Genomic DNA, 88,389 nt, shown 5'->3' with positions numbered 1-88,389 from the left:
AACACGCGCCTGGCAACGGCATCAGCGGCCAGCGTGACGTAGCTGTGTCCCCTGGCACGCGAAGTCTCATCAATCGCCAGTGCCGTGACATCCGAGTGATCTGCCAAGCCACAGGCCATCTCAACATACTTTTCGCACACGGCCAGAACCTTGTGCGGCGACTCCCCGACAAGACGCGAGACGGCGGCAAATGGCATCTGGCCAGACAGCATCAGAAKGAAGGCTTCAAACAGCAAGGTGAAGCCATTAAGTCGCCCGGCAAAATCAGGCTCGACCAACCGCACCGAACCGTTGGGAAGTTTCACGCGAGGCGTGCGAACTTGCAGATGGCACTCGTGTTGAAAGAAGTTCAGGTGCCGATACGTCTTGGCCACCGTGTCGTGCACACCATGCAGCCCATCGTGACCCGAGACTGCAAAGCGACTGCCGACTTTGAAGTCAATCAATATCGTCAAGGTCTTGGCACCTTCGTCGAACTCAACCGAGGCAACGCACCACGGGTCAGTGATGCCCAGGGCAGATTCAAACAGCTTGGCAGTCATCAATTCACGCTCAAAAGTTGATCAATATGGCAGAAGCTTACCCACTCAAATTTCAAGAGAACCACTTTTTTGCAGGCCGCATTTTCAGCGGCCACGAGATGCCTCGCAGCAAGCCGCACCCCGACGTGTACCTGGCCGCTGCTGCGCATTTGCAAGTGGACCCGGCGCGCTGTCTGGTGGTCGAAGACACCACGGTGGGCATCACGGCCGGTGTGGCCGCTGGGGCTACGGTGTGGGCCTATGCCGCGCCGCCGGCCGAGCATGCGCCTCTGGTGCAGGCCGGTGCCAAGCGGGTGTTCACCGGTATGCACGAATTGAGATGGGGCACCTGATGCTCTGGCAGACCGCCTGAAGACGGCTGTCAATTCTTGGCCCAAAGCTTGGCCTGTTGCACCAAATGTGTCTGGAAGATTTGCGCAATGGGCGAAATTTGTTTGGCCTTGGGATAGACCAGGTGCCATTGCGACCGGATGGGCGAGCCGCTGACCGGCAACACACAAAGCTCTTGTGCCAGTTCGACCTCCTTGAGTGCGTGCTTTGAAATCACCGCCACGCCCAAGTGGCCTGCAACGGCCTCTTTGATGGCTTCATTGCTGCCCAGTTCCAGGCGTGAGCTGGGTTCAAATTGTTCAGACGCGAAGAAACGATCGGTCGCCAGACGTGTGCCCGATCCGGTCTCGCGCAGCAAAAAGCGTTCGTCCTGCAGTGCAGACAGCGGCAGACGTTTGCGTCCAGACAGCGGGTGGTTTTTGGCGGCAATGAGCAACAGGGGGTTGGCCAAAAAAACCTGATCTTCCAGGTCCATGTCACCCGGTGGTGTGGTCATCACGTACAGATCGTCCCGGTTGTCGCGCAGGCGCTGCACGACGCCATCGCGGTTGAGCACTTCCAGTGAAATGTCGATGTCAGGGTGCAGTTCACAAAAACTGCCCAGCAAGCGCGGGACGAAGTATTTGGCCGTGCTCACCACGGCCACCCGCAAGCGGCCCTGGGTCAGGCCTTGCATGGCGTGGATGCCTTGTTCAAAACTTTCCCATTCACCCACAATGGCCCGCGCCGTGCGTGCCAGCTGTTGCCCTGCATCGGTCAGGTAAAGCTTGCGGCCGATGATGTCGTACAGGGGCATGCCCACCGATTCGGTGATTTCGCGCAGCTGCATGGATGCGGTGGGTTGCGTCACGTGCATGGCTCTTGCTGCGGAGGTCACGCTGCCAGTCTCAGCGGTGGCCAGAAAAAGACGCAACTGCCGGAATGTGATGTTCATAGACTTTTACTGATGAAAATTTAATAAAAAATAGATTTTAACGAATGATATTGCGCAGACTCAATCGATCTCCATTGTTCAATGAGGTGATGGCATAAGTCCGTTGGTGGAGCCTGAGATTTTTTTGTGTTGGGTGTTTTTGCGGGCCTGGTGAAGTCCAATCTGGAGATTCCGCCTGCGATTTCCCGATTCCTTTCCTTGTAGCTGCTGATGGCCTTGGGCCTCTAAGGCGGCTTTGCACTGCGCAGTCGGGCCTGACAGTGCAGGTGGCTGCGAGTTTGTCCCTGGCGGTATTTCTCGCCATGCTGGTGCCCTGGCTGAATGACCAATGGCTGCTCAGGTTTCTGGGTGGCTTTGACGCTGCAGCGCTGGCAGCCTGCTAGTGCTCAGTCAGTGCAGTCACATTCATCACCGCCAAGGCCCACCTCTAAACCACGGCCAGGCCTATGGGGGAGCATGGCTGCGGCCATGGCCTTGGTGGAGTCACCGGCCATCATCTTTGTCGTGCTAATGGCCAAGCGTTTGCGCAGCCAAGCTTGCGGGTCAGGCACATCGCACCAGCGCGTGTCGACGGGCAAGGTGTTGCATGAATACCTCACCGACGGTGCCCAGCTTTTGTTGTTGGGGGCGATGCTGATCGGCATGGTCAGCGGCGAAGCAGGGCGCCAGGCCATGCAGCCTTTTTCGGGCGATTTGTTCAAGGGCGTGCTGGCATGGCGCTGGGCTTGTGCTTGATGCTGGGCGTGCCCCAAGGCGATGCGGTCTTGCTGATGGTGCTGTCCGCCAGTGCGTCCTACATCGCCGTACCTGCGGTGTTGCGCTATGCCTTGCCCGAGGCGAATCCGTCTTTGTGCGTGGGTTTGTCCTTGGGACTCACGTTCCCGTTCAACATCCTGCTGGGCATACCGCTGTATGTCAAGGCAGCCGCGATGCTGTTGTCCTGATGCGTGAACCTCAGCCCGTGCGGTGCTTTTGGGCTGCCAGCTTGATCTGAGTCAGTTGCTCAGGCGTCAGCCTGTTCAGATTCCTGAGTTGCATGCCCATGCGCGGGTTCTTTTCCAGCAAGCTTTGATGGCGTCTTAAAAAATCCCAATACAGGGTGGTGTACGGGCAGGCCTTGGGGCCGGTGGATTGGCCGGGGTCGAATTGGCAGCCCTGGCAGTGGTTGCTCATGCGCTGGATGTACTTGCCGCTGGCCACATAAGGCTTGCTGGCCAGCAGGCCACCGTCGCCAAACTGCGACATGCCCAACGTGTTGGGCAGCTCCACCCACTCCACCGCGTCCACATACACGCTCAAAAACCATTCGTGCATGTGCCGTGGATGCACGCCGCGCAGCAAGCCATACAGGCCCAGCACCATCAGGCGCTGGATGTGGTGCGCATAGCCGTGTCGCAGCGTTTGCTGCAGCGCGTCGCGCAGGCAGGCCATGTCGGTGTCACCGGTCCAGAAGAAACCGGGCAGGTCTTCTTGTGCGTCCAGTGCATTGAGGCCTATGTAGCCCGGCATCTGCGTCCAATAAATGCCGCGCACAAATTCGCGCCAGCCCAAAATTTGCCGTACAAACCCCTCCACGGCAGCCAGTGGGGCATGGCCTTGTTGCCAGGCCTCCTGTGCGGCCTGCACCACTTCTTGCGCCGACAGCAGCTTCAGGTTCAGGCACACCGACAGTTGCGAGTGGTAGAGCCAGGGCTCGCCTGCCCACATCGCGTCTTCGTATTGGCCGAATAACGGCAAGCGAATGGCGATGAAGTCTTGCAAGGCCAGCAATGCTTGTGCTCGCGTGACGGGCCAGCCAAAGTCGGTCAGCTCTCCCGGTTGCTCGACAAACGCCTGCTCGACCAAGGCCATCACCTGCTGCGTGACAGGATCTGGCGCAAAGCGTTGCGGCGCAGTCAGGTTCTGGGGACCTTTTTTTCCGAAAGATTCCCGGTTGTCGGCATCGAAATTCCATTGGCCGCCCACGGGTTGCTGGCCTTCCATCAGGATGCCAAAGCGCTGGCGCAGTTCCCGGTACCAATACTCCATGCGCAGTTGCTTGCGGCCTTTGGCGTGCGCTGCAAAGTCCCGTACGGTGGTGAAAAAGTGGGTGTCGTCACGCAGTGTCAGCACACGCTGGTGCGCCTTGGCCGTAGCCTGCAGGGATTGCAATATGCGCCAGTCGCCGGGGGCCGTCATGACCAGCTGAGCAGGCTGCCAGCAGTCGATGGCGCGTGCCAATTCGCCTGGCAGCGTGCCGGTGTGGCCGGGCTGGTCGAGCTCGGTGTAGTCAACCCGCCAATGCTTGTCTCGCAGCGTTTGCGCAAAGTGCCGCATGGCGCTCAGGAACACAGCGATGCGTTGTTTAGACGAGGGCACATGCGTTGACTCCTGCATGGCTTCGGCCATCCACACCACGTCCTGGGTCGGATCAAAGTCGACCAATGCGCTGGCGTCTTCGCTGAGTTGATCGCCCAGCACAATGACCAGGTGCCGGATGGGTGCTTGTGGTGTGTTCATCTCAAAAATCCCATTCGGCCTGAATGGCTTGCGTTGGTTCAGCGCTGGGGCGGCGTTTGCTGAAAGGTTTGCCCCGTCGTGACGCATGCTGCTCGATCACCGCCTGTTTGCCTTCGCGCACTTGAGGCGTTTGGCGACGCTTGTGCAGCAGGGCTTTGGCCTGGCGTGTGGCGGCTGGCAGGTCCACGGGTGGTTCGGGCCAATCGGTGCCCACCACCACGCCGCATTGCTCCTGCACAGAGGGCGGCATCTTCCAGGGCTCGAACAACCAGGTGTCCGGCACGCGCCGCAGCACGGGCAGCCAGCGGCGCACAAAAATGCCTTGCGGGTCGTGGTCCTGGGCCTGTTTGATCGGGTTGTACACGCGTGTGGTGTTGATGCCGGTGGTGCCCGATTGCATTTGCATCTGGCTCCAGTGGATGCCGGGTTCGTAGTCCACAAACTGACCAGCCAACCATTGCCCAACGTCTTTCCAGTGCAGCCAAAGGGGGTAGGCGGCCACCGAAACCAGCATGGCCCGCATCCGGAAATTGAGCCAGCCGGTGTGATGCAGCATGGTCACGCAGGCATCGACCAGTGGCCAGCCGGTGCGTGCTGTGCGCAGGCGCTCAAAGTGCTCAGAGTTCGAGTCGTTTTCGCGCAGGCCGTCGTAGCCCCGGTGCATGTTGCGGTGTTCGATGGCGGGTTCGCTCTCGAGCTTCTGCATGAAATGGCAATGCCAGTGCAGTCGGCTGGTGAAGGCCACCAGACCCTTTCGGGTCCAGCTGTCCAGACCCGGTTGGCGCAGGACGTTCTCGGTGGCCTGCACGACTTCGCGCATGCTGATGCACCCCCAGCTGAGGTAGGGTGACACTCTGGAGCAGGCACTGGCAGCGCTCAGGGGAGAAGAAATGCCGCCGCGGTATTGTCCGCTGCGCTCCTGCAGAAAACTTTGCAGTGTCTGCAAGGCTTGAGCCCGCCCACCTGTCTGCCGATGTGGCGCAACATCTGGCGGCAAGCCCCAGGACTCCCAATCGGGCCAGCTTTGTGCAGGCCAGGGCCAAGCCGCAGGCGTGAGGGTGGGCATGTTCAGCTGGACTTGCTGCATTCTCTGCGTCCAGATGTCGCTCCAGACGTCGCGACTGGGCAACTTGCGGACCACGCCGTTTTGACAATGCTCTTGCCACTGCACGCCCTGTGCCGCACACCAGTGGGCCACGGCTTTGTCGCGCAGGTAGGTCATGCCGTTGCCGGTTTCCTGGTGCGAGTGCAGGTGGCTGAAGCTTTGCGCCTGGTGCAGGCGTTCCAGCACGTCGGTCACCTCGCCGCTCACCACCTGCAGCTGCACACCGCAAGCCTTGAGTTGCCGGTAGAGGTCGCGCAGACACTCGCGCAAGAAATCAAACTGCCTTTGCGAGGCATCGGGGCAGCGCCAGTAAGACGGCTCCACGATGTAGACGCACATGACCGGCCCCAGTGTGGCAGCGCAGGTCAGTGCCGCGTTGTCATACGTGCGCAAATCGCGTTTGAACCAGACCAGTTGTGTGCCCATTTTCGTGTGCCCCGTTTCAATTCGTTGGGCGCTGTGGAGAGGGCATGGTCGACTCTGTGGGGTCAAAGCAGGCCAGCAAGTGCCCGGGCGCAGCAGGCATTTGGCGTTCTAGGTAGTCGCGGATGAGGGGCGCAGCCATCCAGGGGTGGGTCTGGCCACTCCAGATGCCTTGCGGCGCAATGGCCCAGCGAGTGTCCACCCGCGTCATCAGCACCACTGCGGGCAGCAAGTCGTCAAACGCTGCTTCGACGAGCAGCCACTGGTCTGTTGCCCATGCGGCAGACACGCGTGCCGTGTGCGAAGCCGGTGGGCTGTAAGCCTTGAGCACCACCAGCGCCGATGTCAGACGCTCATCCTGAGGCTGCAAGCGCGTCACCCGAGCGCAATCACGGCGCAGGCGGTTGAGCCGGTCGCTCAGCCAACCTTGCACATCCAAGGGGCGGCCATCCACCACCAGCAAGTGGCCGTTGTCGAACTTTTGCCATTCGAAATGGCTCAGAGTGACCCACACAGCCGTGACCAAGAGTGCCGCGATGGCCACGCGTGGCTTCATGCCCCGGTGCCCGCCACTGAGAGTGTGGCGGGGAGCGGAATGTTCTCATGCTGGGCCACCATCTCCAGCGCTTTTTCAAACAAGGCACGTGCCGACCCCGAGACGGAGCTGAGGTAGGCGTGCAGGTGGGCGTCTTCTGCACTTTTGCTGAGGCACTCCTGGCTGTACTGCTCAAAGCTGGCCAATTGCGAGATCAACTCCGCCACATGCCGGGGGCATTCGCACAGCATGTCGCTGGAAATGTTGGCCACCCGGTTGAGGGTTTCATCGCTGTACTTGCGTGGGGGCACCAGGACGCTGTGTTGCACATCGCTGACCTCCTGGGCGTGGTCCATCCACAAAACGGAGTTGATCAGCTCGCCCAATTCGGCGTTTGATAAGGGTTCCCTGCGGACCTTGATGCCTGCAAGTTTCAATGCCGCAACGACCTGCTCCTGTCCGAAGTTGTACAGCACGATCGCTTGTTGAAAACGGTGCGCCTGCACCAAGCGCTGTATCTCTGCACCCGCGAGCACATGCAGCGAGTTCAAACGCACCAAGAGCACCTGCGGGTGAGCGGTCAGCGTCGCCTGAGACGCTGCATCCATGTCTTCCAGGATGTCGGTGATCTGTAACGACTGACCTGACAAGCCCAGCGAAGTACGCCAGGACTCCACGCGTGCAGCCATGCCCACACCGACCACCGCCATCGTGACCGACGTTGATGGCGCCCGGGCCGGACGGTGCAGCCGGTGCGCGTTCTGCTGCTGCACCAGGAGGTCGTTGAGCTGTGTCACCGAGCGTTGGGCAATCGTGCTGATGCTGTGCCCGGCTTCGGTCAATTGCTTGATCAGCGAAGCGCGCAGAACGTCTTCGTCCGAATACAAGCGGTGGCGGCCTTCCGATTTGGCCGGCGCGAACGCGTTGTGCCGTGTCTCCCATACCCGCAAGGTCGATACGGGCACGCCGCTCAGGGCTGAAACGGCACCGATGCGGTGTTGGTAACCGGTTTGATGCATGGTCACGCTTGATTGAGTAGATATTGAGTTAAATTATAGGAATATTTTTGATTTTGAGTAGATTTAATTTTATTGAGTGATAGATTAAATGCATCAACTGCAGGGTCAACCTCAATGCTCGGAAAAAAATCTGTTCATGCCACCCATGCCCTGATCGTCATGGCTTCACAACCCTTGGGGCGCACCATCACCACAGCCCAGCTGGCCAGCCATATGGGCATGTCGGTTTCTTACCTGGAGAGCCTGCTCAAAGTGTTGCGGGCAAACGCGCTTGTTCGCTCGGTGAGGGGACCTGTTGGCGGTTACGAGTTGGATGGGCGTGTGGGCTGAGGCCAAACTCTTCCCTGGCACCCCCTTGGCTGCCTGGGGAACCCAACTCGGTGTTCCAGCTTTCTGAGTTCATGAGCCAAACTGCCCCCCGCATGGGCCGCGTGATGGTGCGCCCCTGGGTTGCACATTGACTGCTTCAGGCGGGCGGGTTAGGTCTTGCAGATCGGGGTCGAGGACAATGCGTACCGACTCTGGACAGTTTGGCCGGCTGCGTTGTCTGCGCGCCAGGCGGTTCATCCCCGGCAGATTTTCCAGTGAATTTCGAGGTCGACACGCTCCCATGAAGAAACCGTTCAAAGGCAACAAGTCTTTCTTGCCCAGCAAAATCTGTGAACACTGCCAGCGCGAAATGAGCTGGCGCAAGTCCTGGGCCAAAAACTGGGACGAGGTCAAATACTGCTCTCAGGCATGCCGTGCGGCAGGCCCGGGCACCCCACGCCGCGCCGCCTGACCATGCTCGGCAAAATCAAACGCAGGCAATCACTCGGCAAAGCTGCCGCGCCGAAGGTGCAGGCTTTGCCCATCTGCCCTCTGTGCATGAGGGAAATTCCGGTTTCCGAACAAGACGCCCACCACTTTGTTCCCAAGTCCAAAGGGGGGCGCGAAACCCGACTGCTGCACCGCATTTGCCATCGTCAGATCCATGCCTTGTACACCGAGTCTGAGCTGGCACGTCGCCTCAACACAGCCGAAGCACTGTTGGCCGAGGCGCAGATACAGACGTTTGTGGCTTGGGTGCAGCGAAAGCCGAACCATTTTTACGAAAAGAGCCGCAAAAGCGCCCTGCGACGCAGCTGAAGGTGCATCAGGCATGGCGTGGCTTGTTGGCGCCAGCGCAGTAGCATTGGGGCCATGAACCAGACATCCGATCCCCCCTTGCCCCAGCTGCCAACGGGCATCTGGGTCTTGGGCTTTGTCAGCCTCCTGATGGACATTTCTTCGGAGATGGTCCACAGCCTTTTGCCCTTGTTCATGGTGGGCGTGCTGGGCGCCAGCGCCTTGACGGTCGGCCTGATCGAGGGCATTGCCGAGTCCACCGCCTTGATCGTCAAGGTGTTTTCTGGCGTGGTCAGCGACTACCTGGGCAAGCGCAAAGCCCTGGCCGTGGTGGGCTACGCCATGGGGGCTTTGAGCAAACCCTTGTTTGCCTTGGCGCCCAGCATAGGCTGGGTGCTGACGGCGCGGTTTGTGGACCGCATCGGCAAAGGCGTGCGCGGCGCGCCGCGTGATGCCCTGGTGGCCGACATCGCTCCACCCGAGGTGCGTGGTGCGGCCTTTGGTTTGCGGCAATCGCTGGACACGGTGGGGGCATTTCTGGGTCCCTTGCTGGGTGTGGGCTTGATGCTGTTGTGGGCCAATGATTTCCGGGCGGTTTTCTGGGTGGCGGTGGTGCCGGGTGTGCTGGCGGTGCTGCTGCTCGTGGTGGGCGTGCGTGAGCCTGATGTGCATGTGGGCGAGGGCAAAGTCAATCCGATTCGCCGTGAAAACATCCGGCGTTTGGGCGGGGCTTATGCCTGGGTTGTGGCTGTGGGCGCGGTGTTCACACTGGCGCGTTTCAGTGAGGCTTTTTTGGTGCTGCGTGCGCATCAGGGCGGCATGGCGGCGGCGTGGGTGCCCCTGGTCATGGTAGCGATGAACCTGGTCTATGCCGCCAGTGCTTATCCCTTTGGGCAACTGTCGGACCGCATGAGCCACCGCGCGCTGCTCGCCTGGGGCCTGGTGGCGCTGATCGCCGCCGACTTGGTGCTGGCCAGCGACGCGCACTGGACGCGTGTCTTGCTGGGGGTTGTTTTGTGGGGTGTGCACATGGGCATGACCCAGGGCCTGCTGGCCACCATGGTGGCCGACACCGCGCCGCCCGATTTGCGCGGTACGGCTTTTGGGGTTTTCAATCTGGTCAGCGGCGTGTCGATGTTGGTGGCCAGTGTTCTTGCGGGTTTTCTGTGGGACCGGTGGGGGGCCTCGTTCACTTTTTACGCGGGCGCCATTTTTTGCGTGATCGCCTTGCTGGGCTTGCTGCGCCAAGCGCCCTTCACGGGTTCGACCTCTCGCGTCCAGTGACCGCCGCGCACCTCAAGGGCCAGATCTGAACTCGTCTGGCGTTTGGCCTGTCCAGCCCTTAAACGCCCGCATGAAACTCTTTTCGTTTTGAAAGCCGACTTCAGCGGCAATCTGTTTGATCGGACGTGTGGTGCGCATCAGCCATTCGGTGGCCATGTCACGGCGCACCGCGTCCTTGAGCTGCTGCAGGCTGGCGCCTTCTTCTTTCAGTTGCCGGTGCAGCGTGCGCGCAGACAGGTTCAGCCAGGCAGCCAGGTCGTCCGCGTTGCGGCTGTGCTCGGGGTGTTCGGCCAGGGTCTGGCGCACTTTTTCCATCAGCAGGCGGTCGCGCCGGTAGGGGCGCACCGTCAACAACAAGGCGCGTTGCAGCATGCGTTGCAGCGCGGCTTCGTCGCGGCGCAGGGGCAGTTGCAGGTAGCCAGCGTCAAAGCTCAGGCGGCTGTGTGGCGCGTTGAATTGGCAGGGGCCGTCAAACAGCACGCGGTAGCTGTCTGCGTGTGGGGGCGGCGCAAAGTGCAGCTGGGTCGCCGCCAGCGGGATGCGCGAGTCGGTCAGCCAGCAAGCCACGCCCAGCGCGTTGCGCAGCACCGAGACGGTGCAAAACTCTCGCAGGTCTTTCAGGTCGTGCGCTTCATGCAGCTCGATGTGGGCCAGCCCATCCGAGGTGCTCAGGGTCAGCCGGATGTCTTCAGTCAGCAGGTTATGGTGGCGGCACCAGCGCGCCAGCGCCACGCCCAAGTTGGGGGCGGTCAGCGAGGCGCGCACCAACATGCCGTAGCTGCCCCAGGGCAGGCGGCGGCTGAACCAGCCCAGGGCCTCATCGTCCAGCTCGCGCATGGCACTGGCCGAGAGCCATTCCATTTGCAAAGCGGTGATGCGCGCATCGGGTTGATGCAGCAAGTCTGGCGCAATTTGTGCCGCCTGCAGGGCGGGCAAGGGGTCGAGGCCGCGCAAGGCAAAAGCGCTGGCAATGGCGCGCACAAAAGCCATGGGTGTTTCGGCGCGCACGGAGAGGGCGGGTTGGTTCGCCAATGAATGGCCAGGGTTGGAGTGGGTGCTGGCAGCGTCTTTCATGGTGGCGCAAATTGTGGCACGATTTGCAACCCATTTGACAGCCCAAAGCGGGGCTGCAGCCTTTAAGCTGGCAGGCATTGCACGTTCGATGCGCCCGGGGCCATGCCCTGTGGCCCCAGCCCCTAGGAAGCACCATGACCGTTTTGCACTCCCAACTGAACCCGCGTTCCGCCGATTTTCAGCACAACGCTGCTGCCATGCGTGCCCTGGTCGATGACCTGCGTGCCCATTTGGAGCGTGTGGCCCAAGGCGGCGGCGATGCGCCCCGCGCCAAGCACACCGCCCGGGGCAAGCTGCTGCCGCGCGACCGCGTGCAGATGCTGCTCGACCCCGGCACGCCCTTCCTCGAAGTCGCGCCCTTGGCGGCGCTGAATATGTACAACAACGACGCCCCCAGCTCGGGCGTGATCGTGGGCATTGGCCGCGTGAGTGGGGTGGACTGCATGATCGTGTGCAACGACGCCACGGTGAAGGGTGGCACCTATTACCCAATGACGGTGAAAAAGCATTTGCGCGCGCAAGAGATCGCACAGCAAAACCACCTGCCTTGTATCTATCTGGTGGACTCGGGCGGTGCCAACTTGCCCAACCAGGACGAAGTCTTCCCCGACCGCGACCACTTTGGCCGCATCTTCTTCAACCAGGCCAACATGAGCGCGCAAGGCATCGCGCAGATCGCGGTCGTCATGGGCTCGTGCACAGCGGGCGGCGCGTATGTGCCCGCCATGAGCGACGAGACCATCATCGTCAAGAACCAGGGCACCATCTTTTTGGGCGGCCCGCCGCTGGTCAAAGCCGCCACCGGCGAGGTGGTGAGCGCCGAAGACTTGGGCGGTGGCGATGTGCACACGCGCTTGAGTGGCGTGGCCGACCACTTGGCGCAAAACGATGTGCACGCGCTGGCGCTGGCGCGTCAGGCCGTGAAAAACCTGAACGCACAAAAGGCCCCCAACATCGCCACGCACGCGCCCGTGCCGCCCAAGTTTGATGCGCAAGAGCTGTATGGCGTGATCCCCACGGACACGCGCAAGCCTTTCGACGTGCGCGAAATCATCGCCCGCATCGTCGACGGCTCCGAGTTCGACGAATTCAAATCGCGCTTTGGCACCACCTTGATTTGCGGCTTCGCCCGCATCGAAGGCATGCCGGTGGGCATCATTGCCAACAACGGCATTTTGTTCAGCGAGTCCGCGCTCAAAGGTGCGCACTTCATCGAGCTGTGCTGCCAGCGCAAGATCCCGCTGGTCTTTTTGCAGAACATCACCGGCTTCATGGTGGGCCGCAAATACGAAAACGAAGGCATCGCCCGCAACGGCGCGAAGATGGTCACGGCCGTGGCCACCGCTGCGGTGCCCAAATTCACCATCATCATCGGTGGCAGCTTTGGCGCGGGCAACTACGGCATGTGCGGCCGCGCTTACAGCCCTCGCTTCTTGTGGATGTGGCCCAACGCCCGCATCAGTGTCATGGGCGGCGAGCAAGCCGCAAGCGTCTTGGCCACCGTCAAGCGCGACGGCATCGAAGGCAAGGGCGGCCAGTGGAGCATGGAAGAAGAAGAAGCCTTCAAAGCCCCGATCAAGCAGCAATACGAAGACCAAGGCCACCCCTATTACGCCACCGCCCGCATTTGGGACGACGGCATCATCGACCCGGCCGATACACGCCGCGTGCTGGCGCTGGGTTTGAGCGCATCGCTGAACGCCCCGATTCCCGAGACGAAATTTGGACTTTTCCGCATGTGATGTGTATGATTTTGTAAATTCATGCACATTCAGGAGGTTTCCAAATGCGCACCAACATCGTGATCGACGACAAGCTCATGGCCGACGTCATGGCTTATGGCGACTTCAAGACCAAGCGAGAGGCTGTGGAAGAGGGCTTGCGCATGCTCAAGCGGCGCAAAGTCTATGACGGCTTGCTGGCCTTGCAAGGACAGCTTCAGTGGGACGACTCTGACGAAGGATGGGCCCGCTGGCGGGCGCAGCAGCAGGCTTTGAAGGCCGCAGGCGAACCGTACGACCGCGCCATTGACGCGTCAGAGAAGGTCTACGCAGGCGTTCAGCCTTTGGTGCTTCAAGAGCCCGAGTCGCCCACACGGATCGCACAAACCCGGAAGAAGCCATGATTCTGGTGGACTCCAGCGTCTGGATTGACTTCTTCAATCAAGCGCCGACACCGCAACGTCTGCAACTGGTGCGCTGGCTGGAAGGTGGAGACGTGTCGATTGGCACAGCCGATCTGGTGGTGTTCGAAGTGCTGCGCGGATTTCGCAACGACACAGCCCGTCGCACGGCAGAAAGCCTGCTGTTGGATTTGCCCGTGATGGACATTGGCGGGGCGGCCAATGCGCTCAGCGCGGCAGCGCTGTACCGCCGCCTGCGTGCACAGGGCCGCACCGTGCGCAGCCCCATCGACGTGCTATTGGCCAGCTATTGCATGACACACGGCCACACGCTGCTGCACCGCGATGCGGATTTTGAATCACTCAAAACTTTAGGAGGACTGGACACATGGCCACACTGAGCACATCCACCTGGCATAGCCACTTCAACATGCAAGCGCGTTACCACGTCTGGGCCACGCACCGCCTGCTCGAAGCGGTCTCGCGCGTTTCCGCCGAAGACTACCAACGCGACGTGGGCCTGTTCTTCAAAAGCATCCACGGCACGCTGAACCACATGCTGGTGGCCGAGCACCTGCTGTGGTACGCGCGTTTTGCCAAAGGCGCATCGCCTGTGCTGGCGCTGGATGCCGAAATCGAGCCCGAGCGTGAACGCCTGGCGCAGGCGCTCAAGGGCGGATCGGCCAACTGGACGCCACTGATCGCCAGCTGGAGCGCCGAGCGTTTTGACAGCCACCTGGACTACCAAACCAGCAAAGGCGTTCCCCAGTCCTTGCCGTTTGCGGCCACCTTGGCGCATGTGTTCAACCACGCCACCCACCACCGTGGCCAGATCACGGCGGCACTGACCGCCTTGGGGCAGCCTTGCCCGGAGCTGGACATGGTGTATTGCTTGCAAGAGGAGTCGAGGAAATGAGATTGACTTTGACCATATCGGTGCCGAACCGTGGTGTTCGGGGTCGAGATGAAATACCCACTTGATCAAGCGTTGTCCAATGGCCCGCTGAATGTGTGCTGGCTCTGGACATGAGCGCACCGCTGAACCTGTCTTGAAGTATTAAAAGAACACCCATGTACCAAACCCTCGAAATCGAACACCACAAGCGCGTTGCCACCGTCTGGATGAACCGCCCCGATGTGCACAACGCCTTTGACGAAACCTTGATCGCCGAGCTGACCGCAGCGTGTGAAGCGCTCGATGCCGACGACAACGTGCGCGTGGTCGTGTTGGCTGGGCGCGGCAAGAGCTTTTCGGCTGGGGCCGACCTCAACTGGATGAAGCGCGCCGCGCAAAACGGCGTGGACGATAACCTGCGTGATGCGCGTGCCTTGGCCCGTATGCTGCGCGTGTTGGCCGAGATGAAAAAGCCCACCATCGCCCGCGTGCAAGGTGCGGCGCTGGGTGGTGGCACCGGCCTCACTGCCGCGTGTGACATCGCAGTCGCTTCCACCAAAGCGGTGTTCGCCACTTCCGAAGTCAAGTTCGGCATCATTCCCGCCGCCATCAGCCCCTATGTGGTGCGGGCCATCGGTGCGCGCCAGAGTTACCGCTACTTTCAGTCGGCCGAGCGCATTGATGCGCTGCGTGCGCGCGAACTGGGCCTGGTGCATGAAGCGGTCGAGCCCGAGCAACTGGACGCCAAGGTGCAGGAGATCGTGGATGCGCTGATCCAGGGCGGCCCGCTCTCGCAAGCCGCTGCCAAGGACCTGATCCGTGCCGTGGACAACAAACCGATCAACGATGCCGTGGTGGAAGATACCGCCCAGCGCATTGCCGGGTTGCGTGCCACACCCGAAGCGCAGGATGGTCTGTCTGCCTTCCTCAACAAACGTCAGCCGGGCTGGTTGCCATAATCGGTTAATACCAACCCGAGTACAGTGATTCGAGTTGTAAGGAGAGTTGATGTGCTGACAACGATTGAACTTGAAAATTTCAAGGGTTTCAAGAAAACCAAAATAGAGCCTTTACGCAAGGTGAACTTGCTGATCGGAGGGCAGAACGTAGGCAAAACCTCGGTGCTTGAGGCTGTATATGCGGTGACAAAACCTGACGCAACAGCAGGCATGGCACGCGCATTCCGGCCCGCAGAGGAGAACGATGAGGTTCGCTACGTACAAACTGTTTTCTCCAGTGAATTTCAAAAAATTTCCGTGATCTCTGATGGCGTGCGATTTTTATTAGCCCCAGAAAACGGTGCAGGAACTCAAGGTTTCCCGAACACTAGATATGGGTATGCGAACAACTTAACGCTCTTCACGTCCAATCCCAATGTGAGCCCAACATTAAATCCGATGGTTTTTCCGATTCATTTGCCTAGTCAAAATGCGTTAAACAACACTTTTGGTCGGCTTGTGATGATGCGAAAGAAAAAAGATTTACTGAAAACATTGAAAGAAGTAGAGCCGCGTTTAGAAGACTTGAATGACTTATCGCCTGACGGGTATCACCGCATCTATGCAGAACTAGAAGGGGTTAATGTCGCATTGCCTTTGCCACAGCTTGGGCACGGTTTCTCACGTTTGCTGAGTTTGTTTTCCGAGCTTTACGTGAATGACTCCAAGCTGGCACTCATCGATGAAATTGAAAACGGCATCCACTACAGCGCGCTGCCCACTTTGTTCAAAGGAATCAAAGCAGTGGCTCAAGAACAAGATGTTCAATCCATCATCACCACACATAGCATGGACTGCATCCGCGCAGCTTGCCAGGTCTTTGAAGACAGTCCAAATGATTTTCAAGTCATTCGTCTGGTGCGAGGAGTGGGTGATGTTGAGGTGGACATTATTCCTGCGGATGCAGTGAGTGCGGTGCTTGATAGTGACGGGGAGATTCGTTGATGAACTCACCAATTCAAGCTGTGTTGATCGTCGAAGGTGCGGACGAGAGTGACGTGATTGGACATTTGCAAGACCTGCACGGTATCACTGGTGTACATGTGGTGCAGTTGTCTGGACGAGCCGACTTGATGAACAAAGTGAAGATGGTGGCATTTGACTCTACGCTGAGAGATGTGCAAAAGGTCGGTATTGTTTTTGATAGCGAAGATGACCCGAAAGCCGCTCAAGAGGCATTGCAAGAAGCATCAAATTACCTGTCCCAACTACAACCCCATCCTAAGACTGTTCGTGTTCTGCAGTTGCCGGATGAAAGTCAAGTTGGCAGTTTTGAAGCGTTGTGCTTGCAAGCAATCGATGCCGAAGACGATGTATTCCAATGCTGCAACCAGTTCTTGGCTTGTCTAGAGGGCAAAAAACACAGGCTCACGACACAGGCGCGCAAGGATAAAGCGCGTCTGCTGACATGGTACGCCGCTAAAAACGGCAAACACATCAGTCGTATCGGGCGAGACGCGTATCAAGGAGATCGTGTCTTTAATTACGAGCACGCGGCCTTTCGTCCCTTGGTGACATTCCTTCAATCTTTGGTTGTCTAAACATGTTTAAAAAAATCCTGATCGCCAACCGTGGCGAAATCGCCTGCCGCGTTGCAGCCACTGCCCGCCGTATGGGCATCCAAACTGTGGCCGTTTATTCAGACGCCGACGCCAGCGCCAAGCATGTGCAAGCTTGCGATGAAGCGGTGCATGTGGGCGGCAGCGCGCCCAAAGACAGCTACTTGCGCTGGGAGCGCATTTTGCAAGCGGCCAAAGACACGGGTGCGCAAGCGGTTCACCCCGGCTACGGCTTTTTGAGTGAGAACGAAGACTTTGCCAAGGCCTGCGCCGCTGCCGGTCTGGTGTTCATCGGCCCGCCTGCCTCGGCGATTTTGGCGATGGGCCTCAAGGCCGAGTCCAAGCGCTTGATGGAAGCAGCCGGTGTGCCGCTGGTGCCCGGTTACCACGGCGCGGACCAGGACCCGGCGCTGCTGCAGCGCGAAGCCGACCGCATCGGTTATCCCGCGCTCATCAAAGCCAGCGCGGGCGGTGGCGGCAAAGGCATGCGCGTGGTCGAAAAGTCCGAAGACTTTGCTGCAGCCCTGGCCAGCTGCCAGCGCGAAGCCATCAACAGCTTTGGCAGCGATGCGGTGCTGATTGAAAAGTATGTGCAGCGCCCACGCCACATCGAGATTCAGGTGTTTGGCGACACGCAAGGTAACTGTGTGTACCTGTTTGAGCGCGACTGCTCGGTGCAGCGCCGCCACCAAAAGGTGCTCGAAGAAGCCCCGGCCCCCGGCATGACCGAGGCCCTGCGTGCGCAAATGGGCGCAGCCGCTGTGGCCGCCGCCAAAGCGGTGAACTATGTGGGCGCGGGCACGGTGGAATTCATCGTCGAACAAACCGCCTATGACCAACCCGAGTCGATGAAGTTTTTCTTCATGGAAATGAACACCCGCTTGCAGGTGGAGCACCCGGTGACCGAGGCCATCACCGGTTTGGACCTGGTGGAGTGGCAACTGCGCGTGGCCAGTGGCGAGGCGCTGCCTTTGCGCCAGGACCAGTTGCGCATCCGGGGCCACGCCATTGAAGCGCGCATCTGCGCCGAGAACCCCGACAACAACTTCCTGCCTGCCACCGGCACTTTGCAGGTCTATCGCAAGCCGCAGGCCACCAGCTTTGAGCGAAGCACGGTGCGCGTGGACGACGGCGTGCGCGAGGGTGACACCATCAGCCCGTTTTACGACTCGATGGTGGCCAAGCTCATCGTGCATGGCGACACCCGCGAGCAAGCGCTGGCCCGGCTGGACACCGCTTTGGCGCAAACCCACATCGTGGGTCTGAACACCAACGTGCAGTTCTTGCGCCATGTGGTGCGCAGCGAGGCGTTTGCCACCGCCAAGCTCGACACCGCGCTCATCCAGCGCGAAGCCGCTGTGCTGTTCAAACAAGAAACCGTGGGCTTAGCCGCAGCCGTGGCGGCGGTGGTGGCCCACACCTTGCACGCCGAAAAAGCCCTGCAAGGCGCAGACCCCTTTAGCCGCCGCGATGGCTGGCAGTCGCACGGCTTGGCGCAGCGCCGCTTTGAATTTGTGTGGCAAGACCAGCCCCGCTCGGCCCGTCTGAACTATTTGCATGACGGCGCTGTGAGCCTGTCGCTGGAAGGCGATGACGCTGCATCTGGCGTGCTGAGCTTTGCCGCACATGGCGCAGGCCTGTGGGTGCAGTGGGGCAACGCCCCGCGATGCTTCACCCAGCTCGACTGGCAAGGCGAGACCGCGCACCTCTTCGCGCCCCAGGGCGCGACCCGCATCACCGTGCTCGACCCACTGGCGCACGCGGGCGAAGCCGCGCAAGAAGGCGGCCGCCTCACCGCCCCCATGCCCGGCAAGGTGGTGTCGTTTGCGGTCAAAGCGGGTGACAAGGTCAAAGCCGGTCAGCCTTTGGCGGTGATGGAAGCCATGAAGATGGAGCACACCATCAGTGCGCCCAAAGACGGCACCGTGGCCGAGTTGCTGTACGCGCCGGGTGATCAAGTCGCCGACGGGGCAGAGTTGCTCAAGCTGGGCTGACAAAATCGGCCCATGAACATCACCATCTGCTTTGACAAGCTCGACCCTGCGCCTTGGGTGCAGGGCCTGCAAAAGGCTTTCCCTGAGGCCACCGTCTCTGCTTGGGCGCCTGGCGCACCCCCCGCCCAGCATGCCATCGTCTGGGCCCCGCCCCAGCAGTTCATCGACGAGCAGCCGGGTCTGCAAACGCTGTTCAACATCGGTGCAGGTGTGGATGCCTTGATGCAGCTGAAACTGCCGCCAGCGCTCAAGGTGGTTCGTCTGGACGACGCGGGCATGTCGGTGCAAATGGCCGAATACGTGTGCCATGCGGTGATCCGGCATTTTCGCGAGTTCGATGGCTACGACGCCGACACCCAATTGGCTAAATGGTCGTATCGCAAACCCCGCAGCCGGGCCGACTTTGCAGTCGGCGTGATGGGCTTGGGTGTGCTGGGTGAGCGGGTGGCCAAGGCGCTGCAGGTGTTTGATTTCCCGGTCAACGGCTTCAGCCGCAGCCCCAAAGACCTGCCTGGCATCCGCTGCTTCAGCGGGGCGCAGAGCTTGCCCGAATTCCTGCAGGCCACGCGCGTGCTGGTCAATCTGATGCCGCTCACCGCCGAGACCGAAAACATCCTGAACAAAGACACACTTTCGCAACTGCAAAAAGGCGGCTATGTGATCAACGTGGCCCGTGGCAAACACCTGGTGGACGAAGACCTCTTGGCCTTCATCGACAGCGGTCACCTGGCCGGGGCAACGCTGGACGTGTTCCGTACCGAGCCATTGCCCGCCGACCATGTGTTCTGGCAACACCCGAAAATCACGGTCACGCCGCACACCTCGGCCCGCACCCTGCGGGAAGAAAGCATCGCGCAGATCGTGGGCAAAATGCAGGCGCTGCAGCGTGGCGAGCCCATCCGTGGCGTGGTTGATCACCAGCGCGGTTATTGACTCGCGTCCTTTTTGAACAGCAGTTTTGGGGGTGACTAAAATCATTCAAACTATGGAAGCCCAACGCATCACATTTGCATTGACCGACACGTCGGCAGGCTTTGAAGCCACGCCGGAGCGCGTGCGCTTGGGCGATTTGGCCAGCTTCTCCTCGGATGTGGCCACTTTCCTGCGCGGTGAAGACAAAGAGGTGGACACCAACGCGCTGGAAGTGGCGGTTCGGAAAGGCTCTTTGGCCATTGAAACTGCGCCTTTGCTGATCGCGCCTAATTTGTACCGAGACTTGCGAGCCTTGCTGGGTGGCGAGTTATTGGACAGTCTGGATGCCAAGCGACGCGAAGTGATGGAGCGTTGGCAAAAAACGTCCCGCTCATCGAAGCAGGTTTCTTACAGAATTTCTGCGCCCTTCTTGGGGCAATCCATCGAAGTCAATGCGCAAACCGACTTCCACGCCGACGATGCTGACCAGTGGGTTCAGGTTGAGCGTTACGTGCGTGGAGAAATCCAAGACTTGGGCGGTGCCACAAAGTCCAATGCGCACATCAAGCTTCCAGATGGCCGCACGTTGAAAGTCACCACTGAGCGTGATGTTTTGCGCAATGACACGGTCAACCGTTTGTACAAGTTGGCGATGCTGCGCATCAAGGCCGAATACAACGTGCTGACCCGGGAGTTGCGAAACGCCCAATTGGTGGAGTTTGTGGAGCACGCTTCAACGGTGGACGAAGAGGCCTTGTCTCGATTGACGCGCAGAGGAGCCGCTGCTTGGAAAGATGTGCCGAACGCCACGGCATGGGTGGATGAGTTGCGCGGAGACAAACCGTGAACAGTGTTCTCTTGGACACCAGTTTTTTGATCAGTTTGAGTGATCCGACGCGCCCGCACCATGCTGCTGCGGTCTTGTATTACAGAGAGTGCGCCCGCAGACAGGTGGCCATGTACTTGTCCACGGTCGTGGTTTCAGAGTTTCAAGTCAAACAAGCCATCAACGACCTGCCACTGCGCAATTTCGTGATGCTCCCATTCAATGTGGATCATGCGATGCGCTGTGGATTGATGATTCGACAAATGCCACGGGACGCAGGTGATGACCGAGTGCGGGTGAAAGATGATTTCAAGTTGCTGGCGCAGTGTGACTGTGAAGCCATCACCCACTTGATCAGTGAAGATGCCAGCACGTTGGCCAAATATTTGGACCGAGCCCGTGAAACGGGTTTGGCATCAACCCGTACTGTTTTGCTGCGCGATGGCTTTGATGAGGCCTGGTTTGAGAACGGCCAGACACGGCTGTTGCCTTAGCCCCGACGCTGTCCAAAAAAGAACCCCCAAGCAACGAGGCTGCCGAAGCAGTTGAATTGAAGGGGGCCGTGTTTTTGTCATGTTAGCCTGAAATAACGATGAATTTAGCCAATTTTCCCAAACGCGTTCAACTCATCGACGTCGGCCCTCGCGACGGTTTGCAAAACGAAAAGCAGCCGGTTCCGGCCGAGGTCAAAATCGGTCTGGTGCACCGCCTGCAGGCTGCGGGCCTCACCGAGATCGAGGTCACCAGTTTTGTGTCCCCGAAGTGGGTGCCGCAGATGGCCGACAACGCGGTTGTCATGGCGGGCATTGCGCGCCAAGCAGGCGTGCGCTATTCGGTGCTTACGCCCAATATGGTGGGTTACCAAGCGGCGGTGGCTTCGAAGCCCGACGAGATCGTGGTTTTTGGTGCCGCCAGCCAGGCCTTCAGCCAGAAAAACATCAACTGCTCGATCGAAGAAAGCATGGAACGTTTTGCACCCGTGGTGCAGGCGGCGCTGGCGTCAGGCATCGCGGTGCGCGGGGCCATGAGCTGCACCGTGGGCTGCCCTTACGAAGGCGAAGTCTCGCCGGCCAGCGTAGGCCACCTGGCGGGTTTGATGAAACAGATCGGCGTGCAGCGCGTTGACGTGGCCGACACCATTGGTACAGGCACACCGCTCAAGGTGCAAAAAGCCATCGAGGCCACACTGCAGCACTTCGACATCGACCACATCTGCGGCCACTTCCACGACACCTATGGCCAGGCGCTGGCCAACACGCTGGCGGCGTTGCAAATGGGGGTGTGGAACTTTCAGTCGTCAGTGGCAGGTCTGGGCGGTTGCCCTTATGCCAAGGGCGCCACGGGCAACGTGGCCACCGAAGACGTTGTGTACATGCTGCACGGCATGGGCATTGAGACGGGCATTGACCTGGACAAACTGGTGGATGCTGGGGCGTTCATCAGCGACTTTTTGGGCCGCCAACCCAACTCGAACGTGGCCAAGGCCTTGTTGACCAAGCGGGCGGGCTGAGCCATGTGTGGCGCTGAACTCCATACTTTGCCTGAGGGCGTGCAACGTGTGGCGCGGGTTTTGCAAGACGCAAACCACCCCCATGATCCCATCATGCTCGATGGCGCGGCCCGCACCGCACAAGAGGCCGCTGACAGCTTGGGTGTGCAGCTCGGTCAGATCGCCAAGAGCGTGATCTTCAAACGTAAGGAAGATGGCGTGGCTGTGCTGGTGGTGGCTTCGGGTGACCGCCGCGTGGACGAGAAAAAAGTCTCGGCCCTGGTGGGCAAGATCGGTCGTGCCGATGCCGACTTCGTGAAGGCGCAGACCGGCTTCACCATTGGTGGCGTCTCGCCCGTGGCGCATCTGAACCCGCCTGTCACGCTGCTCGACCAGGACCTGTGGCGCTTTGCCGACATCTGGGCCGCAGCCGGGCACCCGCATGGCGTGTTCCAGTTGCGGCCCGAAGATCTGAAACGTTTGACCGGCGCGCCCGTGGCCGATGTGGCGCTGACAAGTCAAGAGGGGCAGACATGAACATCCGCTGGAAAAAGCTGGCAGACCGCGCCGCGCAGGTGTTGGCCGAACCGCAACCCTTGGCGCCACACTCGATGCCCTCGCCGTGTGTCTCGGTGTGTGTGATGCACCCGCAAACCGCTTGGTGTGAAGGCTGCATGCGCACCCTGCAAGAAATTGGTGACTGGAGCCGCATGAACGATGCCGCCAAGCGCCAGGTCTGGCTGCAAATTCCTGGGCGCTTGTTGCAACGGCAGGCCATGGTTTCTTGATGGGGTGAGCAGCATGAAAACCATTCACTTTTATCTGGATTTCATCTCCCCCTATGCCTGGCTTGGCTTTGATACCCTGCCCCGGGCCTTGCAAGGCATCAGCCACCGTGTGGTGCACAAGCCGGTGCTGTTTGCCGCCATGCTCAAACACCATGGGCAGTTGGGGCCTGCCGAGATTCCCGCCAAGCGCGATTGGACATACCGGCAGGTACTGTGGTTGGCCCGTCAGCAAGGCACGCCCTTGCAGCTGCCGGCCATGCACCCCTTCAATCCGCTGGGCTTGTTGCGTCTGGCCACGGCGTGCGACGCCGACGGCACGCCCAGTCGCTATGTGTGCGAGAAAATTTTTCGGCATGTTTGGTGCACGGGGCAGGATGCGGCTGACCCCCAGCGCCTGGCCACCCTGACGAGAGAGCTGGCACCGGCACAAGACCCTGGCAGCGCCCAGGTCAAGCAGACTTTGCAAACGCACGCCCAAGAGGCGATTGAGCGGGGGGTGTTTGGTGTGCCCAGCTGGGTGGTCGATGGCCGCGTTTTTTGGGGGCAAGATGCGTTGCCCATGCTGCGGGCCTACTTGCAGGGCGATGCCTGGTTTGACGGCCCTGACTGGCAAGCGCCAGCCTTGTGTGGGGTGGGTGTGAGGCGCTCATGAACTGAGCTGTTGCCCCAAAGAGAAAACCCGATCGCATGACACGATCGGGTTTTTTGTTGGAAGGGTTCAAGTTGGCAAGACAGGGCTTGCCAACATCGGCCTTTTAGTGAGCGGCAGAACCTTGTGAGGTGGTGCCGTCAAAGCTCGGGAAACGGACGTTCTCCACCAACTCCTGAACTTCTTTCGCAGGTTCTTTGGTCAGCAGCGACACGATGATGATCACCGCAAAGCCGACTGGCACACCAAAGATACCGGCCGAGATGGGGGCGATGTCCCACCAGGTGTTGGCCTTCAGGATTTCAGGTGTCAGCGAACCCTCATGGAACAAGCCGTACATCCAGGGATGTGTCTTGACCATGTAGTAGAACGAGATGCCCAAACCAGCCAACATGCCCAGCGAAGCGCCCCACTTGTTGGCACGCTTCCAGAAGATGCCCAGCGTCAACGCAGGGAAGAAGGCAGCGGCTGCAAACGAGAAGGCCGCAGACACGAGGAACAAAATGTCTGCCATGCGCAGCGATGCGACATAAGCAGCTGCCAAAGCCACGAACACCAAAATGGTTTTGGAGATCGCGACACGGCGGTTGGCCGAAGCGTTCGGGTCAATCACTTTGTAGTACACGTCGTGCGACAAGGCGTTGGCAATGGTGAGCAACAAGCCATCGGCTGTGGACAAGGCCGCAGCCAAACCACCGGCTGCCACCAGACCCGAAATCACGAACGGCAAGCCGCCGATTTCAGGTGTGGCCAAGACCACAATGTCACCGCCCAAGCGGATTTCTGCCAACTGCAAGATGCCATCTTTGTTGATGTCAGCCACCGCCATCAGCGTGGGGTCAACCACGTTCCAGCGTGCAATCCATCCCGGCAACTGGTCCATCGGCGTGCCGACCAAGAGCGTGTAGATGTCGAACTTGACCAGCACCGCCAAAGCAGGCGCTGTGAAGTACAGCAAAGAGATGAAGAACAGCGACCAAGCCACCGACTCACGCGCTTCACGCACCGAAGGGACGGTGTAAAAGCGCATCAGGATGTGTGGCAGCGCAGCCGTACCGATCATCAAGCAGAAGACCAGAGCCAAGAAGTTCTTGCGGGCGACATCTCGGGCAGCGTCGTCCTTGCCTGGGAAGGGCTCAGCATGGCGCAGGGGTGGTGCTGCACGTGCCGTGTTGGTGGTGCGTGCGGCGGTGTAAGCCGCCTTGGCTGCTGCCTCATCTTTGGGCAGAGCAGCAACAGCAGCTTCAGCGGCCTTGATGTCTGCTGCTGGCGCATTGGCGGCCTTCAGCTCTTCCAGCTTTTTGGTGGCTGCTTCTTTGTCAGCGGCCATGGCTGCTGGCACATCTTTCAGCTTTTCAGCGGCTGCATCGGCGCGTGCTTTGAAGATACCGCGAACTTCGAGTTCTTTGGGGTCTTTCAGCAGTTGCTCTTCTTTGGCCGTCACTTTTTCAAGCAAGTAGCCATAAGAGATCTGCGGCACAGGCATGCTGGTGTGTTTCACCGACAGCCAAACCACGGGGATCATGTAGGCCACGATCAGGATCAGGTACTGCGCCACCTGGGTCCAGGTCACAGCACGCATACCACCCAAGAACGAGCAAACCAAGATACCGGCCAAGCCGACATACACGCCCACGTCGAACGACAGACCGGTCAAGCGGGCGGTGATCAAGCCCACGCCGAAGATCTGTGCCACCACGTAAACGAAGGACACCAAGATGGCTGCAAACACGCCAATCAGACGCGCCATGTTGCCGCCGTAGCGAGCGCCCAGGAAGTCAGGGATGGTGAACTGGCCAAACTTGCGCAGGTAAGGCGCCAGGAACAAAGCCACCAAACAGTAACCGCCAGTCCAGCCCAAAATGAAGGCCAAACCGCCGTAACCTGTCAGGTAAAGCGTACCGGCCATACCGATGAAGGAAGCGGCCGACATCCAGTCAGAGCCGGTGGCCATGCCGTTGTAAATGGCGGGCACACGACGGCCCGCCACATAGTATTCGGCCGCGTCGTTGGTGCGACTCATCACACCAATGCCGCCGTACAAGAGCACGGTGGCCGCCAGGAAGGCGTAACCGATGTACTCTTTGGGCATGCCCATTTGCTCAAGGACAGCGAGCACGATGACGAAGGCTGCGAAGCCACCGCCGTAGAACAAGAAAACTTTGTTCAGAGATTTCTGAAACTGGCTTTGGGTTTGGCCTTCTCCGCCGAAAACGCTCATGATTCTTCTCCTTCAGAAACGCCATATTCCTTGTCAAGGTTGTTCATATAGCGAGCGTAGTACCAAATGATCAGGCAGTACACAATCAGTGCGCCCTGGGCGGCGACCCAAAACGAAAATGGCCAGCCAAAAAAGCTGAACGTCAAATCACGTGAAAAGTACAAAACCACAAACGTGACAAAGAACCACAGGGCCAGCAATAGCCCCGTGATTCTTAAGTTTTTGCCCCAGTATTCCTGGTGCCTTGCAGTGAGCTGCATCGTCATCTCCTTCTTGTTAAAAAAATCAAACTACCGACTGTCACACTTCAATTTCTCAACCAACACCTATGGGTGTCGTGTTCACACAGGCCTGTCTAATTTGAGACCTGTTTCTCGTTCCAATTGGGCGGCCACCTTGGGCTCGAAACCATTCAAATGGCGCATCACATCCAGCGCTTTTTCGGGCTCATGCATCTCCATGTGAACTCGAGCCATTTGGTACCAGGCGTAGGGGCTCATGGACTGCAACTCGGTGTTGCGCTTGAAAGCGACCAAGGATTCTTCAAACCGTTGCTGACGCACCAGCACCAGACCCAGGCCATACCAGGCACGGTCCATTTTTTCGTCGATCTGAATGGCGGCCCTGAAGGCGTGTTCGGCTTCCTGGCTGCGTCCTAACTCTTCGCACACAAAACCCACGTTGAAGTGGGCATTGGCGTTGGCTGGTGTGAGCACCAAAGCCCGTTCAAAAAATCCCAACGCCTGGACCCAACGCTTATCGTTCAGTTCCTTAAAGCCCACGCTGTTCAAGGCCAAGACGTCCTCCGGGTTGATCTGGAGGATTTCTTGAAACACCTCATGGGCTTTGTTGCGAAAGCCCAAGACCAAAAGAGCCTTGGCTTGGAGATGCAGCCAAAAACACCTGCCTCGGCTTGCGGTGTTCAAGTGGGCGGACGAGATATGGGTTTTCACTGACATGCCGCGATGCCCATCTCGAGGCAAAGTTCAATTTTCAATTGCACCACCACGACCCAGGCAATCAAAAGCCAGCTGCTGGTGGCCAGCGGGATGTGTTGGTCCAGGATCAGTTTGGGGCTGATTTTGCGAGTGATCCAAAGCGCAGGCTTGGAGGCCACATCCAGCAATTGCCAAAAAACATTGTTGTCACGCTTGGACCCAGCCAGCAATCCCAGCAAGAATCGCCCGACGATGAACATGAGCGAAAGTTCAATCAAACTTTTGGCGATGACGATGGCAAGCAACATAGGACTTTATTGATGAAGATCAAGACGATTTTTTGAATTCTATGAATTGGCTTGTTGTCTACCTAATTGCCATTAATCCCTTTTGAAAAATAAGTAAATAAAAATTTCTGGCAATCATTCAGATGCTTCATTGGGAGAAGTGGTTTTTTCTGACGGTGGCCTTACATTCCTTGCCAAGTCGTCTGGATCTCCGAGGTCTAAATTCAAGGGAAAACACCGATAAATTTTTGTTGAATTCATGACGAATTGACACAATATCGAGGGTAAATTTGGCAGAAATGTGAAATGCGCTTTCAGCCAGCTTGTTCATGCGACCCACGCCAGACAAATCATGCTGGGCTTCAGAGCCGAAACCTTGCAGCAATACCCCAGAGCCAATGCCCGTAAGCTGCTCCACTTGTGCAGATCAGATGCTGTCTGCACTCGTGAAAACGCGTCCAGCACGTCCCAGCGCAATCGTTGTTTTGGGATGCGCCATTTGCCGCCCGTCTTGCGTCCATGCAAGGCATGCAGTTAGACACTTTTGCGTAAATCGGTGGAGGCGAGCAGTTCAGACCTGGCCCTTTTGGCCCCGTGAGAAAGTCGTTGGCGCCTTTGTCATGGTTGAAGTGGGGCAAAGTTATAGATTCGGCCCGATGAAGTCTGAGCCGTGTGTTGCCCGATGGGAGGATTTTGTGGGAGCTTGCCAGCCAAGCGAAAAGCCTGTGGTCCACAAGCGTCTGATCGCCAGCAGGGCTAGCGCCCACAAGGTGCAAGATTGAAGTCCCCCTGCAAACTACACAGGGCCGGATCAACAGGTCCCCGCGTCGCATGTCGTAGCCAGTGCTTAGGGGTCGGTTGGCAGGGCATGACATTGATTCCGTTTTGCTGGCATCGACACTCTGGCCTTTGGCCCGCAGTCATTGGCGACGGATTTCGGGCTTCAAATAGAACCGGGGGATTACCCTTGATATTCGGGCATTTCCCGCAATGTGGAATAAGTTTCAAGGGTTAGTACCCGGTATGTAAGCCCGTGTTGGTTGCCTGTCAGACAGGGGCAAGTGCCAGCATCAAGAATCGGCGCAAGTTCTCGTGTTGGGGACTCTTTTTTGGAGACAGCTTTATGGCTACAACCGCACCCCGCCCGATGTCGGCGGAAGAGAAGAAGGTAATTTTTGCCTCTTCTCTGGGTACCGTTTTCGAATGGTATGACTTTTACTTGTACGGCTCATTGGCCGCCATCATCGCCAAGCAATTCTTCAGCGGTCTGGACGAAGGCTCTGCCTTCATCTTCGCGCTTTTGGCGTTTGCTGCCGGTTTCATCGTGCGTCCATTCGGCGCGCTGGTGTTCGGCCGTTTGGGCGACATGATCGGCCGCAAGTACACCTTCCTGGTCACCATCCTGATCATGGGTGTTTCGACCTTCATCGTGGGCATCTTGCCCAACTACGCCAGCATTGGCGTGGCCGCTCCCGTCATCCTGATCTGCTTGCGCTTGCTGCAAGGTTTGGCTTTGGGTGGTGAGTACGGTGGTGCTGCCACTTATGTGGCCGAGCACGCCCCAGCGGGCCAGCGTGGTGCTTACACCGCCTGGATCCAGACCACTGCGACTTTGGGCTTGTTCCTGTCGCTGATGGTGATCCTGGGCACACGAACCATCATCGGCGAAGAAGCCTTCGCTGATTGGGGCTGGCGCGTTCCGTTCCTGGTCTCGGTGATCATGCTGATCATCTCGGTCTACATCCGTTTGAGCATGAACGAATCGCCTGCTTTCGTGAAAATGAAAGCCGAAGGCAAGACTTCCAAAGCCCCACTGTCCGAATCTTTCGGCCAGTGGAAAAACCTGAAGATCGTGCTCCTGGCCTTGTTTGGTCTGGTGATGGGTCAAGCCGTGGTTTGGTATTCCGGTCAGTTCTACGCTTTGTTCTTCTTGACACAAGCCTTGAAAGTGGACGGCGCCACAGCCAACATCATGGTCGCGATCTCCTTGATCATCGGCACACCGTTCTTCGTGATCTTCGGCACGCTGTCGGACAAAATCGGTCGTAAACCACTGATCTTGGCCGGTTGCTTGTTGGCTGTTGTCACTTACTTCCCCGTGTTCAAGGCTTTGACCAAAGCGGCCAACCCAGACCTGTACGCTGCTCAGCAGTCGGCTCAGGTGACGGTGACTGCCGACCCAGCCGAGTGTTCGTTCCAGTTCAACCCCACAGGCACCAAGAAGTTCACCTCTTCTTGCGACATCGCTAAACAGCGTTTGGCTGGCGCTTCTGTGTCTTACGAAAACATTGCAGCGCCTGCGGGCACCCCTGCAGTGATCAAAGTCGGCGAGACGGTTGTGAACGTCAAGTACTCCGCTGAAGACATTGCAGCTGCCAAGGCCAAGGCCGAGGAAAAGCTGGCGGCTCTGAACGCAGCTGAACCCAAAGATGCCAAGGCCATCGAAGCTGCCACCAAGTCTGTCAAAGACCTGAGCAACGAGAAGACCGCAGGAGCCACTTTGTTGGGCACCAACCTGAACGCCGCCCTGAAGGCCGCTGGCTATCCTGCCAAAGCCGACATGGCCAAGTTCGACAAGGTCACTGTCATCATCATCCTCACTTACCTGGTGTTGTTGGTGACCATGGTCTACGGTCCGATCGCCGCCATGCTGGTTGAGATGTTCCCCACCCGCATCCGTTACACATCGATGTCCTTGCCTTACCACATTGGTAACGGCTGGTTCGGTGGTTTGATGCCCACGACCGCCTTCGCGATCGTGGCCCAGACCGGCAACATGTACAACGGCTTGTGGTACCCGATCATCATCGCCGGTGCAACCGTCGTGATTGGTGGCTTGTTCGTCAAGGAAACCAAAGACAACGACATCTACGCAGACGACTGATCTGTTTTGTAAGCAACCCGGGGTGACTCGGGTGCTAAATTCTGGGCCTTCCCTCTGTGGAGGCCCTTTTTTGTTTGGAGATGAACTATGTGGAAAATTGCTGTTGGTTTTGCGGTCTTTGCGGCCATTGCTTTGTACGTGATCGGTAAAGGCGGCGACAGCCTGGACATGAGCGGTGAAAAACACGGCGCAGACGCTGTGCATGTGGAACCCGCCAAGGACGCTGCACCCGCTGCAACAGCCCCTGCTGCTGCACCGGCTTCTGACGCCAGCGCTGCCAAGTAAGCAAGGTCTGTGCACCTGACCACCGTCAGATGCCAACCCATGAAAGCCACGCCATCGCGTGGCTTTCTTTTTTGCAAGAGCCAGCCCTGCTGGCGATGGCGAGGTTGGTAGTCCTACGAGGATTGATCGCTTGCAGGGCAAGCTCCCACAGGGGAAAGCTCCCAACGCCCACGTTAACCTTTGTCCCATGACTGCATTGTTGTAGGAGCCAGCCCTGCTGGCGATGGCTTGTGGGCCATAGCGTGTCGAATCAGCAGCAGGGCTGGCTCACAGGGGGTTATTCGTGCGGCCCTAGAATGTTTGGCCTCCACCCCATTAAGCCCGTCCATGTCCCAAGGTCTCATCCGCATCCGTGGTGCCCGTCAGCACAACCTCAAAAACCTCGACCTGGACATCCGCACGGGCGAGTTGACGGTGGTCACCGGCCCCAGCGGCTCGGGCAAGTCGAGCCTGGTGTTTGACACGCTGTACGCAGAGGGCCAGCGCCGCTATGTGGAGACCTTCAGTGCCTACGCCCGCCAGTTTCTGGACCGCATGGACAAACCGGCCGTCGACAAGGTCGAAGGTGTGCCCCCGGCCATTGCGATTGACCAGACCAACCCGGTGCGCAGCTCACGCTCCACCGTGGGCACCATGACCGAGCTGAACGACCACCTGAAGCTGTTGTTCGCCCGCCTGGGTCAGTTGTTTGACAAAGACACCGCGCAGCCCGTGCGCCACGACAACCCCGACACGATTTACGCCGAACTGGCCCAGCGTGCCGCGCAAGCAGGTGATCCGCGCCTGTTTCTGACCTTCCCTGTCGAGCTGCCCGCCAACACCAGCGCCGAGCAGGTTGAACAATGGTTGTCGGCCAGCGGCTTCACCAAGGTGCAGGCCGAGCGCGAAGTGGCCACCCCCACCGGCCCGCGCAAAGTGCTCGACGTGATCGCCGACCGTTTCCGTTTGGGCAAGGCCGAAAAAGCCCGCGTGGTCGAAGCCATCGAAGTGGCCCTCAAACGCGGCGGCCGCCTGAATGTGTATGTGGAAAAATCGGGGTCAGATCCCAATTCTTCTTCCGAGCCCGCCTTTGACATCTGGCGCTTTTCCACGGGCTTGCATTGCCCGGACAGCGATTTGCGCTACACCGACCCGATCCCGTCGATGTTCTCCTTCAACTCGGCCGTGGGTGCGTGCGAGACCTGTCGGGGTTTTGGGCGCGTGATCGGCGTGGACTACGGCCTGGTCATTCCCAACCCCAAGCTCACTTTGCGGGCCGGGGCCATCAAGACGCTGCAAACGCCCGCATGGCAAGAAAACCAGGACGACCTGATGCGCCACGCCGAGGCCGCAGGCATTCCGCGCGACACGGCGTGGGACAAGTTGACGAAAGCCCAGCAAGACTGGGTGATCAACGGTTCGCCCGAGTGGAAGGGCCGCTGGAACCACCAGTGGTATGGCGTCAAGCGCTTTTTTGAGTACCTGGAGAGCAAGGCCTACAAGATGCACATCCGGGTGCTCTTGTCCAAGTACCGCAGTTACACCGAGTGCCCGACGTGTCAAGGTGCGCGTTTGAAGACCGAGAGTTTGCTCTGGCGCATTGGCAGCCACTCGGATGCCGATGGGGTTTTGCAGGTGGAAAAACGCTTCATGCCCGCGGGGGTGAAGTGGTCGCGTGCGCAACTCGAGGCGCTGCCGGGTTTGAGCTTGCACGACATGATGATCATGCCGCTCGACCGTTTGCGTTTGTTTTTTGACCGGGTGTCGGCGTCGGGTCAGGCGTCTTTAGGGGCTGAGGAGGCCTTTTCGGTTGCTGGGTTGTTGAGCACTTTGGGGGAGGCTCCGGCCGGGGATGGGCTGGGCTCCTCATACGGCGGGGGTACGCCAAAATCGTCGCCCAGCCCATCCCCGGCCGAAGCCGTAGGGCGCGCACAAGCAGAAGCACAGGCAGCGACAGCAACAGCAGCAACAGCAACAACGACAGAGAGGGCTCAAGACGCTCGATCGACCACAAGGTCTGCGTCAGAGCGGGGGGCGGGCGACGATTTTGGCGTACCCCCGCCGTATGAGGAGCCCGCCCCCCGCTCTGATGCAGACCGAACCTCCGCAGAAACCACCGGACAAAAACGATCTGCTGAAGACTGCCTCTCAGAAGAAACCACGAAGGCAACAAACCAAGGCGCAAGCGCCGAACAAAAAGCCCTGCAACTGCTGCTGGAAGAAATCACCACCCGCCTCAAATACCTGTGCGACGTGGGCATTGGTTACCTCACCCTCGACCGCCAAAGCCGCACGCTCAGCGGCGGCGAAGTGCAGCGCATCAACCTCACCACCGCCTTGGGCACCAGTTTGGTCAACACCTTGTTCGTGCTGGACGAGCCCAGCATCGGCCTGCACCCGCGTGACATGCACCGCATCACCTTGGCCATGCACCGCCTGCGCGACGCGGGCAATACGCTGGTCGTGGTCGAGCACGATCCTGCTGTGATGATGGCCGCCGACCGCATGATCGACATGGGCCCTGGCCCCGGTGAGCGCGGCGGGCAGATCGTGTTTGACGGCACGACCGCCGACTTGCGCAATGCCGACACGCTCACGGGTGCTTATTTGGGTGGGCGCAAACAAGTGGGCCTGGGCTTCAAGCGCATGGTCACCGACAGCACGCCGCGCTTGATTTTGGAAGGCGCACGCGAGCACAACCTGCAAAACATCAGCGTGGACTTTCCGCTGCAGCGCCTGGTCACCATCACCGGCGTGAGCGGCTCGGGCAAATCGAGTTTGATTCAGGACGTGCTGGCCCCGGCGCTCATGCGCCACTTTGGCAAAGCCACCGAAACCCCGGGCGCACACGACCGCCTGCTGGGTGCCGACCACCTGAGCGATGTGGTGTTCGTGGACCAGTCGCCCATCGGCAAAACCGCACGATCCAACCCGGTGAGCTATGTGGGCGCGTGGGACGCGATCCGCGAAATTTTTGCGACCGCGCCGCTCTCGCGCCAGCGCGGTTACACCGCCAGCAAGTTCAGCTTCAACGGTGGGGATGGCCGCTGCCCCACTTGCGGCGGCTCGGGCTTTGAGCATGTTGAGATGCAGTTTTTGAGCGATGTGTATTTGCGCTGCCCTGACTGCGATGGCAAGCGCTATCGCCCCGAAATTCTGGAGATCACCGTCGAGCGCCAGGCTCTGGGCCAGGCGCAGCCGCGCCACCTGAATGTGGCCGATGTGCTGGACTTGACGGTGAGCGAAGCCGCCGCTTTGTTTGCGCAAGACCGCGACGTGATCCGCGCCCTGCAGCCCATCGTCGATGTGGGCCTGGAATACGTGAAGCTGGGCCAGCCTGTGCCCACCTTGTCGGGCGGTGAGGCGCAGCGCCTCAAGCTCGCGGGCTTTTTGGCCGAGGCGGCTAAGAGCGCATCCAAGAGTCGCCAAAGTTTGGCGCGCAAAGGCACGCTGTTTTTGTTTGACGAGCCGACCACGGGCCTGCACTTTGACGACATCGCCAAGCTCATGCGGGCTTTGCGCAAGTTGCTCGAAGCGGGGCACTCGCTCATTGTCATCGAGCACAACCTGGACGTGATCCGCGCCAGCGATTGGCTGATCGATTTGGGGCCTGAGGGCGGTTATGCCGGGGGCCTGATCGTGGCCGAGGGCACGCCGGACGATGTGCGGCAGCACCCCACATCGCACACGGGGCTGGCGCTGCGCGAGTACGCGGCTTCTATGGGCGAGGTGTTGGGGGTGGCTGAGCGGTCGAGTGCGGATGTGTACCTTGGTGGGGGCGAGGCTGCGGTGTCATCGGGTTCCTCATACGGCGGGGGTACGCCAAAATCGTCACCCGCTGACACCGCAGCCTCGCTGGCAAAGGTTCGTGGCGGGGTTGGTGCAAGCTCAATTGCCCCAGCTGCTCGGCGTGCGCCTGTGTTGAACAACAACATCCAGATCGTCAACGCCAAAGAGCACAACCTCAAAAACCTGAGCGTCAACATCCCCCGTGGCAGCTTCAACGTGGTCACTGGCGTGAGTGGTTCCGGCAAATCCACGTTGGCTTTTGACATCCTGTTCAACGAAGGCCAGCGCCGTTATCTGGAAAGCCTGAACGCCTACGCCCGCTCCATCGTGCAGCCCGCAGGCCGCCCTGAAGTCGATGCGGTCTATGGCATTCCGCCCACTGTGGCGATTGAGCAGCGGCTCTCGCGCGGCGGCCGCAAATCGACCGTGGGCACGACCACCGAGGTTTGGCATTTCTTGCGCCTGCTCTATGTGAAGCTGGGCATTCAGCACTGCGTGCACGACAACACGCCCGTGCAGCCCCAAACACCCGACAGCATCATCGCGCAGCTGATGACGCAGTTCCGCGGTCAGCACATTGGTTTATTGGCCCCGTTGGTCGTCAACCGCAAAGGTGTTTACACCGAGCTGGCCGATTGGGCGCGTCCGCGTGGCTACACGCACTTGCGCGTCGATGGTGACTTTTTGCCCACACAAGGTTTTCCGCGCATCGACCGATTCAAGGAGCACAACATCGAGTTGCCTGTGGCCAGTCTGGATGTGCTGCCCACCAACGAAACTGCTCTGCGCCAAGCCCTGACCAAAACACTGGAACACGGCAAAGGCGTGGTGCATGTGCTGAGCGATTTGGACGGCTTGCGCGAAGCCATGTTCAGCGGCGAGTCCACCGCCCGCATCGGTCAGCACCGCGTGTTTTCGACGCTGCGCGCTTGCCCGGCTTGCGACACCTCGTATGCCGAACTCGATCCGCGCTTGTTCTCGTACAACAGCAAACACGGCTGGTGCCCCGACTGCGTGGGCACGGGCGTCAAGCTCAGCAAGGACGAGCGCTTGGTGTTTGACGATTCGGTGCAAGATGACAAGAACAAAGGCCGCGAGCAAAGCTTTGCCGAGCCGGAGATCGAAGACCTGGCCAATGTGGCTTGCCCCACTTGCGAAGGCACTCGCCTGAACGCCACGGCCCGTGCCGTGCGCCTGGGCTCTGCGCCGGGCCAAGGCTGGCGCATCACCGACATCGCCAGCTTGTCCGTCACCGATGTGCGGCATTGGGTGGACAAGTTGCATCTCACCGGTCGCGACGCCGACATCGCCCGCGACTTGGTGCCAGAGATCCAAAGTCGCCTGGAGTTTTTGGAAGAAGTGGGTTTGGGTTACCTCACGCTCGACCGGGGTGCGCCCACTCTGTCGGGAGGCGAGGCGCAGCGCATTCGCCTGGCCGCGCAATTGGGCAGCAACTTGCAGGGCGTGTGCTATGTGCTGGACGAGCCCACCATTGGCCTGCACGCCCGCGACAACCGGATTTTGCTCAACGCTTTGCAAAGCCTGAGCGACAAGGGCAACACCTTGGTGGTGGTGGAGCACGACGAAGACACCATCCGCCGCGCCGACCACATCATCGACATTGGTCCGAGTGCGGGCAAACGCGGCGGCCGCTTGGTGGCGCAAGGCTCGGTGGCCGATATCACCGCGTCTGCCGATTCTCAAACCGGCCGCTATTTGCTGCATGCGATGAAGCATCCGATGCAAGTGCGGCGTGTGGTGAAAGCCTCTGCGTGTGGCGCTGAGCTGGGCTCCTCATACGGCGGGGGTACGCCAAAATCGTCGCCCAGCCCAGCGCCCCACGCAGAGGCGGTGGGGAAATTGGGGTCAGATCCCAATTCTTTGCAAACCGCTAACGCCAGCGCCGTCGAGACTGCGACCGCATCAGCCAAAGTGAAGGGCAAAAAGAAAGCGGCCCCACCCGCTGTGGAAGCAACGCCCGAAGCGCCCACACTTCAGTGGCTCACCCTCACCGGTGCCAACCTGCACAACCTGCGCCAAGTCGATGTGCAAGTGCCCCTCAAGCGCTTGGTCGCCGTCACCGGTGTCAGTGGCTCCGGCAAATCCACCCTGGCCCGCGATGTGCTGCTGGCCAATGTCCAGGCCCTGGTCAGTCAGCGCTCCACATTTGCAGGCCGTACCGCACAAGACGCCGGCCAACGCGTGGCTTTGACCGCGTGCAGCGATGTGCAAGGCTTTGAAACCATCGACCGCGTGCTCGAAGTCGACCAAACCCCCATCGGCAAAACCCCGCGTTCTTGCCCCGCCACTTACATCGGCTTTTGGGACACGATCCGCAAACTGTTTGCCGAAACCCTGGAGGCCAAAGCCCGAGGCTACGCGGCCGGGCGCTTCAGCTTCAACACCGGTGAAGGCCGCTGCCCCAGCTGCGAAGGGCAGGGCATGCGCACCATCGAGATGAGCTTTTTGCCCGACGTGAAAGTGCATTGCGAGACCTGCCGAGGTGCCCGCTTCAACCCCGAGACCTTGGCCGTGACCTGGCGCGGCAAAAGCATTGGCGATGTGCTGCAGATGGAAGTCGACGAGGCGGTGGACTTTTTTGCCACCATGCCCAGCATCGCGCACCCGCTGCAGTTGCTCAAAGACGTGGGGCTGGGCTACCTCACCTTGGGCCAGCCCTCACCGACCCTGAGCGGCGGCGAAGCCCAGCGCATCAAGCTGGTGACTGAACTCACCAAAGTGCGCGACGAAGTGGGCAAGCGCGGCAACAAGGCCCCACACACCTTGTATGTGCTGGACGAACCCACGGTGGGCCTGCACATGGCCGACGTGGACAAACTCATCAGCGTGCTGCACCGCCTAGTCAACGCCGGTCACAGCGTGATCGTGATCGAGCACGACCTCGACGTGATCGCCGAAGCCGATTGGGTGATCGACCTGGGGCCGGAAGGCGGCAATGCGGGCGGCCGCATCGTGGCGGCCATGACACCCGAAGCCTTGGTGCTGTTGGGCACCCACACCGGCAAGGCGCTGGCGCCGGTGTTGGCGCGGGTTTGAGCAGTGGGGGGGGCGGCCCGTTGTAGGAGCGGCGCCCTCGCCGCGATGAAGCCTTCGCGGACCAGTAGCGATCGCCCCGAGGGCGGGGCTCCTACAAAATGCGATCCTCTGTATTTTGGCGCCTGCAAAATGCGCCCCCTTGATTGGGGCTCCCACAAAATGAGACCCGCTGTAGGAGCGGCGCCCTCGCCGCGATGAAGCCTTCGCGGATCAGCAGCGATCGCCCCGAGGGCGTGGCTCCTACAAAATGCGATCCTCTGTATTTGGGGGGGGCGCAAAATGCGCCCCCTTGATGGGGGCTCCCACAAAATGAGACCCGCTGTAGGAGCGGCACCCTCGCCGTGATGAAGCGCCTTCGCGGACCAGCAACCATCGCCCCGGGGACGCGGCTCCACGGTGTCCAGTTGCATGGCTACTGCAAATACATGCGGGAACCCCTCAAATGGCGCTTGCAGGGGAATCACCCCCGCTTCGATAATTTGAGGCAGGGAGGTACAAGATGGACAACAAGCCTCGATCAAGCAGCTTGCGAACAGGCCGACACACGCAAACTGGGCAAATTTATTTGCTCACGACGGTCACGGTGGATCGTCAACCGGTGTTTGATGATTTTCAGGCTGCACGTTGCCTGATCCAATGCCTGCAACAAGCAAGCCAATTACAGCATGCGGACACCTTGGCATTTGTGGTCATGCCTGATCACTTGCATTGGCTCATGCAACTGGGGGCGAGCACCGATTTGTCGCGCTGTATGGCGGGCGTCAAGTCCGTCAGCGCCAGGAAACTTGGCGTGTCCTTATGGCAAAAAGGTTTTCACGACCATGCCGTTCGAAAAGAAGAAGATTTGCCCGCCTTGGCGCGGTATGTGATCGCCAATCCCGTGCGTGCCGGTTTGGTCCAGCGTGTCGGCCAATACCCGCACTGGGATGCTATTTGGTTGTGAACCAACCATCGCCCCGAGGGCGGGGCTCCTACAAAATGCGGCCCGCTGTAGGGGCGGCGCCCTCGCCGCGATGAAGCCCTCGCGGACCACCAACCATCGCCCCGAGGGCGGGGCTCCTACAAAATGCGGCCCGCTGTAGGGGCGGCGCCCTCGCCGCGATGAAGCCCTCGCGGACCACCAACCATCGCCCCGAGGGCGGGGCTCCTACAAAATGCGGCCCGCTGTAGGAGCGGCGCCCTCGCCGCGAAGGTGCACTCGCAGACCACATCCATCATGGGGTCCGATCCATCGGAGTTCGGCATGGTCACGCTTGCTGGCATCTATCGAAGATCAACCCGCCGCCCCCAGCCGCCACAGCGACGTCATTTCGGCCGAACGCGCTGCATGCAGCGGGTCGGTGGCATCTTGCGATTTGCCGTGCACAGGCTTCACGTCCGTGCGGCCGAGCACTTGCAGCCCGGCATCGGCAATCCAGCCCAACAAAGCCTCGCGTGTGCGCAAGCCCAAATGCTCGGCCAGATCCGACAAAATCAGCCAGCCTTCGCCGCCTTCGTACAAATGCGCTTTCAGGCCCGCCAGAAAGCCCTTGAGCATCTGGCTGCCTTCGTCATACACCGCCTGTTCCAGCACCGAAGTCGGGCGTGCGGGCAGCCACGGCGGGTTACAGACCACCAAAGCCGCTTGGCCCAGCGGGAACAAATCGGCCTGCAGCAGCTGCACCTGGTTTTGCAAGCCCAGGCGCTGCAGGTTGTCGCGGGCGCAGGCCAGTGCCCGCTCGGCCATGTCGGTGGCCACCACCTGTTGGGCGCCGCGCCGCGCCAGCACCGCCGACAAAACCCCCGTGCCCACACCAATGTCAAAAGCCACCGAATGATCCTTCAGCGCCGCAGGCAAGGGCGCCTTGGCCACCAGCGCCACATACTCGCCACGCACCGGTGAAAACACGCCGTAATGCGGGTGAATGCGCAGCCCCTCGCCCAATGCGGGCAACTCGACGCCATTCTTGCGCCACTCAAAAGCGCCAATCACCCCCTGCAAGGCGCGCAAAGAAATCACGCTGGTTTGGCCATTGGTCGGGCCAAAGGCTTGCACACAGACTTGTCGCACGTCCGGTGCGCGGCGCAGGTTGATGCTGTAGTCGCCGCTCAACTCGATCAAGATCTGACTCAGTACGCGTGTGCGCTGGGCTTGCGCCTGGCGGTGAGCGTGAAAGGCCGTACCGGGCAAGGGCTGCGCATCGGGTGCCGGTTTTTTGGCGCGTGCTTTTTTGGGCTTGTCAATGCGCCGCGACAAGGCCTGCAGCAACTGGCGCGCGTTCTGAAAATCGCCACGCCACAGCAAACCCGTGCCCGCGCAGGCCAGCCGGTAAGCGCTGTCGGCGGACAGTGTGTCATCTGCCAACACCACGCGGGCGGGCAGGGCCTGGTCAGAGCGCCAAAGGGCCGAGTGCTCGGCGTCTTGTTCAGACCAGGTCAACATAGTGGGGGCGTTCATGCGCAGTCCTGTCGGGGGTGGTTGTCGCGCAAAGGCTCGCGCAGGGGGATAAGAAAGTCGTTCAGGCCAGGCCGCTCAATACATGCCGCGCCAGCTCGGCAAAGCCCGCGCCGCGTTCGCTGGGTGTGATGTAGCGCGGCGGGTGCGTCAGCTGCGGCTCAAAGCGCCGGATGTTGGCCACCCCCACGCTGTGCGCAAAGTGCTCAAACATCACCTGGTCATTGGTCGAGTCTCCCACATAAACCCAGCGGTCCATTTCGGCATCCAGATCGCGGCCCCACAGCTCGCGCACGATCCAGCGGGCACCGGTGAGTTTGCTGTGCGCGCCAAACCAGCCGTTGATGTGGATGCTGCTCACCGTTGCCGTCATGCCCGCCGCCTGCATCGTGCGCACCACCGCGTCGATGGCACTTTGGGGCATGTGCGTGAATTCGCTGTGGTCAATGGCGATGTCGGTCTCGCGCCCGGCGCTGTCTTGTGAGCGTCGTGCACCCGGCACGCTGCCTTCAATCTGCGCCAGCACCGCCTGCATGCGGATGAAGTTGGCGCTGCGCGTGGCCGCGTCTTGCTGATACAGCTTGCGCAAACCCCAGCTGGCCGAATGTTGCAGCGCCAACGCCCCGTTTTCGGCCACGATGGCGTCCACCGGCCAACTGGCCGCAAAGGGCTCGCTCCAGCCCACCGGCCGCCCGGTGATCGGCACCACATGCAGCCCCGCCGCTTTCAGATCGGCCAGGGCCTGCAAAGCGTCGGGGGTGATGGCGCCGTCGGTGGTCAGCGTGTCGTCGATGTCGGTGAAGACACCGACAGGGCGGGTGGCAGGCAGCCAGGTGGACAGGGCGCGCATTCAGTGTGGGTGTGTTGGACGAGGGAGGCCCCAATGCAAGGTAAGGGCCGGGATGGCGTGAAAGCCGTTCACCGAGGGGTGCAAATCATGCCATACCCGTTTGCTATTGAGCCTGAAATCTTGAGCAAAAGGTGAAGAGTGCATCAGGGTGTAGGAGCCGCACCCCGTGCGCGATGGGCGTGGCACACGATGTGTAAACCATCGTCCATTTGGCCATTGAAGACATCAAAGGGCGCGACCTATCAACATGCATGGCAAGGCTGCTCAAGGGTGACTACAGCACAGACCATGCATTCAAATTAAGGGTTTCTACTGCCCATGTTTTTAAAACTTATGAACTGTTTATTTGAGCTTTTGAGTCACAATTAAATCTAAATTTTTTAAGATACTGATTCCAGTTGCCATAGATGCCCTCAATGCATTTCGCTCAATTGATCCAATCTACGTTCCCGCCGTCGGTGAACCACCTGCTTCAACGCATCGGTTTGGCCCTGGGCACAATGGCCCTGACCGCGTGCGCCAACATGCAGCCCACCGCCTTTGCGCTGCGTTCGGTGCCCTTTCGCCTCGCAGGCATTGGCACAACCGGGCGCCATTCATGATGGCACCGCCCGACACCCCCATGGCACACGATGAATTGGCCTACAGCCTGCGCCTGGACATGGGCAGCTGCAGCTTGCGGCAAACCATTCCCTGCATACGCTATCAGTGGATGCGGCTCAGAAAATCCAGCCCCACGGCGACTGTGGGCAGTTTCTATCAACACAGCAGAACCCACCCCACCATCCCGCGCCAACCAGAACAGCAAGCCGCCTTGCCCGGCTACCGAGCAGAACTGCCGCAAAGCGAAGCGGACATCCGGGCGTTTGATGCTGCTGTGCGCCAGCTCATCGCGCCGACGGTGCAGTTGTTGATGGATGACATTCAGGGTGTGAAAGGGGCCAAGTGATGCTGTCAGCCCAATGGCTTGGAATGAATATCCAGTTGACATCAAGTCAAGGGACAAGCGGAATGACAAAAACCGTGGGTGCCCGCGCAATAGAACTTTGGCAAGAGGAAGAGCTGTGACGGAAATTCAAAAAAAATCCGACCCACATGTTGCAGCAGGTACTCATGGTGGGACGACAGAGTTGGGGCATAAAAAAAAGTCATTGTTAGATCATTACGCATTCAGCTTGTTGTTTGCCTGCTGCATGGGGTTTGTGATCTTGACACCTCAGGATGTGTTGCATAGCTACCCACAAGTGGTGCCCTATGTGGACTGGATGGCCAGTTGGAACCCGCATGTGCACCGCTTGGGCTTGAAACACGTCAGTGGACCACTGGCCGATGCGAACCGGTTTTGTGCGGCTGTTATGTGGGGCGTGTGGACGCCGTTACTGATATCGCTGTTTGTTGTGATGTTTATACGAGATGAGCCGATTAAACCCTTTACGAGCATCCGCGGAGTTCTGTTTGCACTGATTGCCGGGCCCGCGTTGGCCTACTTGGCGATTTATGGAACTGGCGACATGAACTCAAGACTCGGGCGATTCATGGTCAGCAATCTTCTGGGGCGCTCTATTTATATACCCGGTGCAGTGTTTGCGTTTTGGGTCTCAGTTTACGTTACGCCTGTTGTTTTGCGAAACGCATTTCGTCGTAACTTTGATTTTTGATTCAACCAAGGAGGCTTCATCATGGCAAACGACAACAAAACATCTTCACAGTCCAACCCGTTTGAAGGCGCGACATTCAACACCAAGGCCATCAATGCTTTGAGCACAAAGGCCAATCAAGCATTGCCCAACCTCAATGGCTTGGCTGGTGTGGTGCCCTATAACAAAAACGAAACTTGGACCCCTCTGGGAGATTTGGATGCTGCCAATGCGGGTATAGAAAAAGCTGCTGGTGGTATCAGTTCAGTCAAGTATTTCGGAGCAATCGAAAAACTCAGTGGTGGATTGGGGCTGACCAACGATGCCATTGCAGTAGGCCAGCATTTACTGGCTGGGCGGTTTGACGCAGCATCGGTAGAGTTTGTGGGGGTCGTCGGTCAAGGTACTGGTGCAGCTGGTGGATATCTTGTCGGGAAAACAGCTGCTGATTTTGTGACAACTTCCAACGGCCTTGGTCTTGGGCTGAAGTTTGTCGCCAGTGGCTTAGGTGCATTTTTCGGCTCCACCACCTCCAAATCCGCCGCCGAGGCCGCTTTCAACGAACTCGACCGTACACCGGCACTGGCCGCAGGCGAAGCCGTGCATCAAGTGGCCACGTTCAACGGCCAACGCTACGGCTTGGGTTTATCCGTTCGAGGCACACTCGAATGGTATGGCATTGATGCTTCGCCAGCAGATACACGCACAATTTTTGCGCAAAGCACTGGTGTTGTGAGTACCCTCTCGGCCAGCGACCGAGCAGCGCTGACGGACCAATTCTTTAAATCGACCGCATCGCCAACGGCTTATGCCGATTACCAGCGCAAGCTTGTCGAAATCACAACGCAAGGCGATATTGCTGAAAACATCCTGCCCCGCATCCAAGCAGTGGGCACTGTGGTGATTGACCCGAACAGTGGCTGGCGCGCTTCGCAATACGTAGCAGCAGGGCGCAGCCCCGATGGCAAAGACCCGCTGGGGCAACATATCAGCGATGGTGCAGGCAAAAGCCACTACTGGCGCAAACTGTCAGACGGTAATTTAGAGCGCATTGACCAGGAAAACTTTGGCGAACAAGGCTCGCGAGTTACGGTGACGCAAGTGTCCAAAGACACCGGGGCTGTGTTCCAGCAGCGACAAACCGTGGCGGGCAAAGACGGTATCGTGAGTGACGCCATCCTCAAGCCCAATGCATCGGGTCAATTGACTTTGTCAGAAATCCAATTGGGCGGCCCCTTAGATGCGGCATCGCTGGGCAAAGGCAGCAGCGCAGGTGGCACCTTTTCGCCCTTGTCCAGCACAGGAGATGCAGCAACGGGCTATACGATCCAAAAAGGTGACAGCCTTTGGAAAATTGGCCAATCGCTGGGCCTGAGCGATGCCGAAACCATGCAGTTCATCCGCGATGTGGCGGCTGCGTACAAAGCGCAAGGGCTGAGTGGCAACATCAACGATTTGAAAGTGGGCAACACCCTGGCTTTGCCTGAATGGGTTCAAAACAAGCGCCAAAATTCTGCAGCTACAGCCAAGCCTGAAACAGCAGTGGCGGACAGTGTATTCATCGCGCTGGTGGAAGATGTGGCGGATTTGGTGGAAACGGCCACGAAGGCCGAAGTCAATTTACTGACGCAAATCATCCAAGCGGGTGATAACCACATCATGGTGGTCACATCTGATGCGTTCGGTAATGCAAGTGGCTTGCACAAGACCAGCGACGGCACGGTGATCGGCAGCTTCTCCACAGAAATTCAACCTAATGGTGTGGCCTTGACGCAAACCTTTGATGCGCAGGGCAATCCGTTGATGAAGACGTATGAACAAACGCTCGCCGACAGCAGTCGCTTGAGTGAAACCCGCAATACGCTTGGTCAATTAGTGTCCAGCAGCATCAAGCAAGTTCAGGAGTTGTCTAACGGACAAACCACCCACGTCACCGAAACCATCAATCATCTCGCCAAAGGCAGCGAGATTGCCAGCAGCAAAGAACTGGTCACTTCGGGCGGGGCACGCATCATCAACAGCACCACCGCTGACGGCCACATTCAAGAAGACACCTATGCCACCGTCAATGGCAAGCAGACGCTGCAAAGCAGCAAGATCATTTCCTACAGCCAAGCCGAGCGCGACACCGCTGCATTGGATGTGAGCTTGGCGGGGCTGGAGCTGATACAAGCGCTGCGCTCGAACAACAAGGTGCAGGCGGCGGGCAGTTTGATTCGGTTGGTGAACAACGCCGAAATTGCCAGCAACCAAATGCCCACGCTGGGGGCGATTGGTACCGGGTTTTCTGGTGCGGTGTCTCTCATCAGTGCATTGGACAGCTGGGGCGATGCCAGTGACGGTCAGCGCATTGCCTTGACGGCGCGTGCCGTGCTGGGGGCCAACGAGGTGGCCAAGGCTTTCAGTGCAAATGGGCAGACGGGGTTTTTGGATGCGGGCAAAGGTTTTACCGCCTTGAACGTCGCTGGCGGCATTGTGGCCTTGGCCAGTTTGGAAAGCACCCTCGAGAGCGGCAACCCCTTTGCCATTGCCAGCAGCGCCATGAGCATCGCTAATGCAGGCGCTGCGTTGATGGGTAACGCTGCCGTTTTCGGTCCCCAGGTCATGATCGCCGTGGCCATTGCCTCCATCGTGTTTGGCAGCCTATTTGGCGGCAGCATTGAATATCCAGAGCCACCCCCAGCAGGCACGGTGGAAATCGGTGCTCTGGCCGATGGCACCTTGGGCATGTTGCTCAAGGATGCGGACGGCAAGGTGTACCAAACGCGCAACTTGAGCGGCAAACTAATCTGGCAAGAGACGCAAACGGCGAGCGAAGACCGTGGGTACTGGGCCAGCCGCGATGTGGGTGACAGTTTGGAAAGTTACTGGGTCAGCGATATCCAGAGCTGGGCAGAGCCGGTCAATTTGGTAAAAAACAACCAAAATTTTGGATTGGGCGCAGACGTGCTCAGCCAGCGCATGAGCGCCCTGATTGGCGACTTGCAAGCGCAAGCGGCCAAAGACGGCACACACCTGGTGCTGGACCGCCTGCCCATGCTCACGGTGGTGGCCTACCCCAGCTTTGACCGCAACGGCGTGGACAACTTCTTCTTTGCGATCCGCTTCAACGACCCGGGCACGGGCGCGCAGCAGATGATGGCAGCGGCCAACCAGGACATGGCCAAACAGTTCAAAGAAATGGCAGGCTACGCAGGGGCCGTCGTGGGCGCCACAGAGTGGGCGCAGATTCAGGCCAAAAGGGCGGCGGGTGATGCCTTTGCCACCGAGACAGAAGGCCAATACGTGGACCGCCTGAGCGGCCCCAAAGAAGGCGACAGCGTCCTGACCAAAGCCCAGGCCGACGCCCAAGAAGCCAGCAACCGCCAGACCTACAGCCTGCTCACGCTGGACCTGGAGGGCAACGGCATCACGCGCAAAGCACAACAAGCGTCAGGCATGAGCCTGGAAGACGTGCAAGGGGACACGACCAAGGGGGTGACGCGCTTGAACTTGGGCAACTGCAGCCTGCGGCAAACCATTCCCTGCATACGCTATCAGTGGATGCGGCTCAGAAAATCGAGCCCTACGGCGATGGTGGGCAGCTTCTATCAACACAGCAGAACTTACCCCACCATCCCGCGCCAACCAGAGCAGCAAGCCGCCTTGTCTGGCTACCGTGCAGAACTGCCCCAAAGCGAAGCGGACATCCGGGCGTTTGATGCTGCGGTGCGCCAGCTCATCACGCCGACGGTGCAGCTGTTGATGGATGACATTCAGGGTATGAAGAGCATCAACGTGAACACGGGGTCAAAGAGCTTCACGGACGGGCAGGTAATAGGCGTCTGAAGCGGTTTGTAAAAAGCCCATGGATATGTTTTCTTCATCCCCAAAATCGTGTTTGAAATGGACCGTGTGGACCGCAATGGGCATCGTGGTCCTGCTGTGCATTGCAGCATGGTTCAAGCTGGCGAGCTTGTGGCAGGGGGGCTTTCAACCGCCAGAGATGGCTGCTGCGCAGTACAGCAGCAAAGACGTGGTGGGCAACCTGGGTGGCTTGCCGGTGCGTTTGCCGCACTATGCGGTGCACTTGGTTGAATACGACGGCGAACCCAGCTGGGGCAAAAGCAAGAAATCCGCGCCACGCACGGAGGCCACAGGCATCAAAAGCTTTGGTTTTTATGCACGTTACCCCGACATGCAAATGATCGACAGCTACGCCACCGAGAAAGAGCAAAAAAGCCAATCCATCTACACCACGATGTGGCTGAGCGTTGGTGTGACCAGTGGCGAGATTTACCCCAAGGACGGATTTCTGGATCGGCGGTTTTCTTGTTTAGTGCCTTCGACTGCGCCGCCCACATGCGGTTATGGCAATGTGTATTGGTGGCGCAATGACTACGAGCGCTTGCCCAAACCCGAGCATGGCTTGACGGTCTACGCCCTCAAAGGCGTGGAGCCCAAATCTGGTCTGCCTGCCCGTGAAGACAAGACATTTGCCAACGATGTGTTTGTTGCCAAGGACAAGCAAGGCCGTGTGCGGACCTATATCAGTTGCTCCAACGTCGGCCATGAGGCAGCCCCTTGTGGACATGACTTCAGTATGGAATATGACGGTATGCACGCATTGGTTTATCTCAAATACCGCCGTGGCTTGTTGCCCCATTGGCAAGACATCCAAGCCAAAGTGACCCAAGCCATGCTGGGCTTTGTGATGCAGCCCCAGGCCGCATCCGACAACCCCAAAGACCAGGCTGCATCGTCCCAGCGGTGATGTGGCCATTCATTTCTTTTAACCCCGATTCAAGACCAAAAAAATTCAGGAGGAAACCATGCCCCAAAGTATCAGTAAAGAGCAGTTGATCGCCTACCAAAAGCAAATCGAAATAGGCGGCGTAGAGGCCGTGCGGCAGGTGTACCAGACGCTTTATGGCAAGGGTTACAACTATGCCGGTTGGGCCTTGGGTGTGGCCACTGGCGAGACTATCACCGGGCAGTCTGCTTTGCAGTTCTTGCAGAGCACCGCATTGATGGGCCTGGACAGCCAGGCTTGCAAGAATCTGAGCCCAACGCAAATTGACCAGATTAGGGTCAAGATGGCTGATGCAACGCTTCAGAAGATGATTGATGTCGCCAACAACGAAGGTGGGGGGTATCTGAAGCGCGAGCTGAACTACGCAGAAACCAAAGACTTCCACACCAATGCCTTTGAAGCCAGCAGCCTGAACATCAACAACTGGACACTGCAAGCGCCGATGGATTTGCTGGGCAAGGTGTATGGGCAAGCTTACGTTGAGAAGGTCTGGCAACAGATTCGCGCTACGGGCGGCGATGGCATCGATGCGGTTTTCATGAGCGGCGTGTTGGCAACCGCTGTGGGGCAGGTGGCTTTGACCACGCAAGACCCAGCGTTGCGTGCCGAAGCGCAAGGCTGGCTCAATCAATTGCCCGGTATTGCATCGGAAGTGGTCGGAAAATACATGGGGGCCTTGTCTGCATTTGTGCCGCAAGATGCCTTGGTAATGGCCCGTTCTTTGGGTGTCGATTACGCCGAACCAGTGGGCCTAGATTTGAGTTCAATAACCAAAGGTGCCACCATCCGATTGAACGATACCTGGGTAGCCACAGACTTGGGTAACGGCAGCCGCTTGCTCAAAGTCTCACCCAGCGATCCCAACACGGTCGTGGTGTTGTCCAGCGGTGTTTATCAAAAGCTGGAAATCCCCGATGGCAAAGGCGGTTACCTGCAAGTGGCCATCGGCGACAAAACTACCGATGTCACTTCATGGGCGGGCGCGCCCGGTCAGTCTGCACAGCTCAAGCGCGTGCTGACCACGCAGACCGATGCAGGTCAAAACAGCAAGACTTATCAAGGAACGGTGCTGGCGACAGAAAGCAGCACCAGCAGCCAATCCGTCAATGGCCAGTCCGTCCAAGTCACCGAAACCGTGAACCACCTGGCCAAAGGCTCAGACGTGGCATCCAGCAAAGAACTGGTCACTTCGGGCGGGGCACGCATCATCAACAGCACCACGGCTGACGGGCACATCCAAGAAGACACCTATGCCACGGTCAATGGCAAGCAGACGCTGCAAAGCAGCAAGATCATCTCTTACAGCCAAGCCGAGCGCGACACCGCTGCATTGGATGTGAGCTTGGCGGGGCTGGAGCTGATACAAGCGCTGCGCTCGAACAACAAGGTGCAGGCGGCGGGCAGTTTGATTCGGTTGGTGAACAACGCCGAAATTGCCAGCAACCAAATGCCCACGCTGGGGGCGATTGGTACCGGGTTTTCTGGTGCGGTGTCTCTCATCAGTGCATTGGACAGCTGGGGCGATGCCAGTGACGGTCAGCGCATTGCCTTGACGGCGCGTGCCGTGCTGGGGGCCAACGAGGTGGCCAAGGCTTTCAGTGCAAATGGGCAGACGGGGTTTTTGGATGCGGGCAAAGGTTTTACCGCCTTGAACGTCGCTGGCGGCATTGTGGCCTTGGCCAGTTTGGAAAGCACCCTCGAGAGCGGCAACCCCTTTGCCATTGCCAGCAGCGCCATGAGCATCGCTAATGCAGGCGCTGCGTTGATGGGTAACGCTGCCGTTTTCGGTCCCCAGGTCATGATCGCCGTGGCCATTGCCTCCATCGTGTTTGGCAGCCTATTTGGCGGCAGCATTGAATATCCAGAGCCACCCCCAGCAGGCACGGTGGAAATCGGTGCTCTGGCCGATGGCACCTTGGGCATGTTGCTCAAGGATGCGGACGGCAAGGTGTACCAAACGCGCAAGCTCACAGGCGCCGTGGTCAGCAACACAGGCAAAGACACCGACACACAAAACTGGGCCATGGGCGCGGACGTGCTCAGCCAGCGCATGAGCGCCCTGATTGGCGACTTGCAAGCGCAAGCGGCCAAAGACGGCACACACCTGGTGCTGGACCGCCTGCCCATGCTCACGGTGGTGGCCTACCCCAGCTTTGACCGCAACGGCGTGGACAACTTCTTCTTTGCGATCCGCTTCAACGACCCGGGCACGGGCGCGCAGCAGCTGACGGCAGCGGCCAACCAGGACATGGCCAAACAGTTCAAAGAAATGGCAGGCTACGCAGGGGCCGTCGTGGGCGCCACAGAGTGGGCGCAGATTCAGGCCAAAAAGGCGGCGGGCGATGGCTTTGCCACCGAGACAGAAGGCCAATACGTGGACCGCCTGAGCGGCCCCAAAGAAGGCGACAGCGTCCTGACCAAAGCCCAGGCCGACGCCCAAGAAGCCAGCAACCGCCAGACCTACAGCCTGCTCACGCTGGACCTGGAGGGCAACGGCATCACGCGCAAAGCACAACAAGCGTCAGGCATGAGCTTGGAAGATGTGCAAGCAGACACCACAAAAGGCGTGACGCGGCTGGACGTGGACAACGACGGCTTCATGGAGCTGACCGAATGGGTGGGCAGCAAAGAAGCGATCTTGGGGCTGGACCGAAATGGGGATGGGGTGCTGAACACGGCAGAAGAGCTGCGTCAAATCGTCAGCAACAACCCGACCGAAACACCCAAGGCATCGGCGATTTTTTCGACGTTGTCCAACGAGATGTTGCGCACTTGTCGCTCGACATGGGCGATGAAAGTGCGGTGCAAATCAGCTTTGATGGCCAGTTCTTCTTGCGACCATCCCAAGTCTTTGCGCAGACGAATGATGTTGAGGGCCAGCACTTCACGCGCACCTACCTGCTGATGCGGCGCTGAAGCTCGAATTGAAGCGGGTGTGTTGGATGTGCTTGATGACATAGGAGGCAAGTACTAAATTATGCTGCTTTTAAGTCATGTTTTTCGACACGGTCAACAGTAAAAAAGAGTCATAAGGGGCCAAAAAATATTGATGTCTGAGCAGCCTGAAATTTGAAGAAATTGTTGGGTCTACACCCCGTTTCGTTGGTAACTCTCTGACCCTCAAGCCCGCCCGAAGCCGATTTCCCATACAGAGATAATCACCCATCCGAACGCTCTACTGCACCGTGGTAGGTCCATTCCTCTTCATTTGAAAAATCTGCCATGGAAATCAAAGTCAACTTTCTTGACAAGCTTCGTCTTGAAGCCAAATTCGATGACTTCACCGTTGTCGCTGATCAGCCTGTCCGTTACAAGGGCGATGGCTCGGCCCCTGGGCCGTTCGATTATTTTTTGGCCTCATCGGCTTTGTGTGCGGCGTACTTTGTCAAGTTGTACTGCGTGACGCGCAATATTCCGACCGAAAACATCCGTCTTTCGCAAAACAACATCGTCGATCCTGAGGACCGCTACCAGCAGATTTTCAAGATCCAGGTGGAGTTGCCGTCCGACATTGAAGAGGTTGATCGGCGCGGGATTTTGAAGTCGATTGAGCGTTGCACGGTCAAAAAAGTCGTGCAAGCGGGGCCCACGTTTGTCATCGAGGAAGTCGACAACCTGGATGCCGATGCGCAGTCTTTGCTGACGCTCAAACCCAGCGCTGACTCCCACACTTTTATCGCGGGCAAGGATCTGCCGCTCGAGCAGACCATCGCCAACATGTCAGGCATTTTGGCCAGCTTGGGCATCAAGATTGAAATTGCTTCGTGGCGCAACATCATTCCCAATGTGTGGTCCTTGCACATCCGCGACGCGCATTCGCCCATGTGCTTTACGAATGGCAAGGGCGCGACCAAGGAAAGCGCCTTGGCCTCGGCCTTGGGTGAATACATTGAGCGGCTCAACAACAACCATTTCTACGCGGGTGCCTTTTGGGGAGAAGACATCGCCAACGCGTCGTTTGTCCATTACCCGAATGAGCGCTGGTTCAAGCCTGGCAAAAAAGATGCGCTGCCCGCTGAAATTCTGGACGCGTACTGCCGCAACATTTACAACCCCGATGGCGAGTTGCGTGGCGCGCATCTGGTGGACACCAACTCCGGCAACGCAGCGCGCTGCATCTGTTGCCTGCCGTATGTGCGGCAATCGGACGGTGAGGTGGTGTACTTCCCTTCCAACCTGATTGAAAACCTGTTTGTCAGCAATGGCATGAGTGCGGGCAACACGCTGGCCGAAGCGCAGGTGCAATGCCTGTCCGAAATTTTCGAGCGGGCAGTCAAACGCCAAATCATCGAATGTGAAATTTGTTTGCCGGATGTGCCGCAAGAGGTGCTGGCCCAATACCCTGGCATCTTGGCCGGTATTCAAGGCCTCGAAGAGCAAGGCTTTCCCGTGCTGGTGAAAGACGCGTCGCTGGGCGGGGCCTACCCGGTCATGTGCGTGACCTTGATGAACCCACGCACGGGTGGTGTTTTTGCATCGTTTGGCGCGCACCCCAGCTTGGAAGTGGCGCTGGAACGCAGCCTGACCGAGCTGTTGCAAGGCCGCAGTTTTGAAGGCCTGAACGATTTGCCCCCGCCCACGTTTGAGAGCAACGCGGTCACTGAGCCCAATAACTTTGTGGAGCACTTCATCGATTCCAGCGGCATCGTGTCGTGGCGCTTTTTCAGCGCCAAAGCAGATTTTGAATTTGTGGAATGGGATTTTTCTGGCCAAGGTGAAAACCGCAATGCCGAGGAAGCGGCCACCTTGTTGGGCATTCTCAAAGACATGGGCAAAGAGGTTTACACCGCGGTGTATGACCAGTTGGGCGCCATCGCCTGCCGGATTTTGGTGCCTGGGTATTCAGAGGTGTACCCCATCGAAGATTTGATCTGGGACAACACCAACAAGGCCTTGCTGTTTCGCGCCGACATTCTGAATTTGCATCGCCTGGACGATGCCAGCTTGTCAGCCCTGCTGGAACGCTTGGAAAACAATGAGCTCGATGAGTACTCTGACATTGCCACCTTGATCGGTATCGAGTTCGATGAAAACACAGAGTGGGGTCAGCTGACGGTGCTCGAGTTGAAGTTGTTGATTCATCTGGCTTTGAAACAGTTTGACGAAGCGCATGAACTGGTGGGGGCCTTCCTTCAGTACAACGACAACTCGGTCGAGCGCGGCTTGTTTTACAAGGCCTTGAACGTGGTGCTGGAAGTGCTGCTCGATGATGAGCTGGAACTGGACGACTACGCGGTCAACTTCCGCCGGATGTTTGGCAACGCCCGGATGGACGCCGTCATGGGCTCGGTGGAGGGCGGCGTGCGCTTTTTTGGCTTAACGCCCACGAGCATGCAACTGGAAGGGCTGGACAGGCACCACCGCCTGCTGGACAGCTACAGGAAGCTGCATCAGGCGCGGGCCAAAGTCTGAATCGTTGACGTCGTCACCCCGCAGGTCGGTGGCTTGAGCCCCGATATGCAGCGTGATCAGCCAACCGTGTTGGCTTGACGATGCTCACGCTCAACGCTCAACGCTCAACGCAATTACCCCGCGCTGCCCAACGCCAAGCCCGCATGCTCGCGCAACGGGTGAAAGTGGATCTTGGGAAAGCGCTCTTGCGCCAGCCGCACGTCGTAGGGGCTAGTGCACAAATACGCCAGCGTGCCTGCCGCGTCCAGCGACATGCGCTGCGGGTAGGCGTTGGTGAACTCGCGCAGCTCGGCCGGGGTGTCGGCGGTGATCCATCGGGCGCCGGTGTACTGGCAGCCTTCAAGACGCACATCGCAGTCGTATTCGGCTTTGAGGCGGTGCTGCACCACTTCAAACTGCAGCTGGCCCACTGCGCCCAGCAGCATGGGGCCGCCGATTTCGGGTTTGAAGACCTGGATCGCGCCTTCTTCGCCGAGTTGGTCGAGGCCCGTTTGCAGTTGCTTGGTGCGCAGCGGGTTCTTCAGGATCACGGTCATGAAGAGTTCGGGTGCAAAAAACGGCAGGCCGGTGAATTGCAAATTCGCACCATCGGTGATGGTGTCGCCCAGCTGCACGCCGCCGTGGGTGGTGAAGCCAATGATGTCGCCCGCGTAGGCTTCGTCTACCGCTTCACGCCGTTGCGAGAGGAAAGTGACCACGCTGGTGGGGCGCAGTTCTTTGGCGGTGCGCTGCACTTTGAGCTTCATGCCGGGGGTGTATTTGCCAGAGGCCATGCGCACAAAGGCGATGCGGTCGCGGTGGTTGGCGTCCATATTGGCCTGCACCTTGAACACCACGCCCGAGAACGCGCTGTCTTCGGGCTGGATCTCTTTGACCACGGGCTGCTTGTTGACCAGCAGGTTGCTGGTGCGGGGCTTTGGTGCGGGGGCCAAATCGACCAGGGCGTCGAGCACTTCCATCACGCCGAAGTTGTTCACGCCGGAACCAAAGAACACGGGCGTTTGTTTGCCTGCCAAAAATGCCGCTTCGTCAAACGCGGGCGAAGCGCCCGTGGCCAGCTCCATGCTGTCCATGGCGGTCTGCCACTCCAGGCCAAAGCGCTCGGCCAGTTGGGCTTGCTCGGAGAGCGGGATGGTTTCAAAGTCTTGCGGCAGGCGTTCAGAGCCAGAGTCGAACACCGTCATGGCCTGCGTGCGCAGGTTGATGATGCCGCCGAAGCTCTTGCCCTGGCCCACAGGCCAGGTCATCGGCACGCAAGGCATGCCCAACTCGCGCTCGACTTCGTCGAGGATGTCGAGCGGGTCGCGCACTTCGCGGTCCATCTTGTTGACAAAGGTGATGATGGGCGTGTCGCGCTGACGGCACACTTCGATCAGGCGGCGGGTCTGGGCTTCCACACCGTTGGCCGCGTCGATCACCATCAGGGCCGAGTCCACGGCGGTGAGCACGCGGTAGGTGTCTTCGCTGAAGTCTTTGTGGCCTGGGGTGTCGAGCAGGTTGATGACGTGCTCGCGGTAGAGCATTTGCATGACCGAAGATGCCACCGAGATGCCACGCTGCTTTTCAATCTCCATCCAGTCGGATGTGGCGTGGCGCGAGGCCTTGCGGGCCTTGACCGAGCCAGCGATCTGGATTGCGCCCGAGAACAGCAGCAGCTTTTCGGTCAGCGTGGTTTTACCCGCGTCGGGGTGCGAAATGATGGCAAACGTCCGGCGGCGCCGGGTTTCGTGGGCATAGGTCACAAGGGGGTCCTGATCGGGGTGGCACCGCAGGGGTGCTGAGCGGGCGGCCAAGGGTGGCCGCGATGGGGGAGATTTTAACGGGCCAAGGGGGGCGCCTTGCGGGCGCTGTGAGTGAGGTGAATTCCCCTTTAGGAGCGACGCACTCGTCGCGAAAAGCCCCGCAAACCACGACCCATCGCCCCGGGGGCGGGGCTCCCACGGTTGGCATCCACTTTCGCCACTGTTTGAACTGTTTCATAATGATCGCTTATGAACATCGCGCCTCAACAGCAAGCCCTAATTGCCGATATTTGTCGGCGTTATAAGGTTCGCCGCATGCAAATGTTTGGATCGGCTGCGCAAGGGCAAGAAAGGCCTGACAGCGATGTCGACTTGTTGGTTGAATTCATTCCCAACCAATACCCAACAGGCTTTGCGCTGGTGGACATGCAACATGAGCTGTCCATGGTCTTTGATGGAAAGAGCGTGGATTTGGCTTTTCCCTCGGTGTTGAACAACCCCTTCAGACGCAAGGCCATTGAGCCCCAATTGCGATTGCTTTATCAATGAGCACTGACCGCGCACCTGCGCACTTGGCCGATATGCTTGGTTTTTCTGAGGAGCTGCAATCTTTGGTTGTGGGCTTGAGTCCCACAGAGTTCCAAAGTCAAAGAGTTTTGTGCCTTGCTGCTGAGAAATTGTTCATTAATTTGGGTGAGGCTGTGGCCAGGATAGGGGATTCAAATGTTCAATTTCCTCAAATTCCTTGGCGACAAATTATTGGTTTGCGCAACATCCTGGCACACGGTTATGAACAGGTCGCCCACGAAATCCTTTACCAAACCATTGTGCAAGAGCTGCCAGCCCTCAGCGAGAGTCTGCGTGTTGCCTTGCAGGTCAGGGTTCACGGCAGCACTGTGAGCGGCTCGCTATAATCAGCAATCTCCGAGGAGCGTTGCAGCGCCCACCAGCCCCAAAGCTGGCAGCAGGCGTGAGGCTCGGAACCTTCATACAGCAACGACGCTCATCCACTCGACGTGCGGTGAGCCTGTAACTTCCATTCAGTGCTTTCATCCACGCGTGTGGCTTTTTCACATTGCTTTGGAGCTTTTCTCATGAATGCACGTATGCCTTCCACCGTTAACGCTGATTGCGTGATTGCCGACATCGGCCTGGCCGATTGGGGCCGTAAAGAAATCAAAATCGCCGAGACCGAAATGCCCGGCCTGATGGCCATCCGCGAAGAGTTCAACGCAGCTCAGCCCTTGAAGGGCGCACGCATCACCGGCTCGCTGCACATGACCATCCAGACGGCCGTGCTGATCGAGACCCTGCAAGCCTTGGGTGCCGACGTGCGCTGGGCTTCTTGCAACATCTTCTCGACCCAAGACCACGCCGCTGCAGCGATTGCTGCCAAGGGCACACCCGTGTTCGCCATCAAGGGCGAAACCCTGGCCGATTACTGGGACTACACCCACCGCATTTTTGACTTTGGCCCCGCAGGCACGCCCGGTGAAGGCCCCAACATGATTCTGGACGACGGCGGCGACGCCACGCTGCTCATGCACCTGGGCAAGCGCGCCGAAACCGACGCGTCTTTGATCGCCAACCCCACCAGCGAAGAAGAGACTTGCCTGTTCAACGCCATCAAGGCCAAACTGGCCGTGGACCCGACCTGGTACAGCCGCAAGGGTGCCCAGATCATTGGCGTGACCGAAGAGACCACCACCGGCGTGTTGCGCCTGAACGAAATGGCCGCCAAGGGCAGCCTGATGTTCCGCGCCATCAACGTCAACGACTCGGTGACCAAGAGCAAGTTCGACAACCTGTATGGCTGCCGCGAGTCTTTGGTGGACTCCATCAAGCGCGCCACCGACGTGATGATCGCCGGCAAAGTGGCTGTGGTGGCCGGTTACGGTGACGTGGGCAAGGGTTCGGCCCAAGCCCTGCGCGCCCTGAGCGCCCAAGTGTGGGTGACCGAGATCGACCCGATCAACGCCCTGCAAGCCGCCATGGAAGGCTTCAAGGTCGTGACCATGGAATACGCCGCTGACAAGTGCGACATCTTCGTGTCGGCCACCGGCAACAAGAACGTGATCCGCTACGAGCACATGGCCGCCATGAAAGACGAGGCCATCGTTTGCAACATCGGTCACTTCGACAACGAAATCGATGTGGTTTCGTTGGAAAAGTGCCAGTGGGACGAGATCAAGCCCCAGGTCGACCACGTCATCTTCCCCGATGGCAAGAAGATCACCCTGTTGGCCAAAGGCCGTCTGGTGAACCTGGGTTGCGCCACCGGCCACCCCAGCTTCGTGATGTCGTCCTCGTTTGCCAACCAGACCATTGCGCAGATCGAGCTGTTCACAAAGCAAGACCAGTACGAATCCGGCAAGGTCTATGTGTTGCCCAAGCATCTGGACGAGAAAGTGGCCCGTTTGCACCTGAAGAAAGTCGGTGCCATGCTGACCGAACTCAGCGACGAGCAAGCGGCTTACATCGGTGTGTCGAAAAACGGTCCTTACAAGGCCAATACTTACCGCTATTGATGCGCTGTTTCGCCAGCAGGGCTGGCTCCTACAAAGATCACGGTCTTGTAGGAGCTTGCCTGCAAGCGATCAGTCGCAGACCACCTGTGCCCTCATCGCCAGCAGGGCTGGCTCCTACAAAGATCACCGTCCTGTAGGAGCTTGCCTGCAAGCGATCAGTCGCAGACCACCTGTGCCCTCATCGCCAGCAGGACTGGCTCCTACAAAGACCACCGTCCTGTAGTAGCTTGCCTGCAAGCGATCAGTCGCAGACCACCTATGCCTCAATCGCCAGCAGGGCTGGCTCCTACAAGGGATCGCTGAATACATGCGCATTGATCAACTTCTCGTCGAACGTGGCCTGGCCGCTTCTCGCTCTCAAGCCCAGCGACTGATTGCTGGGGGGGTGAAGTGGCAGCAGCCTGACGGCGTTTGGCGCACCGTCGTCAAAAACCGCGACGAGGTGCCCGAGAGCGCAGCTCTGGAGTTGCTCGACGACGCCGAGTCGCGCTACGTCTCGCGTGGCGGCCTCAAGCTCGAAGGCGCCTTGAAGGCCACGGGCGTTCAGGTCGATGGTTTGCGTTGCCTCGATGTGGGCCAGAGTACGGGCGGTTTCACCGACTGCTTGCTGCAGCACGGCGCGGCCGAGGTGGTGGGCATTGACGTGGGCCATGCCCAAGTGCACCCGCGCATTCGTGAGGACGAGCGAGTGGTTTGCATTGAAGGCGTCAACGCCCGCGAGTTGGAGCCCGGCGACGAACGCATTCCCGATGCGCTGAAAGGCTTTGACCTGATGGTGGGCGATGTGTCCTTCATCTCGCTCACGCTGGTGTTGCCGGGCGTGGTGCATTTGCTCAAACCCACGGGCCAGTTGCTGATGCTGGTCAAACCCCAGTTTGAGCTGCAACCGGGCCAAGTGGGTAAGGGCGGCATCGTCAAAGACGACAGCTATTACCCTTTCATCGAAAACCGCGTCCGCACGGCACTGACCGAATTGGGCATGAAAGTGACGGCCTGGCTGAACAGCCCGATTGCGGGGGGTGACGGCAACCACGAGTTTTTTGTGCAAGCCTGCTGGCCTGACCCCGCTGCGGTGTTGCCCGCGCGCGAGGCCACGCGCGTGGCGCACGAGGCCGATCTGGCCGCCAAGGCCTATGCCAAGGCTAACGACTATTGAATTTTTGAAGGTGTTGTGATGTCTGGTTTGAAACTGCCCATCAGTCTTGAATTTTTTCCACCCAAGACGCCTGAAGGCGTCGAAAAATTGCGCGCTGTTCGACAGCAGCTTTACGCTTTGAAACCCGAGTTTTGCTCGGTCACTTATGGCGCAGGCGGATCGACGCAAGAAGGCACCTTCTCCACCGTGAGCGCTATCCTGAGCGAGGGCGTCGCAGCCGCTTCGCACTTTTCGTGCATTGGCGCGACCAAGGCTTCGGTGCGCGAAGAGTTGGCCACGCTCAAGGCCATGGGCGTCAAGCGCTTGGTGGCTTTGCGCGGCGATTTGCCCAGCGGCTATGGGGCGGGCGGCGAGTTCCACTACGCGAGCGATCTGGTGGCCTTCATCCGCGCCGAGACGGGCGATGACTTCCACATCGAGGTGGCTGCTTACCCCGAGGTGCATCCGCAGGCCAAGTCGCCCGAAGCCGATTTGCAGGCCTTTTCCACCAAGGTCAAGGCCGGAGCCAACTCGGCCATCACCCAGTATTTCTACAACAGCGACGCCTACTTTCGCTTTGTAGATGATGTGCACAAGCTGGGAGTGGACGTGCCGGTGGTGCCTGGCATCATGCCGATCACCAGTTCTTCCCAGTTGCTGCGCTTTTCGGATGCGTGCGGGGCGGAAATTCCGCGCTGGATACGTTTGCGCCTGCAAGGCTTTGGGGATGACCTGGCCTCTATCAAGGCGTTTGGCCTGGATGTGGTGACTGATCTGTGTGACCAGTTGATTACGGCGGGTGTGCCATCCGTGCATTTCTACACCATGAACCAAAGCGCAGCCACAATGGAAATTGTGCGTCGGTTATGACGTGCACACAAAGTGGGGAATGCCCTAATTTGTTGATGATGGGCAAAGCACATGGCTGAGCACTGTTGCCAATTGGCACAGTGTGAACCAGCTCACAGGGTCTGAACACCTGAAGACTTCCAATGGCATGGAGAGGCGTTTCTCTCGATCACCTAAGGAGTGTCACATGCAAAAGAAAATCTTGCTCGTTGCGGCCATGGCCGCATGTTCTGTGGGCTCGGTCATGGCGCAGGCTTCCGGCGAAGGCCCCTGGCTTGTGCGTGCCCGTGTGGTCAATCTGGATAGCACCAACAGCGACTCTACAGGCTTGGGTTTGTCCATCAATAACAAGACCTTTGGTGAGCTGGATTTCACCTACTTCTACTCCAAAAACGTGGCGGCCGAGCTGGTCTTGACCACCCCTCAGACCCAGCGGGTGTATTCCAACAATTCACAGATCGGCTCGTTTCGCCATCTGCCCCCCACTTTGCTGCTGCAGTACCACTTCACCGACATGCAGGGTTTTAAACCTTACGTCGGAGCGGGTATCAATTACACCAAGTTCACGGGTGTGAGTCTGCCACCCGGCCTGAGTTTGAACCGTGATCAATGGGGTGGCGCCCTGCAAGCGGGTGTGGACATTCCGCTTGACAAAAACTGGTCGATCAATTTTGACATCAAGAAGGTCTACATCAGCACCAACGTTTACAACCATGGCGTTCGCATTGGCGAGCTGAAGGTGGACCCCATGCTGTATGCCGTGGGCGTGGGCTATCGGTATTGAGGGTCTAGCCCTGCTGTCGGCGATAGCCCAACAAGCAGCCTGCACCCAATCCACGCAAGTCGGACCTGGCGGTGCCGGCCAACGGGGCCGTGTATTTGTAGGTCGGCGGCAACAGAGTCGACATCAACCCCGATTTCAACCCCGATATGGGCTGTCTTCAGCGTTCGTCGAAGCTCACCACCACGCGGCCGCTGGTGGGCCGGGCTTGGCAGGACAGCACGAAGCCTTGATCGACTTCGGGCTTTTCGAGGGTGAAGTTTTTGTCCATCACTGTCGTGCCTTCTGTCACTTTGCAGCGGCAGGTGCAGCACACGCCGCCCTTGCATGAGTAGGGCAGGTCCAGGCCCATGGCCAGGGCGATGTCGAGGATTTTTTCGTTCCGGTTCATCGGCATGTCGTAGGGCTTGCCGTCGAGCACCACTGTGAGCTGCACTTCACCGCCATCGCGCGTGGCTTTGTGACCGAGCACGGCCTTCGCTTTCTGCTCGGGGCTCAGGGCCTCGAGTGTGGGTGAGGTGAAGCGTTCGGTGCGGATGCGGTCGGACTTGACGCCAGCATCCAGCAGGGTTTTCTCGGTCTCTTCGATCATGGCTTCGGGGCCGCAGATGAAGACTTCGTCCATGCTGCCTACGGGCAGGAAGGCGTCGATGATGGCGCGCACTTTGCCCGCGTCGATGCGGCCTTCGAGCAGGGGCACCTCTTGCGCCTGGCGCGAGAGGATGTGGATCAGCGTCAGGCGCGAGGGGTAGCGGTCTTTGAGGTCCTGCAGCGCTTCGTTGAACATCACGCTGTCCATGCGGCGGTTGCCGTAGACCAGAGTGAATTTGGATTCGGGCTGATCTTCCAGGGTGCTGGCCAAAATCGACAGGATGGGGGTGATGCCCGAGCCGGCGGCAAAACCCACGCGGTGGATGGCGCGCTGCTTTTGCACGGTGAAGCGGCCATCGGGTGGCATCACGCGCAGGGTGTCGCCTGCTTTGAGTTGGCTGGCAGCCCAGTTGGAGAACACGCCGCCTTCCACAGGGCGAATGCCCAGCTCCAACTCGCCTCGCTGCAGTTGGCTGCGTGCCGAGCTGATGGAGTAGCTGCGGCGCACGTCGGCGCCTTGGATCTCTGCCCGCACGGTGAGGAACTGGCCGGGCTGGAAGTCGAACTGCGAACGCAGATCGCTCGGCACGCCCAGGGTGATGACCACGGCGCCAGCGGCTTCGGGCGTGACGCGTGAAACTGTCAAGTCATGAAAGCGCATGATGGTTCGCTCTTTTTCGGTTCAGTAGGGTTTGAAGTAGTCGAACGGTTCCATGCAGTCGAGGCACCTGTACAGGGCCTTGCAGGCTGTGGAGCCGAAATGGGAGGTTTCGGTGGTGTTGGCTGAGCCGCATTGCGGGCAGTTGACCACTTGGACCTGGGGCCCGCGTGCGGCGAACTGCACCACGCTGGCCGCACCCGATGGCGTGCTGGCGCAGGCGTGTGGTGGTGCAATGCCATAGGCCCGCAGTTTTTCGCGTGCGGTCTCGGTCATCCAGTCGGTGGTCCAGGCGGGGGCCAGTTGCGTGACCACTGTGGCTTGCAAGCCGCCTGTAGCCAGCGCGGTTTTCACGTCGTCTTCGATCTGACCCATGGCGGGGCAGCCGCTGTAGGTGGGGGTGATGACCACTTCCAGCCCTGAAGCGCCCTCGCGCACGTCACGCAGGATGCCCAGCTCGCGCAGCGAAACCACGGGGATTTCCGGGTCGCTCAGGTGTTCGAGCAGGGCCCAGGCGCGTTGTTCAGTGTCCGTCATCGCGAGTGAAGCGTGGCGATCCTGTGGCTGTTCTGCTGCGCTGGCTGTGAGGGTCGGTGTGGTCATGGTGGCCCAGCAGGTTTACCAAGTGGCGCCCGGGTGCTGTCGCGCCAGGCTTTGCATTTCGGCCAGCACGAAGCCCAGATGTTCCGAGTGGATGCCTTGCTTGCCTGTGGGCACAAAGCCGCCTGCAGCGGGTCGTTGCAGCGTGGCCTCTTGAAGGGCCTCATCCACGATGCGGTTCCAGTCCGCTTGCAGCGCGGCCATGTCGATGCCGGTGCCGTTGGCAAGGGCCGCTGCTTCTTGCGGGCTGGCGCTCCAGAATTCTTGTGTGTAGGGCAGCAGCTGGTCGATCGCGGTTTGTGCCTTGGCGTGTGACCGTTCGGTGCCGTCGCCCAAGCGTACCAGCCAGTCGCGTGAGTGGCGCAGGTGGTAGCGCACTTCCTTGAGCGACTTGGCGGCGATCGCGGCCAGTTGCGCGTCTTTGGAATTTTGCAGCTGGTCCCACACCAGCACCATCAGGCTGCTGTAGAGGACGTTGCGCACGATGGTCATCGCAAAATCGCGATCGCCAGCCGAGGTGGCGGTCATCAACGGCATGTGGGGTAATTCGCACAGGGTGTAGTTGCGAAAATCTGGCACGTCGCGGAAATACGCCAAGGTGTCTTCGGTCGCTCCGTTTCCGATTTGCGCTGCAGCGTGTTGGTACAACATGCGGGCTTGACCGATCAGGTCGAGGCTGTTGTTGGACAACGCAATGTCTTCCTCGAGGATGGGGCCGTGGCCGCACCATTCGGCATTGCGCTGACCGAGGATCAGGGCGTTGTCGGCAAGGTGCAATAGATATTCAGTTGGAGCATTCATAGGGGTAGCGAGAAGGTTTCAGGCAAGGCGCGGCGGCGAAGACAGTGCTAGAAGCGAAGCGCACGGCGAACCGCCGCAACGCTGCACGAAGCCTTCGCAGTAGCCGTTCACATGTGACCGACTTCGTCGGGGATTTGGTAGAAGGTGGGGTGTCGGTACACCTTGTCGCTGGCGGGTTCGAAGAATTCGCTCTTGTCGTTGGGCTCGCTGGCCGAGATGGTGGCCGAGGGGACCACCCAGATGCTCACGCCTTCCTGGCGGCGGGTGTAGACGTCACGGGCCATCTGCAGCGCGTGTTGGGCGTCAGACGCGTGCAGGCTGCCGCAGTGTTTGTGCTCCAGGCCCTGCTTGCTGCGGACAAAAACTTCCCAGAGGGGCCATTCCTTGAGTGCGGGTGTGCTCATGCTGCTTCCTTCAGTTGACGCGCTTGTTGTTTCTTGGCGTGGGCCAGAGCCGCTTCGCGCACCCAGGCGCCGTCGTTCCAGGCCTTGACGCGGGTGCCCAGACGTTCCTTGTTGCAGGGGCCGTTGCCGTTCACCGTGGCCCAGAACTCGTCCCAGTCGATCTGGCCGTAGTCGTGGGCTTGGCGCTCTTCGTTCCATTTCAGGTCGGGGTCGGGCAGGGTCACGCCCAGCACCTTGGCTTGTGGCACGGTGGCGTCCACAAACTTCTGGCGCAGGTCGTCGTTGCTGATGCGCTTGATGCCCCAGCGCATGCCTTGCGCGCTGTTGGGGCTGTCGGCGTCGGGCGGCCCGAACATGGCCAGGCACTTCCACCACCAACGGTTGACGGCGTCTTGCACCATGGCTTTTTGCTCGGCCGTGCCTTGCATCATGACCAGCAGGGCTTCGTAGCCTTGGCGCTGGTGGAAGCTTTCTTCTTTGCACACGCGCACCATGGCACGGGCATAAGGGCCATACGAGCAGCGGCACAGCGGGATCTGATTCATGATGGCCGCGCCATCGACCAGCCAGCCGACCACGCCCACATCGGCCCAGTTGAGGGTGGGGTAGTTGAAGATGGAGCTGTACTTGGCCTTGCCGCTGTGCAGGGCGTCCAGCATTTGGTCGCGGCTGGTGCCCAAGGTTTCTGCGGCGCTATACAAATAGAGCCCGTGGCCGGCTTCGTCTTGCACTTTGGCAATCAGAATGGCTTTGCGTTTGAGGCTGGGGGCGCGGCTGATCCAGTTGCCTTCGGGCAGCATGCCGACTATTTCGCTGTGGGCGTGCTGGCTGATCTGGCGCACCAAGGTCTTGCGGTAGGCCTCAGGCATCCACTCGCGGGGCTCGATGCGGCCATCGGCGTCGATGCGCTCGTCGAATTGGGCCTGCAGCGCTTGTTCGCTGGCGCTGGCTTGTTTGGGGACGGCCTTAAGGCCTGCGGACTTCGCGTCGTCCTGGTCGGAAACGCTAAAGGATTGCGTGTACATGGGCTTCTCCCGCGCCGGACAGGATGGAATGATCGTGGCGCTGGCCGTAGTATAACAATTAACCGACCGATCGGTCGGTTAATTTTCGCCCGTTGCATCAGGATTTTCCCTGAGTCCGTCTTTTGGGCTGTAACACCCAGCGTTCCGCGTTCAGGGTTCAAGGCCAACCTCAAACGCCCAACGCTCAACGCTCAAGAAGATTCGACTTGCCAGCTCTTACCTGTACCACGTGCCAGCGCAGGGCCGACCACGTCCAGTGCTTTGCGGATTTGGTCCTTCAGGGTGAAAGGCGGGTTGATCACGAACATGCCGCTGGCCACCAGACCGCCCTCGTCGCCGGGACCGCGGCCAATGGCAAGCGTGGCGTTGAGCCAGGGCTTTTGAGCCTGGTTGGCAAGGGTGCGCAGGCGGCGTGGCAGCTCGTGCGCTTCGGGGCGCGGGATGATGGGGTACCAAACCAGATACGTGCCGGTCGAAAAGCGCTTGAGGTATTCCTGAATGACGTTAGCGACTTTGCTGTAATCTGATTTGATCTCATAGCTGGGGTCGATCAACACCATGGCCCGCTTGGAGCCTGTGGCCGATGCCGGTGGCGGCAAAAGTTTCTTGAGGGCCTCAAAGCCGTCTTCTCGGCTGACGGTGATGCTGCGGCCCGCATCCAGCTGGGCGATGTTGGACATCAGCGATTTGCTGTCTGTGGGGTGCAGCTCAAACAGGCGCAGGCGATCACGCGACTCGTGACGCATCAGGCGCTGCATCAAAAAGGGCGATCCTGGGTAAACGCGGGCTTGTCCGTTAGGATTAAAGCTGGAGATTTGTTCCAGATAATCTTCAATCGGCTCGGGGATGCTGTCCAGCTTTTCGAGGGCAGCCAGAAGTTTGAACAGACCGTCTTCAGCTTCGGCGCCTTTTTGGGAGTAATCGCCGTCCAGTCGGTACAGGCCAGCTCCTGAATGGGTGTCGATCAGGGTGATGCCGGCCTCTTTTTGCATGAGGTGGCGCATGGTGGCGAGCAAGGTGATGTGTTTGAGCACATCGGCATGGTTGCCCGCGTGGAAAGCGTGTCGGTAACTGAACATGCGTCGATGGTAACCAATAACTTCTGCAAGTCCTTGATTTTTCGTATAATGGCGGGCTTCGCAGCGATTTTGTGGCCCCGCGGCGAAGACGTCCAAACCTGAAAAGGTTCAAGCAATCTCCCACCTAAGAGGTTCCCAACAGAGGAACACCGACCGTGGAAAAGGGCCCGACAAACCTTTCTTCAAAGAGAAAACTCATGACAACAACTTTCAGCGCCAAACCCGCTGAGGTCGTGCACGAGTGGTTTGTGATTGACGCGACCGACAAGGTCCTCGGACGAGTAGCCAGCGAAGTTGCTCTCCGTTTGCGCGGCAAACACAAGGCCATTTACACGCCTCACGTCGACACCGGTGACTTCATCGTCATTATCAATGCTGCCCAGCTCAAAGTGACTGGCACCAAGACACTGGACAAAGTGTATTACCGTCATTCGGGCTATCCCGGCGGTATCACTGCCACCAACTTCCGCGACATGCAAGCCAAGCACCCTGGCCGCGCACTCGAGAAGGCTGTCAAGGGCATGCTGCCCAAGGGCCCACTCGGTTACGCCATGATCAAGAAACTCAAGGTGTATGGCGGCGCAGAGCACCCACACACCGCCCAACAGCCTAAAGTGCTGGACATCTAAGGAGCCTTGAGATGATTGGTGAATGGAACAATGGCACAGGCCGTCGCAAATCCAGCGTCGCCCGCGTGTTTCTGAAAAAAGGCACTGGCAAGATCACGGTCAACGGCAAGGACATCCAAGCCTACTTCGGCCGCGAGACTTCGATCATGATCGCCAAGCAACCCCTCATGTTGACCAACCATGCCGAAACTTTCGACATCATGATCAATGTGCACGGCGGTGGCGAATCCGGTCAAGCCGGCGCATCGCGCCACGGCATCACCCGCGCCCTGATTGACTACGATGCTTCGCTCAAGCCTGTGCTGAGCCAAGCTGGTTTTGTCACCCGTGACGCCCGTGAAGTCGAACGTAAAAAGGTTGGCTTGCACTCTGCTCGTCGCCGCAAGCAGTTCTCCAAGCGTTAATCCGCTTTTCCTGCTTCGCCAAAAAGCCGCCCGGTTCACCGTGGCGGCTTTTTGTTTTTGAGAGGGCGAACGCATATGCCCATATGCCCAGTAGCGTTACTGACGGGCAGGTCTGTAATTCCCGACAAGCGCGCTATACTATTTGTCATTGAACCCGGAGAAACACCATGAGCGCTGTTGCAGAAAATATCCAGACCGAAATGCCCGCACCGATTGTCTTCACCGACAGCGCCGCCGCCAAAGTGGCCGACCTGATCGCCGAAGAGGGCAACCCGGATCTGAAGCTGCGCGTATTTGTGCAGGGCGGGGGCTGCTCAGGCTTCCAGTACGGTTTCACCTTCGATGAAATCACCAACGAAGACGACACCACCATGAGCAAGAACGGTGTGTCCTTGCTGATCGATGCCATGAGCTATCAGTACCTGATCGGTGCAGAGATTGACTACAAGGAAGACCTGCAAGGTGCCCAGTTTGTGATCAAGAATCCGAATGCCACATCCACCTGCGGCTGCGGCTCATCGTTTTCGACTTGAACTGAGCCATGGGCGAGCAACGCTTGCCCTGAGTCAGCGGGGGTAGATTGCCCCCAACACACGGGTGCCTCTGGCGCCCGTGACGCTTGGCAGGCTAGAAGTTTCCCGGCGCATCGTCTTGAAGGCCAGCCAGGCAAAGGCGGCGGCTTCGACCTGAAGAGGCGGCAGTCCATGGCGTTCACTGCTGACCACGGCCACACCGGGTAAATGTTCTGACAACTCACGCATCAAATGGTCATTCAAGGCGCCCCCGCCGCACACGATCAGGGTGCGAGCTTCAGGTGCAAAGCGCAAGATGTCCTGGCTGCAGGCCAGTGCCGTGAAGGTGCAAAGCGTGGCTTGCACATCGGCAGCAGACACATCAGGACATGCATCCAGGTGTTGCGTTAGCCAGACCGGATTGAAAAGATCACGCCCGGTGCTTTTGGGCGGTTGCCTGTGAAGGAAGGGCTCTTGATACATGCTGTAGAGCAACTCCGGGTCGCGCTGGCCTGAAGCGGCCCAGGCACCATTGCGGTCAAAAGCCTGGCCCGTATGGGTGTGGCACCAGTAATCCATCAAGGCATTGCCCGGCCCGCAATCCCAGCCCAGCACATCGCCATTGGGTGACAACACACTGAGGTTGGAAATGCCGCCGATGTTGAGCACAGCCACGCAGGCATCGGGCTGAGCAAACAGGCCGTGGTGGAAGGCGGGCACCAACGGGGCACCTTGACCACCTGCCGCCAGGTCGCGGCTGCGAAAATCCGCTACCACATCGATGCCTGTGAGTTCCGCCAGCAAAGATGGGTTGTTCAGCTGCAGCGTGTAGCCCACCGCCGCCTGTTGCCGGGCGGGGTCTGCGTCGAACTCCAGCGGGCGGTGGCGCACGGTCTGGCCGTGTGCGCCGATGGCCGTGATGTGCTCAGATTTCAAGACACTTTTGTCCAGCAAGGCGTGCACCACCTGCGCGTAATGCCGGGCAATTTGGTTGCCTGCCAGGGCGCTGCGGTGCAGTTCATCGTCGCCTCGCTGGTTCAGTTGGAGCAAGGCGGAGCGAAAAGGGGCGTCAAACGGTTCAAATGCATGAGAAAGCACCTGAATGGAACCTTGTTCGTCCAGGCGCGCCAGCACGCCGTCCACGCCATCCAGAGAAGTGCCTGACATCAGGCCTATGTAGTGAGAGGAGGTCATGCGGAGAAAAGCGTCAAGGGGTTCGAAAAGCGGGCGAGTGCAGGGGGCTAACCGAGAGTATCAAAATCCGGCTGGCCATTGAAAAAGGGCCTTGCGGCCCTTTTTCATTGAATGTTGCTTTCGCGCATTTGCGCGGCTGCCTGTAGCTGACTTCGGGTCTGAGCGACCAGTCCATTGAACTTGGCCATGGCAGCCGGGCTGATGGGCGAGCTTTGTGCTTGCTGGATGATTTTTTGCGGATCAACGTGCACGCCATTGACGCGGAATTCAAAGTGCAGGTGAGGCCCGGTTGACCAGCCGGTGGAGCCTACTGCGCCCACCACCTGGCCTTTTTGCACAGTCTGACCCTTGCGGACCTGGATGCGGCTGAGGTGTGCGTACACCGTGGTGTGGTTGTTGCCATGGCGAACGATGACCATGTTGCCAAAGCCGCCCTGAACCCCTGCAAACTCCACCACACCATCTCCCACTGTTTGGGCCGGTGTGCCAGTAGGCGCAGCGTAGTCAACGCCGCGATGCGCCTGCATCGTCTGGAAGATGGGGTGCAAACGCATGCTGAACCCGCTTGTTTTGCGCGAAAAAGCCACAGGTGAAGCGAGGTAGGCGCGGCTCAGACTCTTGCCATCCAGGCTGTAATAATTACCCTTTTGTCCTGGTTCTTGAAACCAGACCGCTTCATAGGTCTTGTTGTCGTTGTTGAACTCGGCACTCAATACGCGCCCTGTGCGCAGGGGCTCGCCATCCGCTTCCAGCACTTCATAAACCACGGAAAACCGCGCGCCCTTGCGCAAAGTGCGGTGAAAGTCGATTTGGCTGGAGAAAATCTGGGTCAACTGGCTGATGACGGAATCGGGCAAGAGTGCCTCGTCCGCAGCGTCATACAAAGAACTGGCCACCGTGCCACCCGTCATGCGGATGCTGGTGTTCATGGGCGATGTTTCCAAAGAGGCTTGAAAGCCCTGGGCTGTGCGCTGGATGTTCAGGCGTTGAAAAAAAGTGTCGCTGTCGTTTTTGAGCCAGCGTACGTTCAATTCGCTGAGCAACTGCTCACCGGTTAACTCAGCGGATACCGAGCGTCCGGCTTGCTGCAAAGCCAGCCTTGCCAGCGGGTTGCTGCGCAAAAAAGCAGCCGCTTGTGCATCGACCAAGCCGAGGCGACGCAAAAGGCTTTCGGGTGTGTCAGCTGAGCGGGTGCTGTCAGTGCGCGTCAAGCGCAACTGTGAAGGGTCCAAAAGGCCAGCTTGGGCTTGAAGCTGCGGAATCTCGATGGGGGTGGTCACTGTGACCACGGGTTGGTCAGCGATGTCAGGGCCCAGATTGACAATTGCAAACGCGCCCCCACCGCCTGCCAGCAGGATCGAAGCCAAGCTGATGCTGATGGTTTTGGGATGGCGAGTCAGCAAACGCACGACGGGCTGGCTCAACTTGGTCAGCTGTGGGTGCTGCCCATCGATCCAAGCAAGGCCTTTTTGAATGCTATGGAGTGTTCGGCCTAAAAGCTGGCTGAACCTTTGCAAGCTGCTCAGGCTCAACAATGAGACCTGATGGCGAAGAGTTGTGAAAAACGACATTTTTTATTGGAAATTGGTGACACAAATTGATCGGCAATCTGTGCTCAGCAGGAATGGGGGGGTGTCGCCTCTAAAATGGGAGACTTCAAGAAAAGGCCAATTTTAAGGGCCAACACCGAATTGACCCAAGAAAAAACCCTTATGAATCAATCGCTTGTTACAAAATACCCCGTCACAGAAAGCACTTTGAATGCTTTGGAGGTCACTTTGAGGGGCTGCGAAGAGCTGATCCCCAAAGAAGACTGGCTGCAAAAGCTGGCCAAATCCGAAGCCACTGGCGTGCCACTGCGCATCAAACTGGGGCTAGACCCCACCGCGCCTGATATCCATATTGGTCATACGGTGGTGCTCAACAAAATGCGCCAGCTGCAGGACCTGGGGCATCAAGTCATTTTTTTGATTGGTGACTTCACCAGCCTGATCGGCGACCCCTCTGGCCGCAACAGCACCCGCCCGCCACTGACGCCCGAGCAGATCAAGCTCAACGCCGAAACCTATTACAAGCAGGCCAGCCTGGTGCTGGACCCGTCCAAAACCGAGATCCGCTACAACAGCGAATGGAGCCTGCCCTTGGGCTCCATGGGCATGATTCAGCTGGCCGCCAAATACACCGTGGCCCGCATGATGGAACGCAACGACTTCCATGACCGTTTCAAGGCAGGCACGCCCATCAGCGTGCACGAATTTTTGTACCCGCTCATGCAGGGCTACGACTCGGTGGCGCTGAAAAGTGACCTGGAGCTCGGTGGCACCGACCAGAAATTCAACCTGCTCATGGGCCGCCATCTGCAGGCGGAATATGGTCAGGATCAGCAGTGCATTTTGACCATGCCTCTGCTGGAGGGGCTGGACGGCGTGGACAAAATGTCCAAGTCCAAGAACAACTACATCGGCATTGCCGAAGAGCCCAACAGCATGTTCGCCAAGGTTCTGAGCATTTCGGACACGCTGATGTGGCGCTGGTACACCTTGCTGTCTTTCAAGTCCATGGCCGAGATTGAGGCATTGAAAAAGGAAGTCGAAGCCGGGCGCAACCCCAAAGACGCCAAAGTCATGCTGGCTAAGGAAATCACGGCGCGCTTCCACAGCACTGCTGCCGCAGACGCCGCCGAGCAGGACTTCATCAACCGCAGCAAAGGTGGCGTGCCTGACGACATTCCTGAAGTGTCCTTGTCGGGCGCCTCCATGGGCATTGGCGCTTTGCTCAAATCGGCAGGCTTGGCGCCCTCGACCACCGAGGCCGGACGCCTGATCGACGGAGGCGGCGTGCGCGTGGATTCGAGCGTGGTCAGCGATAAAGGCCTCAAGCTTGAAGCCGGCACTTACATCGTTCAAGTGGGCAAGCGCAAGTTTGCCAAGGTCCATCTGGCCTGATGCCCTTCGTTTGTCCGCTCATGTGCACTGACGGTGTCTTGAAATGATCGCGGTACTGCAGCGCGTGAGCGAAGCCAGCGTGCGCGTGGACGGGGAAGTGATCGGTCAGATCGGCGCAGGCTTGCTCGTGCTGCTGTGTGCCGAAAAAGGCGACACCGACGCGGTGTCCGACAAGATGCTGGCCAAGATGCTCAAACTGCGCATCTTCAGCGACGAGGCGGGCAAGATGAACCGCAGCGTGCAGGATGTGGGCGGCGGCCTGCTCGTGGTCAGCCAATTCACATTGGCCGCCGATGTGGCCGGTGGCAACCGCCCCAGCTTCACCCAGGCCGCAGCGCCCGAAGAAGGCCGCCGACTTTATGAGCACTTTGTGGCCCAAGCCCAAAAAGCCCACCCCTTGGTGCAAACCGGCCGCTTCGCCGCCGACATGAAAGTCGCCCTCATCAACGACGGCCCCATCACCATCCCCCTGCGCATGAGCGCTTGAGTCCGTCCCAGGCCAACCACCATTGCCCCCGTAGGTCGGAGCTTCAGCTCCGACAATGTTTGCATCGGCACAGGCACACTTCGGGGCTAAGGCCGTTGGCCCGCAGCACATCTGCTGCGCAAGCAAACATCGCGGCGATGCCTCACGTCAACACACCTTGTGAACCCGGCAACGATAATCCCCGCATGACTTCAACAACCCCCGCCGAGCCGCTTGTCCCGATGACCTCTCGCTTCGATCAGCTCGCCCTGGCCCCCGCCACGCTCCAAAACCTCGAACAACTGGGCTACACCCAGATGACACCCATCCAGGCGGCCAGCCTGCCGCTCACGCTGGCAGGGCAAGACCTGATCGCCCAAGCCAGCACGGGCAGTGGCAAAACCGCCGCCTTTGGCCTGCCCCTGATTGAGCGCCTGCAAAGCGCAGGTTCGCCCAGCGCTCCTGTGCAGGCAGTGGTGCTGTGCCCCACGCGTGAGTTGGCCGACCAAGTCACCCAAGAAATCCGTCGCCTGGCTCGTGCCCGCCAGAACGTGAAAGTTGTCACGTTGTGCGGCGGTGTGGCCCTGCGCGGCCAGACGGTGAGCCTAGAGCACGGTGCCGATGTGGTGGTGGGCACACCCGGCCGCATCCTGGACCACCTGGAGCGAGGTTCGTTGAGCTTGGCTGAGGTGAACACGCTGGTGCTGGACGAAGCCGACCGCATGCTGGACATGGGCTTTTTCGACGACATCGCCAAGGTGGTGCGCCAGTGCGCCAAAGACCGCCAGACCCTGCTGTTTTCGGCCACCTACCCTGAGGGCATTGCCAAGCTGGCGGCGCAGTTCATGCGCTCGCCGCAGACCGTCAAGGTCGAGGCGCAGCACAGCGCGCACAAGATCCACCAGGTGTTTTACGAAGTGAGCGAAAGCCAGCGCCTGGATGCGGTATCCAAGTTGCTGGCGCATTTCCGCCCTGACCGCACCCTCGCGTTTTGCAACACCAAACAGCAGTGCCGTGACCTGGTGGCGGTCTTGCAGGCGCAGGGCTACAGCGCGTTAGCGCTGTTTGGCGAGTTGGAGCAGCGCGAGCGCGACCAGGTGCTGGTGCAGTTTGCCAACCGCAGTTGTTCGGTGCTGGTGGCCACCGATGTGGCCTCACGCGGGCTGGATGTGGAAGGCCTGGAAGCCGTGATCAACGTGGACGTGACGCCCGACCCTGAAATACACATTCACCGCATTGGCCGCACCGGCCGGGGTGATGCGGAAGGCCTGGCGCTCACGCTGGCGAGCATGGACGAGATGGGCGCGGTCGGCAAGATTGAGGTGATGCAGGGCCGCGAGTCCCAGTGGGCGCCGTTGTCGGGGCTGACCGCTGCCGCAGGTGGCCCTTTGCAGCCCCCCATGCGAACCCTTCAAATTGTGGGGGGGCGCAAAGAAAAAATCCGCGCGGGTGATGTGATGGGCGCGCTGGCGGGTGAATGCGGCCTGACCCGTGAGCAGGTCGGCAAGATCAATGTGAACGAGTTTTCGACCTATGTGGCGGTGCAGGCCGAGTTGGCCAAAAAGGTCGAGGCGCAGCTTTCGCGCGGCAAGATCAAGGGCAAAAGTGTGAAGGTGCGCTTGATTTGACCTTGGGCGTGCACCGAGTCTGCCGCTGAATGGCCGATTTCAGGCTGACTGGAAGGTCTGAAGGCCCTGCGCAATGGCTTTGAGCATTTGCTCGGTGCGAAAGGGTTTCCACATGAAGGCGATGGCGCCGGTTTCCTGGGCGGCCATGGTTTCATGGGGCAAGCTTTCGCCGCTCATGAAAATCACCGGGATGTCATCGCCCGCCTGGCGCATGTTGGCGTGCAATTCGATACCGCTCATCTTGGGCATTCGGATATCCAGCAGCATCACTCTGGGGCCGCAAGAGCGCTGTGCACTCAGATATTCGTGACCGCCACAATGGGTGCGTACTTTGAAGCCATGCGCGTCCAGCACCAAGCACAACATCTGCCGAATGTCTTCGTTGTCGTCGACCACTTCAATGATCGCTTGGCTTGTCATATTTAGTGAAATTAACGAAAATAAGAGCATCTTATCAAATTAACAACATGGCGCTTTGGGTGAGATAGAGGACGCTTGCCTGTTGGACCGCAGGTCTTGCGCAACGGGGCGCACAAAGGGGGGATACCCGGGTTCCGATACGTTGGGTATGGGGGGGGCAGCACAAGGTGTTTAAAACCTTGACAATCCAATGCTTGTTTATTCCCCAGAGGTGCTCATGCTGATTTTTTCATCTGACAAAGCTTTTGTGCATCCCGTGTCCAGCGAGATCACCCCCGTGCAGGTGTACCAATCGCGGCGTGACGTGTTGCGCCGCATGGCAGCAGGCTCTGCCGGGCTGTCTTTGGCCACCTGGGCCGAGCGCAGCGCCTGGGCGCAGGGTGCCCGTGCGGGTGGGGGCGGGGTGGCCTTGCCGTTTGTGCCTTCCAATGTGCCCGGCGCCATGACGATGGACAAGCCCACGGCCTACAAAGACGCCACCACGTACAACAACTTTTACGAATTTGGCACCGACAAAGCCGATCCGGCCAAATACGCTCACACCTTGAATACCCAACCCTGGACAGTGGAGATTGAAGGCTTGGTGAAAAAGCCCGGACGCTACGCCCTGGAAGACCTCATGAAGTGGGGCGCCATGCAAGAGCGCATTTACCGGCTGCGCTGTGTGGAAGGCTGGTCCATGGTGATTCCCTGGATCGGGTATTCGCTGTCGGACCTGATCCGGCGGGTGGAGCCCCAGCCGGGGGCCAAGTTTGTGGAGTTCGTGACCCAGGCTGACCCCAAGACCATGCGCGGTGTGCGCGGCGGGGCGCTGGACTGGCCTTATGTGGAAGGCTTGCGCATGGACGAGGCCATGCACCCCTTGAGCTTGCTGGCGTTTGGCATGTATGGCGAAGTCATGCCCAAGCAAAATGGCGCGCCTTTGCGCCTGGTGGTGCCCTGGAAATATGGTTTCAAAAGCGGCAAGAGCCTGGTCAAAATCCGCTTTCTGGACAAGCAGCCCCTGTCTTCCTGGGAGAAAGCCGCGCCGCAGGAGTACGGCTTTTATTCCAACGTGAACCCGCTGGTGGACCACCCGCGCTGGAGTCAAGCCACCGAACGGCGCATTGGCGAAGACGGTCTGTTGGCCAAAAAACGCAAGACGCTCATGTTCAATGGCTATGAGCCGCAGGTCGGGCAGCTCTACGCCGGCATGGATTTGAAGAAATTTTTCTGATGACCATGAGGGCCGCATTGCGCCACCCTGCAGCCTGGTGGGCGCTGCTGTCGGTGGGGCTGCTGCCCCTGGCCTGGCTGGTGTTGCAGACGCTGCAAGACCAGTTGGGCCCCAACCCCGCCGAAGCCTTGATCCGCGCCACGGGCGACTGGACACTGCGCAGCCTTTGTGTGGTGCTGGTCGTGAGCCCTTTGCGCACCTGGCTGGGCTGGCCAGAATTGCTGCGATTTCGGCGCATGCTGGGTTTGCTGGTGTTCGCTTATGCCAGCGTGCACCTGCTGTGCTACGCCTGGTTTGACATGGGCTTTGACCTGGCCGACACCTTGCAAGACCTCTTCAAGCGCCCCTTCATCTGGCTGGGCTTCAGTGCCTTTGTGATCTTGCTGGCGCTGGCCGCCACCTCTTTCAACCGGGCCGTGCGCTGGCTGGGCGGCAGGCGCTGGCAGCTGCTGCACCGGGGTGTTTATGCGGTGGCCGTGCTGGCCGTGCTGCACTTTTGGTGGATGCGCGCGGGCAAACAGGACTTTGCCGAGGTTTTGGTGTATGCGGGTGTTCTGGCGGGTTTGCTGGCCTGGCGAGCCTTGCGGCGGTAGTTTGTGAGCAGATATATCTAGGAATGAAACCTTTTGATTTTTGAAAATCCTGTTATTTGACAATGGTTTAGCTTGAAGTATCTATGAAGGCTTGTCCGCCCATCACGATCTGCTGTGTGACGGGGCAGGCTGTGTGCGAAGTCAATGCGCATTGAATGGGTAGGTCGGTACTCGCAGAGTCCGACACCTGGGCCTCAGACCAGCTGCTCCAGCGCAAAGGTGTCAAACGCCGATTCGCGCTGGCGAATCAGGTGGGCCTTTGTGCCATCGACCAGGATTTCGGCGGCGCGGCCGCGGGTGTTGTAGTTGCTGGCCATGCTCATGCAGTAAGCGCCTGCCGACAGCACGGCGAGTACATCACCGGCTTGCACCAGCAGCTGACGGTCGCGGCCGATCCAGTCGCCGCTTTCGCACACCGGGCCGACCACGTCGTACACCACACCATCACCTGAGCGCGGTTGCACGGGCACGATCTGGTGGAAGGCCTGGTACATGGCGGGGCGGGGCAGATCGTTCATGGCGGCGTCGACGATGCAAAAGTTCTTTTGTTCGCCGGGCTTCAGATACAGCACCTCGGTCAGGCACACGCCCGCATTGCCCACCAGTGAGCGGCCGGGCTCGATCATCAGCTGGCGCTGGCCGTAACCCCGGGCATCGAGTTTGGCCAGCAGCTGCGCCCACAGCGCATCGGCCTCGGGCGGGGTGTCGCCGTTGTAGTTGATGCCCAAGCCGCCGCCAAAGTCGATGTGGTGGATGGGGATGCCCGCCGCTTCAACCTCGGCCACCAGGTCCAGCACGCGGTCCATGGCGTCCAGATAGGGCGTGCTGTCTGTGATTTGCGAGCCGATGTGGCAGTCGATGCCCACCACCTTCAGGCCGGGCAGGCTGGCCGCATGGCGGTAGGCACGCAGCGCTTCTTCGTGGGCAATACCGAATTTGTTGCCTTTCAGACCGGTCGAGATGTAGGGGTGGGTTTTGGGGTCCACATTGGGGTTCACGCGCAGGCTGACCGGGGCCACTTTGCCCAGGTCCACCGCCACGGCGCTGAGCACATCGAGTTCGGCTTCGCTTTCAACGTTGAAACAGCCAATGCCCACTTGCAGGGCCTGTTTCATCTCATGGCGGGTTTTGCCCACGCCTGAAAAAATCACCTTGGCCGGGTCGCCGCCCGCAGCCAGCACGCGGGCCAGCTCGCCGCCCGAGACGATGTCAAAGCCGCAACCGGCATCGGCAAACACCTGCAAGATGGCCAGGCTGGAGTTGGCCTTCATGGCGTAGCAAATTTGCGCCTGGCGTCCGGCAAAGCCACGTTGGTAGGCGGCCAGGGCCGAGAGCATGGCGGCTTTGGAGTACACAAACAAGGGTGTGCCGTGTTGGCGAGCCAGCTCAGACAGGCGCAGGCTTTCGACCATGAGCTGATCGCCCGAATAGGCGATGTGGGGTTGGCCGGGCAAGGTGGCGTTGATGGGGGTGTTCATGTGCGCTTCAGAAGGGACAAATGGGGGGGGAAGGAGGGGCAGGTCGTGCGTCCTGCCGTTATGGTGCCCGAGGTGGCACGCCGGGCAAATCGGAGGGGTCTGCAGGGGTTTGATCTGGCGGCTGCAGCGCAGGCGCAGCCGGTTGGGCTGGCGGCTTTGGCGATGTTGCTGGTTTTTGGTGCCAGGGGTTGAGGGCTTCGAGCAAGGTGGCGCGCCCAACCGATTCGGGGGTGTTGGGCATGAGCAGCGGCCCCTTTTGACCGCAAGCGCTCAACACAGCCGTACCCCCAGCAAGGGCAAGTGACGTGACTAGAATCCTGGATACCTTCAACATGCAGCGATTGTAATGACCGACCTTGAATTCCTGGACCACGCGGAGCGCCTGTTGGCGGGCATCGAGACGAGTTGCGACCGCCTGAACGACGACACAGATGCCGATGTCGATAACCAACGTGTGGGCGGCATGATCACGCTCACCTTTCCCAACCGCAGCCAAATCGTGGTCAATCTGCAAAAGCCCCTGCATGAAGTCTGGCTGGCAGCCCGCTGTGGCGGCTTCCACTACAAATTCGACGGCACTCTCTGGATGGACACCAAGGGCCAAGGCGAGTTCTGGCAGAGCCTGTCGCGTTATGCCTCTGAGCAGGCTGGGCAAGAACTGGTGTTTGCCCAGCTGTAGGTCGGCGGCTTCAAACCCTACATCAGGCCTGTACCGAAGCCGACAAACGTTGGACTCTGCGAGTGCCGACCTACGGGGCCCTGCATATGTAGGTCGGGGCACAGCGCCGACTCAGTTTCGGAACAGGTCGAGGATCTTGCTTTTCTCTTCGCCGGGCGGCACTGGGGCCGGGGCTTTGGCGGTGCCTTCATGGCCTGTGCCCAAGGTACTGATGCCGCCGCCTTTGGCAAACTCGTCAAACATCCAGTCGCCGTTCACGTTGACCACGCCTTCGGGCACGGGCGGCTCGGACACCGGGACGCCGCGCAGGGCCGTTTCCATGAAATTGATCCAGACCGGCAGGCTCAGGCCGCCGCCGGTTTCGCGGTCACCCAGCTTGCGCGGGGTGTCGTAGCCCATCCAGACCACCGCTGCCAGGCGCGGCTGGTAGCCCGCAAACCAGGCGTCCATTGAGTCGTTGGTGGTGCCGGTTTTGCCATACACATCGGGCCTGCGCAGCATGGACTGGGCCCGTGCGGCGGTGCCTGAGCGGGTCACCTCTTGCAGCAGGCTGCTCATGACAAAGGCGTTGCGCTCGGGCAAGGTGTGCTGTTCTTCGGTCATTTGCGTGGGCAGAGGGCTGTCCACCAACACCCGGTCCTTGAAGTCGCTGATGCGAGTGATCAGGTGTGGTGGCAGGCGGTAGCCACCGTTGGCAAACACCGCATAAGCCGTGGCCATCTGCATGGGCGTGACCGATCCCGCGCCCAGCGCCATGGTCAGGTAGGCCGGGTGTTTGTCTTCGTCAAAGCCAAAGCGGGTGATCCACTCTTGCGCATTGCGTGCGCCCACCGACTGCAGCACGCGGATGGAGACCATGTTTTTGGACTTGGCCAAGCCCCGGCGCAGCGACATGGGGCCGTCAAAGGTGCCGTCGTAGTTTTTGGGCTCCCAAGGCTGGCCGCCGGTCACGCCCGCGTCAAAAAACAAGGGGGCATCGTTGACCACGGTGGCCGGGGTAAAGCCTTTTTCAAGGGCAGCCGAATAAATGAAGGGCTTGAAGCTCGAACCCGGCTGGCGCCAGGCCTGCGTGACGTGGTTGAACTTGTTTTTGGCGTAGTCAAAGCCGCCCACCAGGGCACGGATGGCGCCGGTCTGGGGTGTGATGGCCACAAAAGCGCCTTCCACTTCGGGCAGTTGCGTGATCATCCACAGGCCTTTTGGGGTTTGGGTGACGCGAATCACGGCGCCCTTGCGCAGTTGTTTGGCTGGGGGGGCTTTTTCAGACAAACCCGATTGCACAGGCTTGAGGCCATCGCCGGTGATGCTGATTTGCTCGCCGTTCTGGCGCACCACCACCACTTTGCGCGGCGAGGCTTCGAGCACCACGGCCGACATCACATCGCCGTTGTCGGGGTGGTCTTCCAGCGCATCGTCGATGGCGTCTTCCATCTTCTTGGGGTCTGCTGGAAGATCGACGAATTTTTCCGGCCCCCGGTAAATCTGGCGACTTTCGAAGTCCATGATGCCTTGGCGCAGTGCCTTGTAGGCGGCCATTTGCTCGGTGGACTGTATCGTCGTGTAGACGTTCAGGCCCCGGGTGTAGGTGTCCTGGCCGTACTGGGCAAACACCATCTGGCGCACGGTTTCGGCCACGTATTCGGCGTGCAGGGTGCGTTTGTCACCGGCGTTGCGCAGATTCAGCGGCTCGGCTTTGGCGGCTTTAGCCTGTTCAGGTGTGATGTAGTTGAAGCTCTCCATGCGCTCGATGATGTAGAGCTGGCGTGAGCGGGCGCGTTTGGGGTTACTGATCGGGTTGTAGGCCGATGGCGCCTTGGGTAGCCCGGCCAGCATGGCCGCTTCGGCAATGCTGATGTCCTTGAGCGATTTGCCAAAATAAGCCTCTGCCGCCGAGGCAAAACCATAGGCTCGGTTGCCCAGATAAATCTGGTTCATGTAGACCTCCAGTATCTGGTCCTTGGTCAGCATGTGTTCGAGCTTGTAGGTCAGCAAAATTTCATAAATCTTGCGGGTGAATGTCTTCTCGGATGACAGGTACACATTGCGTGCCACCTGCATGGTGATGGTCGATGCCCCCTGGCTTTTGGCGCGCCCGATGTTGGCCAAACCGGCGCGCAAAATGCCGATATAGTCCACGCCCCCGTGCTGGTAAAAGCGGTTGTCTTCGATGGACAGCACCGCGTTTTTCATGACCAGGGGAATGTCCTTGATGGGTGTAAGGTTGCGCCGCTCCTCGCCAAACTCGCCCATTAACACGCCATCGGCGGTGTAGATGCGCAGCGGCAGCTTGGGTTTGTAGTCGGCCAGGTCCGAGATGTCGGGCAAATTGGGATAGGCGACCACCATGGCCACACCCACCACCAGCATGATACTGGCCAGGCCCGCCGCCACGATGCCCATGACCCACAGGGCCAATTTCACCAGCCAGGAGGGCACCCGGGATGGACTGGCTGCGTCGCTTGGGCGCTGCTTTTCAGAAGGGGGGGTGTCTTTGGATGGCATAAATGGGAGGCGGTGGGGGGCGCCATGCAGGATGCAAGGCGCCTGCCATTATAAAAATCCTTCACCTCTCAGGTCGCACTTGAAAATTCAATAAAGAATTATTTGGTATTCAAAAATATTGTTTGGGCGCTTTATTCATGTTACAAAACATCTCTCAGAAGGCCAGCAAGGCCTCAAGCAGGGGGCAACATGAAAGGCTTGATTCGGTGGTGGCAACGCATCGGTGCGAGGTCGACGCGCTTGGGGTGGGGTCTGGCTCAGCAAGACGCTGCGTGGTCGCTGGTGGGCCTGCAACGCCAAAGCGAGCATTTGGCCAAAGTCCAGAGTACTCAAACCCTGCAACCCATGCCAGCATTGGCACATCAAGACAAAGCATGGCTCAGCCAGGCTTTGCGGCAAATGGGATCACCCCAAAGTGGCGTGGAAAAGCGCTTGAATATGGCGCTGCCATTGGTGGATCTGGCCTTGGGACAAATCGAATTCCCGGCGCAGCTGGACGAAGGGGACTGGGTGGCCGAGGTCCAACTGGAGGCTGCACAAGCCTTGGGTTTGGAGCCCGATGAGGTGAATTTTGATTTCCAACCCGAAGACACCTCGCGAGCGTTGGTGCGCCGGGTGCAATGGGTCGCATGTGCCAAGTCGCACATCGCCGATTTGAAAAAATGCACACGCGCTGCGGGCTGGCAGCTGGCCACCGTAGAACCCGAACTGCATGCCGCTCGGCGGGCGGCGAACGCCCTGCAAGGCGGGCTGCCCAGTTTGCTGACCCAGCCGGTGCTGGATTGGCAATTTCGTCTGCCCGGACCCGATGACGGGCCCCACATCAAAGAGGCTGCCGGGTTGGCCACCGGCGATGCTGCCTTGCTCCAAGCCATGTCCTCACCCGTGGGGGCGCGTTTGGTCGCGGCAGGATTGGCCTTGAAGGCGTGGTCATGAGCAGCGCATTCAATTTGTTGCACTACCCCAACTTGGCGCAGCAGCAAGGGCTGCGGCATCGGAGGGTCACGGGTTTGCTCGGTTGTGCCGTGGGCGTTGCGCTGGCCTGGGGCTGGGTGTGGTGGCAAGCAGCCAAAACCGAGGCCCTGTTGACCGAGCAACGTCAATTGCAAAGCCAGATGGCCGAGCGCACGCAACGCCTCAAAGTGCTGGATGCGCAACGCGCACTGGTGCAGATGCAACGCTTGCAGCGCAAGCAACTGAGCCAGATCGCACAGCACCAGCAAATCTGGAACGTTTGGCATCAGGCCTTGCTGGCCGAGGCGCAGCGCAGCAGCTTGCGCCTGGAGCGCTTGCAGGCCGAAGGCGACAAGCTGGAGCTGCAAGGCTTTGCACCCAGCGTGTCAGCCATGACGGCGGCGCGCCAGCAATTGGCCGAGCATTGGGGCCAGGCCGTGAATCTGGCCAGCCTCACGGCCACTAACACTTTGCGCGAGTCGGACAGCGCCCGTTCCGCGCAGGTGTCTTTTGTCTGGCAAGTGGCCTGGACTTCCATTGAGCCGCCTGCCGAAGCTTCGGGCAAAGCCCCTGCCGCAGCTGCTGCGGCCCCGGCAGCCTCAGCTGCTGCGTCCAAGGGGGGGCGATGAACATAGGCAAGCTGTCACGACGGTGGGACACAGGCGCAGTGGACTGGTCCACCGCTTGGGCGAACTGGCAAAAACAAGCCCTGCTCATGCTGCGCCCCTGGGTCTGGGGGCTGGGCAGTGCGCTGTTGGGGGCGTGTGCCGTGGTTCTTGTGCATCTGGATGTCACACAAGCCTACACCCAGGCTGATGAAGCGGTGGAACGTTTGCGCCAACAAACGGCGGCTTTGGCCCCGCCCTCGCCCTTGAAGGCCGAAGATGCCGAACACGCCCAGCGTGACGCCCTGTCGCGCCTGCCCGGCCAGGCCCAGCCCAGTCGCATCTGGCTGGATTTGCAACAGGCACTGAGCCAGCAGGGCCTGCGCGTCATGGTCTTGCGCCCTGTGAGTCCGCAGGTGCAGCGCATCACACCAGGACGCTCAGCCCCTGCCGCCAGCACCGGGTCGCCCGTGCCGAGCCAGGCCGTGACGCTGCGTGTGATCGGGGCTTTTGCGCGCTGGGTGAAAGCCTGGGCAGCTTTCACGGAGGCGGGGCCGGTGTGGTCCATTGACCGCATCAGCATCGTGGCCCAGCCTGACAGCCAAGACGTGCAGATCGATGCCGTGCTGCGTGTGTGGATGCGCCCGGGTGAGAGCACTTGGCAAGCCTGGCCGGCGCACGACGGCTCAGTGGACGGTCCACCAGATGGCGCCCGCGCACTGCCCAACCAGGTCTCCGTGCAGGCAGCGCCGCTGTTTGCGCAGCCTGCACCACTGCTGGCGCAGGCCGGTGCTGCAGGCTCAGGCTCAGAGACAGGGTCCGGCGATACAGCGCAGCCCGCTGCGTCCACAGCACCCGACCTGCCCGAAGACCCCGAACGCTGGCCACTGGCGCGCGTGCGCCTGGCCGGGGTATGGCAACAAGGCGCCGATCGGCAGGCCGTGCTGGTGGCCGGTCCGCACTGGGCGCGTGTGCGGCCCGGTCAGCGCGTCACGCTCGAAGGCCATCGGGTGCAGGCCATCACCAGCGAGGGCGTGACCCTGCGCGCGGCGCGCGGGCCGGTCCATGTCTTGCATTGGGAGGGCGGCAAATGATGAACAACAAACGTGGCTGGACAGCCGTGGCCTGTTGCTGGGGGCTGTGTGTGGCGGCACAAAATGGGGGCACTCCGGCGCCCACCTCGCCCCTTACTCCGGCGTCCAGGGCTGTGGCGTTTCCGGTGGAGTGGCCCGCATCCACTGACAACCGCCCCATCAGCCTGAATTTCCAGAACATCGACTTGCGCGCCTTGCTGCAAGTGTTTGCCGAATTTGCCGGGCTCAATCTGGTGCTGACCGACAACGTCAGTGGCCCCGTCACAGTCCGTCTGAACGAGGTGCCCTGGCCACAGGCGCTGGACATCGTGCTGCAATCCAAGGGCCTGACTTCGCGCCAGGAAGGGCGTGTGCTGTGGGTGGCCCCGCAAGGCGAATGGGCGCTGCGCGAGAAAAAGCAACGCGATGCGCAAGCCGCCCTGGACGCCGTCAGCCCCTTGAGCATGTGGTCGCAGCGCCTGCAATACGCCCGGGCCAGTGAAGTCGCGCAGCGCCTGCAAGGTGGGGGCGCCACTGGCGTGGCTGGGGCCAGTGGCGGTCGCTGGCTCAGTCCCCGGGGCACGGTGCTGGCCGAGCCGCGCACCAACCAGCTGTTCATTGCCGACTTGCCCGCCCGTCTGGCAGAGATCCAGCAGATGATTGCCCAGCTCGATGTGCCCGTGCGGCAAGTCCTGATCGAGGCACGCATCGTCGAGGCCGATGACCAGTTTGGCCAATCGCTGGGCGTGCGCCTGGGGGCGGGCCTGGCTGTGCCCCTGAAAGTGCAGGGCAACAGCCAAACCCTGAGCATGGGCGCCACCAACCAGAGCGCAGCGGCGGGCGTGGCCAACGGCAACCAGGTGAATTTGCCCTCAGGCAGCGCGGGTCAAACCGTCAGCGCCCCCGCCACCTTTGCCGTTTCGCTGTTCAACGCGGCGGCCGACCGGTTCATCAACGTCGAACTCTCGGCACTGGAGGCGGCAGGTCTTGGCAAAGTGGTCTCGCGCCCCCGGGTCGTCACCGCCGACCAGACCAAGGCCCTGATCGAGCAGGGCACCGAATTGCCCTACCAAACATCGGCAGGCATTGGCGTGACCGCCATCTCGTTTCGCAAAGCCAACCTCAAACTCGAAGTCACGCCCCAAATCACCCCTGATGGCTCGGTGGTGCTCGAAGTCGATGTGAACCGCGACAGCGTTGGCCAAATCACCCCGGCGGGGTATGCCATCAACACCAAACACGTGAAAACCCAGGTGCGCGTGGAAGACGGCGGCACCGCAGTGCTGGGCGGTATTTTTGAGGAAACCCGGCGCAACGACGAGGCCAAGGTGCCGGGTTTGGGCGATGTGCCGGGCCTGGGCTGGTTGTTTAAAAACCGCGACCAGACCCAGCGCAAAAGTGAACTGCTGATCTTTCTCACCCCCCGTGTGGTGGCTGACGCACCGGCCAGCTTGCCGCAGTGAAGGGCGGGCAAAGCGGGTCGCATACACTTGCCCACTTCAAACGCCCCGCCCCTTTTTTGTTCGGTGTGGGGTGACTACTTCGTGTGAGACTTCCTTGAGCATCATCTTCGTGGGCCTTCCGGGCTCAGGCAAAACCACCATCGGCCGCCAACTGGCGCGCCGCCTGGGCGTGCCTTTTGTGGACTCCGACCATGTGATTGAAGAGCGTTTGGGCTGTTCAATCCGGGAATTTTTCGCGCGCGAAGGCGAGGACAGTTTCCGTGATGTCGAGCAACAGGTGCTGGACGACCTGACTCAAACCCACGAAGGCGTGATTGCCACTGGCGGCGGCGCGGTATTGCGACCCGCCAACCGCCAACACCTGCACGAACGCGGTCACGTCATCTATCTGCGCTCCACCCCCGAAGACGTCTACCGCCGCGTGCGCCACGACACCGCACGCCCCCTCTTGCAAGTCGAGGACCCTATGGCCCGCCTGCGCGCGCTCTACGACACCCGTGACCCGCTCTACCGCGAAGCCGCTCACTTCGTGATCGAAACCGGCCGCCCCTCCGTGGCCACCCTGGTCAACATGATCACCATGCAACTGGAACTGGCCGGTCACCTGCCGATCAAGTCCTCGTAAGCCTGCCCTCATCTTCGTAGGTCGGTGGTCGAAGACCCCGACATGGGGCGTGTGTCGAAGGCTGTAAACGTCGGACTCTTCGAGTATCGACCTACGGGGCAGCCCTGTCATCTTCGTAGGTCGGCGGCTTCAGCCCCGACGAGAAGCCTGTGTCAAAGCCCTACACTTACGCCCTATGTCCGAGCACCCCATTTCCATTGAGCAGGTCGCCATTTCGCTGGATGACCGCAGTTATGACATCCAGATTGGCCAAGGCCTGTTGAGCCGCCCTGAAACCTGGGCCGGCCTGCCCAAGGCGAGCACCGCCATGATCGTGACCAACGACACGATTGCCCCGATCTATGAGGCCGCTTTGCGCAGCGCCATCGCCCTGCATTACAAGCAGGTGCACACCGTGGTGCTGCCCGATGGCGAGGCGCACAAAGACTGGCATACCCTGAACCTGATTTTTGACGCGCTGCTGGGCCAAGGCTGCGACCGCAAGACCGTTTTGTTTGCGCTGGGCGGTGGCGTGATTGGTGACATGACCGGCTTTGCCGCCGCCAGCTACATGCGCGGCGTGCCCTTTGTGCAGGTGCCGACCACGCTGCTGTCGCAAGTCGACTCCTCGGTAGGCGGCAAAACCGCCATCAACCACCCGTTGGGCAAAAACATGATCGGCGCGTTCTACCAGCCAGTGCGGGTGATTTGCGACCTGAACACCCTGGGCACCTTGCCCCCGCGCGAGCTGAGCGCTGGCCTGGCTGAAGTCATCAAATACGGTCCGATTGCCGATATGGCGTTTCTGGACTGGATCGAAGCGAACATCGACGCCCTCATGGCTCAAGACCCGAAGGCCCTGGCCCATGCCGTCAAGCGCAGCTGCGAGATCAAGGCCTGGGTGGTGGGGCAGGACGAGCGCGAAGCGGGCCTGCGCGCCATCCTCAACTTTGGTCACACTTTTGGCCACGCCATCGAAGCGGGTTTGGGCTTTGGCGTCTGGTTGCACGGCGAGGCTGTGGGCTGCGGCATGGTCATGGCGGCCGAGTTGTCGCATCGCTTGGGGCGTGTCGATGCGGCTTTTGTGGCCCGCTTGCGTGCCCTGATCGAACGCGCTGGCTTGCCGGTGCGCGGCCCTGTGATTGATGCAGCCGACAACGCGGGCCATTACATCGAACACATGCGCCTCGATAAAAAAGCCATCGGTGGCGATATCCAGTTTGTGGTGATCGACGGCCCCGGCAAAGCCACCGTGTGCGGTGCGCCCGACGCCATGGTGCGCGAGGTGATCAACGCCTGCTGCGCTTGATGGCCATGTACGCCGAGTCCGTTGCGATCTCGATCGGTTCGCAGTCCAGCTTGTCAGCGTTGGCATGCGACCCGGGGCAAACCCGGGGACGGCGCTTTGCCGAGCCTGCAGCACCCACGCGCAATGCCTTCCAGCGCGACCGCGACCGCATCGTGCATTCCACGGCGTTTCGGCGGCTGGTTTACAAGACGCAGGTGTTTTTGAACCACGAGGGCGATTTGTTCCGCACGCGGCTCACGCATTCGCTGGAGGTGGCGCAGCTGGGCCGATCCATTGCCCGGGCGCTGGGCCTGAACGAAGATTTGGTCGAAGCCGTGGCGCTGGCGCATGACCTGGGCCACACGCCCTTTGGGCATGCCGGGCAAGACGCGCTGAACGAGTGCATGGCAGCGCACGGCGGTTTTGAGCACAACTTGCAAAGCTTGCGCGTGGTGGACCAGCTTGAAGAGCGTTACCCCGCGTTTGATGGCCTGAACCTGAGTTTTGAAACCCGCGAGGGCGTGCTCAAGCATTGTTCGCGGGCCAATGCCGAGCATCTGGATCGGACCGAGCCGGGCGGGGTGGGGCGGCGTTTCATCGACCGCACCCAGCCCAGTCTGGAGGCGCAGCTGTGCAATCTGGCCGATGCGATTGCCTACAACGCGCATGACATTGACGATGGGGTGCGTTCCGGCCTGATCAGCATGGGGCAGCTGCAGGAGGTGGCGCTGTTTGCCCATTACCACCAGCAGACCTTGAACGAGCACCCCGCGCTGTCTGAAAAGCCGCGCCGACTGCTGTACGAAACCATTCGCCGCATGCTGAGCGATCAGGTGTATGACGTGATCGACACCACCCGCCATGCGGTGGCGCGTGCAGGGGTTCAGTCTGCCGACGAGGCCCGGCTGGCGGGCCCTTTGGTGGCCTTCAGTGCCGACATGAAAGCCCGCACGGCGGAGCTCAAGAAGTTTTTGTTTGCGAGTCTGTACCGCCATCCGCAGGTCATGCAAACCACCGGACAGGCCCAGCAGGCCGTGCGCGAGCTGTTTGCAGCTTATGTGGCGCGGCCTGCAGAAATGCCCGCCGACTTTGCAGCGGGGGCCGATTTGCACCGCGCCGTGGCCGACTACATCGCAGGCATGACCGACCGCTTTGCCCTGCGCGAACATGAACGCCTGACGGGGCGCAAGCTCTTGTGACCCGGTTTTTGTGCCTTCTTGTAGGTCGGTGGCTTCAGCCCCGACACTGCGCGCTTCGGCCCAGACCCTTGTTGGGGCTGAAGCGACCGAGCAACAGTTTTGTAGGTCGGTGGTCGAAGACCCCGGCGTGGGTAGCTTGTGCGGCAGTGTTTGCACAAGCGTTGGTGGTATGTCCAGCCCATGTCGGACTCTGCGAGTGCCGACCTACAGGATTATTCGCATGAAGGCTGCAAAACGCTCGGCCTGGCTGGTGGTGCTGGCCGGTGGCGTGGCCGCCTTGCAGGTGGGCAAGCTGTCCCCGGCCTTGCCTGCGTTGCAGGCTGAGCTTGGCCTGACGCTGGTGCAGTCGGGTTTTCTTTTGTCCATCGTGCAGCTGGCTGGCCTGAGTCTGGCGGTGTTCATGGGGCTGCTGGCCGATGGCATGGGGCTCAAGCGCAGCATGGTGCGCGGCCTGTGTCTGCTGGCGCTGGCCAGTGGTTTGGGCGGTTTCGCAACCTCGGTGACGGCTTTGCTGGTGTTGCGGGCGATTGAAGGGCTGGGCTTTTTGCTGGTGGCTTTGCCCGCGCCGGCCTTGATCCGCCGCCTGGTGCCGCCTGCGAAATTGCCCGGCATGCTGGGCGTGTGGGGCGCCTACATGCCCACGGGCACGGCGCTGGCTTTGTTGGCTGGGCCGCTGTTCATTCCGGCCTGGGGCTGGGGGGCGTGGTGGTGGCTGTTTTCTGGGGTGTCAATGGCAATGGCGCTGTGGCTGTTGCGGGCGGTGCCGGCCGATCCTCCCCATGCGGCGGCCACTGCCGGGCAAGGTGCCTGGCAGCGCCTACGCCGCACCTTGAGCGCCCGTGGCCCCTGGCTGGTGGCGCTCACTTTTGGCATGTATTCAGGCCAGTGGCTGGCGGTGGTGGGCTTTTTGCCGTCGATTTACGCCGCTGCGGGCGTGAGCGGGGCGCTTTTGGGTGTGCTCACGGCCTTGGCTGCGGCGGTGAACATCTTGGGCAATATGGCGTCGGGCCGCCTGCTGCAACGCGGCTGGGCATCGCGCTCGACCTTGTGGCTGGGTTTTGGCGCGATGGCGCTGGGCAGCACCGTGGCCTTTGCGCCCTTCACCGAAAGCCTGCCTTGGCTGCGCTTTGCCGGGGTGCTGCTGTTTTCGGGCGTGGGCGGCCTGGTGCCGGGCACCTTGTTCAGCCTGGCGGTGCGGCTGGCCCCGGGCGAGCAGCAAGTGGCCACCACCGTGGGCTGGGTGCAGCAGTTGTCTGCTTTGGGCCAGTTTGCGGGGCCACCCGTGGTGGCGGCTGTGGCAGCGCGTGCAGGCGGCTGGCAGTTCACGCCGCTGGTCACGGTGGGGTGTTGTGTGGTGGGGGCGGGGTTGGCTTGGCTGGCTGGGCGGGTGTTGGCGCGACAAGCGTAGAGAGATCGGTCAAATCATGTGGTTCAATGAAAATTAGCTAGACCACTGCAAGAAAATAAGTCGTTAGCTGGTGGGTAAAGGCTCCATGCCTAAAGGTGCAATCAATGACGGAAAAATTATGGAAACAACGGGACTGATTCAACGCGCGATCGAAGATGGGTATCTTCAAATCATCACCAGTGGGAAAACTGAAAAAATCCGTTACGTGGCAGTGAATCTTGCCGAAAAATGGTCAGACCCCGAAGAAAAAGTTTGAGCCGCCTACTACGCAGAATTGATTTATCGATATGGGTATGACCCCGAATGCATTGGGGTAGAAATCACCGTGCCAGACCGCGTGCCCAATGATCGAGCGGATATCGTGGTGTTCCGGGACAAAGCACGTACCAAACCGTATGCCGTGATCGAGTGCAAACGCGATGCCGTCACCGACAACGAATTCAAACAAGCCATTGAGCAAGCCTTTGGCAACGGCCATGCCCACAAATTCCGTGCTGAATACGTGGGGGTGGTGGCTGGTCAAACCCGCGCGTTTTTCGATTGTTCAGACCGATACGGCGTGTTGGAGCGCGATGCCAACGTGATTGCTGACTTGCCCGCCGGTTATGGCAGGCCTGAAGAGTTCAAGTACTACTACAAAGCCAAAAACAAACCCGATATTGGCGCTGTCACCCGTGATGATTTGATCAAAACCATTCGCAAATGCCACCAAACCCTTTGGGGTGGTGGTCGCTTGTCACCACCCATGGCCTTTGGTGAACTGACCAAACTCATCTTCTTGAAAACAAGAGACGAAAAAGCCTACCGCACACCAGGCGAGCCTTACGCCTTTCAAATCAAGACAAACGAAACTGGCGGATTCAAGTACGAGGTGCAACACGGTTTAACGAGGCGTGAAACACCTCGTGGGGTGTCTTGAATCCCAGCCGCTTTCTGGGGCGGTGATTCAATCTGTTTTCAATCATAGTCAACTCCTCATCGGTGACAGTTTCCATGCGCCGCTTCTTGGGAATGTATTGGCGCAGCAAACCATTGAAGTTCTCGTTGCTGCCGCGCTGCCAACTGCAATACGGATCGGCAAAGTAGGTCTGGATGCCAAGGGTCTGATCGATGGCCTGGTGATCCGCAAACTCCTTGCCGTTGTCCACCGTCAAAGTCTTCACCCGTGAGATCAGGGGCTTGAGTTTGGCTTCAATGGCCCGACCCACCAAAGCAGCAGACTTGTTGGGCACTTTGGCCAGCACAGCAAAGCCACTCTTGCGTTCTGCCAGTGTCACGATGGCTTGT

81 protein-coding genes, 3 pseudogenes and 1 riboswitch are annotated in these 88,389 nt (G+C 59.7%); of the genes and pseudogenes, 55 read left to right on the top strand and 29 right to left on the bottom strand.

Features of this window, described 5'->3' with window-relative positions; genetic code table 11:
• The coding region (locus AMM33_RS00735; protein WP_194945146.1) for an ISL3 family transposase at positions 1 to 542 on the bottom strand (542 nt) is incomplete at its 3' end.
• Between the two features lie 62 nt (positions 543 to 604).
• On the opposite strand from AMM33_RS00735, the pseudogene AMM33_RS00730 reads away from it, so the two are divergent.
• Positions 605 to 874 (top strand): annotated as a pseudogene (locus AMM33_RS00730) (HAD family hydrolase); the annotation flags it as partial.
• Between the two features lie 29 nt (positions 875 to 903).
• On the opposite strand, the gene AMM33_RS00725 reads toward AMM33_RS00730, so the two are convergent.
• A complete protein-coding gene (locus AMM33_RS00725) occupies positions 904 to 1,806 on the bottom strand; it encodes a LysR family transcriptional regulator (protein WP_090137907.1) in 903 nt (300 codons plus the stop codon).
• A gap of 321 nt (positions 1,807 to 2,127) precedes the next feature.
• Between AMM33_RS00725 and AMM33_RS00720 the strand changes: the two are divergent.
• Positions 2,128 to 2,750, top strand: a pseudogene (locus AMM33_RS00720) (sodium-dependent bicarbonate transport family permease).
• A gap of 10 nt (positions 2,751 to 2,760) precedes the next feature.
• Here AMM33_RS00720 and AMM33_RS00715 read toward each other — a convergent pair.
• From AMM33_RS00715 to AMM33_RS00700, 4 genes are read right to left on the bottom strand one after another with little or no spacing between them, the layout of a single operon-like run.
• Positions 2,761 to 4,305, bottom strand: coding sequence for a cryptochrome/photolyase family protein (locus AMM33_RS00715; RefSeq protein WP_090137905.1), 1,545 nt, complete (start codon positions 4,303 to 4,305; stop codon positions 2,761 to 2,763).
• A gap of 1 nt (position 4,306) precedes the next feature.
• Positions 4,307 to 5,836, bottom strand: a complete 1,530-nt coding sequence (locus tag AMM33_RS00710; RefSeq protein WP_090137903.1) for a cryptochrome/deoxyribodipyrimidine photo-lyase family protein — start codon at positions 5,834 to 5,836, stop codon at positions 4,307 to 4,309.
• Between the two features lie 16 nt (positions 5,837 to 5,852).
• Complete coding sequence (locus AMM33_RS00705; protein WP_090137901.1) at positions 5,853 to 6,389, bottom strand: hypothetical protein; 537 nt, start codon at positions 6,387 to 6,389, stop codon at positions 5,853 to 5,855.
• The gene (locus tag AMM33_RS00700; protein WP_090137899.1) at positions 6,386 to 7,387 is read right to left on the bottom strand and encodes a MerR family transcriptional regulator; all 1,002 of its coding nucleotides are present in this window, start codon (positions 7,385 to 7,387) and stop codon (positions 6,386 to 6,388) included. Before AMM33_RS00700 ends, AMM33_RS00705 begins: the two co-directional genes overlap by 4 nt.
• Positions 7,388 to 7,501: 114 nt before the next feature.
• Here AMM33_RS00700 and AMM33_RS00695 point away from each other — a divergent pair, with 114 nt between their 5' ends.
• The 4 genes from AMM33_RS00695 (at position 7,502) to AMM33_RS00680 (ending at position 9,778) form a co-directional block, all read left to right on the top strand.
• On the top strand, positions 7,502 to 7,717 hold the full coding sequence (locus tag AMM33_RS00695; protein ID WP_090137898.1) for an RrF2 family transcriptional regulator: 216 nt from the start codon (positions 7,502 to 7,504) through the stop codon (positions 7,715 to 7,717).
• Between the two features lie 280 nt (positions 7,718 to 7,997).
• Positions 7,998 to 8,168: a DUF2256 domain-containing protein gene (locus AMM33_RS00690; protein ID WP_090137896.1), complete on the top strand. Its 171-nt coding sequence runs from the start codon at positions 7,998 to 8,000 to the stop codon at positions 8,166 to 8,168.
• Positions 8,169 to 8,170: 2 nt separating this feature from the next.
• Entirely contained in the window at positions 8,171 to 8,515 is a 345-nt protein-coding gene (locus tag AMM33_RS00685; RefSeq protein ID WP_194945145.1) for an HNH endonuclease, read from the top strand.
• A gap of 54 nt (positions 8,516 to 8,569) precedes the next feature.
• Entirely contained in the window at positions 8,570 to 9,778 is a 1,209-nt protein-coding gene (locus AMM33_RS00680; RefSeq protein WP_090137894.1) for an MFS transporter, read from the top strand.
• A gap of 12 nt (positions 9,779 to 9,790) precedes the next feature.
• Here AMM33_RS00680 and AMM33_RS00675 read toward each other — a convergent pair whose 3' ends face one another.
• Complete coding sequence (locus tag AMM33_RS00675; protein WP_090137893.1) at positions 9,791 to 10,852, bottom strand: AraC family transcriptional regulator; 1,062 nt, start codon at positions 10,850 to 10,852, stop codon at positions 9,791 to 9,793.
• Between the two features lie 134 nt (positions 10,853 to 10,986).
• On the opposite strand from AMM33_RS00675, the gene AMM33_RS00670 reads away from it, so the two are divergent.
• The 15 genes from AMM33_RS00670 (at position 10,987) to AMM33_RS00600 (ending at position 23,087) form a co-directional block, all read left to right on the top strand.
• On the top strand, positions 10,987 to 12,594 hold the full coding sequence (locus tag AMM33_RS00670) for a carboxyl transferase domain-containing protein (RefSeq protein WP_090137891.1): 1,608 nt from the start codon (positions 10,987 to 10,989) through the stop codon (positions 12,592 to 12,594).
• A gap of 44 nt (positions 12,595 to 12,638) precedes the next feature.
• The gene (locus AMM33_RS00665) at positions 12,639 to 12,977 is read left to right on the top strand and encodes a type II toxin-antitoxin system VapB family antitoxin (RefSeq protein ID WP_090137889.1); all 339 of its coding nucleotides are present in this window, start codon (positions 12,639 to 12,641) and stop codon (positions 12,975 to 12,977) included.
• Positions 12,974 to 13,375: a type II toxin-antitoxin system VapC family toxin gene (locus AMM33_RS00660; RefSeq protein ID WP_090137887.1), complete on the top strand. Its 402-nt coding sequence runs from the start codon at positions 12,974 to 12,976 to the stop codon at positions 13,373 to 13,375. The genes AMM33_RS00665 and AMM33_RS00660 overlap by 4 nt, the downstream gene beginning before the upstream one ends.
• A complete protein-coding gene (locus AMM33_RS00655) occupies positions 13,363 to 13,890 on the top strand; it encodes a DinB family protein (protein ID WP_090137885.1) in 528 nt (175 codons plus the stop codon). The genes AMM33_RS00660 and AMM33_RS00655 overlap by 13 nt, the downstream gene beginning before the upstream one ends.
• Before the next feature lie 155 nt (positions 13,891 to 14,045).
• Positions 14,046 to 14,828: an enoyl-CoA hydratase/isomerase family protein gene (locus AMM33_RS00650; protein ID WP_090137884.1), complete on the top strand. Its 783-nt coding sequence runs from the start codon at positions 14,046 to 14,048 to the stop codon at positions 14,826 to 14,828.
• A 51-nt stretch (positions 14,829 to 14,879) separates the two neighbouring features.
• A complete protein-coding gene (locus tag AMM33_RS00645; protein ID WP_194945144.1) occupies positions 14,880 to 15,812 on the top strand; it encodes an AAA family ATPase in 933 nt (310 codons plus the stop codon).
• The gene (locus AMM33_RS00640; protein WP_090137880.1) at positions 15,812 to 16,408 is read left to right on the top strand and encodes a DUF3226 domain-containing protein; all 597 of its coding nucleotides are present in this window, start codon (positions 15,812 to 15,814) and stop codon (positions 16,406 to 16,408) included. Before AMM33_RS00645 ends, AMM33_RS00640 begins: the two co-directional genes overlap by 1 nt.
• Positions 16,409 to 16,410: 2 nt before the next feature.
• On the top strand, positions 16,411 to 18,420 hold the full coding sequence (locus AMM33_RS00635) for an acetyl/propionyl/methylcrotonyl-CoA carboxylase subunit alpha (protein ID WP_090137878.1): 2,010 nt from the start codon (positions 16,411 to 16,413) through the stop codon (positions 18,418 to 18,420).
• A gap of 12 nt (positions 18,421 to 18,432) precedes the next feature.
• Complete coding sequence (locus AMM33_RS00630) at positions 18,433 to 19,353, top strand: 2-hydroxyacid dehydrogenase (protein WP_090137876.1); 921 nt, start codon at positions 18,433 to 18,435, stop codon at positions 19,351 to 19,353.
• A 52-nt stretch (positions 19,354 to 19,405) separates the two neighbouring features.
• Positions 19,406 to 20,179 (top strand): hypothetical protein, encoded by a 774-nt coding sequence (locus tag AMM33_RS00625; protein ID WP_090137874.1) that lies wholly within the window; start codon positions 19,406 to 19,408, stop codon positions 20,177 to 20,179.
• Positions 20,176 to 20,652 (top strand): type II toxin-antitoxin system VapC family toxin, encoded by a 477-nt coding sequence (locus AMM33_RS00620; RefSeq protein ID WP_090137872.1) that lies wholly within the window; start codon positions 20,176 to 20,178, stop codon positions 20,650 to 20,652. Before AMM33_RS00625 ends, AMM33_RS00620 begins: the two co-directional genes overlap by 4 nt.
• A gap of 98 nt (positions 20,653 to 20,750) precedes the next feature.
• Positions 20,751 to 21,668 (top strand): hydroxymethylglutaryl-CoA lyase, encoded by a 918-nt coding sequence (locus tag AMM33_RS00615; protein ID WP_090137870.1) that lies wholly within the window; start codon positions 20,751 to 20,753, stop codon positions 21,666 to 21,668.
• 3 nt (positions 21,669 to 21,671) lie between these two features.
• The gene (locus AMM33_RS00610; protein ID WP_090137868.1) at positions 21,672 to 22,184 is read left to right on the top strand and encodes a YbaK/EbsC family protein; all 513 of its coding nucleotides are present in this window, start codon (positions 21,672 to 21,674) and stop codon (positions 22,182 to 22,184) included.
• Entirely contained in the window at positions 22,181 to 22,435 is a 255-nt protein-coding gene (locus tag AMM33_RS00605; protein ID WP_090137867.1) for a DUF1289 domain-containing protein, read from the top strand. The genes AMM33_RS00610 and AMM33_RS00605 overlap by 4 nt, the downstream gene beginning before the upstream one ends.
• A gap of 13 nt (positions 22,436 to 22,448) precedes the next feature.
• The gene (locus AMM33_RS00600) at positions 22,449 to 23,087 is read left to right on the top strand and encodes a 2-hydroxychromene-2-carboxylate isomerase (RefSeq protein ID WP_090137865.1); all 639 of its coding nucleotides are present in this window, start codon (positions 22,449 to 22,451) and stop codon (positions 23,085 to 23,087) included.
• 103 nt (positions 23,088 to 23,190) lie between these two features.
• Here AMM33_RS00600 and AMM33_RS00595 read toward each other — a convergent pair whose 3' ends face one another.
• From AMM33_RS00595 to AMM33_RS00580, 4 genes are all read right to left on the bottom strand, one after another.
• Positions 23,191 to 25,305: a sodium:solute symporter family protein gene (locus tag AMM33_RS00595; protein WP_090137863.1), complete on the bottom strand. Its 2,115-nt coding sequence runs from the start codon at positions 25,303 to 25,305 to the stop codon at positions 23,191 to 23,193.
• Positions 25,302 to 25,565: a DUF4212 domain-containing protein gene (locus AMM33_RS00590; RefSeq protein ID WP_090137918.1), complete on the bottom strand. Its 264-nt coding sequence runs from the start codon at positions 25,563 to 25,565 to the stop codon at positions 25,302 to 25,304. The genes AMM33_RS00595 and AMM33_RS00590 overlap by 4 nt, the downstream gene beginning before the upstream one ends.
• 81 nt (positions 25,566 to 25,646) lie before the next feature.
• Complete coding sequence (locus AMM33_RS00585) at positions 25,647 to 26,264, bottom strand: tetratricopeptide repeat protein (RefSeq protein WP_090137861.1); 618 nt, start codon at positions 26,262 to 26,264, stop codon at positions 25,647 to 25,649.
• A complete protein-coding gene (locus AMM33_RS00580) occupies positions 26,255 to 26,551 on the bottom strand; it encodes a hypothetical protein (RefSeq protein WP_090137859.1) in 297 nt (98 codons plus the stop codon). The genes AMM33_RS00585 and AMM33_RS00580 overlap by 10 nt, the downstream gene beginning before the upstream one ends.
• A gap of 1,102 nt (positions 26,552 to 27,653) precedes the next feature.
• Here AMM33_RS00580 and AMM33_RS00575 point away from each other — a divergent pair.
• The 4 genes from AMM33_RS00575 (at position 27,654) to AMM33_RS00560 (ending at position 37,467) form a co-directional block, all read left to right on the top strand.
• Positions 27,654 to 29,414 (top strand): MFS transporter, encoded by a 1,761-nt coding sequence (locus AMM33_RS00575; RefSeq protein WP_090137857.1) that lies wholly within the window; start codon positions 27,654 to 27,656, stop codon positions 29,412 to 29,414.
• Between the two features lie 87 nt (positions 29,415 to 29,501).
• Positions 29,502 to 29,699 (top strand): hypothetical protein, encoded by a 198-nt coding sequence (locus AMM33_RS00570; RefSeq protein ID WP_090137855.1) that lies wholly within the window; start codon positions 29,502 to 29,504, stop codon positions 29,697 to 29,699.
• 534 nt (positions 29,700 to 30,233) lie between these two features.
• Positions 30,234 to 36,524, top strand: coding sequence for an excinuclease ABC subunit UvrA (locus AMM33_RS00565; RefSeq protein WP_369802376.1), 6,291 nt, complete (start codon positions 30,234 to 30,236; stop codon positions 36,522 to 36,524).
• Positions 36,525 to 37,023: 499 nt separating this feature from the next.
• Positions 37,024 to 37,467 (top strand): REP-associated tyrosine transposase, encoded by a 444-nt coding sequence (locus AMM33_RS00560; protein WP_090137851.1) that lies wholly within the window; start codon positions 37,024 to 37,026, stop codon positions 37,465 to 37,467.
• A gap of 330 nt (positions 37,468 to 37,797) precedes the next feature.
• Here AMM33_RS00560 and AMM33_RS00555 read toward each other — a convergent pair whose 3' ends face one another.
• Both AMM33_RS00555 and AMM33_RS00550 read right to left on the bottom strand, forming a co-directional pair.
• Complete coding sequence (locus AMM33_RS00555) at positions 37,798 to 38,946, bottom strand: methyltransferase (protein ID WP_090137916.1); 1,149 nt, start codon at positions 38,944 to 38,946, stop codon at positions 37,798 to 37,800.
• Positions 38,947 to 39,022: 76 nt separating this feature from the next.
• The gene (locus AMM33_RS00550) at positions 39,023 to 39,808 is read right to left on the bottom strand and encodes an HAD-IIB family hydrolase (protein WP_090137849.1); all 786 of its coding nucleotides are present in this window, start codon (positions 39,806 to 39,808) and stop codon (positions 39,023 to 39,025) included.
• Between the two features lie 598 nt (positions 39,809 to 40,406).
• Here AMM33_RS00550 and AMM33_RS00540 point away from each other — a divergent pair.
• From AMM33_RS00540 to AMM33_RS00525, 4 genes are all read left to right on the top strand, one after another.
• Entirely contained in the window at positions 40,407 to 40,757 is a 351-nt protein-coding gene (locus AMM33_RS00540; RefSeq protein ID WP_194945143.1) for a hypothetical protein, read from the top strand.
• A 115-nt stretch (positions 40,758 to 40,872) separates the two neighbouring features.
• Entirely contained in the window at positions 40,873 to 41,466 is a 594-nt protein-coding gene (locus tag AMM33_RS00535; protein WP_194945142.1) for a hypothetical protein, read from the top strand.
• Positions 41,467 to 41,487: 21 nt separating this feature from the next.
• A complete protein-coding gene (locus AMM33_RS00530; RefSeq protein ID WP_090137841.1) occupies positions 41,488 to 45,273 on the top strand; it encodes a LysM peptidoglycan-binding domain-containing protein in 3,786 nt (1,261 codons plus the stop codon).
• Between the two features lie 64 nt (positions 45,274 to 45,337).
• Positions 45,338 to 46,198 carry a hypothetical protein gene (locus AMM33_RS00525; protein ID WP_194945141.1) on the top strand — a complete coding sequence of 287 codons (861 nt, stop codon included), beginning with the start codon at positions 45,338 to 45,340 and terminating at the stop codon, positions 46,196 to 46,198.
• A 2,730-nt stretch (positions 46,199 to 48,928) separates the two neighbouring features.
• Here AMM33_RS00525 and AMM33_RS00520 read toward each other — a convergent pair.
• Positions 48,929 to 49,195, bottom strand: a complete 267-nt coding sequence (locus tag AMM33_RS00520) for a helix-turn-helix domain-containing protein (RefSeq protein ID WP_090137914.1) — start codon at positions 49,193 to 49,195, stop codon at positions 48,929 to 48,931.
• A gap of 264 nt (positions 49,196 to 49,459) precedes the next feature.
• On the opposite strand from AMM33_RS00520, the gene AMM33_RS00515 reads away from it, so the two are divergent.
• The gene (locus AMM33_RS00515; protein WP_090137837.1) at positions 49,460 to 51,649 is read left to right on the top strand and encodes an OsmC domain/YcaO domain-containing protein; all 2,190 of its coding nucleotides are present in this window, start codon (positions 49,460 to 49,462) and stop codon (positions 51,647 to 51,649) included.
• 113 nt (positions 51,650 to 51,762) lie between these two features.
• On the opposite strand, the gene AMM33_RS00510 is transcribed toward AMM33_RS00515, so the two are convergent.
• Positions 51,763 to 53,391: a peptide chain release factor 3 gene (locus AMM33_RS00510; RefSeq protein WP_090137913.1), complete on the bottom strand. Its 1,629-nt coding sequence runs from the start codon at positions 53,389 to 53,391 to the stop codon at positions 51,763 to 51,765.
• 249 nt (positions 53,392 to 53,640) lie between these two features.
• On the opposite strand from AMM33_RS00510, the gene AMM33_RS00505 reads away from it, so the two are divergent.
• From AMM33_RS00505 to AMM33_RS00480, 6 genes are all read left to right on the top strand, one after another.
• Positions 53,641 to 53,940 (top strand): nucleotidyltransferase family protein, encoded by a 300-nt coding sequence (locus AMM33_RS00505; RefSeq protein ID WP_090137835.1) that lies wholly within the window; start codon positions 53,641 to 53,643, stop codon positions 53,938 to 53,940.
• Entirely contained in the window at positions 53,937 to 54,305 is a 369-nt protein-coding gene (locus tag AMM33_RS00500) for a HepT-like ribonuclease domain-containing protein (protein ID WP_090137833.1), read from the top strand. Before AMM33_RS00505 ends, AMM33_RS00500 begins: the two co-directional genes overlap by 4 nt.
• A 6-nt stretch (positions 54,306 to 54,311) precedes the next feature.
• Positions 54,312 to 54,403: riboswitch (S-adenosyl-L-homocysteine riboswitch) on the top strand.
• 82 nt (positions 54,404 to 54,485) lie between these two features.
• Positions 54,486 to 55,919: an adenosylhomocysteinase gene (gene ahcY / locus AMM33_RS00495; protein ID WP_090137831.1), complete on the top strand. Its 1,434-nt coding sequence runs from the start codon at positions 54,486 to 54,488 to the stop codon at positions 55,917 to 55,919.
• Between the two features lie 307 nt (positions 55,920 to 56,226).
• Positions 56,227 to 57,075 carry a TlyA family RNA methyltransferase gene (locus tag AMM33_RS00490; RefSeq protein WP_090137829.1) on the top strand — a complete coding sequence of 283 codons (849 nt, stop codon included), beginning with the start codon at positions 56,227 to 56,229 and terminating at the stop codon, positions 57,073 to 57,075.
• 18 nt (positions 57,076 to 57,093) lie between these two features.
• Complete coding sequence (gene metF / locus AMM33_RS00485) at positions 57,094 to 57,924, top strand: methylenetetrahydrofolate reductase [NAD(P)H] (protein ID WP_090137827.1); 831 nt, start codon at positions 57,094 to 57,096, stop codon at positions 57,922 to 57,924.
• 166 nt (positions 57,925 to 58,090) lie between these two features.
• Positions 58,091 to 58,687 carry an OmpW/AlkL family protein gene (locus AMM33_RS00480; RefSeq protein WP_090137825.1) on the top strand — a complete coding sequence of 199 codons (597 nt, stop codon included), beginning with the start codon at positions 58,091 to 58,093 and terminating at the stop codon, positions 58,685 to 58,687.
• 157 nt (positions 58,688 to 58,844) lie between these two features.
• Here AMM33_RS00480 and paaE read toward each other — a convergent pair whose 3' ends face one another.
• The 6 genes from paaE to AMM33_RS00450 all read right to left on the bottom strand — a co-directional run bounded on the left by paaE (position 58,845) and on the right by AMM33_RS00450 (position 63,842).
• A complete protein-coding gene (gene paaE, locus AMM33_RS00475) occupies positions 58,845 to 59,936 on the bottom strand; it encodes a 1,2-phenylacetyl-CoA epoxidase subunit PaaE (RefSeq protein ID WP_090137823.1) in 1,092 nt (363 codons plus the stop codon).
• Positions 59,937 to 59,957: 21 nt separating this feature from the next.
• Positions 59,958 to 60,536, bottom strand: a complete 579-nt coding sequence (gene paaD / locus AMM33_RS00470; RefSeq protein ID WP_369802375.1) for a 1,2-phenylacetyl-CoA epoxidase subunit PaaD — start codon at positions 60,534 to 60,536, stop codon at positions 59,958 to 59,960.
• Positions 60,537 to 60,551: 15 nt separating this feature from the next.
• Positions 60,552 to 61,334 (bottom strand): 1,2-phenylacetyl-CoA epoxidase subunit PaaC, encoded by a 783-nt coding sequence (paaC, locus tag AMM33_RS00465; protein ID WP_090137819.1) that lies wholly within the window; start codon positions 61,332 to 61,334, stop codon positions 60,552 to 60,554.
• A gap of 107 nt (positions 61,335 to 61,441) precedes the next feature.
• Complete coding sequence (gene paaB, locus AMM33_RS00460; RefSeq protein WP_090137817.1) at positions 61,442 to 61,738, bottom strand: 1,2-phenylacetyl-CoA epoxidase subunit PaaB; 297 nt, start codon at positions 61,736 to 61,738, stop codon at positions 61,442 to 61,444.
• Positions 61,735 to 62,763, bottom strand: a complete 1,029-nt coding sequence (gene paaA / locus AMM33_RS00455) for a 1,2-phenylacetyl-CoA epoxidase subunit PaaA (protein ID WP_090137815.1) — start codon at positions 62,761 to 62,763, stop codon at positions 61,735 to 61,737. Before paaA ends, paaB begins: the two co-directional genes overlap by 4 nt.
• A 191-nt stretch (positions 62,764 to 62,954) precedes the next feature.
• The gene (locus AMM33_RS00450) at positions 62,955 to 63,842 is read right to left on the bottom strand and encodes a 23S rRNA (adenine(2030)-N(6))-methyltransferase RlmJ (protein WP_090137813.1); all 888 of its coding nucleotides are present in this window, start codon (positions 63,840 to 63,842) and stop codon (positions 62,955 to 62,957) included.
• A 197-nt stretch (positions 63,843 to 64,039) separates the two neighbouring features.
• Between AMM33_RS00450 and rplM the strand changes: the two genes are divergently transcribed.
• The 3 genes from rplM (at position 64,040) to erpA (ending at position 65,408) form a co-directional block, all read left to right on the top strand.
• Positions 64,040 to 64,471, top strand: coding sequence for a 50S ribosomal protein L13 (gene rplM / locus AMM33_RS00445; RefSeq protein WP_053172306.1), 432 nt, complete (start codon positions 64,040 to 64,042; stop codon positions 64,469 to 64,471).
• 11 nt (positions 64,472 to 64,482) lie between these two features.
• Positions 64,483 to 64,875 carry a 30S ribosomal protein S9 gene (rpsI, locus tag AMM33_RS00440; protein ID WP_019426472.1) on the top strand — a complete coding sequence of 131 codons (393 nt, stop codon included), beginning with the start codon at positions 64,483 to 64,485 and terminating at the stop codon, positions 64,873 to 64,875.
• 167 nt (positions 64,876 to 65,042) lie between these two features.
• Positions 65,043 to 65,408, top strand: a complete 366-nt coding sequence (gene erpA / locus AMM33_RS00435; RefSeq protein WP_090137811.1) for an iron-sulfur cluster insertion protein ErpA — start codon at positions 65,043 to 65,045, stop codon at positions 65,406 to 65,408.
• Between the two features lie 33 nt (positions 65,409 to 65,441).
• Here erpA and AMM33_RS00430 read toward each other — a convergent pair whose 3' ends face one another.
• Positions 65,442 to 66,581, bottom strand: a complete 1,140-nt coding sequence (locus tag AMM33_RS00430) for an anhydro-N-acetylmuramic acid kinase (RefSeq protein WP_090137809.1) — start codon at positions 66,579 to 66,581, stop codon at positions 65,442 to 65,444.
• Positions 66,582 to 66,685: 104 nt separating this feature from the next.
• Positions 66,686 to 68,005, bottom strand: a complete 1,320-nt coding sequence (locus AMM33_RS00425) for a peptidoglycan DD-metalloendopeptidase family protein (protein ID WP_369802374.1) — start codon at positions 68,003 to 68,005, stop codon at positions 66,686 to 66,688.
• Between the two features lie 288 nt (positions 68,006 to 68,293).
• Here AMM33_RS00425 and tyrS point away from each other — a divergent pair, with 288 nt between their 5' ends.
• The 3 genes from tyrS to dbpA all read left to right on the top strand — a co-directional run bounded on the left by tyrS (position 68,294) and on the right by dbpA (position 71,620).
• A complete protein-coding gene (gene tyrS / locus AMM33_RS00420; protein WP_090137805.1) occupies positions 68,294 to 69,526 on the top strand; it encodes a tyrosine--tRNA ligase in 1,233 nt (410 codons plus the stop codon).
• 43 nt (positions 69,527 to 69,569) lie between these two features.
• Positions 69,570 to 70,013 carry a D-aminoacyl-tRNA deacylase gene (gene dtd / locus AMM33_RS00415; RefSeq protein WP_090137803.1) on the top strand — a complete coding sequence of 148 codons (444 nt, stop codon included), beginning with the start codon at positions 69,570 to 69,572 and terminating at the stop codon, positions 70,011 to 70,013.
• A 185-nt stretch (positions 70,014 to 70,198) separates the two neighbouring features.
• Positions 70,199 to 71,620, top strand: a complete 1,422-nt coding sequence (dbpA, locus tag AMM33_RS00410) for an ATP-dependent RNA helicase DbpA (RefSeq protein WP_090137911.1) — start codon at positions 70,199 to 70,201, stop codon at positions 71,618 to 71,620.
• A 39-nt stretch (positions 71,621 to 71,659) separates the two neighbouring features.
• On the opposite strand, the gene AMM33_RS00405 is transcribed toward dbpA, so the two are convergent.
• The gene (locus tag AMM33_RS00405; RefSeq protein ID WP_194945138.1) at positions 71,660 to 72,040 is read right to left on the bottom strand and encodes a response regulator transcription factor; all 381 of its coding nucleotides are present in this window, start codon (positions 72,038 to 72,040) and stop codon (positions 71,660 to 71,662) included.
• Between the two features lie 217 nt (positions 72,041 to 72,257).
• On the opposite strand from AMM33_RS00405, the gene msrP reads away from it, so the two are divergent.
• Positions 72,258 to 73,256 (top strand): protein-methionine-sulfoxide reductase catalytic subunit MsrP, encoded by a 999-nt coding sequence (gene msrP, locus AMM33_RS00400; RefSeq protein ID WP_090137799.1) that lies wholly within the window; start codon positions 72,258 to 72,260, stop codon positions 73,254 to 73,256.
• A 5-nt stretch (positions 73,257 to 73,261) separates the two neighbouring features.
• Entirely contained in the window at positions 73,262 to 73,849 is a 588-nt protein-coding gene (locus tag AMM33_RS00395; protein ID WP_090137910.1) for a protein-methionine-sulfoxide reductase heme-binding subunit MsrQ, read from the top strand.
• Positions 73,850 to 74,043: 194 nt separating this feature from the next.
• Here the strand turns inward: AMM33_RS00395 and lysA are convergent, their stop codons facing one another.
• The 3 genes and pseudogenes from lysA to AMM33_RS22305 all read right to left on the bottom strand — a co-directional run.
• A complete protein-coding gene (gene lysA / locus AMM33_RS00390; protein ID WP_090137797.1) occupies positions 74,044 to 75,327 on the bottom strand; it encodes a diaminopimelate decarboxylase in 1,284 nt (427 codons plus the stop codon).
• A gap of 58 nt (positions 75,328 to 75,385) precedes the next feature.
• Complete coding sequence (locus tag AMM33_RS00385) at positions 75,386 to 75,568, bottom strand: hypothetical protein (protein ID WP_194945137.1); 183 nt, start codon at positions 75,566 to 75,568, stop codon at positions 75,386 to 75,388.
• Positions 75,569 to 75,661: pseudogene (locus tag AMM33_RS22305) on the bottom strand (lipoprotein); the annotation flags it as partial. It abuts the gene before it with no gap.
• A 12-nt stretch (positions 75,662 to 75,673) separates the two neighbouring features.
• Between AMM33_RS22305 and cyaY the strand changes: the two are divergent.
• Entirely contained in the window at positions 75,674 to 76,006 is a 333-nt protein-coding gene (gene cyaY / locus AMM33_RS00380) for an iron donor protein CyaY (RefSeq protein ID WP_090137793.1), read from the top strand.
• 111 nt (positions 76,007 to 76,117) lie between these two features.
• Here the strand turns inward: cyaY and AMM33_RS00375 are convergent, their stop codons facing one another.
• Positions 76,118 to 78,508: a penicillin-binding protein 1A gene (locus AMM33_RS00375; RefSeq protein WP_090137791.1), complete on the bottom strand. Its 2,391-nt coding sequence runs from the start codon at positions 78,506 to 78,508 to the stop codon at positions 76,118 to 76,120.
• Between the two features lie 189 nt (positions 78,509 to 78,697).
• Here AMM33_RS00375 and pilM point away from each other — a divergent pair, with 189 nt between their 5' ends.
• The 10 genes from pilM to AMM33_RS00330 all read left to right on the top strand — a co-directional run bounded on the left by pilM (position 78,698) and on the right by AMM33_RS00330 (position 88,021).
• Positions 78,698 to 79,444, top strand: a complete 747-nt coding sequence (gene pilM, locus AMM33_RS00370) for a pilus assembly protein PilM (RefSeq protein ID WP_090137790.1) — start codon at positions 78,698 to 78,700, stop codon at positions 79,442 to 79,444.
• Positions 79,441 to 80,091 (top strand): exodeoxyribonuclease VII large subunit, encoded by a 651-nt coding sequence (locus AMM33_RS00365; protein ID WP_090137788.1) that lies wholly within the window; start codon positions 79,441 to 79,443, stop codon positions 80,089 to 80,091. Before pilM ends, AMM33_RS00365 begins: the two co-directional genes overlap by 4 nt.
• Positions 80,088 to 81,161, top strand: a complete 1,074-nt coding sequence (locus AMM33_RS00360) for a hypothetical protein (protein WP_090137786.1) — start codon at positions 80,088 to 80,090, stop codon at positions 81,159 to 81,161. Before AMM33_RS00365 ends, AMM33_RS00360 begins: the two co-directional genes overlap by 4 nt.
• The gene (locus AMM33_RS00355) at positions 81,161 to 82,603 is read left to right on the top strand and encodes a type IV pilus secretin PilQ (RefSeq protein ID WP_228767874.1); all 1,443 of its coding nucleotides are present in this window, start codon (positions 81,161 to 81,163) and stop codon (positions 82,601 to 82,603) included. Before AMM33_RS00360 ends, AMM33_RS00355 begins: the two co-directional genes overlap by 1 nt.
• A 94-nt stretch (positions 82,604 to 82,697) precedes the next feature.
• Positions 82,698 to 83,228: a shikimate kinase gene (locus tag AMM33_RS00350; protein ID WP_090137783.1), complete on the top strand. Its 531-nt coding sequence runs from the start codon at positions 82,698 to 82,700 to the stop codon at positions 83,226 to 83,228.
• Between the two features lie 175 nt (positions 83,229 to 83,403).
• Positions 83,404 to 84,516: a 3-dehydroquinate synthase gene (gene aroB / locus AMM33_RS00345; protein ID WP_090137782.1), complete on the top strand. Its 1,113-nt coding sequence runs from the start codon at positions 83,404 to 83,406 to the stop codon at positions 84,514 to 84,516.
• A 5-nt stretch (positions 84,517 to 84,521) separates the two neighbouring features.
• Positions 84,522 to 85,694 (top strand): deoxyguanosinetriphosphate triphosphohydrolase, encoded by a 1,173-nt coding sequence (locus AMM33_RS00340; protein ID WP_090137908.1) that lies wholly within the window; start codon positions 84,522 to 84,524, stop codon positions 85,692 to 85,694.
• A gap of 220 nt (positions 85,695 to 85,914) precedes the next feature.
• Complete coding sequence (locus tag AMM33_RS00335; protein ID WP_090137780.1) at positions 85,915 to 87,102, top strand: MFS transporter; 1,188 nt, start codon at positions 85,915 to 85,917, stop codon at positions 87,100 to 87,102.
• Positions 87,103 to 87,187: 85 nt separating this feature from the next.
• Positions 87,188 to 87,358 (top strand): hypothetical protein, encoded by a 171-nt coding sequence (locus AMM33_RS21655; protein ID WP_194945136.1) that lies wholly within the window; start codon positions 87,188 to 87,190, stop codon positions 87,356 to 87,358.
• A gap of 18 nt (positions 87,359 to 87,376) precedes the next feature.
• Complete coding sequence (locus tag AMM33_RS00330; protein ID WP_090137778.1) at positions 87,377 to 88,021, top strand: type I restriction enzyme HsdR N-terminal domain-containing protein; 645 nt, start codon at positions 87,377 to 87,379, stop codon at positions 88,019 to 88,021.
• On the opposite strand, the gene AMM33_RS00325 is transcribed toward AMM33_RS00330, so the two are convergent.
• Positions 87,963 to 88,389: IS30 family transposase (locus AMM33_RS00325; RefSeq protein ID WP_194945135.1), on the bottom strand; the 427-nt coding region annotated here is incomplete at its 5' end. The two genes, AMM33_RS00330 and AMM33_RS00325, sit on opposite strands and share 59 nt — an antisense overlap.

Origin of the sequence: Limnohabitans sp. DM1, assembly GCF_001269385.1 — a bacterium.
Lineage (GTDB): Bacteria > Pseudomonadota > Gammaproteobacteria > Burkholderiales > Burkholderiaceae_C > Limnohabitans_A.
Note: the sequence above shows the minus strand (reverse complement) of the source record. Positions and strands in the feature narration are given on the sequence as shown.

Bases quoted from the DNA above. Each gene is read 5' to 3' on its own strand.
- AMM33_RS00505 (WP_090137835.1), top strand. From the start codon at position 53,641: ATGAACATCGCGCCTCAACAGCAAGCCCTAATTGCCGATATTTGTCGG.
- aroB (WP_090137782.1), top strand. From the start codon at position 83,404: ATGTCCGAGCACCCCATTTCCATTGAGCAGGTCGCCATTTCGCTGGAT.
- AMM33_RS00450 (WP_090137813.1), bottom strand. From the start codon at position 63,842: ATGTTCAGTTACCGACACGCTTTCCACGCGGGCAACCATGCCGATGTG.
- AMM33_RS00625 (WP_090137874.1), top strand. From the start codon at position 19,406: ATGGAAGCCCAACGCATCACATTTGCATTGACCGACACGTCGGCAGGC.
- AMM33_RS00710 (WP_090137903.1), bottom strand. From the start codon at position 5,836: ATGGGCACACAACTGGTCTGGTTCAAACGCGATTTGCGCACGTATGAC.
- AMM33_RS00595 (WP_090137863.1), bottom strand. From the start codon at position 25,305: ATGAGCGTTTTCGGCGGAGAAGGCCAAACCCAAAGCCAGTTTCAGAAA.
- AMM33_RS00365 (WP_090137788.1), top strand. From the start codon at position 79,441: ATGAGCAGCGCATTCAATTTGTTGCACTACCCCAACTTGGCGCAGCAG.
- AMM33_RS00715 (WP_090137905.1), bottom strand. From the start codon at position 4,305: ATGAACACACCACAAGCACCCATCCGGCACCTGGTCATTGTGCTGGGC.
- AMM33_RS00675 (WP_090137893.1), bottom strand. From the start codon at position 10,852: ATGAAAGACGCTGCCAGCACCCACTCCAACCCTGGCCATTCATTGGCG.
- AMM33_RS00550 (WP_090137849.1), bottom strand. From the start codon at position 39,808: ATGCGCGCCCTGTCCACCTGGCTGCCTGCCACCCGCCCTGTCGGTGTC.
- AMM33_RS00540 (WP_194945143.1), top strand. From the start codon at position 40,407: ATGATGGCACCGCCCGACACCCCCATGGCACACGATGAATTGGCCTAC.
- AMM33_RS00685 (WP_194945145.1), top strand. From the start codon at position 8,171: ATGCTCGGCAAAATCAAACGCAGGCAATCACTCGGCAAAGCTGCCGCG.
- ahcY (WP_090137831.1), top strand. From the start codon at position 54,486: ATGAATGCACGTATGCCTTCCACCGTTAACGCTGATTGCGTGATTGCC.
- AMM33_RS00680 (WP_090137894.1), top strand. From the start codon at position 8,570: ATGAACCAGACATCCGATCCCCCCTTGCCCCAGCTGCCAACGGGCATC.
- AMM33_RS00490 (WP_090137829.1), top strand. From the start codon at position 56,227: ATGCGCATTGATCAACTTCTCGTCGAACGTGGCCTGGCCGCTTCTCGC.
- AMM33_RS00385 (WP_194945137.1), bottom strand. From the start codon at position 75,568: ATGCCCAACACCCCCGAATCGGTTGGGCGCGCCACCTTGCTCGAAGCC.
- AMM33_RS00585 (WP_090137861.1), bottom strand. From the start codon at position 26,264: ATGTCAGTGAAAACCCATATCTCGTCCGCCCACTTGAACACCGCAAGC.
- AMM33_RS00670 (WP_090137891.1), top strand. From the start codon at position 10,987: ATGACCGTTTTGCACTCCCAACTGAACCCGCGTTCCGCCGATTTTCAG.
- AMM33_RS00725 (WP_090137907.1), bottom strand. From the start codon at position 1,806: ATGAACATCACATTCCGGCAGTTGCGTCTTTTTCTGGCCACCGCTGAG.
- AMM33_RS00480 (WP_090137825.1), top strand. From the start codon at position 58,091: ATGCAAAAGAAAATCTTGCTCGTTGCGGCCATGGCCGCATGTTCTGTG.
- AMM33_RS00615 (WP_090137870.1), top strand. From the start codon at position 20,751: ATGAATTTAGCCAATTTTCCCAAACGCGTTCAACTCATCGACGTCGGC.
- AMM33_RS00700 (WP_090137899.1), bottom strand. From the start codon at position 7,387: ATGCATCAAACCGGTTACCAACACCGCATCGGTGCCGTTTCAGCCCTG.
- rpsI (WP_019426472.1), top strand. From the start codon at position 64,483: ATGATTGGTGAATGGAACAATGGCACAGGCCGTCGCAAATCCAGCGTC.
- AMM33_RS00690 (WP_090137896.1), top strand. From the start codon at position 7,998: ATGAAGAAACCGTTCAAAGGCAACAAGTCTTTCTTGCCCAGCAAAATC.
- AMM33_RS00360 (WP_090137786.1), top strand. From the start codon at position 80,088: ATGAACATAGGCAAGCTGTCACGACGGTGGGACACAGGCGCAGTGGAC.
- AMM33_RS00665 (WP_090137889.1), top strand. From the start codon at position 12,639: ATGCGCACCAACATCGTGATCGACGACAAGCTCATGGCCGACGTCATG.
- AMM33_RS00575 (WP_090137857.1), top strand. From the start codon at position 27,654: ATGGCTACAACCGCACCCCGCCCGATGTCGGCGGAAGAGAAGAAGGTA.
- AMM33_RS00605 (WP_090137867.1), top strand. From the start codon at position 22,181: ATGAACATCCGCTGGAAAAAGCTGGCAGACCGCGCCGCGCAGGTGTTG.
- AMM33_RS00695 (WP_090137898.1), top strand. From the start codon at position 7,502: ATGCTCGGAAAAAAATCTGTTCATGCCACCCATGCCCTGATCGTCATG.
- dtd (WP_090137803.1), top strand. From the start codon at position 69,570: ATGATCGCGGTACTGCAGCGCGTGAGCGAAGCCAGCGTGCGCGTGGAC.
- AMM33_RS00650 (WP_090137884.1), top strand. From the start codon at position 14,046: ATGTACCAAACCCTCGAAATCGAACACCACAAGCGCGTTGCCACCGTC.
- msrP (WP_090137799.1), top strand. From the start codon at position 72,258: ATGCTGATTTTTTCATCTGACAAAGCTTTTGTGCATCCCGTGTCCAGC.
- AMM33_RS00395 (WP_090137910.1), top strand. From the start codon at position 73,262: ATGAGGGCCGCATTGCGCCACCCTGCAGCCTGGTGGGCGCTGCTGTCG.
- paaD (WP_369802375.1), bottom strand. From the start codon at position 60,536: ATGACCACACCGACCCTCACAGCCAGCGCAGCAGAACAGCCACAGGAT.
- AMM33_RS00375 (WP_090137791.1), bottom strand. From the start codon at position 78,508: ATGCCATCCAAAGACACCCCCCCTTCTGAAAAGCAGCGCCCAAGCGAC.
- erpA (WP_090137811.1), top strand. From the start codon at position 65,043: ATGAGCGCTGTTGCAGAAAATATCCAGACCGAAATGCCCGCACCGATT.
- AMM33_RS00610 (WP_090137868.1), top strand. From the start codon at position 21,672: ATGTGTGGCGCTGAACTCCATACTTTGCCTGAGGGCGTGCAACGTGTG.
- AMM33_RS00405 (WP_194945138.1), bottom strand. From the start codon at position 72,040: ATGACAAGCCAAGCGATCATTGAAGTGGTCGACGACAACGAAGACATT.
- AMM33_RS00635 (WP_090137878.1), top strand. From the start codon at position 16,411: ATGTTTAAAAAAATCCTGATCGCCAACCGTGGCGAAATCGCCTGCCGC.
- AMM33_RS00580 (WP_090137859.1), bottom strand. From the start codon at position 26,551: ATGTTGCTTGCCATCGTCATCGCCAAAAGTTTGATTGAACTTTCGCTC.
- AMM33_RS00430 (WP_090137809.1), bottom strand. From the start codon at position 66,581: ATGACCTCCTCTCACTACATAGGCCTGATGTCAGGCACTTCTCTGGAT.
- paaB (WP_090137817.1), bottom strand. From the start codon at position 61,738: ATGAGCACACCCGCACTCAAGGAATGGCCCCTCTGGGAAGTTTTTGTC.
- AMM33_RS00660 (WP_090137887.1), top strand. From the start codon at position 12,974: ATGATTCTGGTGGACTCCAGCGTCTGGATTGACTTCTTCAATCAAGCG.
- paaC (WP_090137819.1), bottom strand. From the start codon at position 61,334: ATGAATGCTCCAACTGAATATCTATTGCACCTTGCCGACAACGCCCTG.
- AMM33_RS00560 (WP_090137851.1), top strand. From the start codon at position 37,024: ATGGACAACAAGCCTCGATCAAGCAGCTTGCGAACAGGCCGACACACG.
- AMM33_RS00500 (WP_090137833.1), top strand. From the start codon at position 53,937: ATGAGCACTGACCGCGCACCTGCGCACTTGGCCGATATGCTTGGTTTT.
- AMM33_RS00630 (WP_090137876.1), top strand. From the start codon at position 18,433: ATGAACATCACCATCTGCTTTGACAAGCTCGACCCTGCGCCTTGGGTG.
- AMM33_RS00520 (WP_090137914.1), bottom strand. From the start codon at position 49,195: ATGTCATCAAGCACATCCAACACACCCGCTTCAATTCGAGCTTCAGCG.
- cyaY (WP_090137793.1), top strand. From the start codon at position 75,674: ATGACCGACCTTGAATTCCTGGACCACGCGGAGCGCCTGTTGGCGGGC.
- paaA (WP_090137815.1), bottom strand. From the start codon at position 62,763: ATGTACACGCAATCCTTTAGCGTTTCCGACCAGGACGACGCGAAGTCC.
- AMM33_RS00555 (WP_090137916.1), bottom strand. From the start codon at position 38,946: ATGTTGACCTGGTCTGAACAAGACGCCGAGCACTCGGCCCTTTGGCGC.
- metF (WP_090137827.1), top strand. From the start codon at position 57,094: ATGTCTGGTTTGAAACTGCCCATCAGTCTTGAATTTTTTCCACCCAAG.
- lysA (WP_090137797.1), bottom strand. From the start codon at position 75,327: ATGAACACCCCCATCAACGCCACCTTGCCCGGCCAACCCCACATCGCC.
- AMM33_RS00355 (WP_228767874.1), top strand. From the start codon at position 81,161: ATGAACAACAAACGTGGCTGGACAGCCGTGGCCTGTTGCTGGGGGCTG.
- AMM33_RS00515 (WP_090137837.1), top strand. From the start codon at position 49,460: ATGGAAATCAAAGTCAACTTTCTTGACAAGCTTCGTCTTGAAGCCAAA.
- pilM (WP_090137790.1), top strand. From the start codon at position 78,698: ATGAAAGGCTTGATTCGGTGGTGGCAACGCATCGGTGCGAGGTCGACG.
- AMM33_RS00530 (WP_090137841.1), top strand. From the start codon at position 41,488: ATGGCAAACGACAACAAAACATCTTCACAGTCCAACCCGTTTGAAGGC.
- AMM33_RS00655 (WP_090137885.1), top strand. From the start codon at position 13,363: ATGGCCACACTGAGCACATCCACCTGGCATAGCCACTTCAACATGCAA.
- AMM33_RS21655 (WP_194945136.1), top strand. From the start codon at position 87,188: ATGCCTAAAGGTGCAATCAATGACGGAAAAATTATGGAAACAACGGGA.
- AMM33_RS00570 (WP_090137855.1), top strand. From the start codon at position 29,502: ATGTGGAAAATTGCTGTTGGTTTTGCGGTCTTTGCGGCCATTGCTTTG.
- paaE (WP_090137823.1), bottom strand. From the start codon at position 59,936: ATGCGCTTTCATGACTTGACAGTTTCACGCGTCACGCCCGAAGCCGCT.
- AMM33_RS00335 (WP_090137780.1), top strand. From the start codon at position 85,915: ATGAAGGCTGCAAAACGCTCGGCCTGGCTGGTGGTGCTGGCCGGTGGC.
- AMM33_RS00600 (WP_090137865.1), top strand. From the start codon at position 22,449: ATGAAAACCATTCACTTTTATCTGGATTTCATCTCCCCCTATGCCTGG.
- AMM33_RS00590 (WP_090137918.1), bottom strand. From the start codon at position 25,565: ATGCAGCTCACTGCAAGGCACCAGGAATACTGGGGCAAAAACTTAAGA.
- dbpA (WP_090137911.1), top strand. From the start codon at position 70,199: ATGACTTCAACAACCCCCGCCGAGCCGCTTGTCCCGATGACCTCTCGC.
- AMM33_RS00705 (WP_090137901.1), bottom strand. From the start codon at position 6,389: ATGAAGCCACGCGTGGCCATCGCGGCACTCTTGGTCACGGCTGTGTGG.
- AMM33_RS00640 (WP_090137880.1), top strand. From the start codon at position 15,812: ATGAACTCACCAATTCAAGCTGTGTTGATCGTCGAAGGTGCGGACGAG.
- tyrS (WP_090137805.1), top strand. From the start codon at position 68,294: ATGAATCAATCGCTTGTTACAAAATACCCCGTCACAGAAAGCACTTTG.
- AMM33_RS00340 (WP_090137908.1), top strand. From the start codon at position 84,522: ATGTACGCCGAGTCCGTTGCGATCTCGATCGGTTCGCAGTCCAGCTTG.
- rplM (WP_053172306.1), top strand. From the start codon at position 64,040: ATGACAACAACTTTCAGCGCCAAACCCGCTGAGGTCGTGCACGAGTGG.
- AMM33_RS00565 (WP_369802376.1), top strand. From the start codon at position 30,234: ATGGACAAACCGGCCGTCGACAAGGTCGAAGGTGTGCCCCCGGCCATT.